An 81,107-nucleotide genomic window follows, 5' to 3' on the forward strand; every position below is an offset into this window, starting at 1 on the left:
TTTCGACTAAAACAAAGCGGGTGAACAATAGTCCGATTAAGCAAATAACCCCAAATGAGGAGAAGATGACCCCAAAGCTGAATTGATCAGCCAAGATGGGGAAAACGAGTCCGACAGCTAACGACCCCGTCCAGTTAAAGGCAGATGAAATACCTGCTCCAATGCCCCTGACAGAGAGCGGGAAGATTTCGCCGATGATGATCCAAGTGATCGGCGCCCAAGAGAAGGCATAGCACAAAATAAAGCAGCAAAGTGAAATCAATGTGACCCAGTTTAAAATCCCTTCACTGACTCCGAGTGCACCTAATGCCGCTGGTGCAAAGAAGGAAAGTGCCATTCCTGTTCCCCCTACTGTGAGGATCGTTCGGCGGTCAAACCGATCGACAAATTGCAAAAAGATAACAGTTGTCACAACGAAAATGACACCAACGATGACTGTAAAACCCGCTGCGACCTGCGGAGCAAGACCGACATTTCTAGCGATACTCGTTGCATAATACACAATGGAGTTGGCGCCCTGTATTTGCTGAAGGGTGGCCATCCCAACCCCAATGAAGAGTGCCATTCGGAATTTCTTTTGGAACAATTCACGAATACCTGAGCGTTCTTCTTTTGCGACTTCTAAAATTTCTTGCATTTCTGCTTCGATTTCTTCACGGGAAGAGCGCAGTGACCCTAATACTTCCCGTGCTTTATGAGCCATTCCGTGTTTAATTAAATATCTCGGAGATTCAGGAAGTTTGAGCATGCCAATATAAAGCACGATGGCAAATAAAGCGGCACTTCCCAGCATCCAGCGCCAGCTGTCTGGGATGGGCTCAAACACAAACGCGACAATATAGCTGAGCAATAGTCCGCTCACAATCATGAGCTGATTGAGCCCAGACAATTTCCCGCGGATTTTAGCAGGAGCAATTTCAGACATGTAAGCCGGCACCAAAGATGAGGCTGTTCCTACTGCTGTCCCTAAAAAGATACGAGCAATGGTTAATGAAATCTCTTCTGGTGCGATGGCTGATCCTATAGCTCCGACAAAAAAGATGATCGATGAGACCAAAATGAGCTTTCTGCGGCCGAACTTATCCCCCATAAGACCGCTTAAAATCGAACCAATGATTGCCCCGCCCATTAATGAAGAGACGACGATCCCAAGCCATAATGGACTGAGCTGAAATTCTTCCTGAATATGTCCTTCCGCTCCTGCAATAATGCCAATATCATATCCGAATAAGATTCCTGCAAAGGACCCGAAAAAGAAGATAAATTTACTTGACACTTTTTTCTCCAAGTGGATAACCCCCTCACTTAATAAACCGCTTTCATTTCACCCAATGATTCTACTGTAAACAGCAGAATCTATTTCACCCTTCATTTATAAAACCACATATTCTGCATTCACAAGCTTTGTAAAATGAACAATTTGATCAACCGTTAAATTGAGAGACACGACTGTATGATGACCGCCGCCTTGTTCGACCCATGCTTTGACTCCGTCCTGAAAGTTCGGCTTGATTTTCCAGAGCACACGGGCAACTGGTAAATGAGGTGCTGCTTCCTGCGGTTCAAAGGCCTCAACTTCTTGAATCAGCCATTTGAAATGCGTTCCAAAATCAGCGATGGAGACAACAACGCCCTCCCCTGCTTTTCCATCAAACACAAGACGCGCTGGATCTTCCCGATTTCCAATGCCAAGTGGAGACACGACAATGACAGGTTTCGTATTTGCGAGTGCTGGATCTACTTCTAACATATGAGATTGCAGCACCGCTTCCTGCCCAGGTGTCATTTCATACGTGTAGTCCTCCATAAAACCAGTTGATTGATGATGACTCATCACCTTTAATAAACGGTCCAGTGCGGCAGTTTTCCAATCGCCTTCACCAGCAAAGCCATATCCCTTTGCCATCAGCCGCTGAACCGCAAGTCCAGGCAGCTGCTTCATGCCATGTAAATCCTCAAAGTTTGTCGTAAAGGCATTGTATCCGCCTTTATCTAAGAAACGTTTGATGGCGATTTCATATCGCGCTTGCACTTTTACACTTCTTTCCCATTCTTCAACCGAATAACTCCCATCATTAACGTCATATTGCGTCAAATAATCGGCAAATAGTGCATCCACTTCTGCTTCTTCCACTCTGTTTACATAGTCGACGAGATCACCTATCCCAAAGTAATCAACAGTCCAGCCTAGTTGGATCTGAGCTTCAATTTTATCTCCTTCTGTCACAGCAACATGGCGCATATTGTCACCAAACCGTGCCACTTTGATGTGAAAGCTCTCTTGATAGGCAGCAGCGACGTCCATCCAATCAGCGATTTGCTGCTTCACCTCTGGTTTAGACCAATGACCGGCGACAATTTGGTTTTGCTTATTTAAGCGTGCATTGATATAGCCATACTCTCTGTCTCCATGTGCAGATTGATGGAGATTCATATAGTCCATATCAATCGTGTCCCATGGAATCTTTTCATAATATTGAGTGACGAGATGCAGGAGAGGCTTTTGCAAAAGAGACGTACCGCGTATCCACATTTTTGCTGGAGAAAATGTGTGCATCCAAGTCATCACACCGATCACCTCATCACGATAGTTGATCTCTTTCATCAGCTGTGTGATTTGATCCGCGCTGACAGCCAGCTCCTGCAATATAATTGGATAAGGTAGTAAACCGCTCTCATTTAAGGCATCCGTTATCTTCTGTGCATCTGCCTTTACTTGCTGCAGTGCTTCATCTCCATATAAGTGCTGTGACCCGACGACAAACCAACATTCTTTTTTCTGACTTGTTAACATAGAAATCCCTCTTTTCTTTATCTTGAAGGTTTTTGTCCATAATACGCATGCGCACCATGTTTTCTTAAGTAGTGTTTATCCAAAATTCGCTGCGGAAGAGGCTCCGCATATTCGTTCAATTGCTTTGCAAACAGATTCATTTTGGCTACTTCGTCTAAAACCACACTGTTCGTTACCGCACTTTTTGCATCTTTCCCCCATGTAAATGGACCATGACCTTGAAGCAAAACACCAGGCACCGCCATCACATCTATCTTTCTTTTCTCAAATGTTTCAATGATCAGCCGGCCCGTTTCCACCTCATATCCGCGATTTACTTCTTCTTCTGTGAGAAATCGAGCGCACGGAACAGGGCCGTAAAATGTATCCGCGTGAGTCGTGCCCATTGCCGGTAAATCGAGACCAGCTTGCGCCCATACGGTTGCCCACATGGAATGGCTATGTGAAATACCGCCAATTTCCTCAAAGTGTCTATAAAGAACAGCATGTGTGGCTGTATCTGAAGAAGGAGTGAATTCCCCTTCCACTACTTGACCGTCAAAATCAACAACGACCATATCTTTTGCTGATAATCGGTCATACTCTATGCCGCTCGGCTTAATGACAAACAGACCGCTGTCACGATCGCACGCACTGACATTGCCCCATGTAAATTTCACAAGTCCGTATTTTGGCAGATCTAAATTCGCTTGAAACACTTCTTCTTTTAACCGCTCTAACATACCGTTGTCACTCCTTTCTTTGGCGTCAGATACGCTACTGCCGCTTCTTCAATCGGGAGTCCCTCTTGATAGCGCTTTAAAAATTCCTCAAAGCCTTTGACATCGAGCGGATCGGGCTCGACCAGCTCTTCTGTTGTGCTTGCAAACACTTGATGTGTTAGAAAATCAGCCAATGTTTCCTGCTGATGATTGACCATATATGAAGCAAGGACAGCCATCCCAAACGCACCGCCTTCTCCGGCTGTGGAAACGACTGATACAGGTGTATCAAGCGCAGCAGCAACCATTTTTTGACCAACGAGCGGTGTTTTAAATAAACCGCCATGTCCTAGTAAACGATCAATCACAACATGCTCATGTTCTTTTAGGCGGTCCATCCCTATTTTCATTGCACCAAATGCAGAGAAAAGGTGGGTACGCATGAAATTAGCGAGGTTAAAGCGGCTTTCAGCGGCCCTGACAAAAAGAGGCCTTCCTTCTGGCAATCTTGTAATATTTTCACCAGAATAATAGCCGTAGCTTAAGAGTCCGCCACCATCACGGTCTGCTTCTAAGGCTTGCTGTAATAAGGCTCCGTATAACCTTTCTGACTCCACTGGCTGGCCCATTGCTTCAAATGCTTCACGAAATATATTCATCCAAGCGTTTAGGTCACTTGTACAGTTATTCGCATGAACCATTGCTACTGGCAGTCCGTCTGGTGTCGTGACCATATCCACTTCTGGATACACACCTGTCAGATGCTGCTCTAACACAATCATGGCAAAAACAGAGGTCCCAACTGAAATATTTCCTGTTCGCCTTTCCACGCTGTTTGTCGCCACCATTCCCGTTCCCGCATCGCCTTCTGGCGGGCAAAATGGAATACCTGGCTGCAAATGTTTGCCTTGATCTAAAATTGATGCTCCTGCTTGCGTTAACACGCCAGCTTTTTCACCGGCTAAATAGACACGCGGCAAAAGATGACGCAGCTTCCACGGGTAGCCTTTTTCTGCAATCAATGCATCGAATTGATTGAGCATCACTTCGCTGTAATCCTTCGTTCTTTCATCAATTGGAAACATTCCCGACGCATCGCCAATCCCAATGGCCTGCTTTCCAGTTAACAGCCAGTGAATGTATCCTGACAGAGTGGTCACATATTCTAAGCGGGAAAGATGTTTTTCCTCTCCTAATATCGCTTGATATAAATGGGCAATACTCCATCTTTCTGGAATATGAAATTGGAATAAATCCGTTAGCTTTTGACTCGCCTCGGTCGTCGTTGCATTCCGCCACGTTCGGAACGGGACGAGGAGCTCTCCTGTATGATCACATGCAACATAGCCATGCATCATCGCTGATACCCCGATTGAGCCAATGGTTTGAATGGTCACACCGTACATTTGCTCAGCTTGCTCCTTCATCTGACGATACGCCACTTGAAGACCTGTAATGATATCAATTAAGTTGTACGTCCAAATTCCTTCCTGTAGAGAACTTTCCCATTCAAATGTACCTTGTGCAATTGGCTGAAACGCTTCATCTATTAAAATCGCTTTAATTCGTGTTGAACCAAATTCAATGCCTAAAGATGTCCGTCCTTCTTTCATGGCTTTGGCCGTCTCTTCATGATTCATTCTACGTTCACCCCCATGTTGATAGCGGTTTCAAATTTCTTTTTCTAGATTCATTGATTTTCTCTGTGCACAAACATAATATCATATTTGTACGTACATATGTCAATAATAAATATAATTGTACATACATAATCAGACAAAAACCGCCATATTCTTTGAAGATGACATGGCAAAAAGTGAAAGCGCCTGTTTTTGATTCGACAACCATGTTAAAATATGTCCATACAATTTCTTCTCAATCCGAGTAGATGAACAACTGGGAAAGAAGTGAAACGATGAAAAAGAAGTACCAGATCATTATCGATGATATAAAAAGCAAAATACTCACAGGGGATTACCGGATCGGGGAGCGTATTCCAACCGAATCTAGCTTACAGGACATGTATCAAGTGAGCAGGCATACGGTTCGAAAAGCCATCTTGGAATTGTCAAGCGAAGGATTTTTGAGAAGTGAAAAAGGCTCGGGTACATTTGTGACCAATCAATATCAAACAAAGCCTGCTGGACATGCTCATATGAAAACAATTGGGGTTATCACCACATACATATCCGATTACATTTTCCCGTCTATCATTCGAGGCATTGAAAGCCGCTTAAATGAAGAAAACTATTCTCTGTTATTGGCGAGTACAAATAACGATGTGGATCAGGAGAAAAAAGCTTTAGAAATGATGCTGTCCTTTGGTGTGGACGGACTCATTGTCGAGCCGACAAAAAGCAACTTATATAACCCGAACATTTCGTACTACCTATCCTTTAAAGAACAGGACGTACCGCTCATTATGATCAATGCCTATTATGAGCAGTTAGAGGTTCCTTTTCTCTGTTTAGATGATGTCAAGTCCAGCTATCTAGCCACAAAAGAGCTGATCACCTCTGGACATCAACAAATCGGGCTGATTTCAAAGACAGATGATTTACAGGGGAAATACCGGATGAAAGGTTATATTCAGGCACTAGGTGAAGCCAAGCTGAATTTCCTGCCTGAGCATGTACTCTTTTTCGATACAGAATCGAAGCAGCATTTGGGGGATCATATCAAAACATTCTTAATCGCGCACCAGCATGAGCTGACCGCCCTCGTTTGCTATAACGATGAGGTTGGGTTAGAAGTGGCTAATGTATGCAGCGAAATCGGGCTATCCATTCCTGGTGATCTCTCGATTATTGGACAGGATAATTCGTACATTGCCCAAAAAAATGCCCATGTGAAGCTGACAACACTGACACATCCTCAGGAGCAAATGGGCCGAGATGCAGCAGAATGGATGATTAAAAACGTACAAGGAAAAAAGAATCTGCCTGATCAAACGTTTTATGAGCCTGAACTCGTTCCTGGTGAAACGATTAAACAAATGGATGCAAGAAAAAAATGAGCCCTTTTCACAGAAGGCTCTTTTTTTTATATGATTAAATCTCTTCTTTTGAAGATCGCACTGCACACACGCCATCTACACATGCGGCTTCAAAAGAGGTGTCGTCTGTCTTCTCAGCTTGAGCTGCTTCTTCTGTCCAAGCCGTTTCAAGTGCACGAAGGAAGGTATCTGCTGACTGTGCACCTGCAACCGAATATTTGTCATTTATTAAGAAAAAAGGAACAGCAGAAATTCCGAGCTGTCTCGCTTCTTTTTCGTCTTTTCGTACATCATCAGCAAACGTTTGATCATCTAAGACTTTCTGAACTTCTTTCTGATCAAGGCCTGCTTTTTCTGCAATATCTAAAAGGGTTTTGCGATCGCCAACATGCTTTCCATCTGTAAAATACGCTTGAAACAGCTCTCCCATCACGAGATCGCCTTTTCCCATTTTACCAGCATATTGCGCCAATCGATGGGCATCAAATGTGTTTGTTAAAACGAGCGGATCAAATTGAAAATCAATTCCTTTCACCTTGCCGGCTTGCTTCACCTGCTCATTCATCGCCATTGCTTGGCTGCGGCTCATTCCATATTTTTTGACGAGCATATCATGTACATCATAATCGACTTCAACAGGTGCATGTGGATCGAGCTCAAAGCTTTTAAACTCTACTTCTATCTGTTCCTTCTGCGGAAATTGCTCAAGCGCTGTTTCTAGCTGTTTTTTTCCTATATAACAAAAAGGACAGGCGATATCTGACCAAATTTGCACTTTCATCTTCATCTTCCTTCCACTGCTTACGTTTTTTCTTTAAAGATGTAACTATTATAGTTACATTAAATCAGTTATGTCAAGCCACATTCATTTTGTTCTACATTTATAAGAAAAAAGCCTTTCCTTCTAATAGAGGAAAGGCTTTAAAAGTCACTATTCTAAATTTGCATGGTGTCCGTACATTGTATGTGTGTCGAGCTCTTTCATTTCCATCAACCGCAAAATGACCGCATCGTACATCAGAAGCAACGATTGCTCAAATAGCGAGCCCATCGGCTGAATGGTATGATGGCTCCCTTCATGTTGATCCTTCGGCGCACCTGAGAGTAAGATGAGCTCATCCGATAGATCAGCGATAGGTGACTCAGCTGAAAGCGTGAAAGACGCAATTTTCCCGCCAATCGCCCTTGCCTTTTTTGTGAGCACAAGCAATGTTTCTGTTTGACCAGAGCCAGTTCCGACAATCAAGAGATCCTTTTCTGTAAAGGAAGGCGTATTCGTTTCGCCGATGACATAGGCACGGATGCCAATATGAGTGAGTCTCATGGCAAATGATTTCCCCATCAAACCGGACCTGCCTGCACCAGCCACAAAAACCTTCCGTGCGGCTAAAATGCTTGTGACAAGCCGATCTGCTCCTTCGTACTGAAAAGCTAACGAGTGCTCAGAAAGCTCGCTTAGAATCGCTTTCACATAGTCACTTGGCTTCATGATTGCGAGATCAACTGCTTCATTTGTGCAGCCACTTCTGCTTTATTGTCCTGGCTTGCGATACCGCCGCCGACAATGATCAAATCAGGGTTTAATTTCACGACTTCAGGTAAAGTATCAAGCTTAATACCGCCTGCAATCGCTGTTTTCGCCTGTTTGACGACTTGTTTAATGGTCATGAGGTCAGCAAATGAGTTTTGACCAACCGCTTGCAGGTCATAGCCTGTGTGCACACAAATATAATCTACTCCAAGCTCATCCAGCTCTTTTGCACGGCCTGCGATATCTTTAATGCCAATCATATCTACTAAAATTTCTTTGCCTCTTGCTTTCGCTTCTTTCACCGCTCCTTGAATGGACATATCTTCTGCCGCTGCAAGAATGGTGACGATATCCGCTCCAGCTTCGGATGCCTGCTGCACTTCATAACCGGCAGCATCCATGATTTTCAGGTCAGCGAGTACACGTAAATTCGGAAATGCCTGTTTGACTTCTTTTACAGCACGCAAGCCTTCATTGATCACAACAGGTGTCCCAATTTCGACCACATCAATGGATGCTTCTACTTCTTTGATCAGCTCAATCGCTTCCGGTATATTCACTAAATCTAATGCTAATTGTAATTTCATCAACTTTCACTCCCGTTTTTTCATCTCATCTTCAAGAGCTCCGCGAATGGTGCTTCTTGAACGATGAAATGAGTATAACAACAGGATTGAAGCAATCCAAGTACGCACTTTTTTTTTACATACTATACTTTTTTGCATATGGTTACAAAAAAGATACTGTCTTTCGGCCAGTATCTCAGCGTGTAGACAAACCCTCGCATTCGGTGTCAGTCCTGCGCGCTGGTGCTCACGAATGTCACATTCGCTCCGCTCAGTACTCGTCCTTCCTAGACTGCAAAGGTTTTCTATCACGCTGAAAGGGCTAAAATAAAGGTCATTTTAGCCCTTTGTCTATCGTAGGTATTTCTATTTATCATCCTTTAAAAAATTGCTGTCGAGATATTGTTTTCCCCAATCATACATCGCCTCTAAAATCGGCATTAAGCTTTCTCCTAGTTCTGTGAGAGAATACTCAACCTTTGGAGGAACGACAGGATAAACCTCCCGATGCACAATGTGATCTTCCTCTAATTCTCTTAGCTGATTGACAAGCATTCTTTGCGTAATCCCAGGCATTAACGACTTTAGCTCACCAAATCGTTTTGTCCCTTCTCTGCCAAGGTGCCATAAAATCAGCATTTTCCACTTACCGCCGATAATATTCAGCGTCAGCTCTTTTTCGCAATTGAACACTTTATTTTCCATACGTGATGACAACGACATACACTCCTTTGATTACTAACCATTTACGCATTATCATATACTGCGGCAAATTGGATTGTCGAGCATACAGTCTTCATTATGAATTCTGCCGATTCACAAAATCCATAACAGCCTTTGTCATCTCTTGCGCTTCTTTTGGCGCCCTGTCTGATCCAAACCATTTATTCAAGTCACTGTGGCTCAGCGAATGAACCCGAAAAACAAACCGAGAGCCTTTATCATGATTCAGTTTTTCTGCAAATCGGTACACCTCAGGATTTTCCCAGCCCGTGACCAAATAAACAGGCGGTAAATTCGCTTGATTCATATAACTGACAGGTGATGCCTTTGTCCAGTTTTCCTCTTGTTTGCCAAACACTTTTTTGTACGATGGTATGGCTTGTATAAATTGATTGATGTTTAAAGGACCGTCTAAAACGACGATGGATTTTATGGTGTTTGGCGACAGCCCCACACGTTTTAAGTAAGTCGAATCTGTGGCAACCAATGCCGTCAAATGACCGCCCGCTGAGTGACCCATGACATTGATTTTTGATGAATCGATTTGATATTCATCCGCATGATCCTTGACCCATTTAATAGCGTTTGCCGTATCATCTGCCATCTGCTCATAGTTGGCATCAGGGTGAAGCCGGTAATTCATCGAGACAAAGACATATCCCTGACGGATAAAATAATCAGCCTTTGAAGCGACTCTGTTCTTATCGCCGCCTGTCCAGCCGCCGCCGTGGAGATAGATCATGACTGGATGCTTCTTCTTATCTTCATTTTTGCCCTTCGGCATATACATATCGAGTGTTTGCTGTTTGTTTTGTGTGTCTGCATAATGGATGTTCGTCGGCGGCTTAGGCTGGTTGATACGGAACACAAAGAATGCGCATACCAGTAAGCCAGCGATGACAGCTAAAAATAAGAGCCATTTCGTGATTCGTTTCAATGTCATTGCACCTTTCTGTGTTGGTATGGAGAAGCATGATTAGTGAATATGCTGATAAACTAGCACGACTCATTCGATATCACTGTATGACTTGAATCATTTGACAATAAAAAGAAAAAGACTGTTCTTCAAAATCTTCTATGAAATAATTGATGTTTTCCCAGTCTCTATCCAAAGGCTGAATGTTCAAAAAGAGACTAGAATCATTTGTTAAATCCAAATCTTTGATTTGAACAGAAGATACATTGGTGAATTTTAGATGGATGTCTGCTTGATGGGTCGCAGATTCGTATGGGATGTGCAGGGCAATACAATTGATCAAGTCGTAATGTTCATTATACTCTTTAAAGTAGTGAAATTCATTGATTTGGTTTAGATGGATGACATCGAAATCAGGAATTTGATTCTGGATTTTTTCATCTAAAAACCATGCCATAATTTGTCCTCCAAGAGGTTATTGTATAAGTGCAATGATTCGTTTTCTTGTTTCTTCATGGTACTGGATATAGTCATGCAATAAAGGATACGATTCAAGAATATGTTGAAACGATTTGATTTGAGGGTATCGCTCTTCAAATGACTGAAGCAGCACGTTTAACTGTTTTTTCGGTATTCGTTTATGATCGATCACATAACTCAAGCTGCCTGCAACAAGTGCAAAAAATATATAAAAATCTCCGGAGCACATACCGGTTTCCTCCTCAAAAGAGACGATATCATCTGGATAAGCGGAATGAAATAAGTATTGATAACGCTGTTTCAAATCATTGATTAAGCCTTGTTTATCTTGGCTGATGTTCATGGACCTTTACCCTTTCTCTCAATGTTTTTAAAATCTTATTTAGACTTTAATGAGATTTTTCTATTCACTGCAAATAAATTCCTGTGAGTCGAAACATACTTTTTTCGATTCTATTGCGAGTAACATCCCATTTATGTTAAATAACTGCATTCGATCCATCTTTCTAAACTACTAAACATCTCATTCACTCTCCTAACGTATTCTCCTATTTCTTATCATGTCACGAAGTTTGTAAATATTCTTCAAATGAAATAAAGTCCGCTTTTTTTCGAAATTCGCTTAAGATTTTCTGATCTCCTGTAAAAATAACATCTGTCGAATCAAAAAATCCGATTTCAAAAACGGCTTGAGGAATAACGGGTGTATATTTCACGTTCCAATATAGTTCATTATCTTCAATTTGAGGTATTGAACTGATATTCAAATGATGTACATGACGAGGCAATGCGGTCAAAACAGCGAAAATAAATGAATAAGAATAGTCATTTAAGAATTTTTTGAAATGTTCACCCTTCAGAAATAAAAAATCCGTATAATCCGGCATTACTTCTGAATGGAATTGATTTCTTCGATCATGAAGCATTGTGAGTGTCACATCACTTATGACCCAATTATACTCTTCTACGTTTAAATTGATTTTCTTTATTAAATCATTTGCTTCGAATAAATCTTTTTCTTTTGCTAATACGATTCTCATTAATTGCTCCACCTCATCAATTTAAAACATCAGACGAAACTAAAAATATTCTACAGTATCAAAATCTGACCATAATTTCCAGTCAGTGTTCGTGTTTACATTTACATTGAATGAAATCTAATCTTCAAATATACAGAACGATGTAAATATATATAAAATTCATTATCTAGTTTTTCTAATTTCGAATGAGTTCCTTTTTAAAATCGTCAGGAAGTTTTTGATTCGGAAATACAACTGAAATCCAATCTAATACGCCATTAATATATATTCATCTTCATGATTTAAAGCTAGATTTCTTAACACCCCACAAACTGTCAGCGATAATAACCAATGAAATTCTTCGAACAAGAAATACTTTGGTGCTGTTTTAAAATTTGATCAGAAAATGTTTATATATTAAAGTCCCTCTTACTTAAGTAAGGGGGACATAATTCCCTAATCTTTTAGTTGCACAGTACTAATACTTCACACTTTTAAGACACTAAGAACTTTATAATCTTCACAATAGAATTTAAAGGTCTGTTCTTCGAAATCTTCAACTAAATAGTTTAATCTTTCCCAACCTTTGTTAAGTTTTGATATGTTAAAACTTAATATCGATTCTTCATGAAAGTCTAAATCTTTTATTTCAATAGATTTAACATTTATAAACTTTAGATGTATTTCAAAATTTTCTTTTGAGTTTTTATACGGTATGTTTAATTCAATTGACTTTATTTTTTCATAGGCTTCATTATAATCTTTGTAATAACGAAATTCGTTCAATTGCATTAAATGGATTACATCAAAATCTCTTATAAATTTTTGAATTTTACTATCTATATACCAATCCATTTCATTCACCTCCAAAAATGATATGTTTTTTTCTTACCTCTATCTCCATAGCCCTTTTTATAAATAAATTCATGAAGATGTGGTTTTGAATGGGTTTTTGGCATTCCATGATCAGAGTGATCGACTCGATATTTCTTACGGCCGAACTTATCATATATTACAGTCGATTTCTCCTTTCTACCTTCGGTTAATCGATAGTGAGTGACTCGACTATTTGGCTTCCCTACAAAAGAGGCTTTTCTACTCCAATAGCTGTCTGGTACAAACCTCTTTTTAGTTCTTATATTACCTCTATATTTTCCACCTTTTTTCTTCCTTGAAAGTTTATAAGACTTCTTCCCAACACTAAATACCTTTTTCGCAGCCTTTAACTTTCCACCACCTACAAATCCTGATGCGGCTGCAACCGCTACGCCTTTCCAGCCCTTGCCTGATTTATAAGCTTTGTATCCATCATATACCGCAAAGCCTGCATTAACAACTAACCATACCCAATGACCATCCGGGTCCACATTCATGACTGGGTTGTTGTTTCCATAGGTATATCCGTTTTGATCTAGTGAATCTCCATCGCTTCCTGGGTCTGGATCAAGTGATAGGAATATGCCATTTTTCGGTTCATAGTAGCGGGCGATTAAATAGTAAAGTCCTGTTTCTTCGTCGAAGCGGTAACCGGCATAGCGATATGGGTTTACTTTTGTTGGAACGTCTCATTTTTCATGTCCAATAACGATACAATTGTTTTTGTCATATTTTATCAAAAATAACTAAGATTTTTTATTGAGGTGAAAGTATTTTCTTTAGAGATTTTTCTAATAAATCAAGAGGTATATGATCTTGGCTAATATAATGGAATATGGTCATTCCATTTTCCAATGAAAGGATCGTCCATGCCATTTCTTCAGATGAAAGGGTACATGTAACATTCTCTTTCTTTATCAACTTTTCAATGGATTGGGCTATTTGTTTGACCGATTGGAGGATCATATCTGACCATTTATATCGTACTTCTTCATTTCTCATTGCATATAGAAGAAATTCCATATTTAAAAGACTCCACGTCCGATTTGCTTCGCGACTATAAATAGAGTATTGATTCATTTTTTCTGGAAAGTGTAAAAGAGAAGGCTTATCAGCTAAGAAAGCATTGATTTTTTCTACATGTAATTGCATTTGTTCCTCCAATAGAGCTAAAAAAATTTCTTCCTTAGAATAAAAATGTGCATAAAAGGCCCCTTTGCTAAATCCCGCATGTTCTGTCATTTTATCAATTGAGACCCCATGAAAACCATACTTGGCGAAATTCTCAACAGCAGACTTTAAAAGTAATTTCCTTGTTTCTTCTTTCCTTTCCTTTTGCGTTTTCCTTTGTCTAATCATTCCTCATCCTCCTTTTATTGACAATCATACCATATAGAATTAATATACCAATTAGTATGTAAATTTCACAAGGTATGTTTATTAAAGTACAGCATTCTTGCTAATGAAAAGGGGAAAGACAATGAGAAAGATGGGGAAAAAAGTTCACAAAAGGAAAACTGATATCATCGCTCAAACAGTTAAATCAGGAATTATTAAATCAAATTTGATCCCAATGTTTGCTGGATTAACCTTGGCATTATATACATATCAAATTGAAATCATCGATAAATCTATTGAGATATTATTTGCTTTTGTCGGCTCTATTTTATTGATAGGCGCTGCTGGCGCTTTAAATAATGTCTATGATAGAGACATAGATTTCGTTATGAATAGAACAAAAAATAGGCCTACTGTAACAGGAGAAGTCAATCCTAAAACAGTTCTGGGACTTAGCATCATGATGTCTATTATAGGAATGTTCTTTTTAGCATTTACAACCTATCTAGCAGCTACTCTAGGATTCATAGGTTTATTTTTTTATATTTTTCCTTATACAATATGGAGTAAAAGAAGAACCATTTACAATACGGAAATTGGCAGCATTTCTGGAGCAATGCCACCCCTTATTGGATGGGCAGCTATTTTTCCAGACATCACACACCCTGCTATTATTGGGTTGTTTGTCATTACAATTATTTGGCAGATGCCGCATTTTTATTCAATAGCCATTAGAAAGTACAATGAATACCAAGCTGCAAACATTCCTATGTTACCTGTTGTAAAAGGAATGAAAAGAACATACTTACAAACGAATCTTTATATTATAGCGATCACATTAAGCAGTTTTCTTTTCTATTCTTTAAGCATTGGGCTTATGTTTGTGTCACTTCTTCTAGGTCTTATATGGATATGTTTAAGTATTTTCGGTTACAAGCGGATGAACTCCGAGAAGTGGGCAACATTCATGTTTGGCTATTCGCTTATTTATATGACAATTCTTTATTCAACGATCATTATCTATTCTCTTATTCATAATATTTTTTGATTTATCAAAACCTCAGTTGTGAAGATAAACATATAGGACGAATAAAAAAAGCACCCTAAACGGATGCTTCAATTAAATGATATTTCTTCAATATACGATAGGTCATGTCTTTCGCTTCTGTTCCTGTACCTTCTATATTTGTGGCAAAGATGTAGGTTTTGTTTTTATGCTTGATGAAACCTACATACCAGCCGATGCCTGAGCCGGAGCCTGTTTTTCCGTATAGGGTGGCGTGTTTCTCTTCTTCTTGAATCATCATTCGTTTGACGGTTCTCATGACGTTTAGGTCAAATGGGAGACTCTCTTCATATAGCTGTTTTAGGAAACGGACTTGTTCTATTGGAGAAATACGTAAAGTACTGCTTAACCAAAATTGATCGATTCCACCAGATAAGTCTTCATTCCCGTAATGGATCGTCTTGATCCACTTATTCATTTGCTCCATCCCGATGTCACGCGCCATGGCTTGATAGTACCAGACGACTGAATATCTCATCCCAGAACCGAGGGTATGATCTCGATTCCATTGATCAATCTCTCTTTTCACTCCATCCCAATATTTGATGTCGTATTCATCTCTTACTGCGCCTGTTTGAAGTCCGATTAAGGCATTTGCCACCTTAAATGTCGATTGAGGCGCAAAGCGCTCTTTCGCTCTTTTTTTGTTATACACCCAGGGCGACTTTTCTTTTACATCTTGAATCACAAATGTTCCTTCTCGGTCTTTCATCATGTCATCTACTGACCATTGTGGAGATGTTCCCTCACTTGAAGAAGGCTGGCTGATACATAGCGCCACAAGCATCACCCCGGAAAATAACCATTTCATGTGCCTTTTCTTCAACACACTCGCCTCTTTTCTCATGATTTGAATCGATTGTAGCATGGTGAGCCACGATAAATAAGAGCCGCTCGTCCTCTTTTTTTCAACAAAAAAAGTCGCTTTCAACCGGCTTTCCGTTTTAATGCACGTTAGCTTTTTTCTCTTCAATGGCCTTCTTCGCTATTTTTGAAATCGTCATATCGTCCATTGGCGGGTTATGAAGTCCAGCACGAATGTCTCGATAGTAACGCTGAAGCGGACAACCAAGGCTTAAGCTTTTTGCGCCGACTAACCGCATGGCTTTATCGACAATTTGCAGACTATGATTGACGACTGTATGCTTCACAGCGCCGAACTCATTGGATAATAGCTCTCTTTTCTCGGGCTGCTCATACAATTTAGTCGTTGAATAGATGACGTGACGCGCTTGCTTTAACAGTAAGTCGATATTACCAATCAGATGTTGGACATTCGGCAGCTCACTAATCGTCCCGCTGATGCTGTTAGGTGAATGTGTGATGGCGTACTGAACAGCATAGTCTCTTGCCGCTTGCGCAATCCCTAAATAACAGGAAGGGATATGTGCAATCCAAGGATTTAACGTACCGCCTCGAGGCCTTTTTTGCACTTCAACGAGCATGTCATCTGAGACTTCAACCTGATCCAAAATCAAATCATGGCTTTCTGTTCCTCTCATGCCAACAACATCCCACGTTTCTTCTATAGAAACACCTTTTGTATCACGATGAATTAAAAAGAAGCCGAGCGCTTCTTTTTCTTCGATCCACACGCCAACTAAAAAGTATGTGAGGGCTGGTGACATCGTTGTGAAAATTTTACGGCCATCGATCACCCATTTATCACCTGATCTAGTCGCTGTTGTCCCGGGTTTGCCCCCTCTTGTTGGACTGCCTGTCTGCGTCTCGCTCACAGCCCGGTTGACAAGGGCACCCTTCTTCACTTCTTCAGCAAAGAATTGCAGCTGCTTTTCATTCCATTGTTTCTTTTCATAAATTTCGCCTACAACCCCTTGGTGCCAGCCGATTGATAAGGCAGTTGCTCCATCCATGCTTCCGAGCGTCTCTTGAAACAGAACCATATCCGTCACAGATTGACCTCCGCCCCCATATTCAGCAGGCAGAGACAAGGTCGTATACCCCATTTCCACTAAGGCTTCGATATTCTTTTTGGGGAAATGAGCACCTTCATCGTGTTCTTTTGCAGTTTGTTCTATCGATTGACGAAGTGATTCCAATTGATTGAGCCATGTTTTTTGAAAGTCTGTATCAACAAATAATGCTTTAGACAAAACATTCCATCTCCTCTGTTTCTCTCTATCTATGACATGCTTATTTTCACATCAATAAAACATACTTTGCTTATAGGATTTAATGTGTTAAATTTTATCAATAGTCAGTACATATGTCAAAAGAACGTGCTCCTCCTATCATCGCAGCTACTAACCCTTCAAAGATGGCAGACGCATGCTCGCTTTTGCTGTCTGAGAAAAAACGAGTGAGCGTGCGGAAGATCTCTTTGACGATAAAAAAGTCGAACAGGCACGAGCATCTGATCGACTTTTCTCATTCATTTACTCACCTTTTTTTGGTGTGTTAAACAGTTCCTTTGGTGCTGGTTTCAGCTTTGGTGCAGAGCCGAACACGACAGGTGCAGAAATATATCTGAACTCTCCCTTTCCATCCATGCTTCGGCCATGTGCCCATCTGCCTTCCTTGCTTTCTTCCCCTCTTGAGAAGTTAAACAGATCATAGGATACTTGCTGTTTTTCTAGTGAGCGCGGGAAGGTGGTTGGTACAACAACATCGCCTTCTCTTTCCTCTAATTCTTTAATTGCCGCAATCCACATATTTTGATGATATGTATCACGAGCAATGAGAAAGGAGAGCATATCCTTGACCCCTTGGTCATCGGTCATTTCATATAGCCTTGTGACTTGAAGTCTCCCTTGTGACTCTGCATTCAAATTCGCCCGGAAATCAGCCATTAAATTTCCGCTTGCAATGATATATTTTGCATTCCACGGATATCCTTGACTATCCGCTGCCATTGCCCCTAAGCCTGCAACAATTGCATGTTGAGGGTTCATCCCTCCCATGACAGCTGCAAGTGCTGGATCACTTTGATACGCCTGTTCTTGTTCTTTGACCGGTGCTTTATCAAGTAATCGTGCAATCATCGTCGCCAGCATCTCGACATGACCAATTTCCTCTGTTCCAATGTCAAACAATAAGTCTCTATATTTTTGATCCGCTCGGCAATTAAAGCCTTGAAATAAATATTGCATCATCACGCTGATCTCTCCATATTGACCGCCTAATACCTCTTGCAATTTTTTCGCATAAAGTGGATCAGGCTTAGAGGGCTTTGCTTCATATTGCAGTTCTTTGATGTGATAAAACATGATGTCATCTCCCTTATTTATAAACATCTTTTCAATTATCACTATTCAAATGTATTCCTTTTTATGAAAACGGACATACGAAAAAAGAGAATAGCTTATGCCATTCCCTTCGGTGTCTTATGATTCAGCACTGACTAAAATTTTCACTTGATCTTTTTCATTGATTAATGCATGGAAGCCATCCTCGATCACATCGTCCAGCTTGATTTTTTTCGTGACGAGTGTATCTGCGGAGAAATAGCCTTTTCTCATTAAGTTTAATACAGATGGGAATACGTCTCTGTAGCCGATAATCCCTTTGATTGTACGTTCTTTAATGACAATGTCGTTCGGCAGAATTTCTGCGCCTTTTTCCCAAATGCTTACAATGACAGTTTCACCTGAAATTCTAGTTGATTGGATTGCTTGCTTCAATACAACAGGTACACCTGTCACTTCAAAAGAAACATCGACCCCGCCGTTTGTACGGCGTGCGATTTCTTGAACAACATCTTCATACTGAGAAGGATCAACAATGATAGCTCCAAGCTCTTTTGCTTTTTCTTGGCGTTCTTTTGATAATTCAACTGCGTAAATATCTGTAGCGCCAGCTGCTTTTAAAGCTTCAATGACAAGTAAGCCAATTGGTCCGCAGCCAAACACAGCCGCTGTATCTCCAGCTTGTACTTTACTAGAACGAACAGCATATAAAGCAACTGCAGAAGGCTCTACAAGCGCGCCTTGCTCATATGATATTTCGTCTGGTAATAAATGAAGTAATTCTTCATCGACTGATACATATTCAGAAAAGCCACCGCCGCCTCCGGCAAGTCCTAAGAAGCCCATGTTTTCATCTAAGTTGTAAGCACCTTGGTGCCCGTGAGTCGCAAAAATAGGCTCTACAACCACTCGATCGCCTACTTTATAATGGCTCACACCTTCTCCTACCTCAACAACCTCACCAGAAAATTCATGTCCCAGTGTAACGGGTGCTTTTTCTTTTGTCAGTGGATGAGGTTCATTCACTGGAATGAAGATAGGTCCTCCTAGATATTCATGTAAATCACTACCACAAATGCCGCACCATTTTACTTTAAGTTTCACTTTTCCTGGAGCAACTGTTGGTTCGTCAATTTCCTCTAGTCGAATGTCCTTTTGGTCGTGCCAGCGTAGTGCTTTCATTTGTAAGACTCCTTTTCTCATCAATTTAATTAACTTACTTAAATAATGATAACATAATTTTTTTAATTTTCTAAGTACGACGCACTATTTTGTTGACAGTCAATGGACGAAAGATGACAAAACATAACAATAGACAGATAAGAAGCATACATATACACCCAATGATGACGGAGATTCTGATCGATAAAATATGAGCGAGTCCGCCGAATATTCCTGTCATGGTCATCGTCAGAATGGCTTCAACCAAAGCATAAAAGCTGGCTACCCTCCCCATCACCTCTACAGGAATATTCGTTTGATAGAACGTCATAAAGCCTGTGTTCGCAAATGCTAAAAAAAAGGCTAATATAAAAAATCCACCGGCAGCTGCAACTAGGCTGCTGGAAAATGCATAAATAAGATAGCCAAACGCCACAAACAAACTGCCGATTCCAAGCATCAGCGAAACTGACAGCCTTTCGACAATGACCGAATTAAGACTTGCTCCTGCGATGATACCCGCTCCAGCTATACTGACAAGAAGGCCATATTGTGTATCAGTCAGCATCAATACTTCTTTTGCAAAGGCTGTTTCAAGTGAGTCTATGGCCGTAGGAAGGACCGATATCGCCGCACTAAATAATAAATATACCGCCATGATCTGGCGTGACGTCAGACTAAATCGCAGAACAAGCTTTGCATCCTCTTTTAACATTGAAAGGGAAAACCGCTTTTGGGCAGCATCTGTTTTGAGCAAATTCGGTAAACACATCGTTAACAGAGCAGATATCAACAGGCAGATTGCATTTACATAAATTGAAAGAACAGGAGTCCCGATGAGAAAAAGCACACCTGCTGCTGCGGGCCCAAGTAAAAATCCACCGGATTGTAACAAAGAGCGAATGGCATTAAACCGTTTTCGGTTATCCGCCGGGATTAGTCCTGTCATATACACCATCGACGCTGGATGAAACATCGCTTGTGCCATTTGAATGAGAAACACGATTACATACAGGATAAGCAGATGTCCTGAAAATAACGTAAAGGGTATACATGCGATCAAGACAGCCCGGCTGATATCTAAGCTGATCATCACTTTCCGCTGATTCAACCTGTCAATCAAACTGCCAGACCAGCTGTTTGTCAAAAGAGCCGCAGCCGGTCTTAGCATATAGACAGCCGTTACAGCAAACACAGAGCCAGTTTCTTGAAAAATGAGCAGATGGAGAGCAATCATATAAATCCATTCTCCTATGTTCGCAATTCCGATGGCTCCAAGCAGCAAACTCATATCCCGCCAATGTTTTTTCATAGCTTTTCCTCCTATTTGTCCATAAAAAAATCCCGCCCCCAAGACATTTCTGTCTTGAGGACGGGATTTACTCCGCGTTGCCACCTCAGTTCATTCACCTGTTGCCAGATGAACCTTAGCAGGTCATCATTAACCCTTCTCTGTAACGTGAGAATATCGCTGCACCACCATCATATAGAATCCGGTGCAGAGCTAAGAGGCTTGGTTCCATAACGCTTCCCAGCTCCTTCTCAGCTCAACGGAGTTCTCTGTGTGAGGCAGCGATTATGTACTCTTCTCTATTTACGCTTTGTATGTTTCACACGATCTTCAGCTGAATTGTTACATATTGTACTGCGGCTCGAGCAAAGCGTCAATGTTTTTTTATATTCAATCCACATAGATCATCTTTCTTGTCATGCCGCCATCAACGACTAAGTCTGTCCCCGTCACAAATTGATTGTCTTCATCTGTTAAGTAAAAACAAGCTTTGACAATATCCCTTGGCGTTCCGACTCGATTGGAAAGGTGCTGCTGATGGTCGATCTCTCGAAGACTTTTCTCATCCTTCGTTTCAATCCATCCAGGGGAAATGCTATTGACCATAATGTGATCCTGACTAAAGGAAGCAGCCAAAGCATGAGTAAGCGCTGATATCCCGCCTTTTGAAGCAGCATACGCTTCTGTATCAGGTTCTGACATGGTGGCACGAGTGGATGAAATGTTGACAACGGAACCGCCTTTTTGATTTTCTTTTATATAACGTGCCGCTTCTCTTGCACACAAAAAAGCACCTCTTAGGTTCGTATGTAACACATGATCAAACTCATCGACTGTTAGTTCATAAGGGGATTTTGTACACATGACGCCAGCATTATTGATCAGAATATCAATTGTTTTGTAACGTTCCACGGCAAACGACATTAAGCTTTGAATATCCCTTTCTTGTTTCACATCCGTTTTTTGAAAACAGGCTTCAAAGGACTCCTTCCTTAGCTGCTCTTCCAAGCGCTTGCCTTTCTCTTCATCAATATCCGCAAGCACAACACGTGCCCCTTCTTTTGCATAGCCATACGCGATCGATTTACCAATTCCATTTGCTGCGCCTGTGACAATGACTGTTTTATGCTGAAAGCTCATCGTTTACAAGTCCTTTCTATATGAGATGTTGTCGTCTATCATACCATTTTGATGTGATCACATGTATACAAAAACCCCCTATAGCAAGCGAGTATTGAGGGTTTTGTATACGGCAAATGGAAATGAAACAAAGTGATCAATATGACCTGATACTTTTCAAACCAATGATCATAAAAACAATCGTAAAAGCAACTAAAACCGTCGTGTCTAGTAATAAGATTGAATGATTGACAGTGCCGCTCATGATTTCACCAAAACCAGACATCATCCATGTTTGTGGAATGGCCATTGAGATCTTCTTCATGATGTCTGGAACAATATCCAAAGGCCAATAAATACCACCTAACATGCATGTTCCTACAATGATAATTGCACTAAAGATTTCAGCTTGTTTTTTTGTATGAGATAAAGTGGCAATCATAAAACCTAAACTCACTACCAGTCCAATAACGAATGATCCAAACAAGATAATGAGAATGAGGTTGCCTAAGTACACATTGAAGAACACAGATAAGACGGTCAATAAAACGCCTAATTGTATCCAACCAAGAAGGAAATAAGCAATGAAATATCCCAGTAACACATTTATTTTATGGATAGGACTCGAAAGCAATCTTTGCCATGTATAATCTTTATATTCCAAATGAATAGACGACACCGAGCTTGAGATCACAAACATCATAAACATGATCGTAAAACCAAGTGGTATTAAATTTGGTTGCTGACTTGCTTGACCATCTAGATTGTCTTCATCCAATGAAATGGTGCCAGATTCGTTTAATTTTTTCAGTGCATTGATAAGAGAAACGCTATTCTGCTCTTTCACACCTTGATTGATCTGATAAATGATGGCCGCCGTCTCTTTTAAATAGGGAGCTAAGATCGCATATTCCTCTGTTTTCTTATAAACCGTCACATCAAAAATCTCTTTATTTTCTTTTAAATGGGACTTTAATTGATTCGTGACTGTAATAGACGCAACTGCCTTTTCATCGGATAATAATTCTTTTGCTTCGCTTTCAGTCGCCTTTACCCAAAGAAATTTGGTGTTCTTTTCGAGCATTCGAAAAATTTCTTGATTCAGTTCACCTTGACTGGGCTCTTGTATAAAAGCAACTGTAGGTTTCTTTGTATCAGATGCCGTACTTCCAAAGATAAAACTAAAGACGATTGGCATTGCAAATAAAAAAATGAGGGTCAATGGGGACTTTAACGTTTCTTTTAACTTTAGAGAAATAATGGCTAACATTTTATGCATGACGATGCTTCCTTTCAAAAGACATTCTTAGTAAAGCAATGATGAAGAAAGCTAGTCCCATCCCACAGCTAAGCAAAAATCCGTTTAGAATTTCACTAAAATCAGCACCTGCCATACTTTTCAAAAACATTTGAAGAGCAAGGGAATTAGGTAAAAAACAGCTGATATTGATCAACCATTGTGGAAATAAGTATAAGGGCACCATACTTCCACCTAAAGCAGCTAATACTTGAGTCCCTAAAATCCCCACACTGTTAAATGTTTTTTCTTTTTTGATAAAAGAACCTATCAGTACACCGAAACCGGCAGCATTTAATATAAAGCTACATCCAATCATGATAACGATAAAAGGCTCTCCCCAGTTCACCTTAAAGACAACACTAGTAAATAAAATAATGATTGCAAGTTGAATCATACTCATTAAAAGAATACCCAATAACTTTCCAACGATATAACTAGTATTGCTTAATTTTGATACAATCAGCCTTTTATAAACATCTTCCTCTTTTTCCTCTATCATACTGCCAACTAAGAAAACAACAGTCATTAATAAAAAAAGTACACCCATCCCACCTGCATAGTATTGGAAGGACGTAATCGGCTGCTTGTTTATATGAACATTTCTCTCGTTCACCAGTTCTTTTTTCAGTTGATCAGAAACGATCTCCATTTCTTTCCCTTGATTCAATGGCATCAGAATACGATTCATATGATAATTTTGAGAGAATTGTAGAACCAAATTTTCTAGAACCATTTCCTGTAATCTTGAATTTGGTCCTTTTAAAATATTTAATTTTATATTGTCATGATGTAATAAGCTTTTTTCAAAATTCGGTTTGATGATTATACCCATTTTGATAACTCTACTATTCAAATCTTTCTCTAGTTGATCTTTCGACAGTAACGTTACATCAATGATTTCATTAAGCTCACTTTTAGACAACGTCGATAGAAACATTTTACTTGTAGCGGACTTATCTTGATCTGTTATCCCTACACGAAATGAGTTGATACTGACCTCACGATCTTTCTTCATATGATCTCCAAATGCTGCACCTAATATGGCGATCAAAATGATAGGCATAAAAAAAAGCGTAAAAAAGCTTTTTTTATCTCTAAAAAACAATAATAGATCTTTCAGTACAATCCAAATGCTCATGCGCTCACCTCTATTCGCTCTAGTCTCGTAATTTCTTACCTGTTAAATACAAGAATATATTTTCTAGATTCGGTTCTACGATTTCTGCTGAAATAATTTGAACATTTAATGCGGTCACACCTTGGATGAGCCAACTTAGTAATTGCTGAGGGTGTTCATCAAATAATTTGATTTGGTTTCCTTGAACCACAATTTCCTTTATCGGGTCATATTCATGTATGTATTGACGCACTCGATCTATTTCGTTTTGTCCATGTTCACATTTGATGGTGAAAATAATCTCTCTTTGATTTTCGACAAGTTCACTTAATTCACGTTGATCCCCCATAGCAATGATAGAGCCATGATCCATAATGGCCATTCTTTCGCATAAATATTCGACTTCCTCCATGTAATGACTAGTATAAATCATTGTCATTCCTTCACTATTTAGCGTTTTGACTGTTTCTAGTATATGATTTCTAGATTGGGGATCTATGCCTACAGTGGGCTCATCCATGATTAATAGTTTCGGGCGGTGCAAAATGGCACATCCGATATTCACTCTTCTTTTCATCCCTCCTGAGAATACTTTCACTTTATCATTTGCTCTATCTTCAAGACCGATTAACTCAAGCGTTTCTTGTACTCTGCTTTTTAACTTCTTTCCTTTAAGACCGTACATTCTCCCCCAAAACATTAAATTTTCCTTTGCTGACAAATGTAAATATAAAGCGATCTCTTGCGGAACAATGCCAATCAATTGCTGCGCATGTTTTGTTTCTTTGTTTAAATCTTTACCTCCAATCGTCACAGTGCCGCTTGCTGCACGAATAAGCCCTGTCATAATGCCAATTAATGTAGATTTCCCTGCACCATTTGGTCCTAATAACCCAAATGATTCTCCTTTTTTTAACTGAAAGGACACCCCTTTTAGTACCTGTTTATCCTCATAATTTTTTTTGATGTCATTTACTATAAGCAATCGATTTCTCTCCCCTATTCTTCCTATAGTCAAGCGGAATATATGGTATGACCTTCAACTAAAGAGTAATATTTCCAATTCATTCATTTTAACATGTTACAAAATGCAGGAGAATAGTACAGGTCTGTTTAAATTTGAAAACACAAAAAAACTTACAGGATCTGCTCTCCTGTAAGTTTTTCTCCAGCTTATTTTAAATGGATCACTATTTTGAAACCATCCCATGCGGGTCAATCACAAATTTCTTTGCCACACCCGAATCAAAATCACTATATCCTTTAGGGGCTTGATCAAGGTTAATGACGGTTGCATTGACGGCTTTGGCGATTTGTGCCCTTCCGCTTAAAATGGATTTCATGAGACTGCGGTGATATTGCATGACAGGGGTTTGGCCTGTCACAAAGGTATGCGCTTTGGCCCAGCCAAGTCCAATTCGTACTTTAAGAGAACCGACTTTTGCATCCTCATCCACTGCACCTGGATCTTCTGTGACGTAAAGCCCTGGGATTCCAAGTTTACCGCCAACTTTTGTAATATCCATAATGGTATTTAAAACGGTCGCAGGTGCTTCTCCCTGATCTCCATGACCTGAAGCTTCAAAGCCGACACAATCGACGGCACAGTCGACTTCTGGCTCTCCTAAAATATTCGTGATTTGTTCGGCGATTCGATCATGCTTTCGTAAATTGATCGTCTCGCAGCCAAAGCTTCTGGCCTGCTCCAGCCTTTGCTCATTCAGATCGCCAACGATCACAGCAGAGGCGCCAAGGAGCTGAGCGGAATGTGCTGCTGCAAGACCTACTGGCCCTGCACCAGCAATATATACGGTAGAGCCCGGCTTTACTCCAGCCGTATAAGCACCATGAAAACCTGTCGGGAAAATATCAGAAAGCATCGTCAAATCCAGTATTTTTTCCATTGCCTGATCTTTGTCCGGGAATTTGAGCAGCTGGAAATCTGCATATGGAACCATGACGTACTCGGATTGACCGCCAACCCAGCCGCCCATATCCACATATCCATAGGCGGAGCCAGGACGATCCGGGTTTACATTTAAGCACACATGGGTTTTTTGTTCCTTACACATGACGCAGCGTCCGCAAGCAATATTAAACGGAACTGACACGAGATCACCTTTTTGAATAAACTCCACATCTCGTCCAACCTCAACGACTTCACCTGTAATTTCATGACCAAGGACAAGTCCCTCAGGCGCAGTGGTACGCCCTCTCACCATGTGCTGGTCACTTCCGCAAATGTTAGTCGTCACCACTTTTAAAATGACGCCATGCTCACATTTGCGCCCAACATTGGCTTTAGGTACACCCGGGCCATCCTTTAAGACCAAATCAGGGTATCCAATATCCTCAACTGCTACATTTCCTGCCCCTTTATAAACGACACCTTTGTTTCCCGACATGTTTCCATTCCTCCCTTTTTGTTTAAAAATGAAGCCTCTACAATTTTCTCTATTTCTCGAGCAATTCCCTTCTTCAAACCGCACATTGACTCAAAAAGAAAGAACCAAATGTCTATCAGGGAGAGAAAGATGTATCTTCCAGTCAAATAAAAAAGAAAATATTGAAAAAATAGCTAAACTTTTGCAGAACGGTGTCGATATAAGGAATAAGCCAGACAGGTATCCTTAATCGACAAACAAATTCCTTATATATACTATCATTCCTTACACACCTGGCTGGCCCCTATATATGAAATGAATGCAAAAGGCTCAGGCTCTTCTCATGAAGAGCCTTTATTTGTTGACACTGTCGCCTTCACACGCAAAGAGGCTCCTCTGACGAAGAGCCTCTTTTTTGAGTGCTTGTTCATTACCTGGGAAATATTTTCATCATTTTAAGGCTTTGATACAGATGTATGTATCATAGTGATAAACCGAGACGTCTCTAAAATGATACGCTGAAAATAGGCGGCTGATCTCTTGTTCACTGTACGATGATAAAGACTGTGACCGTTTTTGTTCCTTCATCAGCTCCTGTTTTTGAAAAGATAAGAATACTTCTCCATCCACTTGAAGGACGCGGTACACTTCCTTCATCACCTGTTCGATATCCGGCAAGTAATAAATGGTCTGCACCGTAAATAATTTATTGAATGATCTGTCTTCAAAAGGTAAATGCTCAGCCTTACCAAAAGTAATGACGGCTTTGTCCTGTTCCACAAGCTTCTTATTTTTTCTTTTTGCATATTTGATCATATGACGAGAGGCGTCCACTCCGTACACTTTTCCTCGGTCGAGTTTTTCTGCTACTTTTGATAATGTCATGCCTCTTCCGGTACCGATTTCTAAAATTCGGTCATTTTCTTGTATATTTAAGAGTTGAATCGTCCATTGATTGATATTATGATGATTTTTTTCCATATAGCGGGCAACCCATTTTGAGAACAAGCCTTTTGGTTCTCTCATTTGTTTTCCAATCCAGCTTTGAATCAATGTTAACACCTGCTTTACACCAGTAAATAAAACTATTTACGAATTTTCTTACTTTTCATATCGGTTCTCACCTAACAAAAGTTAAGACCTAGTCCTAATTTATTTGTCCTTTATTAGACGGCACCTTTTCAGAAAATGTTTCGCATGACTTAAAAAATATTTGATGGAATAGGCGTTTTCATTAATTGTGCAAAGATTGATTTCGTTTTCTGCATGAGCTGCATATTTTATGAATGTATCTTGATTAGATAAAGGTGGTGCTAGATTATGGGCTTTGGCGGTTATTCTGGAGGCAACTGCGGTGGCTACGGTGGCGGTTTTGCAGGCGGATTCGCATTGCTTGTTGTACTCTTCATTTTGTTGATCATCATCGGTGCAAGCTGGATTTGCTAATGTAAAAGGAGCAGGAAACAATGACGTTTCCTGCTCCTTTTCTTTAATACCAATAAGTTGGATAATGGTAATTGTACATATAGCGTCTGAGCATTTCTTGTTGCTCTCTTTGCATTCGGTATGGATTGCCGTACCCGTGCTTTAAGGAATGCGGAATGGACGCATACCCGTGCCCCACTGACGGAAACCTCATATATGGTGACATCGACATTCATTGATCACCTCACAATCTCCTTTTACGGTTATCATATGTGCAGGTGATCAATGTGGAGCGTGTCTAAACCTGGTCCTTCTCCCTTGTATAACAATCAAGCATTGCAAGCATCATAAACATGTCAATCTCCTCCTTTTCATCTTTTTTCTTTTCCTTTTAGTTCATATACTTTAGTTGTTTCTGCTTCATTTCTTCATAAAAAGTTTCGACTTGCTGTTCATAAAGAACGGTTTCAATGTCTTTGTATTTACGCTGAATCGTCAATGTAATAAAAAATAAATGGATTGTCATCTACGCTCACCTCCCTTCAGTTCGCAACACGCGAAATAGCCCGCAGATCTTCTTTATCAGTTGACCTGCGGGCACACAAAAATGCAGATCAAAAGACAGTGTCTTTCAACCTGCGATGGATGATGCGTGAAAAATCCTCGTTTACTTAAACAGTTTTGAAGCGTGCACCGTAATAGGTAAAGGAAGGACACGAGCTCTTCCACAGGCTGATGACATGATGAAATTGTTTGTTGAATTGATCACAAGTAGATACGAATAACATATTCTTCAGCCTCCTTTACATTTTTTAATTACTTTGTAAGTATATCCAGCAAGCACCATTTTGTAAACCTGTTTTTAGTCATTTAGGTGTTTTTTGTGTTTTTAACTAAATTTCTACAGTCATTGTTGTCCGTTTGTCCAATCAATAAAAAAGCCCCCTCATCACATGAGGAGACTTTTCGAATTAATCTTCATCTAGTTCTTGTAGTTTCTTTTGAAAAAAGATCGCACGTTTTACACAAAGAAAAGCTGCTAATAAGAACATACAATCTACTGCCATCATCAGCATTTTTGGAGATGCTTCGATGTGCTGGTTAGGTAAGATCGTACCAATATATAAAAAGGTGCTGACAGCAAGCAAAATAAAAGCGTACTGCTTGTAATCTGTCACTAAACCACTCCACTTTTTCTTCACTTGTTTCACCTTCCCGTATTCAATGTCTATTCATAGCTTAACATAGTGAAAGAAAGTGAGGAGCATGTAAATCTATCCATTCGCTAGTGCGTCAAGCCCTTGTTCGATATCATGCAGTAAATCATCAACATCTTCAATGCCGACTGAAATACGAATTAAACCATCTGTGATGCCAAGCTCTTCTCGTCGATCTTTTGGAATGGACGCATGGGTCATTCGAGCAGGGACAGAAATTAAGCTTTCAACCGCTCCAAGGCTTTCTGCTATTGTAAACAGCTTAAGCTGGCTTAAAAACACATCGACATTTTCTTCTTTTCCAATATCAAAAGAGATCATTCCGCCGAAGCCTGTCGCTTGTGCTTTCGCCAGTTCATGACCTGGCTGAGTGCTCAGACCTGGATAATAGACACGTGTGATCGCTGGATGTTGTTCTAAAAATTCGGCGATTTTCTGCGCATTTTGTTGATGTGCTTCCATTCTTAGTCCAAGCGTTTTCATCCCTCTCATGAGAAGCCACGAATCCTGCGGTCCAAGAATACCACCTGTCGAGTTTTGAACAAAGTGCAGTTCTTCTCCAAGCTCTTTCGTTGCTGTCACAACAAGTCCGCCCACAACATCACTATGGCCGCCTAAATATTTTGTGGCACTGTGCAGGACAATGTCAGCCCCATATTCAATTGGCTTTTGGACATACGGCGTGAAAAATGTATTATCCACAATCATCAAAATGTTGGCTTCTTTTGTGATGTGGCTGATGGCTTTTAGATCGGTCATTTTGAGTAAAGGATTAGTCGGCGATTCAATGTAAACGGCTTTTGTTTCAGGTAAAATCGCTTTTTTCACCGCTTCAGGATCACTTGTATCAACAAAGGTAGCCTCAATGCCAATACGATTGAGCACCTTCGTGATCACGCGGTAGGTCCCGCCGTACACGTCGTCTGTCAGAACAATATGATCCCCGCTGTTAAACAGCATCATCACTGCTGTAATAGCAGCCATCCCGGAACCGAATGCGTAGCCGTTTGCTCCTCCTTCAAGTTCACTTATGACTGTTTCCAGTGCTGTTCTTGTTGGGTTCGCTGTTCTGGAATATTCATATCCTGTATGTTCGCCTGCTTTCGGCTGCTTATAGGTGCTCACTTGGTAAATGGGTACAGACACGGCGCCTGTTTTTTCATCACCAGTTGTTCCGCTGTGAATCATCATTGTTTTTGGTTTCATTCTATTTTCCTCCCTCATAAATTCCTTTACTTAAATACCGCTCACTGCTGTCAGGAAAAATGGTGACAATGACTGTGCCAGGTGCTGCCTTTTTGGCTTCCTCTAAAGCGGCAAATAACGCGGCGCCAGAAGAGCTTCCGAGCAGAACGCCTTCTTTTTCAGCGGCTTCTTTCACCATTCGAAAAGCATCATCATCACTGACGGTGTAAATCTCATCAAATAAAGACGATTCCATATAATCTGGAATAAATTCAAGGCCAATTCCTTCCGTTCTATGCGGGCCCGGCTTTCCTCCATTTAAAATCGAGCCTTCTGGTTCCACAACAACCGTTTTTAACGCCTTATGTTGCTCTTTTAAATAGGCGGCACATCCTTGAAAAGTCCCTCCAGATCCCGCTCCTGCCACGAAAACATCTATGTTCCCTTGTAAGTCAGACCATAATTCTGGACCGAGCGTTCTGTAGTAAGTCAATGGATTTACTTGGTTTTTAAATTGTAAAACGCAATAGGCATTGTCAAGGCTGGCCTCTAGTTCAAGTGCTCGATCGATCGCACCTTTCATGCCCTCTTTTCTTGGTGTATGAATAATCTCTGCACCAAGCGCCTTCATCAGTTGTTGTTTTTCTTGACTAAAATGTTCTGGTACACAAAAAATGGTGCGCAATTGATGCTTCCTTGCACTGAGGGCCAGCCCGATTCCCGTGTTTCCAGCAGTCGCTTCAATAATGGTTCCGCCTAGCCGCAGTTTGCCAGATGCCAACGCTTCTCTAATCAGCATGTCACCTAATCGGTCTTTAATACTTCCACCTGGATTCATCATTTCAAGCTTTGCATACACATCAACACCTGCCGGGACGCCAATCCCTGACAGCTTTAAAAGTGGTGTGTGACCAATTAATTCTGTAATATCCTTTATGACAGCCATATGTTTCCCTTCCTTTGCATGGAAAAGAAGGGGGAAACCCCTTCTTTTATTGTGTTTGCTTTATCATACGCAGGACAAGGTCTGTTGAGTGAATCGCTGCTTGCTCAAGAAATTGATCAAAGGAGATATTGGATTCTTTCCCCGCAATATCCGATAGCGCTCGAACGACAACAAATGGCGTTCCAAAGAGCTGGCATACTTGTGCAACGGCCGCTGCCTCCATTTCCACCGCATATAGCTCTGGAAACTTCTCTCTCACAAACGCTACTCGATTCGGATCATTCATAAACGAATCTCCTGTTGCAATCGTTCCTTTTGCCACTTGAATATGATCGATCTCTAAAGCAGATTCCTCTGCCAGTTTCACAAGCTTTTCATCTGCGACAAAAGCAGCTGGCAATCCTGGCACTTGTCCGTATTCGTAATCAAAGATGGTGACATCTACATCATGATGTCTGACATCTGTAGATATGACAATATCACCTACATTTAATGAGTGATGGAAACCGCCAGCAGATCCAGTATTGATCACATAATCTGGCTGAAAGCGGTCAAGCAGAAGTGTTGTGCTGACCGCCGCATTCACTTTTCCAATCCCTGATTTTAATAAAATCACTTCTTTATCTTCATAAACACCTGTTGTAAATTCACACCCAGCGATGTTTTCTTGTGCTGCATTCTTTAGTTGATCTCTTAAAATCGTGACTTCTTCTTCCATTGCACCTATTACTGCGATTTTCAAATCAAAAACATCCTTTCATTCCCTTTTCTTCGCCTCTACGATCCAAACAAAATCATTCATTTGATGAAAGAATGTGCTAAAACCTTCTTCTTCGAAGATTTGCTTTAACACATCAATGGATGGATAGTATTCCGTTTCTAAATCCTCTGCAAGCTGGTCGAATCCAGCGGCTTTGGCTTTGTCGATTTCAGCTTGATGTGCTGCTTGATTTTGAAACATTGTATCAGCAAAGACTATTTTACCACCTGAGTGAAGGAAGTTGCCATAGGTGTGAATGGCTTGTTTTTTTTCTTCGTCCGTTAAATGGTGGAAAGCATATGAGCTGACGATCGTATCCGGCTCAAATGGTGGCGCTGGAAACGATAAAAAGTCCCCATCATGAAACACATTTGGTACTCCTTTTTGAAGAGCAGCTTTCTTCATGGCGTCTGATGGTTCAACGCCAAACACGTTCTTATCTGCTGCAATCAGCACCGCTGTTAGATTACCCGTGCCGCTTCCAAACTCAAGGACATATTGACCAGAACGTCGAGCAATCTCTTTTAGAATGACCGGATACCGGCGGAAAACTTCTTCATACTGCTCGTCATGACCACTTACAGTGTCGTCATAAGACTCAGCCCAATGATCAAATAAAGAAAGAAACTCACGCCCCATTTTCTTCCCCTCCACTTTATCTATTTATTCCTATGCGTATAGTATGTTTTATTCCGTCGAACAGTTCCAATCCTACCACAACTTCTGTTTCTTTCCTACTAAAAAATACTGGGAGGGGTAGAAAAATATTTGCCCTTTTGAAAGAGAGAGATTAAGATGAATGAAGAGCATGGAGGGGTGAATGAAATGGATTTTCAACTGGATTTTTTAAAGGACAAAATTGAATTTTTTGAGGCAGCGTCTTTAAAAGAGCTTGAACAAAAGATCCAAAAATAAATTGAACATAATCAGGCGATCCTGCTAACCGTTCATTCAGTGAGTCATCAAACAACTGTGATCGATGACCGGATTTTGTATACAGCGGTTGTTCATTTTAAAGCGAATGTCTAAATAAAAAAGAAGACAAAAGGCTAAAAATAAAGATCATTTTAGCCCTTTGTCCACAATCTGAGATAGCATGTCTGCTATCTTTTTTTCATGTTTATTTTAATTTTTCAACCTTCACAGGTTTCCAGCCTTTTTCATCCACCCACGTAATTTCCACGCGGTAGCGTTCACCCGTTGATTTATCACGGATGGTTCCCTTTGCATCTTGAGGTCCTCCGTTATTTCCTAACCAAAGAACAGTCATTTGATCCTCTGAAATTCCTGTCGCATAAGACATGGCTTTGATCATTTCTTTCCAGTCTTTTGAGTTAGAATTATAGGTCGCTGTATGTGAACCGGATTGCTCTGTTCCTACAGGCTCCCAGTCATCGTTTTCGTATGTTTTGTCTACGTCACTCGTTTTACCGCCGTCTGTTTCTTTGGCGTCTTTTAACGCATCTTTGCTCGGCTCGTTTTCATCATCCGTTTTCTTTGTATCGTCGTCTTGATCGGATGAGTCATCTTTTTTCGCATCTGAATCATCGGATGTATCTTTCTTTTGATCTTTCACATCTTCTTCTGAGTTTTGTTTATTTTCACTCGATGCAGGTGCCGTTTTCGATGGTTCTTTTGCTACATCTGTATCTTTCGGTTTATTAAAAATTAACAAACTCGATGCGACAACCAAAATAAGCACTACAACAATACCAATTAATATGTTAAGCACCATATTCGCCTTTCTGCGCTTATCACGATGTTCAAATCGAGAATTTCTACTCAAAATCTCTGCACTCCTTTGCCTCTGTTCCCTAAGTCGTTACTATTCTAACATGACATGAAGGGATGTTCTATGTCTGTTTCTTTTCAATTTCATTGACCTTTTTTACAATATCATAAAACGCATCATTTGTCTTAGCCCGGCCACTTGTCTCGTCAAGGTGAACAACGACAAGGGCGTATTTTGGTTTTTCCACCGGAAAGTATCCAGCAAACCACTTATGATAAAGTGGATTCCCCTTTTTGTCTTTACTGCCGGTTTGAGCAGTGCCTGATTTCCCCGCCATATCGAATGGCAAATCTTGAAACCTTCTTCCTGTTCCTTTGTCAGACGTCACCACCTGCCTTAAGTACTTTTGCAACTTTTGAGCTGTATAGCGGTCAATGCTGTCTTCTTCAGATCGTTTGTTTTGAAAGGATAGCATCGTTGTTCCGTTTTGATACAGCACTTTATCTGCAATTCTCACTTCTTTTCGTTCTCCGCCTCTTGCGATCGTTGCCATCATATTGGCGATTTGCAAAGGAGTCGTTTTGACATTTTTTTGACCTATCGCTGTTTGCGCAATGGCTTTTTTAACATGCTTGTCTCTTTTATCTCCCCACACACTGCCTGTTTCTTCACGATCAAACTGTTTGAATTGCTGCTTATGGTATACATCCCCTTCCCAGCCAGCTCGATCAATGAGTCCAAGCTTTGAAGCCGTCTTTTCGATGATTTGATCATCTGTTTGGATGAGCTGACCGGCGAGTGTTGCAAAGGTATAATTACAGCTTTGCGCAAAGCTCTCAGACAGATTCAGCACTTCCTGTTTTCCTTCTGGCTCTCCATATAAATTCTTTCGACAGTCATACATGGTTTGTGGCTGGTCGAGGTTTTTTTCGATCGCTGCGGCAAGCACAACGGTTTTAAATACAGAGCCTGGTGCAAGGGCTGTCAGCATGTAATTCCTTGCTTCATGCCGGTTTTTGCTTGTGACATTCGGAGCACTCGCCATGGCCAGCACACTGCTGTTTTGAATATCGAGCAGAACAGCTCCGCCTTTTTCGACGCCTTGTTCTTTGAGAACCTTCTCCATTTCGGCTTGCATGTCTTCATCCATTGTTGTCTGAACCTGAAGTGGATAAAACGAATGAGCTTCTGCTGTATATTTGACGTCCATCCCAAACAAAGGGTTTCCCCTTCCGTCCACATGATATAACAATTTTGTGTCTTGTTCGGGTAATAAAAATTCGTCAAAGGTACTTTCCAGCCCGAATGTGCCAATTTCTGTTTGGATTGAAAGCTCTTTTTTATCAGGATAACGCTTTCTCAGTAATTCTGGATTCTCGCTTGTGAAACCTAATGTGTGGAGGGCAAGTCTTTTTTTGTCCTTCTCTTTCATATATACGCCGTAAACACCTGAATATTTCATATCATTGATGTCTTTCAGCTTTTTTTTCGTCATGTCCTCTTTTAGAATAAGAGGTTTGTTGGTTTCTGTTAGCTGTTTTTTGAGTTCGTTTTCTTCCATTTCAAGAATAGAGGCGGTTTGCTTTAAGTGAGGAAGATCATATTGCAAGAAAGGAAATAAGATGACCGCTGGCTGTTCTTTTGTGAGAAGTGCTTGGCCGTTTCGATCTAAAAACTCGCCGCGTCCATCTGAAATGACCACTTCTTCTGTTCGCTGTCTGACACTTTCTTGTATCAAATTGATATCCAGCTTTGAAAAAGATTCTGTGAAAAACAGCTGAATTTCTGCCAGTCTGATAAGTAGACCGAGCAGCAGCATAAAAATAATGGCACCTGTCCATTGAATTCTTCTTTTTTTGCGCATAAAAACACCTCGTCCCTATTGTGGACGAGGTGTTTATCGTATAAACGTGATTATGAAATTTTTACAATTTGGACGAACATTTCTCCGCCAGGTGTTTGAACGGTTACTTTGTCATCTACTTGTTTGCCTAATAGGCTTTTTGCAATTGGTGAGTCGTTTGAAATCTTTCCTTCAAACGGATCAGCTTCTGCACTTCCAACAATCGTATAAGATTCTTCTTCTCCGTCCGGTAATTCAACGAATGTCACCGTTTTACCAAGTGAGACAACATTTGAGTTCCCCTCATCTTCGATAATTTTGGCATTGCGAATCATATTATCAAGCGTTGTGATACGACCTTCCACAAACGCTTGCTCCTCTTTAGCAGAATCATATTCCGAGTTTTCAGAGAGGTCACCAAAGCTTCTAGCGATTTTAATACGCTCTACAACCTCTTTACGTTTAACCGTTTTCAAATATTCAAGCTCTTCTTCTAGTTTATGCTTTCCTTCTTCTGTCATTGGAAATACTTTCTCGTGTGCCATGAATCATTCACTCCTTCTATTAATCCTCATCATACAAGCTTTCTGCACGTGAGTGACGACTGAAATATACAAGAATGAGGACATGTGCAGGCCCTCATTCCTTCTGTCCCATATTCGTAAAAGTCCATCTTACATGGCGTCCCTTTTAGATGCAACTATTATGCCTTTTATTTTGGCAGGACCACTAGCGGTTTAAAGATAATTTATCTTCATCGCACAAACTGTGGAAAGGCACAGGAAGCTCCTGTACCTCGTTCGGCCATTTCGATCATATGTAGAAGAATAGCTTATCCATTCTTCATATTTCAATACATAATATGGTCAGTGTACGATATGTCTATGCTATATTATTACAAAATTGCATTTTGATCAAGAATTGTTTGAAAATTTGTGATGATTTGTTTCTCGTTTTTTTAATATACTTTTACAACTTCATTCTTTCACTATATGATGGTGATTTTTCCACTTCTGCTTTTCTTCATTGTTTTTCTATCATATCAAATCTTTCATTCAATGTTTTACTTCTCAAAATGCTCAAGTATCATCTACCACTAGAAATAAGTGAAATATTGGTTTTCAATGATCATGATGCTGAAAAGACCTTTACATTGTAAAGGCCTCTTCACCATTTATTCTCCGCGGTTTTGAAGAATCGTTTGAATTTTTGTTACCATTAAATCGATCGCTACATGGTTTTGACCGCCTTCTGGGATGATGATATCGGCGTAACGCTTTGTCGGTTCAATGAATTGATTATGCATTGGTCTCACAACAGATACATATTGTTCGATCACGGAATCGATCGAACGGCCTCTTTCCTTCGTATCACGTAAAATACGGCGAATGATTCGCAGATCTGCATCTGTATCCACATACAGTTTAATATCCATTAAGTCTCTAAGACGTTCATCTTCTAGTGCAAAGATGCCTTCAACGATGATGACATCCTTTGGTTCAACATGTACCGTCTCTTCTGAACGTGTATTTAGTTTAAAATCATAAATTGGTTTTTCAATGGATTCGTATCTTAGCAGCTGTTCCAAATGCTCAAACATGAGATCATTGTCGAATGCAAGCGGATGATCATAGTTCGTGAGCAGGCGCTCTTCAAATGGCATATGACTTTGATTTTTGTAATATAAATCTTGCTGAAGCATGAGGATGGAATGTCCTTTAAATTTTTCATAGATCGAATTGGTGACGCTCGTTTTCCCTGAACCCGAGCCGCCAGCAATTCCGATCACAACTGGTTTTCTCCTCATGGGCCTGTTATTTCCCCTTTCTCATCATGTTGCTAGGGTATACTTTTTGATCAAGCTTAAATTTCACAATTTGCAGCGGATGACGAGCGGCATCTAGCTCATTTCCTTTTTCATCCCAAATCGTCTCAATTTTGCATGTGAAATTCTCAATTTCTGGTCCGAAGAATTCGACTTCATCGCCTGCTTTAAAGAAGTTACGCTGTTGCAATGTCACGATATGTTCTTTTTCATCATAATGAAGAACGAGACCAGCGAAATCAAATGTCGTTTTCTTTCCATGAATGCCAAACATTTGTTCATCCGTTCCCGGTACGCCTTCGAAAAAGGCTGGCGCTGTGTCACGGTTTGCACATTTATCTAATTCATCTAACCATTCCTGCTGAATGACAAAATGATCTGGATCTGCACAATAGGCATCGATGACTTTACGATACACACTCACGACAGTCGCCACATAATGAATCGATTTCATCCGTCCTTCGATCTTTAAGCTGTCAATCCCCATTTCGATCATTTGAGGAATGGATTCGACAAGCTTTAAGTCTTTTGGACTCATCGCAAATGGTGCATCTTCTTCACCGAATAATGGTGCTTCCTCAGAACCTTCTAGTTTATAAAGATCATAATCCCAGCGGCAAGACTGACAGCAGCCTCCGCGGTTAGAATCTCTCGCGGTCATATGGTTACTAAGCACGCAGCGGCCAGAGTAAGCAATACACATCGCGCCGTGAATGAACGTTTCGATTTCTATATCGACCTTTTCTTTCATTTCTCTAATTTCTAGCGCACTTGTTTCACGTGCAAGCACCACACGCTCAAGCCCTTCTTCCTTCCAAAACTGAACAGCTTTCCAATTTGAAAGAGATTGCTGCGTGCTTAAGTGAACTTCCAGCTTTGGCGCCACACGTTTACATGTTTCAATGATCAGCGGATCAGCCACAATTATTCCCGCTACACCAGCGCCTTCAATCCCTTGAAGGTATTCCTCTAGCCCGTCCATGTTTTCATTGTGGGCAAAGATATTTGTTGTCACATAAATTCGTGCGCCGTATTTGTTTGCAAATGCGACGCCTTCTGCCATTTCTTCAATTGAAAAGTTATCTGCATTTGAGCGAAGTCCAAACTCTTTCCCGCCAATAAAGACGGCGTCTGCTCCGTAATGTACAGCAATTTTCAGCTTTTCCAGGTTCCCTGCTGGTGCAAGCAGTTCTGGTTTTTTTGTAATGACACGTTTTCCATCAATCATTTCAGAAATACCATCCTTTAAAAGTGCCATTTCCTCTGCCTCCTCTTATGTTAATAAACCGTTTCTTTAAAGAAGAATCCTGTATCAATCGAACGATTGACTGGCTGAATGTCTTCAATCTGCTTCACCCAATCATCTTTCTGATCTTCATAAGCCTCTTTGTCAGTCGTTAGCAAATCAATTGCTTTTCTATATAGAGACGTCACCTCTGTCATATAAGAAAGTGACTTTAAAATTCCGTCAATTTTAAAAGAGTCAACACCTGCGTCGACAAACTCCTCTAATTCATCAATCATACACACATCATTTGGACTCATAATATGAGTGCCGTTTGCATCCTCGAAAATAGGGTATTTGTTTTGACGCTCTTGGTCATGAAGGAATAGTCCTTCCCCCATATGACTGCCTTCCACGTCCATTTGTTTGCCCTGGTATTCAAAGTAGTTGCCGATGAGCGTACGTTTCGATTGGAACATACATGTCATGCCATGGACTTGAATTTCGATCTCCACCTCAGCATTTTCTTTGATGTCGATCACACTGTCCATATTCAGCTCTTTGGCAAGAACAGCACGCGTTGCACCTTTTCTGCCCCAGTAGTTACAAGTGTAATAGTTTGTCCCAGTCGTTTCTGTACTCCAGTGAAGATTCAGGCTGACCCCTGTTTCCTTTGCGGCCATGATCACTGCTGGGTCTCCAAAGACGACACCATCCACGTTTAATGCATCGAGAAAGGTTAAATAATCTCCAAGCAGCTGAACACGGTCATTATGAAAAATCGCATTCATGGCCACATACACTTTTTTGTGATGTGCATGTGCAAGCTGAACCGTTTGTTTCACATCTTCTCTTGAAAACTCGCCTGCAAGGCGAATGCCGTATGTCTGTTCGCCTATTAAAAATGCGTCAGCTCCCGCCTCGATTAATGGCAGTACGTCTGACACTTTGCTTGGCGTCACAAGCAATTCTGGTTTTTTCATGATTGGTCACCTCTTTTTGTACTAATGGCGATCCCATCTCCAACTGGAATGATACATGTTTGGAAGTCAGGATTTGACATCAGCCATTGATTGTATCGATCAATTTTTCCAATTAATTGTTTTTTTCGTTTATCTTCAATTTCTTCTTCATAATTTGTCGCGACTAAGCCTTTGAATAATACATTGTCTGTAATAATCATTCCGTCATGAGCCAGCATCGGTTCAAACAGCTCAAAAAAGCGTTTATACTGCCCTTTTGCGGCATCAATGAAGATCACATCATAGGGCGCCATCGTTTGGACTGTTTTAGCCGATTCCATGGCATCACCAAAGAACACGTGTATTCTTTCTTTTAATTTTAATTCCTCAATGTTCCGTGTCGCTTCTTCATAGCGTTTCGCATTCCGCTCAATCGTGTAAATCTCAGCATCTGGAAGAGCTGTCGCCATTCTAATCGCCGAATAGCCAATTGCTGTCCCAACCTCAAGAATTTTCTTCGGCTTTTTCATAGAAAGCAGCTGAAGTAAAAGTTCGATGCTCACCTTTTCCATGATTGGCACATGATGCTCTTTTGCATATATCTCTAATTGAGCGATTGCATCAGGACTTGGTTGAATTAAATGTTCAATATAATCATTTATTTGATCATCTTCGATAGTCATTATATGTCTAGCTCCTTCATGACCTGAAAAAGAAGAGTCCTGCCTATTGCAGCTCTCTTTCTCGTCAATCAATCTTTCGTTCATCTAAGTAAAAACAACCCGATATATTTTACCACAAAGAAGTGGTAATTGCGAACCTATAAAATGGATATTTCAACGAAAAAAACTGCAGGCAATCTGGCTATTGTCTACAGTCTTTTCCGTTTCACATGTGCGTTAATTGCTGCCTGTGATGTATTTCGCTTTCGCTTTATTGTGCTCATTTAACGTTTTCGTAAAGACGACTTCTCCATTTTTCTTCGCAAGGAAGTAAACAAAATCCGTTTTCTCTGGATGCAGTGCTGCTTTCCATGAAGATTCACCAGCATTTGCAATTGGACCAGGTGGCAGCCCTTTGTTGATATACGTATTATACGGAGATTTCACCTTTAAGTCTTTGTAATAGACACGGGATTTATGCTCACCAAGTGCATAAAGAACTGTTGGGTCTGTTTGGAGCGGCATGTCCTTTTTCAACCGGTTATAAAACACACTTGAAATTTTTGACCGATCCGTCTTTTCCGTTGCTTCCATTTCAATCAGTGATGCCATTGTTAACACATCGTGTATGGACATGTTTCTCTTTTTCATGTCTTTTTCATATGTTTTCACATATTGATCCGTGTGTTTAATCATTGTATCAATGATCGTTTCGAGTGATTCATCCTCACGATAAAATGGATACGTAGCAGGGAATAAATATCCCTCTAACGGATGTTTGACCTGTTTTCCATCAACCTGTGATGTCACCGTTTTCGGATATTTTTTCATTAACTTTTGAATAAAAGCTGGATCATCCAGCTTCGCTTCAACTTCCTTCGCTGAAAAATTCGTCTGGTTGGCAATGATCGTTGCAATATCAGACAGCTGTTTTCCTTCAGGAATCACAAGCTGAAAGGCGTAATCTGTGCCGCCAGATGTCAGCTTTTGAATGAGCTGGCCCGCGTCCATTGTTTGTTTTAAATGAAAGTATCCTGCTTTAAAGCCGGAAGCTTTTTTGTATTTTGCATAGTAAGTGAAAATGGTGTCATTCGAAATAAGCCCATTTTCTTTTAGGATGCCCGCAATCGCACGGACAGAAGTCCCATTTGGAATATGAATATTAATTGTTTGTTTGCTTTTTTGATCGACCGGTCCGAGTGCTGATTTAACATATAAAAAGCCTGATAATGCTGCAATGATGATTACAGCAAGTACAGATAACAGGACGATCCCCTTTTTTCTTTTAAAAAATGGTCGTTTCTTTTGTTCTGAAAACATGCATGGCCCTCCTCACATCTAGCCTTTATAGTACATGATTCGACGGAGTTCGGCAATTACTTGCCCATGCATCTCATGACAGAACTTGACATAATACGGCTAAACCAACACCACCGCCACTGCCAATGGCAGCCATGACATAGCTTCCTTTCGGTAAGGCGTGAGCTTCGTAAAATAACCTCACCATCATAGAAGCTCCCGATGCGCTGTACGGATGCCCAAGACAAAGTGCACCGCCTCTTCTGTTGATCCGGTCATAAGGTATTCCTAGCGTCCGAGCAATCAGCGCCACTTTCAGCGCAAACGCTTCATTGATTTCAAACAGCGCCACGTCCTCTATCTTCATCTGTTCCTTATGTAAGAGTTTCTTGATCGCATCAATGGGTGAAGCAGCAGGAAAATGCGGATGCATCGCAGTCACAGCACTTCCGACATACCGTAACTTAGGCTTTAAGCCTTTGGCCTCTGCTTCCGCTCTTTCCATCACAACGACTGCGGCTGCGCCGTCGGCTTCCTTGCAGCTATTGGTAACGGTCACAGTTCCTTCTGATAAAAAGACAGGCTTTGCCCGCTTAATCAGCCTTGCGATCGGTCTTATTTTAGCGGCCGCTTCATCTGTGCTCAGCCCGTCAATCGGAACAATTTCTTCTGAATACGTTCCTTGTTTGAATGCCTCTATACTTCTTTCCCAGCTTAAAAGCGCATAGTCATCTTGTTCTCTTCTCGTGACAGAAAATCTTGATGCGGTCAGCTCTGCTGCTTCTCCCATATGCGGATCTCCTATCCACTCCGGTGAAAAGCGGGCTCTTTCTTTCATTGGTGATCTGGAAATGCTCTCAGTCCCGCCAGCAATATACATCGATCCCTCCCCCGATTGAACCATGATGCAAGCCGTCCTGATCGCTTCAAGACCAGAGGCACACTGCCTGTCAATGGTCATGCCGGGAATGTGCAGAGAAAGCCCTGCTTCTAATGAGGACAGACGAGCAATGTTTCCGCCACCCCCTACCACATTGCCTAAAATCACGTCATCTGGCTTCATCATCTGGGACAAATGCTGAATAAGGGGTGCCGCTAAATGCTCTGGGCGATAATCCTTCAGCATCCCGTTTTTGTCACCGAAGGGTGTTCGTTTTGCTTCCACTATGACTGCTTGCATGACAATTGATCCTCCGCCCACTTTTTCATGCTGGCACGAGCGATTTTCCCGCCGGATGTTTCGATCATTTGGTCAATGACAAGCCATTTTTTTGGTATCTTATAAGTCGCCAGTTTTTCTTTGGCTGCTTGCCGAATGGTCTTTGTCTGCTGTACTTGTTCAATAATGGCAACAGGGATTTCACCCCAATATGGATCAGGAAGGCCTATTACGATCGACCGTTTCACCTCTGGCTGTTCATTTAGCACCCGCTCAATTTCCTCTGGAAAAATATTCAGCCCTCCATAGACGATCATGCCATTCTCACGGCCGCTCATATACAAATACCCATCTTCGTCCAGCCACCCCATATCATAGACCGTCAGCCACTCCTCTGGCTGTTTTTCCTCGTGTAAGTAACCTGAAAAAGACATCGGGCTTTTTACATAAATTCTCCCTGTTTCATTTGGCTGACAGACGGTTTGATCTGCTCGTCTCACTTCCACTTGAATCGTAGAGAAAGGCCGTCCAACAGAAGTAGGTTTTTGCAGAAAATCGTTTGAAGATAAATAGGAGACAAAACTCAACTCTGATGTTCCATAAAAATCAAAAAATGTGACATGGGGATCGTTGGTTACTAGCTGTTTTTTTGAAGAGATTCCCCAATCCGCCCCAGAGGATATGACGAGAAGCGGAGTATCTCCGAAAGCATCAATTTGCAATAATGATTCTGTCATGATAGGGACAGTATAAACAGCAGTGATGTCTCTCCTTTCTAAGGCTGTCTTTCCTTTCTCTGGCGTAAATTTTTCTAATAGCGTCACCGTGCCGCCAAAGTATAGTGTACTGATGGCACCATATAAAAAATGAGAGGATAAGAGTGTGCCTAAAATGAGAACATGATCTTGATGAGTGATCCCAAATTCAGAGGCCGTCATTCGAAAGCTCTCGATCCATGAATCCTGACGCCTCATAAAGGCTTTGGGTGAACCCGTTGATCCTGAAGTAAACCCCATATAAAAGGCAGGATCTTCCTCGGTATCGTGTTTGTTAGATTGAACGTGTGTGATAAGGCTCATTCTTTCTTTCCATTCAGATAAAGAAAGAACAAGCATGTCTACCTTGTTCTTTTCAAATCTTCTCATATATCGATCCTCAATAATGACGAGATCTGCTTCACTTAACAAGAGCTTTTCTACACATTCTTCATGACTCCATCTCGGATCAAGAGGAACGGCTGTCCACCCTGCGCAAGCCGCTCCAGCAAATATTTGTAGAAAAGAAGCACCATTTGTTACTAAAAAAGCGACTCTTTTTTGCTGATGAGCCGTTCCATTTAGCCACTGTGCTGATGTCTGCACACGCTCATGCCAATCTTGATAAGTGATGCTCTCTTGTTCATCTATGATGGCGATATGATCTGGCTTCATTTTTGCATGTCCTGCATAGCTTTCAGTTATTCTAATCAAACCGCTCGCCTCCCTTTATGTATGTCCCTTTTTCGATATGACATTGCTTGGATGATTTTCATCGTGAAGACGGCACACATTCCAGCTTTGATGAGATCACCTGGGATATAAATCAAACTGAGCAGAGCTGCCTGTGTGACCTTTATATGCATCATCATGGCTTGAAAAGGAATGCCGCATACATACAGAATCCCGATACTGCATACCGCATAGATCATAAAAAGACGCAGAGCGGTCACTTTTTTCAGCCGGTTCAGCCACAGGCTGATCATAAAGGCAGCCACTGGATAAGCAAGTAAAAAACCACCGCTTGGTCCAAAAAAGACCCCAATCCCGCCTCTTCCTCCAGATAAAAGAGGTGCGCCTGCTGCCACAATCAGGAGAAAAAGAAGTAAACTGATCAGCGCTTGTTTTGGCTTTAACAGCCCCCCAGCAAGCAAAAGACCTGCCGTTTGCAATGTGATTGGTACAGGTGTAAACGTAAGTAATATCGGCGGGATCAACCCTAACATCCCGACGACTGCTGTCATTAACGCCATTTGCATCATATCTTGAATTTTCAACATTCATGCCCCTCACTCGATTCCTTGATAAAAATAGAGTAAAAGCTCGAGTGATTTATGTCAACCTAAAATTAATTCAAGTTAACATATTGCGTAAAAAAGACCTGTGAAAAAAGATCACTTAAGATCATATTCACAGGCCTTTGTTTGTTCTATTCTTCGTCTTCTTGATCTAAGAACGTATTTAACGTTTCTTCGATCATGTCCCACTCTTCATCTGTTTCAATTGGCTCTAGCTCGCCAGCTTCACCGTCCTCGTTCGGTGTGAAGCTTGATGCATGAATTTCAATTTCTTCGTTGTCCTGCTCAGAAATTGGGTAGTAAAGGACATATGACTTGTTAAAATGATCGCTTTCAAAAGTAAATAGTACTTCGCAAAGCTGTTCATTTCCATTATCATCAACGATTGTAATTTGCTTTTCTCCGTGTTCCATTTGATTCACCTCATTTTAATTTAAACTGTCTAAGTACCCTTGCAGGATCATGACAGCCGCCATTTTATCAATGACTTTTTTACGCTTTTGTCTGCTCACATCTGCAGAGATGAGCATTTTTTCCGCTGCCATTGTCGACAGACGCTCGTCCCAAAGCACAACAGGAACATTGTACGTGTTTTCTAACACTTTCGCAAATGATTGGCTGGCTTCGCCTCTAGGACCGACCGTACCATTCATATTCTTTGGAAAGCCAAGTACGATTTTATCCGCTCCGTATTGCGCAATGATCTCAGACAGGCGGCTGAGACCAAAGTCTCCGCCAGCTTCATTAATTTTAATTGTTTCAATCCCTTGCGCTGTCCATCCCATTTCATCACTGATCGCAACACCAAGGGTTTTCGTGCCTAAATCTAAGCCTAAAATTCTCATGTTTTACGCCTCTTTATGTGTCTCTAAGTACGATTTAACCAATTCCTCAATTAATTCGTCTCGTTCTAGTTTACGAATTAGGTTGCGTGCATCCTGATGTCTTGGAATATATGCAGGGTCGCCTGACAGCAAGTATCCAACAATTTGATTGATCGGGTTATATCCTTTTTCTTGGAGTGCGTCATAGACTGTAATGAGTACTTCATTCACATTGGTTTCAGCTGAATCATCAGAGAAGTTAAACTTCATTGTCTTATCAAATGAACTCACTGCTTCTTGCACCTCTCTTCCAACATTCTACTAGCAAGCTTTTTTCTAACCGCTCATCTAATACCATTATTCTACACTACATTGCCTGATTATAAAACGGATTTGACAGATTCTTCGACAATTGCCAGTGCTTCTTCAAGTTTTTCTGGTTGTTTCCCGCCTGCTTGCGCCATGTCTGGACGTCCGCCTCCGCCCCCGCCGCAGATTTCAGCTGCCTGCTTGACAAGCTTCCCTGCATGAAGACCTTTTTCGATAACGTCTTTTGTCACTCCTGCTGAAATGTTTACTTTTCCATTTTGAACGGCTCCGAGCACAATGACAGCTGACCCTAATTTGGCTTTTAAATCATCTACCATTGTTCTTAAATGGTTCATGTCTTTGGCGTTTACTTTTTCTGTTAACACTTTCACTCCGCCAATGTCTTTGACTTTTTCTAAAATAGAGCCTGCTTCGGCCTGACTTAGTTTCGCAAGAAGAGATTCGTTTTCTCTTTGAACCTCTTTTAAATCTGCCTGCAATGAAGCGATGCGTTTTGGTACATCTTTCGTATTTGACTTAAGCTCACTAGCTGCCTGCTCTAAAATGGCCAGCTGGTCATTTAATTCTTCGTAGGCACCTTTACCAGTCACAGCCTCAATACGGCGTGTTCCAGCACCAATACCCGATTCAGACGCAATTTTAAACAAACCGATTTCCGCAGTATTTTGAACGTGACAGCCGCCGCATAGCTCGATGCTGTAATCGCCTACCTGGACAACGCGGACAATATCGCCATACTTCTCGCCAAACAGCGCCATTGCGCCCATTTCTTTTGCTTCAGCGATCGGTTTTAGGTCAATGGCAACAGAAATGCCTTCCCAAATCTTTTCGTTGACGATTTTTTCAATCTGTGACAATTCTTCTTTTGTCACTTGTCCAAAATGAGAGAAATCAAAGCGAAGTCTGTTTTCGTTCACCAGCGAGCCTGCTTGGTTGACGTGGCTGCCTAATACATCTTTTAGCGCCTGATGCAAGAGATGCGTCGCTGTATGGTTTTTCACAATGCCTTTTCGAAGAGCTGATTCCACTTCAGCAGTCACTTCAAGTCCTTTTTGAGCCGTACCGCTTACAACCACTCCTTCATGGACATGCTGACCATTTGGCGCCTTTTTCACATCTTTGATTTCAATGATGGCTTCTGCGCTTTTTAATGTCCCTTTATCGGCTACTTGTCCACCGCTTTCAGCATAGAAAGGTGTTTCATCTAATAAGATTTGCACCGTTTCTCCTTCATGTGCTTCCGCGACAATTTCACCATTTTGAAGCAATTCAATAATGCGGGATGCCGCAGTTAAATTTTCGTATCCAACGAAGGTACTCTCTACTTTAATATCACCTAGAGCCCCGCCTTGAACCTGCATACTGCCGACATCCTGTCTCGCATTTCTTGCACGTTCACGCTGCTTCTCCATCTCCGTCTGGAAGCCTTCTCGATCGACTGTCATGTTCTCGTCTTCTGCATATTCTTCTGTCAGCTCGACAGGGAATCCGTACGTGTCATACAGCTTAAATACATCTTCGCCTGAAATCTGTGAGCTGCCATTGTCTCTTTCTTTTTTGATCACTTCTGACAAAATGGCTAGCCCTTCATTCAGTGTTTCATGGAAACGTTCTTCCTCGTTTTTGATTACTTTCGCAATAAATTCTTCTTTTGCTTGTACATCTGGATAGAAATCCTTCATAATCTCAGCAACAACTGGCACTAGATCATACATAAATGGACGGTGAATATGGATCGTTTTTGCATAACGCACGGCACGGCGCAGCAAGCGTCTTAACACATATCCGCGGCCTTCATTGGAAGGAAGCGCTCCGTCACTTACGGCAAAGGCAACAGTCCGGATGTGGTCAGCAATGACTTTAAATGCTGTATCCTTTTCCTTCGTCTCCCCATAGCTTTCTCCAGAGATGGTTTCTACAGCACGAATCATCGGCATGAATAAATCTGTATCAAAGTTCGTCGGTACGTTTTGAATGACAGATACCATTCGTTCAAGACCCATCCCTGTATCAATGTTTTTCTTCGGCAGTGGTGTGTATGTACCATCTGGATTATGGTTGAATTCAGAGAACACAAGATTCCATACTTCTAGATAACGCTCATTTTCCCCGCCTGGATATAATTCTGGATCGTTCAAGTCGTGACCGTATGCTTCGCCGCGGTCATAGAAAATTTCTGTATTCGGTCCACTCGGCCCCTCGCCAATATCCCAGAAGTTGCCTTCAAGGCGAATAATTCGTTCTTCAGGTACACCAATTTTATCTCTCCAAAGAATATACGCTTCTTCGTCCTCTGGATGTACAGTGACAGATAACAAATTCGGATCAAAGCCAATCCACTCGTCACTCGTTAAGAATTCCCAAGCCCAATCAATGGCCTCTTCTTTAAAATAGTCACCAATAGAGAAGTTGCCAAGCATTTCAAAGAACGTATGATGGCGGGCTGTTTTCCCAACATTCTCGATATCATTCGTACGAATAGATTTTTGCGCGTTACAAATACGCGGATTGTCAGGAACCACGCGGCCATCAAAGTATTTCTTTAATGTCGCGACCCCGCTGTTAATCCATAAAAGTGTTGGATCATCGTGCGGTACGAGGGACGCACTCGGTTCTACAGCATGTCCTTTTTCTTTAAAAAAGTCTAAAAACATTTGACGTACTTGAGCTGAAGTTAAAGTTTTCATTCAAAAATCCTCCCTTTTCATTTCATCAATCTCCACACAAACGAAAACATCCCGCCCTATGCAAGCATAAAACTACTTACACAGGGACGAGATGTTCTCGCGGTACCACCCTGATTATAGACATGGTTCGTCTATCACCTTCACATCCGATAACGCCGGAAGAGAGCGGCAGTGTTTATCTGCACTCAGGACTAGCTTCCATTAAAGGTCTGATAAGGCTTTTCTCAGCAAAATAAAGCCTCTCTCTGCAACAGCTTTTTAACGTACTCGGGTCCATCATTGAATTCAATATGTATGAATCGAAATTATTATAGACAACTCGGCTCGTCTTGTCAATGAACGCTTCGTCTCATCAGGATATATTGCGCAATCATGACCCTGATAATAGCGGCAGTTGGTACGGCTAAAATCATCCCAATTAAACCAAACAACTCTCCTCCTGCGAGCAAAACAAGCATAATGACAACAGGATGCATATGGAGACTTCTCCCAACGATGATCGGACTGAGTATATTGCTTTCTAAAAATTGCAGCACAGCCACTGTGATCAGCACAATCATCACCGACTTCACCGAAATGGTAAAAGCAATAAATACAGCAGGAATCGCCCCAATAATCGGACCAAAGTACGGAATCACATTCGTTGCCCCAATCAGCATGCCAAGGACAAGCGGATACGGGATGTGAAACAGCCAGAGAACAATGGCTGCTGCCCCCCCAATTAAAGAACAGACAAGTAATTGTCCTCTAATATAATTACCAAGCGAGTCGTCCACCGCTTTCACAAAAGCGTGGCCCCTCTTTCGGAATCTCGATGGCGTTAAATACCATGCAGCCCGCTTCATTGTATTCATATCTTTCACCATATAAAAGACAAGAAAAGGAATAAGCGCTGCGACTAATGCGTAATCCAATAATACTTTACAGCTAAGAATCATCCGCTCTGCCCCATTTGCTGCATATGTTTCCGATTGAACAATCAAACGATCCAGCCGATCGTGAAGCCCGTCAGGCCAATGGCTTGTATGACGATGAATATGAGATAAAGCGCCATTATAGGTTTCGGCAAGCACAGGAATTTGTTCTGACAGCTCATTTAACTGCGTAATCATGACAGGCGCCCCTTTGTAGACCGCAAAACCAATCCCGCCAAAAAACAGCACATAAATCAATAAGAGACTGACTGTTCTAGGCAAGCCTTGCCCGTGCAGTCTTTCGACAATAGGATAAAGCAGATAAGAAATAAAAATGGCGATGAGCAGCGGAATAAGAACCGCTTTTAGCAATAAAAAAATGGGCATCCATAACTCGTCGAGCTGAACCAAAATGAGTAAGGATGCAAGGACAAGCAGTACACCTGCAGCATATATTAGAAATTGGATCGGACGTTTCTTCACCTTTTTCACCCCTTTTCTTATTGTTTAACCATCTTCTGCAATTATCCATGTAAATAAAATTTGTCCTAACTTTGTTAAAAATGAATACACATGAAACATACAGCTCCATCCAAAGTCACTTGTTTGCTGTAAAATCTCGTCAGAAAACATTCCATTATTTACTTATTTTTACACAAGGTATGCTAGAATCCACTTTAGCCAAATAAACACAAGAGGAGGTTCTTCATGATCACATTCGAAGAAGTCAACAAGCATTATGGCCAGTTCCATGTACTTAAGGACATGAACCTACATATTCAAAAAGGTGAGGTTGTTGTGATCATCGGTCCTTCAGGGTCTGGTAAAAGCACTATGCTCAGGTGCATCAATCGTCTCGAAAGCATTGATGAGGGAAATGTACTCGTCAACCAAGTGTCTGTCCAGCATCCGAAGACCAACATCAATCTTGTCAGGCAAAATATCGGGATGGTGTTTCAGCACTTTCATCTTTATCCGCATAAGACAGTGCTTGAAAACATTATGCTTGCGCCAATGAAGGTCAAAAAAGTGAGCAAGGAAGAAGCAAAGGAAACAGCTGAATTTTATTTAAATAAAGTCGGCATTCCTGAAAAAGCAGACACCTATCCTTCAAGACTCTCCGGGGGACAGCAGCAGCGTGTTGCCATTGCAAGGGGGCTCGCGATGAAACCTGAGGTCATGCTTTTCGATGAACCAACATCCGCTCTTGATCCAGAGATGATCGGTGAGGTACTAGATGTGATGAAACAGCTGGCCCAAGAAGGAATGACGATGGTTGTCGTTACGCACGAGATGGGGTTTGCCCGGGAAGTGGCTGACCGCATTGTCTTTATTGATGAAGGCAGAATCCTTGAAGAATCAACACCCGCTGCATTTTATGAAAAACCACGTGAAAAACGTGCTCAGTTATTTTTAAGCCGTATTTTAAATCACTAGGGGGAATGGTTTGATGAAAAAAATGAAACGTTTTGGTCTATTACTCTTTATGACTTGCTGTATGGCCGCTCTGGCTGCTTGTGGTTCTACTGAAAAAGGCTCGACTGATGCGAAGCAAGGAAGTTCATTAGAAGCCATTAAGAAAGACAAAAAAATCATTTTTGGCGTAAAAAATGATACACGTCTTTTTGGTCTAAAAAATCCTAGCAGCGGAGATATCGAAGGATTTGATATTGATATTGCAAAAGCCATCGCAAAGGAAATGCTCGGCGATGAAGGAAAAGCAGAATTCAAAGAAGTGACATCTAAAACAAGAATCCCTTTGCTGCAAAAAGGGGATATCCATGCAATTGTTGCTACCATGACCATTACAGAAGAGCGCAAAAAGGAAGTCAATTTCTCAGATGTGTACTTTGAAGCAGGACAATCACTGCTTGTGAAAAAAGGAAGCGGCATTCAATCAATTGATGATTTGAAAAAAGGGACGAAGGTGCTTGCAGTGAAAGGCTCTACTTCGTCTCAAAACATCCGCGAGAAAGCACCTGAAGCATCTGTTTTAGAATTTGAAAACTATCAGGAAGCCTTTACAGCACTAAAATCAAACCAAGGGCAAGTGCTTACAACAGATAATGCCATCTTATTTGGTATGGCAGACGAGGATTCAAATTACGAAGTCGTCGGCGGCACCTTTACAGATGAGCCTTATGGCATTGCTGTGAAAAAAGGGGACCAAGAATTGACAGATGCCATTAACAAAGTGTTAAAGACTTTAAAAGACAATGGAGAGTATGACAAGATTCATAAAAAATGGATCAAAGAATAATCGTTTGATTAAATCAAGATCAATGCCCACAGGTGAGCCGCTCATTGGCTCCCCTGTTGACCAGGAAGGAAGTGAACTGATTGCTGCGGTTTTCAATTTTAACTGAAAACTTCAATCTTTATTTAGAAGGGTTTAAATATACCATCGGCGCAAGTGTCATTGCTTTGATTGGAAGCTTTTTGATCGGTACACTCATTGCCATTATGAGAATTGCTCCACTGAAGCCGCTCAACTGGTTAGGAACGGCTTACGTGGAATTTATTCGGAATATTCCGTTATTATTGATCACATTTGTTTTCTTCTTTGGTTTACCTGTGCTTGGTATTGTGGCAGATGGCTTCACAGCTGGAACCATAGCTCTTTCCATTTATACTTCTGTATTTATTGCTGAAGCCATTCGAGCAGGTATACAAGCTGTACCGCTTGGGCAAATGGAAGCAGCACGGGCTTCTGGTCTTTCATACGGCGGGACGATGCGATATATTATTCTTCCGCAAGCGATTAAAATTGTCGTCCCCCCTCTTGGGAATCAATTTATTAACCTTGTCAAAAACTCCTCTATTCTAGGTGTCATTGCCGGGTTTGATCTCATGTATCAAGGAGACCTCATCGCTTCTAGAACGTTTGTGACATTTGATGTATACATCTTTGTTGCCATGTTTTATCTGCTATTAACCATTCCGCTCAGTCTAGGCGTTGGTCATTTAGAAAGAAGATTAGCAAGAAGCCACTAGAAAGGAGGAAACACAATGGATTTTATAGGTGCCTACCAGCCTGATCATCTCGCCTTTTTACTTGAAGGATTTGCTGTCACCTTAAAAGTGGCTTTTATCTCCATCATTTTGAGTTTTATCATTGGATTAGTCGTTGGCACATTGCGGTTCACTCAAATTCCGGTTTTATCAAAGGTCCTTGCAGTCATCGTAGAAACCATTCGGAACCTGCCGCTTTTGCTGATCATCTTTTTTACGTATTTTGCACTGCCTGAAATCGGCATCAAACTAAGCATTACAGCCTCTGCCATAGCAGCTTTAACCGTGTTTGAATCAGCCATGCTGTCAGAAATTATTCGGAGCGGTCTAAAATCAATTGATAAAGGTCAGGTCGAAGCTGCCAGATCTTCTGGTTTAACCTATATTCAAACATTAAAAACGATTATTATGCCTCAGGCTTTACGCCGTATGGTACCGCCGATTGTGAGTCAATTTATTTCACTTTTAAAGGATACATCGCTTGCCGTTGTGATTGCTCTTCCAGAATTATTGCATCACGCACAAATTTTAAACGGTCAGAGTCAATCGTACTTACTGCCCATTTTCCTATTGGCGGCTATGATGTATTTTGTTGTCAACTTCAGCTTATCCCTACTTGCACGCCGTTTAGAATACAGACAGGCATAAAAAAGGACATCCGCTCATGGTGGATGTCCCTTTTGTTTAAAGCATACGCATAACACGTTTTCTTAGCTTTTTCATATCCCGCTTCGATGGCATATCATATCGACTCGCAAAGTGATATGCTAGTGCACCTGCACCAAGCGTTAATAGTGAAGAAGTCATTTTGCCCATTCGAAATTCCCCCTTAACACTTATAGTTGAATTGAACGTTCATCATCACTAAACAGATCATCTAAACTGCTTAGTGTACCGTCTTCCTCCACTTGGTGTGTAGATATTTTGCCTTTTGACAGCGTCAATTCAATAAAACAGCCCCAGCAATAATATTGATTGACCCCAATTTTTCCGATGTCTTTACATTTGCAATTTGGGCAAATGAGCATAATCAGCACCTCTTTACGTTCGGTTTAGAACAAGTGCTTCCTTTTGAACATTCATCAAGGTTCCGGCAGCATGCAGCTGTTTTCGAATCCCTGATAGCTCTGTAAAGAAGCCGTCTGAGAGTTCATATGCTACGATTGTGCCCGAATTTGCGCAAAAGTATACATCTTCCAAAATGCCTAAATTTTCACCCTCAGGTGATTGCATCATTTTCTTTTTCAATTTCGAAAATAATAAGGATGGGGCAGAGGAATCTATTCCTACTCCCTCCTGGCAGCTCACATATAGACCTTTGTCTGTCAGCTTATCGCCAGCTGAGAATGGAATGAGTGCACAGTCTTTCTTTTTCCCATCTAACACATATCCCCCGCAGCTGCCGCCGGCTAATAAGCAAATATCTTTGATGGAACCAAGTGAATGAGACTGCTCACCTGTATAGATCGACATCCCTTCAAGCTCTCGACATGTTCTCAAAATGTGCTCAACCACCTTTTGCGGAACAGTCTTATCGTGTGCGTTTGCTTCATGACTCATACGAAGAAATGGCTTCCATGAAGGAAGCCATTCAGATTGTTGATAAAAAGCTAAAATGATCTTTTTTAGCTTTTTGTCTTCTTTTAGCGTGATATGAAAACCCTTGAAGTCTAGGAAAGACGAGCACTGGCGCGGAGCGAATTTAACATTCGTGAGCACCAGCGCGCAGGACTGACACCGAATGCGTGGGTTTGTCTTCACGCTAAATGGCTTCCATGAAGGAAGCCATTTACTCTTGCATAAAATCAAACGGAGTGATTCCCTCCATGCCAATATTTGCGTCATGTACGCTAAACGGAAGCTCTTTTTGGAGCGCTGCAAGCTCCGCATCCATGACCTCTTCGGTTTGAACAAGGCGCCTCGTTAAGGACGTTTGTCTTAGGGAATCCTCATTATTTTTCACGCCCCACTCCAGTGCTGATTCTTCGCCGCACAGAATTAAAAACTTTTTGCTTCGTGTAATGGCTGTGTACAGCAAATTTCGCCGAAGCATTCGGTAATAGCTTCTTACGACTGGCAGCACAACGATGGGAAATTCACTGCCTTGTGATTTGTGAATGGAGCAGCAATAGGCATGGGTAAATTGATGAAAATCTTTTTTCGTAAAGGTGATTTCGTTCCCATCAAAGGAAATCACAGCCATGTCTTCTTTTTCTGTGTTTTCTTTCGCATAAAAAATCGAGACAATTTCACCAATGTCACCGTTAAAAATGTTGTTCTCCGGCTGATTCACAAGCTGCAGCACCTTATCTCCCGTCCGGTACACCACATCACCAAACGGGATTTCTCTGCCCTTTGGCTTTTTAGGATTCAAAATGTGCTGAAGCATTTTATTGAGCTCATTGATGCCTGCTTTTCCTTTATACATGGGCGCAAGCACCTGAATATCTTTTGCTGAATAGCCTTTTTGAGCAGCATTGCTGACAACTTTTTCAATGACTTCTTTCATTTGATCAGCTGAACATTGAATGAAGGACCGATCCTTCGAGCGTGCAGTGATATCTTTTGGCAGGACGCCATTTTTCATATCGTGTGCAAGTTCAACAATGGTAGAACCGTCTGCCTGCCGGTAAATATCAGTTAACGTAACAGCTGGTACAGCATGTGACGCAAGTAAGTCTCTTAAGACTTGGCCCGGTCCGACAGATGGAAGCTGATGTTCATCTCCTACCATAATGACTTGAATGTGATCAGGTATCGCTTTAAACAAATGATTCGCAAGCCAAATATCTAGCATACTCGATTCATCAATGATGACAAGCTTTCCTTCAATCGGCTGTTCCTCATTATGTGAGAAGCCCTCTGATCCATTCCAGCCTAGCAGGCGGTGAATGGTCACAGCTGGAAGCCCCGTTGATTCTGTCATCCGTTTAGCCGCCCGTCCAGTTGGCGCAGCAAGCACAAATGGAAAGGATTCATCTTTTTTATAATCACTCGGATCAAGAGATACACCGTGTAGATCGCTATAGAGCTCGACAATTCCTTTAATGACGGTTGTTTTCCCTGTCCCAGGCCCGCCTGTTAAAAGCAGCATCGGGGACATGAGCGCCTTTTGAATCGCTTCCTTTTGTGTCGGAGCATACTGGACATCTAGCCTTTCCTCCAGCTCACCAAGTGCAAGAAGGAATTCTGATTCAGGAAATTGATCTGCATATTCCGTTTGGGAGACGATTTTTTGAATGCGTTTGGCGACACTTTGCTCCGCATAAAATAAGGACGGATGATAGCAGCGGTCATCTTCAATGATCATCTCTTTTCCTTCGCCAAGTGCCATAATCTGATTGGCAACGTCCATTTCAGTCACTTTGTAATCATTGCTTGTTTGATTGAGCAGCTTACGGGTTTCAACGATCAGATCTTTCGTTTGTATGTACGTATGACCGTCCTGAAGACTCGCTGTCTCGACTGTATAAAGCAAGGCTGCACGGATTCGCTCTGGGTCATTTCCTGATATCCCTGTTCTAGCACCGAGCTCATCTGCTTTAATAAATCCGATCCCCTCTACATCTTTGACGAGCTGATAGGGATTTTCCTCGATCTTCTGCAAGGTTTCACTCTCATACACTTGATAAATCTTCATACTGAGCTGCGGGCCAAAGCCATATTGATTCAGGCTGATCATGATTTGTTCCAGCCCTTGATGCTCCTGAAGCGCTGCAGCCAGCTTATCTGCTTTCTTTTTTGACAGGCGCGGAACGTCATACAAAACAGACGGGTCACGCATAATTTTATGAAGCGTCTGATTGCCGAGCTGCCCCACAATTTCTTCCGCCGTCTTTTTCCCTATCCCTTCGAATAAGTCACTTGAGAGATAATGAATGATTCCTTGCTTTGTTGTCGGCACTTCCTTTTGAAAATGAGTCGCCTGAAACTGTTCACCAAATTTCGGATGGCTTGTGACTTTGCCGTAAAAGGTGTAGGTTTCCTCTTCATGAAGTGCTGGGAAGTAGCCTGTGACAGATGCTGTTTTTTCCTCTAAGTTTTCAGATGTTTCAATGACTTTCACCTTTAACACCGAGTATAAATTACTTTCATTATGGAAAATAACAGCTTGAACCGTCCCTTTTAAAAACGGCTCGTCCTCAAGCTTCATTTGATCTGGATGTTCCTGCACAGGTCTTCCCTCCTTCCGTCTATTCTGCCTCTTGAATCAGCTTTTGCGCATGTAGTGCAAGCATATGGTCAGGCTGCACGTCAATGGCTTTTCCTAGCATCTCAAGCGCTTCGTCCTTTTTCTCTAAATAAGCATACGCAACTCCCAAATTATAAAAGGCATCTGCATGCTGCGGATCTCGCGTGATCACTTCGGTAAAGGTCGTCACCGCTTCTTTCAGCATGTGTTCATTGGCTAAACACATGCCAAATTGAAATCTTGCTTCATTATCTTCTTCGTTTAGTTCAATCGCACGCTGAAGGTACGGCATCGCAAGCTTTGGCTGCTCTAATTTGATGAGCGTCTGCCCTAACATATAAAACAAATCACTATTTTCCATTCCAGCTTTTAGGGCTTGTTCAAAATAGTCTTTCGCTTTTATAAAGTCTTCTTTTAATGTGTACACATTTCCTGCTCCATAATAGGCCGCAGCTGCCGAGCTATCGAGTTCAATCGCTTTTTGAAAGAAGTTTAAAGCGCGGTCAAATTCATTGATACTTGACAGTAAGTTTGCAAAGTTAATATATGGAACTGGATCCTTTGGGCTTTCTTCAATGGCTTTTGTAAAAGCTTCAGCTGCCTTTTCGATGTTCCCTTGATTTAAGGCTTCTATGCCGATCTCGTTATGGTTCATTTGCTCTCATCATCCTTTCATTAAAAAACCTCAACAGCGACGTTGAGGTTTTTTAAAACATGTTACACATACGACAGCTTTTGGCCGTCTTTAAAGACATCGTCAATTGTACCGCCGCCAAGACATTCATCACCATCATAAAAAACAACCGCTTGTCCTGGGGTGACAGCACGAACGGGTTCTTCAAAGATGACCATCGCTTCTTGCCCACCTGTCATTTTGACTTTCACATGATGATCTTCTTGACGGTATCTGAATTTTGCTGTGCATGTTAATTCACCGTTTTCGTCAACAATATGAGGACGAGTCCAGCTTATATTAACGGCTGAAATACTTTCAGAATATAAAAGGGGATTGTGGAAGCCTTGTTCAACAAACAATACATTTTGCTCCAAGTCCTTCCCGACGACGAACCAAGGATCACCGCTTCCGCCAATGCCAAGTCCTTGGCGCTGACCGATCGTGTAATACATCAGTCCATCATGTTCACCTTTTACTTCTCCGTCCATCGTCTGCATCACACCAGGCTGTGCAGGCAAATATTGGCTGAGGAACGTTTTGAAGTTTCTTTCCCCAATAAAGCAAATGCCCGTTGAATCTTTTTTCGCTGCTGTCGCAAGCTCTGCTTCTTTTGCTAATTCACGAACCCTTTTTTTCTCCAAATCACCGATTGGGAACATCACTTTATCAAGCTGTTCTTGAATCAGCTGATTTAAGAAATAGGTTTGGTCTTTATTTGCATCAAGACCTCTTAGCATTTTGACTTCATCGCCAGTTCTATCGACTCGGGCATAGTGGCCTGTTGCTAAATAATCTGCACCGAGTGACAATGCATGCTCAAGAAATGCTTTGAACTTAATTTCTTTGTTACACATGACATCTGGGTTTGGCGTTCTGCCCGCTTTATATTCATCAAGGAAATATTGAAACACTTTGTCCCAATATTGCTTCTCGAAATTCACTGCATAATAAGGGATTCCAATTTGGTTACAAACGCGAATGACATCCTCATAGTCCTCCGTTGCTGTACATACACCATTTTCATCTGTGTCATCCCAGTTTTTCATAAATATGCCGATTACATCATAGCCTTGCTCCTTTAACATAAGAGCAGCAACTGATGAATCGACTCCTCCGGACATACCGACCACAACTCTTGTGTCTTCTGGTCTTTTTGTCATCTTCATCAACTCCAATTTTCAATGAAACAACGTGCGCGTTTCGTTCTTCAGGTGCCTGGCTGTTTCATTTTTCACACACGAACAAAAGGAGAGCATTTATTTGGCTAGGCGTTTAACAACAGCCGCTATTTTGCGCGCCGCCTGCTTCACATGATCCTCTTCATTTCCAAGACCGAAGCTTATTCTGACTGAGGATGTCAGTTCTTTTGCTTCTTCGCCATACATGGCGCTTAACACGTGCGAAGGAAGGACAGATCCAGCCGTACATGCAGATCCGCTTGAAACAGCAATCCCTTCCATATCTAAATTCACAAGTAACGATTCAATGGAGACGCCCGGGAAATGAACATTTAAAATGTGCGGCAATGTCTCTTTTGAATGTCCATTGATAGAGAAATTGAGTGATTCCTCTTCGAATACTTGCAGCATGGTTTCTTTGAGCTTACCATAATGTATTGCTTTTTCTCTTCTATTTTGCTTTGTTAATTGAACAGCTTCTGCGAGTCCCACGATTCCCGCCACATTTTCAGTACCAGCACGGCGTTTTCTTTCTTGTTCTCCTCCAAATAACTGCGGAGAAAGTTTCACGCGTTCGTTGACATATAAAAAGCCTGTTCCCATCGGACCATTTAGCTTATGGCCAGAAGCAGATAAGAGATCGATATGAAGATCTGCTACATCAATTGGTATTGTGCCAAACGCCTGCACCGCATCTGTATGAAAATGAGCAGCGTGATCTTTTAGAAGTTCGCCAATGTCTTTGATCGGCTGAATCACACCTGTTTCATTATTGCCGTACATGATGGTGACAAGAATCGTATCATCTCTGAGTGTTTGTTTTAATTGATCAAGTTGAATCAATCCAGTGTGATCAACGTCTAAATACGTCACTTCAAATCCAAGCTTCTCTAAGCGTTCACATGTATGCAGCACCGCATGATGCTCTGTTTTCGCTGTGATGATATGTTTGCCTTCATGCTGCCTTGCCATTGCAACACCTGTGATGGCAAGGTTGTCCGCCTCTGTTCCTCCACTTGTGAGGATGATCTCCTGCGGTTTACAGTGTAATTCTCCTGCAATGACTTCTCTTGCTTCATCGAGCCACTTTCTTGCCTCGCGCCCATATGAATGAATACTAGAGGGATTGCCGAATATCTCTGTAAAGTAAGGCATCATCTTGTCCACAATACGCTGATCCATAGGCGTTGTGGCCGCATGATCTAAATAGATTCGTTCCATTTCCGGTACACCTCTGATCTAAATATAGAACATATACGCGTCTTGATCCCCGTCATCTGTATAGCTTGCCAAGTCTTCAAGAGTTGTATTGTCCAGTACGTCTTTTACTGCATCACGAATACGAATCCAAAGTTCACGCTTTGCTGGTTCTTCGTTTTCGATGACTTCGACAGGACTAATAGGTCCTTCTAATACACGAATAATATCACCGGCTGTGATCTCGTTTGGTTCATGGGCAAGAACATAACCCCCATATGCCCCGCGGATACTTTTCACAAGACGGGCATTGCGAAGCGGTGATACAAGCTGCTCTAAATAATGCTCAGACAAATCATTGTTTTGAGCGATTGATTTTAATGATGTAGGGCCTTCGCCATGTTTTTTGGCTAATTCGATCATGATCGTCAGACCATATCTGCCTTTAGTTGAAATTTTCAAGTTAAACACCTCTGCGTTTCCTATTCTATGTCATCAATTATTTTTCTGATTTCATATACGCGATATATAGACCAAAAGCAATTATATCATACTTTAAGCCAACTTTCATTTGCGGGTTCTGAGCTCTAGAGGAGGGCGCATCCCTTTTCTATTTGAAGAAATTTCGGTACTCTATACAAACAAGACATTGCTTTAGGAGAGATAATCATGAAACCTTTAGCTTATCGGATGCGCCCAAGCCATATTGGAGATATCATTGGGCAGGAGCATCTCGTTGGAGAAGGTCAAATTATTAGACGGATGGTCGAGGCGAAACATTTATCCTCGATGATTTTATACGGACCGCCGGGCATCGGCAAAACCTCAATTGCGACTGCGATCGCTGGGAGTACAAGCATTGCTTTCCGGACATTGAATGCGGTCATTCATAACAAAAAAGATATGGAAGCTGTCGCCGCTGAAGCGAAAATGAGCGGGCAGGTGATCCTCATTTTAGACGAAGTCCACAGGCTGGATAAAGGAAAACAGGATTTCCTTCTTCCTTATTTAGAAAATGGCATGATTATTTTAATTGGCGCCACCACAGCCAACCCCTATCATGCGATCAATCCTGCCATCCGAAGCCGGACACAAATATTTGAGCTGAAGCCGCTTGAAACAGAGCAAATCAAAGCCGCGTTAACAAGGGCATTACAGGATGAACATCGCGGACTTGGCGGCTATTCGGTGACGGTCCATGATGAGGCGATGAATCACTTTACTAGTGGATGCGGAGGAGATGTACGCTCTGCTTTAAACGCACTAGAACTCGCCGTCTTATCGACAAAAGCAGATGACACTGGACACATCTTCATCACACTTGCCGCAGCAGAAGAATGTTTACAAAAAAAGAGCTTCTCGCATGATAAAAACGGTGATGCTCATTATGATGTCCTGTCAGCTTTTCAAAAATCCATCAGAGGATCTGACGCAGATGCAGCGCTGCATTACCTTGCCAGACTGATTGAAGCAGGAGACCTTGAAAGCATTTCAAGAAGATTACTCGTGATGGCTTACGAGGATATTGGCTTAGCCAGTCCACAGGCAGGACCCCGCGTGTTAAGTGCTGTCCAAACAGCAGAGAGGGTCGGCTTCCCCGAAGCCCGTATTCCGCTGGCCAATGCCGTCATCGAGCTCTGCCTCTCTCCAAAATCAAACTCGGCTTATAAGGCGATTGATGCGGCGCTGCATGACATTCGTACAGGGAAAATCGGTGAAGTCCCTGTTCATTTAAAAGATGCTCACTATAAAGGGGCAACAGCACTCGGAAGAGGCGTCGATTATTTATATCCACACGATTATGACAACGGCTGGGTGAAGCAGCAATATTTACCTGACCCGCTTAAAAACAAGCAATATTATGAACCGAAGCAAACAGGGAAATTTGAAGGTGCACTGAAGCAGGTCTATGAGAATTTAAAACGACAAAAATAAAAAAGCCCCTGGCAGGCTTTCAAATAGTTGACAACGGTCTAAAATGATCTTTATTTTAGCTCGCTGTCTTCTTTTTTTAGCGTGATAGAAAGCCCTTGAAGTCTAGGAGGGACGAGTACCGGAACGGAGCGAATGAACGATTCGTGAGCACCAGCACGCAGCACTGACAAAGAATGCGAGGGTTGTCTATACGCTCAAAGCCCCCTGCAATAAGCAGGCGGCTTTTTATTTATCCTTTACACGTGTAATCGGAATATCTTTTAAAAGCTTCATAATGACATGACCACCCATGATCAGCCCGGCAACAGATGGGACAAATGCATTGGATGACGGCGGCATTTGCGCCTTACGAATCTTCGCTTCATCATTTCCAACTTCTTTTCTGACATCTTCGCGAATCACAATTGGACTTTCGTCAGAGAAAATGACTTCAATTCCTTTACGAATCCCTTCCTTGCGCAGACGTGTTCTAACGACTTTTGCAATAGGATCCGTATGTGTTTTTGAAATATCATCAATTTTGAAGCGTGTCGGGTCCGTTTTGTTTGCAGCACCCATACTAGAAATGATGTTCACATTACGTTTTAGACATTCTTTCATCAAATGAATTTTATAATGAATGGTGTCTGACGCATCGATGACATAATCAAGTGGATACTCAAAAAATTGCTCGTATGTTTCCTCTGTATAAAACATCTTTAAGGCAACAACTTCACATTCTGGGTTAATATCAGCGATTCTCGCCTGCATTAAGTCAACCTTTGGCTGACCAACTGTTGACAGCAATGCCGGCAGCTGACGGTTCACATTTGTAATATCAATATCATCTTTATCCACAAGAACAATACGGCCAACGCCTGAACGAGCGAGTGCCTCTACTGCAAATGAACCAACGCCGCCCACACCAAGCACTGCAACTGTACTGTTTTTTAATATATCTAAGCCTTCCTTGCCAATGGCAAGCTCGTTTCTTGAAAACTGATGTAACAAGTGCCTCACTCCACCTTTATTTAAAATGAATCGAAAGAATCATATCATATTCAGACTTCTCCGTCATCCTTCTCTAAAAGAAAAAAACACAAAAAAGTCCCGACGACGACGCCAGCTTTTCCTTCGTTTTGAACCCCGCACCATGCAGGTGGGTGCTTTCTTCCTGACTTTATAAGTCCTCTAAAGAGGCATTTATGCAGAAAGGAAAGGCAAGCTCCCGTATAAAAAAATGTTCGGTCAAAACTAGGTAACCACCGTACGTATCAGGACTTTATTTATTGATGAAAGCATATCATAGGCATGTCCCTTTTTCAAGCGTTTACATGCCTATAAACATGCGCCTATTTTACTGTTTTACTTTTGTTTTAATCGCTAAACTCAGCTCATCAAGCTGCGCCTCGCTCACATGGCCAGGAGCATCTGTTAGAACGCAGCTCGCACTTGCTGTTTTCGGGAACGCAATGGTGTCTCTTAGGTTAGAGCGGCCTGCAAGCAGCATCACTAAGCGGTCAAGACCAAGCGCGATTCCGCCGTGCGGAGGAACACCATGCTCAAAAGCATCAAGAAGGAAGCCGAATTGTTCGTAGGCTTCTTCTTTCGAAAAGCCAAGTAAACCAAACATTTTTTCTTGAATGTCCTTTTCGAAAATACGAATAGAACCTCCGCCAAGCTCATAGCCATTTAGCACAAGATCGTAAGCCTGCGCCTTCATGTCTTCTGGGCTTGTTTCAATTAATTCAAGATCATCGCGAACTGGCATAGTGAAAGGATGATGGGCAGCATAGAAGCGGCCTTCTTCTTCATCTTTTTCAAGCAGCGGCCAATCGACAACCCATAGGAAATTGAAGGCAGACTCATCAATGAGTTCAAGCTCTTTACCAAGTTTCAGGCGAAGGGCACCAAGCGCATCATGGACAACAGACGTCTTATCAGCAACAAAAAGTAAAAGGTCGCCTTCTTCAACTTGCAGCTGCTCCTTTAATTCTGCTTGCTTTGACTCGTCAAAGAATTTGGCAATCGGTCCTTTTAGTTCTATCCCTTCAGCTTTTAGCCAAGCTAGACCTTTTGCACCGTAGTTGGCTGCAAATGCACCAAGTGCATCAATGTCTTTTCTAGAGTAGTTGGCTGCAGCCCCTTTTACATTCATGGCTTTGACAGCTCCGCCATTTTTCACAGCACCACTGAAGACTTTGAAATCTGAGTCTTTTACCGTGTCTGAAATGTTCACAAGCTTCATTTCAAAACGCGTATCTGGCTTATCAGATCCATAGGAATTCATTGCTTCATCGTATGTCATACGTGGTAATGGCAATGCAAGCTCAACACCTTTGACATCTTTCATCACCTTTGACATCATCTCTTCAGCAAGCGTCATGATGTCCTCTTGACTCATAAAGGACATTTCAATATCGACTTGTGTGAATTCCGGCTGGCGGTCAGCACGCAAGTCTTCATCTCTAAAGCAGCGAGCAATTTGATAGTAACGATCCATCCCTGAGACCATCAGCAATTGTTTAAATAATTGCGGAGACTGAGGCAATGCATAGAACTCTCCTTCGTGTACACGGCTTGGAACAAGGTAGTCACGCGCACCCTCTGGCGTACTTTTCGTTAAAATGGGTGTTTCAATGTCTAGAAAGCCGTTGTCATCTAAGAAATGGCGGAATGCTTTTGTGACTTCATGTCGCATTTTCATCGTTTCAAACATCGCAGGACGGCGAAGATCTAGGTAACGGTATTTTAACCGCACATCTTCCGATACCTCGTCTGCTTGATCTGAAATAACAAATGGAGGGGTCTTCGCTTCGTTTAAAACTGTGACGGTTTCGACTTGAATTTCAATTTTACCAGTTTTTAAATTCGGGTTGATTGTTGCTTCCTCTCTTGCGACAACCGTTCCTTTAATATCAAGGACATATTCATTACGAATCGATTCTGCTGTCTCAAGCGCTTCTTTTGATAAGTCTGGATTGAAGACAACTTGTACAATGCCTGTACGGTCACGCAAATCAATAAAGATTAATCCGCCTAGGTCACGTCGTTTTTGTACCCATCCTTTTAATACAACTGTTTGACCGATTTGGTCTTCTGTTACTTCTCCACAATAAAAAGTTCTACCAAACACAAACATTCCACTCCTTCTTTACGCTTTCTGGTGGGCTTTCATCATTTGAATCAGCTCATCAAGCTTCACTTCAATTTGTTCACCGGTTGTCGTATCTTTTACATTGACAATTTGCTGCGCCAGCTCATCTTCACCAAGAACTGCAATAAATTTGGCTTTCAGGCGATCTGCCGATTTAAATTGTGCTTTAAGTTTCTTCCCTGTATAATCCATTTCACTTGAAATGCCTTCTTTTCTCAGGCGGTTCAATAATGAAACTGAATAATCTTTCGCTTGATCTCCTAGTGCAGCAATGTATAGATCAATGCCGCCCTTTACTGGCAGCTCAACATTTTCTGCATCAATGGCGGATAGGAAACGCTCAATACTCATCGCAAAACCGATGCCTGGTGATTCAGGGCCGCCAATTCCTTCAACAAGTCCATCATAACGGCCGCCGCCGGCTAATGTTGTAATGGCGCCAAAGCCCTCTGCATTACTCATGATCTCAAATGCTGTGTGATTGTAGTAATCAAGACCGCGCACTAAGTTAGGATCGACGACATAGTCAATGCCTACATCTGTTAAGTATTGTTTGACTTTTTCAAAATAAGTCCTTGATTCTTCATTTAAGTAATCCTGAATGGATGGAGCCGTTTCCATCAGCTCATGGTCACGATCCTTTTTACAATCAAGAATACGTAATGGATTTTGATGTAAACGAATTTGGCAGTCGTGACAGAATTCATCAATTCTTGGCTCAAAGTGCTCGACAAGTGCTTTGCGGTAATCTGCTCGGCTTTCTTTGTCACCAAGGCTGTTAATGACGAGCTTTAAGTTGGAAAGACCTGCTTTCTCATAGACACTCATTGCGAGTGAAATGACCTCTGCATCAATGGCAGGATCCTTTGAACCGATCGCTTCAATTCCAAATTGATAAAATTGACGATATCTTCCCGTTTGCGGACGTTCATAGCGGAACATTGGTCCAATGTAATACAGCTTTGTTGGCTGCGCTGGCTGTGCAAATAGTTTATTTTCAACATAAGAACGTACTGTTGAAGCCGTTCCCTCTGGACGAAGTGTGATGCTGCGTCCTTTTTTGTCTTCAAATGTGTACATCTCTTTTTGAACGATATCGGTTGATTCGCCAACTCCTCGTGCAAACAGCTCCGTATGCTCAAAAATCGGTGTGCGAATTTCTTTGTATTGAAAGGCTGCACATGTATCTCTCGCAATTTGTTCAACATACTGCCAGCGTTCTGACTCTCCAGGTAAAATATCCTGTGTGCCTCTTGGAATATTAAAACTCATTTTTCGTCCTCCTACGACCATCATTCATTTTTTATGTGGACATATAAAAAACCCCCGCCTCTACTATGTGTATAGTAGGGACGAGAGTTATACCCGTGGTGCCACCCTAGTTGGAACATGAACTAGCCATGTTCCCGCTCAAATCCTTAACGCAGATTCACGTTCTCCACCTAATGACTCATTTTTAGAGTGTTCAGCAGGAAACCTACAGAGTGTTCTTTCGTGATAAATGCCATGCGGATTCGCTTTCAGCCTAAGGCGACTCCTCTCTGCTCACGCAATTTACCCTACTATTCTCTATCATCAGTTCCACATTTTAAATTTTCAAGTGTGTTGATTTATATTATAATAAGGTTGGTGCTGCCACTCTGTCAACCCTTGCCGTGCCTCTTTTTCTTTTCCAGCTCTTCTTTTGACGTACATCCATATTCAGATGCCGTTTCTTCAAGGAAGCCTGGTTGATCCAGTTCGTCGTGCTGCCAGCGATCAATATCACGATGTCCATTATATTGCACTCGCCCTAATTTTCTGCTTAATCTCATGTTTGTACATCCTTTTATCACATTTTTATCTAGTATAAACAGATTGATTCATTTTTATTAGGGAAACTGCAAGGAATTCATCCATTACATAGCGAATTAACATTCATCGGTTTTACAAGGGAGGGGAAAACACCGTTTTGAATCTGAAAAAACACAATCAAATGATGATGCTGCTCACTTGTTTTGTTCTTATTGCCAGTACTTGGCCTATGACACATGCTACTGCTCAAACAGACCAAGCTGTAGTTGCGACAGATGAAATCAATGTGCGAACGGGTCCTGGTTTAAGTTATGGGATCGCAGCTGTTGTGAAACGCGGGGAAAGCTATCCAATTCTCACTGAACAAGGGGAATGGGTGCAGATCGGGCTGTCGAACGGACAAAAAGGCTGGGTCGTCTCATGGCTCATCACCACATCATCTGACACGCAAAAACCCGCTAAGCCAAAGACGCAAGGTCAAAGCGCTGAAGGAAGCAGTACGATCACATCGACAGCCTCCGATCTTCGCATCCGGACAGGCCCTGGGACTTCCTATCAAGTCATTGGGACTTTCCCGCAAAGCGCTTCCGCTAAAAGATTAGAGACAAGCGGCGAATGGACAAAAATTTCGTATAAACAGGCGAAAGGCTGGGTCCACTCTGATTATATTTCTGGCGGACAAAAAGCCGCACAATCAAGCTCAGGCGAGGCCTCTCGTTCTAAACAGACAGGCACAGTCGGCGTATCCAGCTTGAACGTTCGACAATCGGCAGCACCGAATGCACAGGTGGTGGCCTCACTTGCCCGCAACACACAAATCACCATTTTACGAGAGCAAAATGGCTGGTATGAAATCGAGGCAAACGGGGTAAAAGGCTGGGTTGCCAGCTATTACATTGTCACAAGCCAAGGATCAAGTTCGGCGCGTGAAAAGAGTTCGTCCTCTTCGGCTACACAGCAAAAAGCGTATATTGTCTATGATGGCACCAACATTAGAAAAAGCGCTTCAACCTCTGCTGCGATTGCAGAAAGAGCAGCAAAAGGAGCTGCTTATCGAATTGTTCGAACGCAAGGTGACTGGTACGAAGTGACACTATCAAACGGCGGAACAGGATATGTGGCGAGCTGGGTCGTTCAAACGAAGAAAAATAGTAGCGAAGCACCAAGACCTCAGCAGGATTCATCGTCTGGAACTGGGTCTTTAAAAGGAAAAACGATTGTTCTTGATCCTGGTCATGGCGGAAAAGACAGCGGCACGATTGGCGCAGACGGTGCATTTGAAAAAAATATCACCATCAAAACCGCCAATTTACTCGCAGGAAAATTAAGGGCTTCTGGTGCAAATGTCTATTTAACAAGAAGTGATGATACCTTTATCAGCCTTCAATCGAGGGTTGCGACATCTCATTACCGAAATGCAGATGCTTTCATTAGTCTTCATTATGATAGTTTTATGGATCCAAGTGTCAGAGGAAGTACAGCGTATTATTATCAGGCATCGAAGGATCAAAGCCTGGCGACAAGCGTTCATACTGAAGTCGCAAAGCGCTCACAAATCCCAGATAAGGGTGTGAAATTCGGAGATTATTTTGTATTAAGAGAAAATAAACGCCCTTCCCTTTTATATGAACTCGGCTATTTAAGCAATCCTCAGGAGGAAGCGATCATTTACAGCGCCTCTTACCAAGAACGAGTCACAGAAGGGATGACAGAAGGATTAAAGCAATATTTCCGTTAGCAAAAGGAGGCCTCTGCGCCTCTTTTTTGTTTGATAGCAAAAGAAAAAGACTCTAAACAAACTCACGCATGAGTTTATCTACAGTCTAGGCAAGTCTATTCTTTGCTATCCATCCAGATGGTGACAGGTCCTGAATTGGTCAATGACACGTCCATCATCGCCCCAAAACGGCCAGTTTCTACATGGATGCCTTTTTCTCTAAGGGTTTCATTGAAACATTCGTAAAGTGAGTTTGCCACGTCCGGCTTGGCGGCTTTCATAAAATTCGGCCGTCTGCCCTTTCTCGTATCACCATAAAGGGTAAATTGAGACACAGACAGGACGCTTCCTTTTACATCCAATAATGAACGATTCATTTTCCCGTTTTCATCTTCAAAAATACGTAAATGTGCAAGCTTTTCAGCTAAGTACAGCACATCTTCTTCTGTATCTTCATGTGTGACACCAACGAGCACCATGTATCCTTCATTGATGGCACCTGTGATCTCATCTTCTACCTTCACAGATGCATTTGTCACACGCTGCACAACAAGCCTCATAGACGATATACTTCCTTTCTAATTCATAAATCGGCGAACAGAGTAAATGTCTTTGATTTGTTTGATACGTTCCACTACTTTATGCAAATGATTGATATTTTGGATAAAGATCGCCATATGGATCGTCGCCACTTTGTTACGATCAGACTTTCCAGAAACAGAGGAAATGTTTGTTTTCGTCTCATTGACTGCTTGAAGCACCTCATTGAGTAAGCCGCGTCTGTCATATCCTAATATCTCGATTTCCACATTGTATTCTTTACGGTTTCGAGCAGGCTGTTCATGCTCCCACTCTACCGGAATTAACCGTTCTTGCGCTTCCCCTGTCTTCACGTTCGGACAGTCCTCACGGTGAACAGATACACCTCGGCCTTTTGTAATAAAACCAACAATGCTATCACCTGGAACAGGATTACAGCACTTCGATAAACGAACAAGCAGGTTATCAATCCCTTTGACCCTTACGCCGGCTTCACGTTTTTTCCCGTGATACGGCTTTGACTCCACCGTCACTTCTTGGACCGTTTTCTCTTGTTCTTCCTGATCTCTTTGTTTTCTTTCTTTTTCTGTTAAACGATTCGCTACCTGGAGTGCAGTAATACCGTTATATCCAACGGCCGCATACATGTCTTCTTCGTTTGAAAAATTAAATTTATCGGCTACTTTTTGCAGGTTTTCAGCTGTGAGAATGTCTTTGACATCAAACTCAAGGTTTTTGATTTCTTTTTCAATGAGTTCTCGGCCTTTTTCGACATTTTCTTCACGGCGCTGTTTTTTGAAAAACTGTCTGATCTTGTGCTTCGCTTGGGAGGTTTGGGCAAGTTTAACCCAATCCTGACTTGGTCCATAGCTATGCTTTGATGTCAGAATTTCAATAATGTCACCTGTTTTCAGTTTATGATCAAGCGTGACCATCTTGCCGTTGACTTTGGCGCCGATCGTTTTATTCCCAATTTCCGAGTGAATCCGGTAAGAGAAGTCAATCGGAACTGAACCAGACGGCAGTTCAATCACGTCTCCTTTCGGTGTAAAGACAAACACCATATCAGAAAAGAGATCGATCTTTAACGATTCCATAAATTCTTCTGCATCTGTGGATTCATTTTGGAACTCAAGAATTTCTCTAAACCAAGACAGCTTCTTTTGGAATACGGCTTCTTCCGTTGATTCTGCTGACTCTTTTCCTTCTTTGTATGCCCAGTGTGCCGCAATCCCGTATTCTGCAATTTCATGCATTTCAATTGTACGGATCTGGACTTCAAGCGGATCACCTTTTGGACCAATCACGGTTGTATGAAGGGATTGGTACATGTTCGGCTTTGGCATCGCAATATAGTCCTTAAATCTCCCTGGCATCGGCTTCCAGCATGTATGAATAATACCGAGAACTGCATAGCAGTCTTTGATACTGTCGACCAAAATACGAACTGCCAGCAAATCATAAATTTCATTAAACTGCTTATTTTGCATGACCATTTTGCGATAGATGCTATAGATATGTTTTGGTCTGCCGGAAAATTCAGCCTTGATGTTGACCTCAGACACGCGGTCTTTTACTTCATTGACAACCTCGTCCAAGTATTCCTCACGTTCAGCTCTTTTGCGCTTCATGAGATTCACAATCCGGTAATATTGCTGCGGATTTAAATAGCGGAGTGCTGTATCTTCAAGCTCCCACTTAATCTTTGAAATCCCTAATCTGTGCGCAAGCGGTGCAAAGATTTCAAGTGTTTCATTTGAAATTCTTCGCTGCTTTTCTTGCGGAAGGTGTTTGAGCGTTCTCATATTGTGAAGACGGTCTGCCAGCTTAATTAAGATCACGCGAATATCCTGTGCCATTGCAACAAACATTTTCCGGTGGTTTTCGGCCTGCTGTTCTTCTTGTGATTTATATTTAATCTTCCCGAGCTTTGTCACACCATCAACAAGCATCGCCACTTCTTCGTTAAAGTACCCTTGTAAATCCTGTAATGTCACATCTGTATCCTCGACGACATCGTGCAGGAAGCCGCCCGCAATGGTCGATGGGTCCATTTCAAGGTCCACAAGAATTCCCGCCACTTGAATTGGATGGATAATATAGGGCTCACCAGATTTCCGGTATTGCTCCTTATGTGCATTTTCAGCATATTCATATGCTCGCTCTATAAATTGAATATGTTCAGCGGACAGGTATTCTCTTGCCTTGTCAATGACCTGCTGCGCCGTTAAAACTTGTTCGTTCGCCATGGAATCACCTTTTTAAATGAAAACTGTATTGTAGTTTATTATCAAGAAAAAATCGATAGATGTAAAGAGAAGAAGTCCGCTAAAAGGTTTTTGATAGGAAAAAAGCACCCTTCTTACTGAGTGCTTTTTTCGTAAAACTCCATTAGTATTGCATTAACGTTAAGATATCGTAACCGTCAAGCTTCTTTCTGCCATCAAGATACGTCAGCTCAATTAAGAATGCAATCCCTGCCACAACGCCGCCTAATTCCTCTACAAGCTTGATGGACGCTTCAATTGTTCCACCAGTCGCAAGTAAGTCATCTGTAATCAGTACACGCTGACCAGGACGAATCGCATCTTTATGAATCGTTAATACATCTTTACCGTATTCTAAGCCGTAATCGACTTTAATGACTTCACGAGGAAGCTTCCCTTCTTTACGAACGGGTGCAAATCCTATACCAAGCGCGTATGCTACAGGGCAGCCAATAATGAATCCACGCGCTTCAGGTCCAACAATGAGGTCGATGTCTCTTTCCTTCGCGTATTCAACAATTTGATCCGTTGCATAACGGTACACTTCGCCTTTATCCATTAACGTTGTAATATCTTTAAATTGTACACCTTCCTTTGGGTAGTCAGGTACAACTGTCACATATTGTTTTAAATCCATCTTTTCCTTTTCCTCCTCGTACGTCAAAGCACAGGTGAGACTTCGCTCATCATGCTGTTCAGCCATTCCTTCAGCTCTTTGGCTGAGGAATATGTTAGTGTTTGATCGAGTTCCATCAATCGTTGTTTTGCTGTATAGGACACTGATGCGGTTAAATCTTTTTTCGGGGCATCAAGTACTATTGACAGCACACCATTCTCTATTTTAACAAAACCGAGTTCAAAAAACACCTTTGTCATAAAAATGATTGTATCTTTTGTCCAACCTCTATGCTTGGCAAGCTCCATCCCTTGTTCTTTGAGAGGAAAACTTCCCCGTTTTAACAAGAACCCATAAAACCATTTGAATTGGTCACGGCTAGGGAAAGAAGACATAAAGTGATCTTCTTTTCTTTGAAAGACCGTATAAATTCTGGCTGGTTTTTGATTTTCTAAAAGCAGCTTAAGCAAGTGCTCATCTGCGGGAACATCCGCAAAGACCACATACTTGTCTTGCACATCAAACGTTGAAACATTTTCTGCATGTACATGATGAACCGGGATATTGACTTCATGTTTTGTTTCTTCATCAAAACAGAAAACAAGATATTTTTCTGGATCAAGCGTCGAAACTTTCTTTTCCCAATCCTTTTTCCCGCGTAAATCAAACAGCTGCCATTCATCTACTCGGGCATCTTTTAGCATGAGCTGAGGTTTCTTCCGGTTATTCCATTCATTAATTGACATTTCGCCAATCACGGAAATGCGGCTTCCCGGGACGAGCTCTTCTTTTAATTTACCTTGGTGAAAACCGACACAGTCAAGCAGCTTGTCTTCGTCTTTCAGAGACATTTTAATGTGATGATGATTTGCCCCAATCGTTCGGATGTCTTCGAGCTTGGCATCTTCAATCATAATGAACGGCTTTGGATTGTGCATGCCAAATGGTGACAGCATCCCCACTTCTTCAATTGCTTGAACCGTAATTTCGTCTACTTTGCACACTGCATCGACCCGCTGAATCGGAATAAAATCTTCTTCTGTCAACGTTTCATTTGCATATTGATTCAATCTTTCTCTCAGTAAAGGAACATCATCCGCTCGAAGTGTCATACCTGCTGCCATAGGGTGCCCGCCGAAATGCGGCAGGATGTCGCGGCATTTGCTCAAATGGAAAAACAGATCGAAGCCAGGAATGCTCCGCGCTGATCCTTTTGCCATTTGCGTGTCTTCATCTATCCCAAGCACAATCGCCGGACGAGAAAATGTGTCAGTCAATTTAGAGGCCACAATTCCGACAACGCCTGGATTCCAGCCAGCTTTGGCGACAACGATCGCAGACTGGTCATCGCCCATCTCTTCGACCATTTGAGTGGCTTCTTCTGTAATCGCACTCACGATTTTTTGTCGTTCTTTGTTGAGTTCTTGTACAAAACGAGCGAGCTCTTCTGCTTCCTCGATATCCTCTGTCATCAGAAGATGAACAGCCGGATCTGCCTGCTCAATTCGCCCTACAGCATTCAGCCTTGGAGCAATTTGAAAGCCGACCGTTTCCTCGTTTGCTTCTTCGAGAGTGGCTCCAGCTTCTTTCATTAACGCTTTTAGCCCCGGTCTGTTAGACTGGCGAAGCTGCACGAGTCCTTTTTTTGCGAGCCATCTATTTTCATCATGCAGCGGGACAAGATCGGCAATTGTACCAATCGCAGCAAGATCTAATAGATGAACTGGCAGCTTATCAAGGAGTGCATGCGCCACTTTAAACGCAACACCGACACCGGCGAGTTCTTTAAATGGATACTCACAGCCCGGCTGCTTAGGGTGTACGATCGCAAGCGCCTCAGGCAGCTCATCACTTGGTTCATGGTGATCTGTGATGATCAGGTCTAATCCTATTTCTTTTGCAATACGTGCTTCATTCACAGCAGCAATGCCTGTATCGACCGTGATGACAAGCGATGCTCCTTGCTCTTTGATATATCGAAAAGCCTGTTCGTTAGGCCCATAGCCTTCTTTAAATCGATCTGGAATATAAAAATCTACCTTTGCAGATCGCTCTTTTAATGTATGTAAAAGCACAGACGTACTTGTCACACCATCCGCATCATAGTCTCCGAAGATCACAATCGATTCCTGCTCTTCGATCGCTTGGTTGATGCGCTCTACTGCTTCTTTCATTCCTTTTAATAGGAATGGATCATGAAATTCGGCTTTTTGATCAAATAAAAAAGACCTCGCTTCTTCTACTTCTTCGAGTCCTCTTTTTACAAGAAGCGATGCAGTCAGCGCTGAAATATTCAGATTTTCAGAGAGTGATTTCACTTTTTCTTCGCTTGGATGTTCATATTCCCAGCGCATTTTGGATAATAACATAAATTCACCCCTCAACCACACTATTATACTAGAGTGGCCTGAGGGGTTTCAATTTTTATTTTATGAAATTGTGCTGGAAGATTATTTTTCCTTCCGATCAAAGGACGCTGGCTCTTCTTTTAAAGGCGTGACATTCGATTTCTTTTGAACGTCTTTGTCTGCCTTTTTAGTAGAAACACTAGGTGCAGGCGTAACGGCTGCACGCTCAGCTTTTAATGTTTTTAGTTCACGTTTCAGTTTCACCATTTGGAAAATCCCCGTAAACGCCACAATGAGTCCGCCCATTAGAACAGAACCAATAATGACAAGGATGAGCGGCCATTCAGCGGTTCCAAATAAGTAGTCTACTTGCACAGGCCGCACATTGATCACGGCAAATACTGAGACAATTAATACGAAAATAAATGCGAATATGATGGTCCATTGTTGTTTATTCATCTACATATCCCCCAAGCTTTTTCTTTTATTCTTCCCTATTCCTTGTCCTTCTTAAACACAGAAAGAAAATAGCGGGATATAATCTATCAGCATGGGCACGATTAGCTGCTGAGTTTTTCTTTAATGAGGTTTTTTAATTCTTTTCTTTCCCCAGATATGACAAGGGTATCCCCTTCTTCAATGACCGTATCTGGCCCTGGATTTAAAATCTTCTCATGTGATTTTCTCACAATGGCGATGACTGTTACTTGATGATTTTGGCGAACATTGAGGTCTCCGATTGTCTGCTGAACAGCTGGTGCGTTCTTTTCAATCTTAAACCATTCAATCATCAGTTCATCAATTGCTACCTCAACTGTTTCAAGCACTTTTGGCTTATATACCATGCCGCCCAAAATAGCCGCGATTTGTCTTGCTTCTTCATCGTTTAGCAAGATGCCAGAAATACATTCTTCATGGTCGTCCTCTTGAAAATGATACATTTCTCTTCTGCCGTCATCATGTGTAATGATGGCAAGCTTCTCATTATTTCTTGTGATCATTTCGGCTTTGTGACCGATACCTGGCAGTTCAGTTTCCCGAACCTTCATAACAGCCCCTCCAATGAATAAAGCCAAATGCCTCAAATGGGCACTTGCTTTCTATACTGATCTAAACGTATGTCATTATAGCAAAAGACCATTTCAAGATCAATGAAACTCGAAATGTTTTTTCAAATCGTCTTATTGTTGTGAAATATACGGGGAATGAATGAAAAAAGACAAAGGGCTAAAATAAAGTTCATTTTAGCCCTTTGTCAACAGTCTAAGACTGCCAAACAGGCAGTCTTTCTAGGTTAAATATCTTGTTCTGTGTCTATTTTAGCCGGCTTTTTCAGCTCACGGCCTTTCCATATAAGCCAAATTTGCGCCGCAATATAAAGAGATGAGTACACCCCTGTTAATAAGCCGACAAGTAAGGCGATGGAGAAGTTTGTAATAGACGCTGATCCAAAGATGAGCAGTGCGACAACCACAACAAATACGGTCAGCACTGTGTTGATAGATCGCGTAAAGGTTTGCTGTAAGCTTAAGTTCACAATATACGATAGATCTTCAATGGTTTTCGGTTTGCGTTTCTTCATTTGTTCACGAACCCTGTCGAAGGTGACGATCGTGTCGTTAATCGAGTACCCGATGACCGTGAGTATCGCCGCAATGAAGGTGACATCCACCTCTAAACGCGTAATACTAAAGAAGGCTACGATAAAGAATGCGTCGTATAGCAGTGAGATAATTGTTGCAATCGCCATTTTATATTCAAAACGGACAGATACATATAAAATGATCCCGATTGAAGCAATAACGATAGCGTATAATGCATTACGGGCAAGCTCTTTTCCGACAGTCGGAGACACTGTACTTACGTTAGGCTCAGTTCCGTATTTATCTTTGAAGTAATCTTTCACTTCAGCGATCTTTTCTTTATTTGGCACACCGACAAATCGAACTGCTGCCTGATTTTCTTTTTGACCCGCTAACACAACACTGTCTGTCTCAAGATCTAGCTTTTTGAAGTCTTGCTCCACTTGCTCAGTTGACAGCTTGTGATCGCTTTGGATATCAATTCTTGTTCCACTTGCAAAATCAATACCCACATTCAGCTTGAAGATAGAAAGCACAATGATTCCAGCAATGGTGATAGCTGCTGAGAAAATCATAAAGCCTTTTCGTTTGCTGACGAAATCCCATTTATCATATGGCGTTTTCGGTTCGGTATTTTCTGTTGTTTCGTGAATATTCATGATGTCTTTTTTGCGAACACCAAACCAGCCTTTTTTGCGGTCAAGATAGCGGCTTTCAACAAGAAGGCCAAGAAGGAATCTTGATAGGAATACAGCCGTGATAAAGCTTGTTAAAATCGATAGGATCAGCATCGTTGCAAATCCTTTTACAGAGCTTGTCCCGAAGAAGAACAGAACCCCGCCGGCAATAATACTTGTTAAGTTTGCATCAAAGATGGTCGCAAATGATCTGCGGTTCCCTGACCTGAAAGCAGAACGGACAGATTTACCGAGCTTGAGCTCCTCTTTGATCCGCTCATAAGTGATAATATTGGCATCGACAGCCATCCCTACACCAAGAATCAGTGCTGCAATTCCAGGCAGTGTCATGACCGCGCCCATCCAGTCGAACACTTGCAACGTAATATAGATATAAGCTGAAAGTGTAATGACAGCAATAAGACCAGGTAATCGGTAATAAAGCAGCATGAATAAGAAGATAAATGCGATTCCTACAATTCCTGCGAATACTGTTTCGTTCAGCGCTTGTTTACCAAACTGTGCACTCACAGATGTTGAATATTTTTCAGTTAATTTTACTGGCAATGCCCCGGCATTTAAAATACTTGCAAGATCTTTTGCCTCTTGGACAGTAAAGTTTCCTTCAATTTGTACGTCACTGCTGTTAATCTCTTGATTGACATTCGGTGCAGACACATACTTGTGGTTTGATTTTGAGACTTCTTTTTTGAAGGAATCTCCTTTATGGTAATCAAGCCAAATGACAAGCTGGTTATTCGGTGCCATGGCCGCTACTTTTCTTGTCACGTCACCAAATTTTTTCGCGTCCTTTAGTTTGACAGTGACAATCGGCTCATTCGTTTGATTGAATGTTTGTTTTGCACCGTTTTCAACAAGATCAGATCCGTTCAGGAGCTCTTTATCATTCGTATCTCTGAAGGAAAGCTGTGCTTCAGTTGAAAGAATCTCCCTTGCTCTGTTTTGATCTTTTACCCCCGCAAGCTGTACGCGGATACGGTTGTTGCCTTCAATCGAGATGTTCGGCTCACTTACACCAAGCACGTTGGCTCTTCGGTTTAAAGCCTCCACCGTACTGACGAGAACACCATTTGTGATCTTGTCCTCTTTTTTCACTGGGTGTACATCATACAGAACTTCAAATCCACCCTGCAAATCCAGCCCTAGCGTCATATCTTTCGCAACAGGCTTTGTCAATAAGCCCACGCCAGTTCCGATTAACAGAACCACTAAGAAAAACGCAAGAATGCGCCCTTTTTTCATTATGTATTTCCTCCTTAAACACCTGAATCCATTAAGATGGCTTATTTCAACAGTTCATCTAGCATATTCTTACCATCTTCACTGTCCAAAAAAGCAGACGTTTTAAACGACTGAACGGTTGCATAGTTCATAAATTCGCCAATTTTCACAGATAAAATATCTGCAACCATTTCATGAATCGGATACTCTTGTTTTTTCTTCCACTTCTTATTCTCTAAGTATGACCATAATTCCTCTAAATCTACATCTTTATAGCCCAAAACGATGAATTCTTCAAGCTTACTGAACAGAAAAGGCTTTAAATGGTCTTTGTATATAGCAGCCGGATGTTGTGTCAATGTGAGGCTCCCCCTTTTCAGTTTTTTATCGAGAGACTTGTCATGCTTGGACGATATACACGCATATCTTATTGTATATGATTCTATGTCGTTTGAGAAGGCAGGTGATCTTTGATTTGACGAAGCAAACGTTTTTAAAAGGGACAATTATTTTAATTTTAGCAGGTTTTATCACGAGAATATTGGGTTTTGTCAATCGAATTGTCATCGCACGGTTCATTGGCGAAGAAGGCGTCGGGCTTTATATGATGGCTGCACCTACTTTTTTTCTAGCCGTGACGCTGACACAATTCGGACTGCCTGTCGCCATCAGTAAGCTTGTCGCAGAAGCAGAAGCCCGGGGTGACAAACAGAAAACAAAACGCATTCTGGTCATGTCCCTTGCGATAACAGGAACACTCAGCCTTATTTTCACACCGCTTTTTTTATGGTTTGCACCAATTATGGCGGAAAATATGCTGACAGATCCTAGAACGGTGTATCCACTGCTTGCCATTACACCAGTCGTACCTGTCATCGCCATCTCCAGTGTGTTAAGAGGATATTTCCAAGGAAGACAGCAGATGAGTCCACTTGCGATGTCTCAAGTACTGGAACAGGTCGCAAGAATTTCTCTTGTGGCGGTATGTACAACGGCTTTCCTTCCTTATGGAATTGAATATGCGGCAGCCGGTGCGATGATTTCATCTGTTATTGGCGAGATGATTTCACTTGCTTACTTACTGATCGCCTTTCGATATAAAAAGACCATCCGTATTCGAAAGCAATTTTTCAAGGCGATTCATGACGGGAAGGACACATTTAAGCAGCTGATGAGTATTGCCCTGCCAACGACAGGCAGTCGTTTCATCGGCAATATTTCGTGGTTTTTAGAGCCGATTGTTGTCGCACAAAGCCTTGCCATTGCTGGATATGCGGCTGTTGAAGCGACAAGACAGTATGGGGAGTTGACCGGTCTTGCACTGACCCTTTTGACACTACCTAGTTTTATTACGTATTCACTCTCCACCGCATTAGTCCCAGCGATTAGTGAAGGAATGGAGCAGAACAAACGCAAAACGGTGGAATACCGGCTGAGACAGGCGATGCGCCTTTGTTTACTCAGCGGAGGAATTTCATGTATTATTCTTTTCGTTTATGCAGAAGATTTAACGCTCTTCATGTATGGTTCATCGCATGCGGCCATCTATGTGAAATTCATGGCACCATTTTTTCTTCTATATTATTTTCAAGGGCCGCTCCAAGCCGTCCTTCAAGCATTGAATTTAGCTGGTGCGGCCATGACCAATAGCCTGATAGGTGCTGTTGTGAAAACAGGGATGATCTTCGTCCTTGCTTCCCAGCCGAGCTTTGGCATTATGGGCGCAGCCCTTGCGATACTGATCGGCATTGTCCTTGTCACATTGCTCCATGCGGCAACTGTCGGAAAGGTTCTGCCTATTCACTTACCATTGAAGGAATATGGTATATGCGTCCTTGTGATCATAGGCACGGGAGCTGTCAGCTTATGGATGAAGTCTCAAGTCAGCGGACTCTTTTCTGCCCCTCTTGAGCTTGTGATGCTGATCTTTGTCACATGCATCTTGTATGTCATTCTATTAATCTGTCTTGGGTTAGTGAAACGAGAAGAGCTGCGCCGCATCCCATTTATCGGGAAGCTGCTATAGCTCATCTCTTCTTGATCACTTCATCTTTCAAATCAATATAAAACGTTTTTTGATTAAAGCTGCAGAAAGAGATTTGGTCAAGATCATAATAGCCTCTTTTGGCAAGCTCATCTTTCAGCCACTGTTCATTTTGATTAATTTGCTTAAGATGGTCATGCTGCACGATACCGTCTGCAATAAGAGGAAGCTCAAGCGCAGCATGTATGTGCTTGTTTTCTTTTTCGACGACGGCGAGCTTTCCTGATGGCTCTAAGATGGCGTATGAGACATCCTGAATACTATCGATGTTATTTTCTCTTAATTGAATGAGCAGATCATCAAAATTGTATCTCTGTTTTCTCATCGCCCCCTCGTCTATTTTCCCATTGATGATGAGCAAGGTCGGTTTGCCGTCAAGAAAGCGCCGGACACCTTGAAACTTTAATGAGAGGTAGGCAAGTGTGATTTGAATGAAGGTTAACAGCAGGATCGGCCATACCGTATGTAACATATGACCCTCTACTTCTTCTATCGCCAGTACCGCAATTTCAGCGATCATCATAAAAATGACAAGATCTAAAATACTAAGTTCTCCAATCTCTCTCTTTCCCATTAAACGAAAGATAAACCAAATGAGAAAATATAAAATGACCGTTCTTATGGAAATGATTAAGATGTCCTGCATGTGATGTAAACCCTCCTTCTCCATCATAGCTTGTGTCAAAACACTTTATTTATGTAGAAAAGAAAGCCTCTGTTTTTATCGTGAGAAACATGTCTATTTTTTCTTCGTCGTGAATACATTTTAGTAAAAGACAAGCTTCGGTCAATTGGAGAGGAGACGAATCACATGCAGGAAACGAAACAAATAGGAAAAGGCATTTTATCCGGCTTAATTGCCATTTTTGTCGTGATGATTGTCACAAGCTTACTTGTGTCACTCATGCTTAGCTTTACAAGTATGCAGGAATCATCGTTTAAATGGATGATTATGATCTTGTCCTTCGTGGCACTTTTTTTAGGAGGGATCATTTCTGGGGGGAAAGCAAAGGAACGAGGCTGGCTCATTGGTGCCATCACTTCTTTTATCTTTTCTCTTACTGTATTCTTATTTCAGTATTTAGGGTTTGGAGAAACCTTTTCACCAGAGCAATTCATCTATCATGCGGCCTTTTTGGGGATTTGTATGCTAGGGGGAATGATTGGGGTCAATCTCCGTGGCAAATAAAAAAAGAGCGAATCATATCGCTCTCAGGCTGTCGAGAAAATCTCGACAGCTTTATTTTTCCCTTAAAATTTACATCTCCTCATTTTATAATAGAGAAAAGCCGACTAAAGGAAGGTGTTTTTCTCATGTTCCA

Annotated in this window: 80 protein-coding genes, 1 other RNA gene, 2 pseudogenes and 2 other annotated features (1 of these 85 only partly in view); of the genes and pseudogenes, 12 read left to right on the forward strand and 71 right to left on the reverse strand. The window is 41.7% G+C overall.

Going from position 1 to position 81,107, the window contains the following annotated elements; all coding sequences use genetic code 11:
- The 4 genes from ACSLGF_RS09245 to ACSLGF_RS09260 all read right to left on the reverse strand — a co-directional run.
- Window positions 1–1,288 carry the 5' portion of a sugar porter family MFS transporter gene (locus ACSLGF_RS09245; RefSeq protein WP_456004595.1) on the reverse strand. It extends 53 nt beyond the left edge of the window, so 1,288 of the gene's 1,341 nt are visible here — the first part of the coding sequence; its start codon is at window positions 1,286–1,288; its stop codon lies off the left edge, out of view.
- A gap of 84 nt (window positions 1,289–1,372) precedes the next feature.
- A complete protein-coding gene (gene araA / locus ACSLGF_RS09250; RefSeq protein WP_456004598.1) occupies window positions 1,373–2,794 on the reverse strand; it encodes an L-arabinose isomerase in 1,422 nt (473 codons plus the stop codon).
- A gap of 17 nt (window positions 2,795–2,811) precedes the next feature.
- Complete coding sequence (locus tag ACSLGF_RS09255; RefSeq protein ID WP_456004601.1) at window positions 2,812–3,516, reverse strand: L-ribulose-5-phosphate 4-epimerase; 705 nt, start codon at window positions 3,514–3,516, stop codon at window positions 2,812–2,814.
- A complete protein-coding gene (locus tag ACSLGF_RS09260; RefSeq protein ID WP_456004604.1) occupies window positions 3,510–5,135 on the reverse strand; it encodes a xylulokinase in 1,626 nt (541 codons plus the stop codon). The genes ACSLGF_RS09255 and ACSLGF_RS09260 overlap by 7 nt, the downstream gene beginning before the upstream one ends.
- 275 nt (window positions 5,136–5,410) lie before the next feature.
- On the opposite strand from ACSLGF_RS09260, the gene ACSLGF_RS09265 reads away from it, so the two are divergent.
- Window positions 5,411–6,511 carry a substrate-binding domain-containing protein gene (locus ACSLGF_RS09265; protein ID WP_456004607.1) on the forward strand — a complete coding sequence of 367 codons (1,101 nt, stop codon included), beginning with the start codon at window positions 5,411–5,413 and terminating at the stop codon, window positions 6,509–6,511.
- Window positions 6,512–6,545: 34 nt separating this feature from the next.
- Here ACSLGF_RS09265 and ACSLGF_RS09270 read toward each other — a convergent pair whose 3' ends face one another.
- From ACSLGF_RS09270 to ACSLGF_RS09320, 11 genes and pseudogenes are all read right to left on the reverse strand, one after another.
- Window positions 6,546–7,271, reverse strand: a complete 726-nt coding sequence (locus ACSLGF_RS09270) for a DsbA family oxidoreductase (RefSeq protein ID WP_456004610.1) — start codon at window positions 7,269–7,271, stop codon at window positions 6,546–6,548.
- A gap of 150 nt (window positions 7,272–7,421) precedes the next feature.
- Window positions 7,422–7,979, reverse strand: coding sequence for a 6-phospho-3-hexuloisomerase (hxlB, locus tag ACSLGF_RS09275; protein WP_456004613.1), 558 nt, complete (start codon window positions 7,977–7,979; stop codon window positions 7,422–7,424).
- Window positions 7,976–8,608 (reverse strand): 3-hexulose-6-phosphate synthase, encoded by a 633-nt coding sequence (gene hxlA / locus ACSLGF_RS09280; protein WP_456004615.1) that lies wholly within the window; start codon window positions 8,606–8,608, stop codon window positions 7,976–7,978. The genes hxlB and hxlA overlap by 4 nt, the downstream gene beginning before the upstream one ends.
- Before the next feature lie 345 nt (window positions 8,609–8,953).
- Complete coding sequence (locus ACSLGF_RS09285) at window positions 8,954–9,310, reverse strand: winged helix-turn-helix transcriptional regulator (protein ID WP_012010675.1); 357 nt, start codon at window positions 9,308–9,310, stop codon at window positions 8,954–8,956.
- A 76-nt stretch (window positions 9,311–9,386) separates the two neighbouring features.
- Window positions 9,387–10,253, reverse strand: coding sequence for an alpha/beta hydrolase (locus ACSLGF_RS09290; RefSeq protein WP_456004617.1), 867 nt, complete (start codon window positions 10,251–10,253; stop codon window positions 9,387–9,389).
- Between the two features lie 73 nt (window positions 10,254–10,326).
- Window positions 10,327–10,683 carry a hypothetical protein gene (locus tag ACSLGF_RS09295; protein ID WP_456004620.1) on the reverse strand — a complete coding sequence of 119 codons (357 nt, stop codon included), beginning with the start codon at window positions 10,681–10,683 and terminating at the stop codon, window positions 10,327–10,329.
- Window positions 10,684–10,701: 18 nt separating this feature from the next.
- Complete coding sequence (locus tag ACSLGF_RS09300) at window positions 10,702–11,049, reverse strand: YxiJ family protein (RefSeq protein ID WP_456004623.1); 348 nt, start codon at window positions 11,047–11,049, stop codon at window positions 10,702–10,704.
- 220 nt (window positions 11,050–11,269) lie between these two features.
- The gene (locus ACSLGF_RS09305) at window positions 11,270–11,746 is read right to left on the reverse strand and encodes a hypothetical protein (RefSeq protein ID WP_456004626.1); all 477 of its coding nucleotides are present in this window, start codon (window positions 11,744–11,746) and stop codon (window positions 11,270–11,272) included.
- A gap of 465 nt (window positions 11,747–12,211) precedes the next feature.
- Entirely contained in the window at window positions 12,212–12,580 is a 369-nt protein-coding gene (locus ACSLGF_RS09310) for a hypothetical protein (protein ID WP_456004628.1), read from the reverse strand.
- Between the two features lie 5 nt (window positions 12,581–12,585).
- Window positions 12,586–13,278, reverse strand: a pseudogene (locus tag ACSLGF_RS09315) (RHS repeat-associated core domain-containing protein); the annotation flags it as partial.
- A gap of 79 nt (window positions 13,279–13,357) precedes the next feature.
- Window positions 13,358–13,960, reverse strand: coding sequence for a TetR/AcrR family transcriptional regulator (locus tag ACSLGF_RS09320; protein ID WP_456004631.1), 603 nt, complete (start codon window positions 13,958–13,960; stop codon window positions 13,358–13,360).
- A 121-nt stretch (window positions 13,961–14,081) separates the two neighbouring features.
- On the opposite strand from ACSLGF_RS09320, the gene cyoE reads away from it, so the two are divergent.
- Window positions 14,082–14,987 (forward strand): heme o synthase, encoded by a 906-nt coding sequence (gene cyoE, locus ACSLGF_RS09325; protein WP_456004634.1) that lies wholly within the window; start codon window positions 14,082–14,084, stop codon window positions 14,985–14,987.
- 55 nt (window positions 14,988–15,042) lie between these two features.
- On the opposite strand, the gene blaBPU is transcribed toward cyoE, so the two are convergent.
- The 11 genes from blaBPU to ACSLGF_RS09380 form a co-directional block, all read right to left on the reverse strand.
- Complete coding sequence (gene blaBPU / locus ACSLGF_RS09330) at window positions 15,043–15,831, reverse strand: BPU family class D beta-lactamase (RefSeq protein WP_456004636.1); 789 nt, start codon at window positions 15,829–15,831, stop codon at window positions 15,043–15,045.
- A 118-nt stretch (window positions 15,832–15,949) separates the two neighbouring features.
- A complete protein-coding gene (locus ACSLGF_RS09335) occupies window positions 15,950–17,119 on the reverse strand; it encodes an acyl-CoA dehydrogenase family protein (protein WP_456004639.1) in 1,170 nt (389 codons plus the stop codon).
- 282 nt (window positions 17,120–17,401) lie between these two features.
- Complete coding sequence (locus ACSLGF_RS09340) at window positions 17,402–18,232, reverse strand: manganese catalase family protein (RefSeq protein ID WP_456004642.1); 831 nt, start codon at window positions 18,230–18,232, stop codon at window positions 17,402–17,404.
- A gap of 117 nt (window positions 18,233–18,349) precedes the next feature.
- Window positions 18,350–19,393, reverse strand: coding sequence for a 2,3-butanediol dehydrogenase (locus ACSLGF_RS09345; protein ID WP_456004645.1), 1,044 nt, complete (start codon window positions 19,391–19,393; stop codon window positions 18,350–18,352).
- A gap of 70 nt (window positions 19,394–19,463) precedes the next feature.
- Complete coding sequence (locus ACSLGF_RS09350) at window positions 19,464–20,684, reverse strand: MFS transporter (RefSeq protein ID WP_456004648.1); 1,221 nt, start codon at window positions 20,682–20,684, stop codon at window positions 19,464–19,466.
- Window positions 20,685–21,053: 369 nt separating this feature from the next.
- Window positions 21,054–21,803, reverse strand: coding sequence for a glucose 1-dehydrogenase (locus ACSLGF_RS09355; RefSeq protein ID WP_456004651.1), 750 nt, complete (start codon window positions 21,801–21,803; stop codon window positions 21,054–21,056).
- A gap of 136 nt (window positions 21,804–21,939) precedes the next feature.
- Entirely contained in the window at window positions 21,940–23,061 is a 1,122-nt protein-coding gene (locus ACSLGF_RS09360) for an ABC transporter permease (protein ID WP_456004653.1), read from the reverse strand.
- A complete protein-coding gene (locus ACSLGF_RS09365) occupies window positions 23,054–24,220 on the reverse strand; it encodes an ABC transporter permease (protein ID WP_456004656.1) in 1,167 nt (388 codons plus the stop codon). The genes ACSLGF_RS09360 and ACSLGF_RS09365 overlap by 8 nt, the downstream gene beginning before the upstream one ends.
- A 19-nt stretch (window positions 24,221–24,239) precedes the next feature.
- Window positions 24,240–25,184, reverse strand: a complete 945-nt coding sequence (locus ACSLGF_RS09370) for an ABC transporter ATP-binding protein (RefSeq protein ID WP_456004659.1) — start codon at window positions 25,182–25,184, stop codon at window positions 24,240–24,242.
- A 205-nt stretch (window positions 25,185–25,389) separates the two neighbouring features.
- Window positions 25,390–26,604 carry a formaldehyde dehydrogenase, glutathione-independent gene (fdhA, locus tag ACSLGF_RS09375; protein ID WP_456004662.1) on the reverse strand — a complete coding sequence of 405 codons (1,215 nt, stop codon included), beginning with the start codon at window positions 26,602–26,604 and terminating at the stop codon, window positions 25,390–25,392.
- Window positions 26,605–27,033: 429 nt separating this feature from the next.
- Window positions 27,034–27,636, reverse strand: a complete 603-nt coding sequence (locus ACSLGF_RS09380) for a class I SAM-dependent methyltransferase (RefSeq protein ID WP_456004665.1) — start codon at window positions 27,634–27,636, stop codon at window positions 27,034–27,036.
- A gap of 267 nt (window positions 27,637–27,903) precedes the next feature.
- Here ACSLGF_RS09380 and ACSLGF_RS09385 point away from each other — a divergent pair, with 267 nt between their 5' ends.
- Window positions 27,904–28,029: a YjcZ family sporulation protein gene (locus tag ACSLGF_RS09385; protein WP_099727727.1), complete on the forward strand. Its 126-nt coding sequence runs from the start codon at window positions 27,904–27,906 to the stop codon at window positions 28,027–28,029.
- A 43-nt stretch (window positions 28,030–28,072) separates the two neighbouring features.
- Here the strand turns inward: ACSLGF_RS09385 and ACSLGF_RS09390 are convergent, their stop codons facing one another.
- The 7 genes from ACSLGF_RS09390 to ACSLGF_RS09420 form a co-directional block, all read right to left on the reverse strand.
- On the reverse strand, window positions 28,073–28,240 hold the full coding sequence (locus tag ACSLGF_RS09390; protein ID WP_456004667.1) for a hypothetical protein: 168 nt from the start codon (window positions 28,238–28,240) through the stop codon (window positions 28,073–28,075).
- A gap of 159 nt (window positions 28,241–28,399) precedes the next feature.
- Window positions 28,400–28,534: a YrzI family small protein gene (locus tag ACSLGF_RS09395; RefSeq protein WP_008342648.1), complete on the reverse strand. Its 135-nt coding sequence runs from the start codon at window positions 28,532–28,534 to the stop codon at window positions 28,400–28,402.
- Between the two features lie 445 nt (window positions 28,535–28,979).
- The gene (locus tag ACSLGF_RS09400) at window positions 28,980–29,210 is read right to left on the reverse strand and encodes a YrhC family protein (protein WP_099727728.1); all 231 of its coding nucleotides are present in this window, start codon (window positions 29,208–29,210) and stop codon (window positions 28,980–28,982) included.
- A 72-nt stretch (window positions 29,211–29,282) separates the two neighbouring features.
- On the reverse strand, window positions 29,283–30,431 hold the full coding sequence (locus tag ACSLGF_RS09405; RefSeq protein ID WP_456004670.1) for a bifunctional cystathionine gamma-lyase/homocysteine desulfhydrase: 1,149 nt from the start codon (window positions 30,429–30,431) through the stop codon (window positions 29,283–29,285).
- A 1-nt stretch (window position 30,432) separates the two neighbouring features.
- The gene (locus ACSLGF_RS09410) at window positions 30,433–31,356 is read right to left on the reverse strand and encodes a PLP-dependent cysteine synthase family protein (RefSeq protein ID WP_456004672.1); all 924 of its coding nucleotides are present in this window, start codon (window positions 31,354–31,356) and stop codon (window positions 30,433–30,435) included.
- Between the two features lie 46 nt (window positions 31,357–31,402).
- Window positions 31,403–32,098 carry a 5'-methylthioadenosine/S-adenosylhomocysteine nucleosidase gene (gene mtnN, locus ACSLGF_RS09415; RefSeq protein ID WP_099727731.1) on the reverse strand — a complete coding sequence of 232 codons (696 nt, stop codon included), beginning with the start codon at window positions 32,096–32,098 and terminating at the stop codon, window positions 31,403–31,405.
- 15 nt (window positions 32,099–32,113) lie between these two features.
- The gene (locus ACSLGF_RS09420; RefSeq protein WP_456004675.1) at window positions 32,114–32,755 is read right to left on the reverse strand and encodes a class I SAM-dependent DNA methyltransferase; all 642 of its coding nucleotides are present in this window, start codon (window positions 32,753–32,755) and stop codon (window positions 32,114–32,116) included.
- Window positions 32,756–32,941: 186 nt separating this feature from the next.
- Between ACSLGF_RS09420 and ACSLGF_RS09425 the strand changes: the two are divergent.
- A pseudogene (locus ACSLGF_RS09425) lies at window positions 32,942–33,145 on the forward strand (DUF2536 family protein).
- Between the two features lie 91 nt (window positions 33,146–33,236).
- Here the strand turns inward: ACSLGF_RS09425 and ACSLGF_RS09430 are convergent.
- From ACSLGF_RS09430 to ACSLGF_RS09505, 16 genes are all read right to left on the reverse strand, one after another.
- Window positions 33,237–33,902, reverse strand: coding sequence for a YrrS family protein (locus ACSLGF_RS09430; RefSeq protein ID WP_456004678.1), 666 nt, complete (start codon window positions 33,900–33,902; stop codon window positions 33,237–33,239).
- Between the two features lie 67 nt (window positions 33,903–33,969).
- The gene (locus ACSLGF_RS09435) at window positions 33,970–35,712 is read right to left on the reverse strand and encodes a peptidoglycan D,D-transpeptidase FtsI family protein (protein ID WP_456004680.1); all 1,743 of its coding nucleotides are present in this window, start codon (window positions 35,710–35,712) and stop codon (window positions 33,970–33,972) included.
- Window positions 35,713–35,762: 50 nt separating this feature from the next.
- The gene (gene greA, locus ACSLGF_RS09440; RefSeq protein ID WP_412855453.1) at window positions 35,763–36,236 is read right to left on the reverse strand and encodes a transcription elongation factor GreA; all 474 of its coding nucleotides are present in this window, start codon (window positions 36,234–36,236) and stop codon (window positions 35,763–35,765) included.
- A 629-nt stretch (window positions 36,237–36,865) separates the two neighbouring features.
- A complete protein-coding gene (udk, locus tag ACSLGF_RS09445; protein ID WP_099727736.1) occupies window positions 36,866–37,498 on the reverse strand; it encodes a uridine kinase in 633 nt (210 codons plus the stop codon).
- Window positions 37,499–37,505: 7 nt separating this feature from the next.
- Window positions 37,506–38,774, reverse strand: coding sequence for a peptidase U32 family protein (locus ACSLGF_RS09450; RefSeq protein ID WP_367307807.1), 1,269 nt, complete (start codon window positions 38,772–38,774; stop codon window positions 37,506–37,508).
- A gap of 20 nt (window positions 38,775–38,794) precedes the next feature.
- Window positions 38,795–39,724, reverse strand: coding sequence for a peptidase U32 family protein (locus tag ACSLGF_RS09455; protein WP_099727738.1), 930 nt, complete (start codon window positions 39,722–39,724; stop codon window positions 38,795–38,797).
- The gene (locus ACSLGF_RS09460; RefSeq protein ID WP_099727739.1) at window positions 39,721–40,386 is read right to left on the reverse strand and encodes an O-methyltransferase; all 666 of its coding nucleotides are present in this window, start codon (window positions 40,384–40,386) and stop codon (window positions 39,721–39,723) included. The genes ACSLGF_RS09455 and ACSLGF_RS09460 overlap by 4 nt, the downstream gene beginning before the upstream one ends.
- Window positions 40,387–40,602: 216 nt before the next feature.
- Window positions 40,603–41,685, reverse strand: coding sequence for an endolytic transglycosylase MltG (mltG, locus tag ACSLGF_RS09465; RefSeq protein WP_099727740.1), 1,083 nt, complete (start codon window positions 41,683–41,685; stop codon window positions 40,603–40,605).
- 73 nt (window positions 41,686–41,758) lie between these two features.
- On the reverse strand, window positions 41,759–42,844 hold the full coding sequence (locus ACSLGF_RS09470; protein WP_456004684.1) for an acetyl-CoA C-acyltransferase: 1,086 nt from the start codon (window positions 42,842–42,844) through the stop codon (window positions 41,759–41,761).
- The gene (locus ACSLGF_RS09475; RefSeq protein WP_456004768.1) at window positions 42,829–44,289 is read right to left on the reverse strand and encodes an acyl-CoA synthetase; all 1,461 of its coding nucleotides are present in this window, start codon (window positions 44,287–44,289) and stop codon (window positions 42,829–42,831) included. Before ACSLGF_RS09475 ends, ACSLGF_RS09470 begins: the two co-directional genes overlap by 16 nt.
- Window positions 44,289–44,858: a biotin transporter BioY gene (locus tag ACSLGF_RS09480; protein WP_230030503.1), complete on the reverse strand. Its 570-nt coding sequence runs from the start codon at window positions 44,856–44,858 to the stop codon at window positions 44,289–44,291. Before ACSLGF_RS09480 ends, ACSLGF_RS09475 begins: the two co-directional genes overlap by 1 nt.
- Before the next feature lie 149 nt (window positions 44,859–45,007).
- The gene (locus ACSLGF_RS09485) at window positions 45,008–45,289 is read right to left on the reverse strand and encodes a DUF1292 domain-containing protein (protein WP_456004687.1); all 282 of its coding nucleotides are present in this window, start codon (window positions 45,287–45,289) and stop codon (window positions 45,008–45,010) included.
- A gap of 15 nt (window positions 45,290–45,304) precedes the next feature.
- Entirely contained in the window at window positions 45,305–45,721 is a 417-nt protein-coding gene (ruvX, locus tag ACSLGF_RS09490; protein WP_099727745.1) for a Holliday junction resolvase RuvX, read from the reverse strand.
- Window positions 45,722–45,724: 3 nt separating this feature from the next.
- Window positions 45,725–45,991 (reverse strand): IreB family regulatory phosphoprotein, encoded by a 267-nt coding sequence (locus tag ACSLGF_RS09495; RefSeq protein WP_024718370.1) that lies wholly within the window; start codon window positions 45,989–45,991, stop codon window positions 45,725–45,727.
- A gap of 89 nt (window positions 45,992–46,080) precedes the next feature.
- Complete coding sequence (gene alaS / locus ACSLGF_RS09500; protein ID WP_456004690.1) at window positions 46,081–48,717, reverse strand: alanine--tRNA ligase; 2,637 nt, start codon at window positions 48,715–48,717, stop codon at window positions 46,081–46,083.
- A 79-nt stretch (window positions 48,718–48,796) separates the two neighbouring features.
- Window positions 48,797–49,006 (reverse strand) — a binding site (T-box leader).
- A 43-nt stretch (window positions 49,007–49,049) separates the two neighbouring features.
- Window positions 49,050–50,114, reverse strand: coding sequence for an AI-2E family transporter (locus tag ACSLGF_RS09505; RefSeq protein ID WP_456004693.1), 1,065 nt, complete (start codon window positions 50,112–50,114; stop codon window positions 49,050–49,052).
- Window positions 50,115–50,339: 225 nt separating this feature from the next.
- Here ACSLGF_RS09505 and ACSLGF_RS09510 point away from each other — a divergent pair, with 225 nt between their 5' ends.
- The 4 genes from ACSLGF_RS09510 to ACSLGF_RS09525 all read left to right on the forward strand — a co-directional run bounded on the left by ACSLGF_RS09510 (window position 50,340) and on the right by ACSLGF_RS09525 (window position 53,291).
- Window positions 50,340–51,068, forward strand: coding sequence for an amino acid ABC transporter ATP-binding protein (locus tag ACSLGF_RS09510; protein ID WP_456004696.1), 729 nt, complete (start codon window positions 50,340–50,342; stop codon window positions 51,066–51,068).
- Between the two features lie 13 nt (window positions 51,069–51,081).
- Window positions 51,082–51,891 carry a transporter substrate-binding domain-containing protein gene (locus ACSLGF_RS09515; protein ID WP_456004699.1) on the forward strand — a complete coding sequence of 270 codons (810 nt, stop codon included), beginning with the start codon at window positions 51,082–51,084 and terminating at the stop codon, window positions 51,889–51,891.
- A gap of 80 nt (window positions 51,892–51,971) precedes the next feature.
- Window positions 51,972–52,625, forward strand: a complete 654-nt coding sequence (locus tag ACSLGF_RS09520; RefSeq protein ID WP_456004702.1) for an amino acid ABC transporter permease — start codon at window positions 51,972–51,974, stop codon at window positions 52,623–52,625.
- 15 nt (window positions 52,626–52,640) lie between these two features.
- On the forward strand, window positions 52,641–53,291 hold the full coding sequence (locus ACSLGF_RS09525; protein WP_456004705.1) for an amino acid ABC transporter permease: 651 nt from the start codon (window positions 52,641–52,643) through the stop codon (window positions 53,289–53,291).
- 36 nt (window positions 53,292–53,327) lie between these two features.
- Here the strand turns inward: ACSLGF_RS09525 and ACSLGF_RS09530 are convergent, their stop codons facing one another.
- The 8 genes from ACSLGF_RS09530 to cymR all read right to left on the reverse strand — a co-directional run bounded on the left by ACSLGF_RS09530 (window position 53,328) and on the right by cymR (window position 60,348).
- Window positions 53,328–53,459, reverse strand: a complete 132-nt coding sequence (locus tag ACSLGF_RS09530) for a YrzQ family protein (RefSeq protein WP_078061693.1) — start codon at window positions 53,457–53,459, stop codon at window positions 53,328–53,330.
- Between the two features lie 20 nt (window positions 53,460–53,479).
- Window positions 53,480–53,671 (reverse strand): hypothetical protein, encoded by a 192-nt coding sequence (locus tag ACSLGF_RS09535; protein ID WP_003216308.1) that lies wholly within the window; start codon window positions 53,669–53,671, stop codon window positions 53,480–53,482.
- 13 nt (window positions 53,672–53,684) lie between these two features.
- Entirely contained in the window at window positions 53,685–54,404 is a 720-nt protein-coding gene (locus tag ACSLGF_RS09540; RefSeq protein WP_456004708.1) for a PRC-barrel domain-containing protein, read from the reverse strand.
- 28 nt (window positions 54,405–54,432) lie between these two features.
- Complete coding sequence (gene recD2 / locus ACSLGF_RS09545) at window positions 54,433–56,817, reverse strand: SF1B family DNA helicase RecD2 (protein ID WP_456004711.1); 2,385 nt, start codon at window positions 56,815–56,817, stop codon at window positions 54,433–54,435.
- A gap of 19 nt (window positions 56,818–56,836) precedes the next feature.
- The gene (locus ACSLGF_RS09550) at window positions 56,837–57,490 is read right to left on the reverse strand and encodes a tetratricopeptide repeat protein (protein ID WP_456004713.1); all 654 of its coding nucleotides are present in this window, start codon (window positions 57,488–57,490) and stop codon (window positions 56,837–56,839) included.
- Between the two features lie 62 nt (window positions 57,491–57,552).
- Window positions 57,553–58,671: a tRNA 2-thiouridine(34) synthase MnmA gene (gene mnmA / locus ACSLGF_RS09555; RefSeq protein ID WP_456004716.1), complete on the reverse strand. Its 1,119-nt coding sequence runs from the start codon at window positions 58,669–58,671 to the stop codon at window positions 57,553–57,555.
- Between the two features lie 96 nt (window positions 58,672–58,767).
- On the reverse strand, window positions 58,768–59,910 hold the full coding sequence (locus ACSLGF_RS09560) for a cysteine desulfurase family protein (RefSeq protein ID WP_456004718.1): 1,143 nt from the start codon (window positions 59,908–59,910) through the stop codon (window positions 58,768–58,770).
- 18 nt (window positions 59,911–59,928) lie between these two features.
- A complete protein-coding gene (gene cymR, locus ACSLGF_RS09565) occupies window positions 59,929–60,348 on the reverse strand; it encodes a cysteine metabolism transcriptional regulator CymR (RefSeq protein WP_456004720.1) in 420 nt (139 codons plus the stop codon).
- Between the two features lie 207 nt (window positions 60,349–60,555).
- On the opposite strand from cymR, the gene ACSLGF_RS09570 reads away from it, so the two are divergent.
- Window positions 60,556–61,821 (forward strand): replication-associated recombination protein A, encoded by a 1,266-nt coding sequence (locus tag ACSLGF_RS09570; RefSeq protein WP_456004723.1) that lies wholly within the window; start codon window positions 60,556–60,558, stop codon window positions 61,819–61,821.
- Between the two features lie 225 nt (window positions 61,822–62,046).
- Here ACSLGF_RS09570 and ACSLGF_RS09575 read toward each other — a convergent pair whose 3' ends face one another.
- The 5 genes from ACSLGF_RS09575 to ACSLGF_RS09595 form a co-directional block, all read right to left on the reverse strand.
- The gene (locus tag ACSLGF_RS09575) at window positions 62,047–62,811 is read right to left on the reverse strand and encodes a tRNA threonylcarbamoyladenosine dehydratase (protein WP_034321354.1); all 765 of its coding nucleotides are present in this window, start codon (window positions 62,809–62,811) and stop codon (window positions 62,047–62,049) included.
- Between the two features lie 92 nt (window positions 62,812–62,903).
- Window positions 62,904–63,084: non-coding RNA, 6S RNA (gene ssrS, locus ACSLGF_RS09580), on the reverse strand.
- Window positions 63,085–63,157: 73 nt separating this feature from the next.
- Window positions 63,158–64,936, reverse strand: coding sequence for an aspartate--tRNA ligase (aspS, locus tag ACSLGF_RS09585; RefSeq protein WP_456004726.1), 1,779 nt, complete (start codon window positions 64,934–64,936; stop codon window positions 63,158–63,160).
- Between the two features lie 18 nt (window positions 64,937–64,954).
- Window positions 64,955–66,229, reverse strand: coding sequence for a histidine--tRNA ligase (gene hisS / locus ACSLGF_RS09590; protein ID WP_456004729.1), 1,275 nt, complete (start codon window positions 66,227–66,229; stop codon window positions 64,955–64,957).
- A 73-nt stretch (window positions 66,230–66,302) separates the two neighbouring features.
- Window positions 66,303–66,542 (reverse strand) — a binding site (T-box leader).
- 58 nt (window positions 66,543–66,600) lie between these two features.
- Window positions 66,601–66,771: a YrzK family protein gene (locus ACSLGF_RS09595; RefSeq protein ID WP_456004732.1), complete on the reverse strand. Its 171-nt coding sequence runs from the start codon at window positions 66,769–66,771 to the stop codon at window positions 66,601–66,603.
- 161 nt (window positions 66,772–66,932) lie between these two features.
- Here ACSLGF_RS09595 and ACSLGF_RS09600 point away from each other — a divergent pair, with 161 nt between their 5' ends.
- Window positions 66,933–68,489 (forward strand): SH3 domain-containing protein, encoded by a 1,557-nt coding sequence (locus ACSLGF_RS09600; RefSeq protein WP_456004771.1) that lies wholly within the window; start codon window positions 66,933–66,935, stop codon window positions 68,487–68,489.
- Window positions 68,490–68,584: 95 nt separating this feature from the next.
- Here ACSLGF_RS09600 and dtd read toward each other — a convergent pair whose 3' ends face one another.
- The 8 genes from dtd to ACSLGF_RS09640 all read right to left on the reverse strand — a co-directional run bounded on the left by dtd (window position 68,585) and on the right by ACSLGF_RS09640 (window position 78,100).
- Window positions 68,585–69,028, reverse strand: a complete 444-nt coding sequence (gene dtd, locus ACSLGF_RS09605) for a D-aminoacyl-tRNA deacylase (RefSeq protein ID WP_456004735.1) — start codon at window positions 69,026–69,028, stop codon at window positions 68,585–68,587.
- Window positions 69,029–69,046: 18 nt separating this feature from the next.
- Window positions 69,047–71,257: a RelA/SpoT family protein gene (locus ACSLGF_RS09610; RefSeq protein WP_456004738.1), complete on the reverse strand. Its 2,211-nt coding sequence runs from the start codon at window positions 71,255–71,257 to the stop codon at window positions 69,047–69,049.
- A 142-nt stretch (window positions 71,258–71,399) separates the two neighbouring features.
- Window positions 71,400–71,912: an adenine phosphoribosyltransferase gene (locus ACSLGF_RS09615; protein WP_034321337.1), complete on the reverse strand. Its 513-nt coding sequence runs from the start codon at window positions 71,910–71,912 to the stop codon at window positions 71,400–71,402.
- 23 nt (window positions 71,913–71,935) lie between these two features.
- Window positions 71,936–74,260, reverse strand: coding sequence for a single-stranded-DNA-specific exonuclease RecJ (recJ, locus tag ACSLGF_RS09620; RefSeq protein WP_456004740.1), 2,325 nt, complete (start codon window positions 74,258–74,260; stop codon window positions 71,936–71,938).
- Window positions 74,261–74,341: 81 nt separating this feature from the next.
- Window positions 74,342–74,698 carry a LapA family protein gene (locus ACSLGF_RS09625; protein WP_456004743.1) on the reverse strand — a complete coding sequence of 119 codons (357 nt, stop codon included), beginning with the start codon at window positions 74,696–74,698 and terminating at the stop codon, window positions 74,342–74,344.
- Between the two features lie 101 nt (window positions 74,699–74,799).
- On the reverse strand, window positions 74,800–75,288 hold the full coding sequence (locus tag ACSLGF_RS09630) for a cation:proton antiporter regulatory subunit (protein ID WP_456004746.1): 489 nt from the start codon (window positions 75,286–75,288) through the stop codon (window positions 74,800–74,802).
- A gap of 245 nt (window positions 75,289–75,533) precedes the next feature.
- Entirely contained in the window at window positions 75,534–77,762 is a 2,229-nt protein-coding gene (gene secDF, locus ACSLGF_RS09635) for a protein translocase subunit SecDF (protein WP_456004749.1), read from the reverse strand.
- 41 nt (window positions 77,763–77,803) lie between these two features.
- The gene (locus ACSLGF_RS09640) at window positions 77,804–78,100 is read right to left on the reverse strand and encodes a post-transcriptional regulator (protein WP_003216788.1); all 297 of its coding nucleotides are present in this window, start codon (window positions 78,098–78,100) and stop codon (window positions 77,804–77,806) included.
- Between the two features lie 116 nt (window positions 78,101–78,216).
- Between ACSLGF_RS09640 and spoVB the strand changes: the two genes are divergently transcribed.
- A complete protein-coding gene (gene spoVB, locus ACSLGF_RS09645) occupies window positions 78,217–79,767 on the forward strand; it encodes a stage V sporulation protein B (protein ID WP_456004752.1) in 1,551 nt (516 codons plus the stop codon).
- 1 nt (window position 79,768) lies between these two features.
- Here spoVB and ACSLGF_RS09650 read toward each other — a convergent pair whose 3' ends face one another.
- Window positions 79,769–80,431 carry a DUF421 domain-containing protein gene (locus tag ACSLGF_RS09650; protein ID WP_099727767.1) on the reverse strand — a complete coding sequence of 221 codons (663 nt, stop codon included), beginning with the start codon at window positions 80,429–80,431 and terminating at the stop codon, window positions 79,769–79,771.
- Window positions 80,432–80,596: 165 nt separating this feature from the next.
- Between ACSLGF_RS09650 and ACSLGF_RS09655 the strand changes: the two genes are divergently transcribed.
- A complete protein-coding gene (locus ACSLGF_RS09655) occupies window positions 80,597–80,974 on the forward strand; it encodes a TIGR04086 family membrane protein (protein ID WP_099727768.1) in 378 nt (125 codons plus the stop codon).
- Window positions 80,975–81,107: the final 133 nt, after the last annotated feature.

It is taken from the genome of Bacillus sp. A015 (assembly GCF_053851875.1).

Bases quoted from the DNA above. Each gene is read 5' to 3' on its own strand.
- araA (WP_456004598.1), bottom strand. From the start codon at position 2,794: ATGTTAACAAGTCAGAAAAAAGAATGTTGGTTTGTCGTCGGGTCACAG.
- ACSLGF_RS09255 (WP_456004601.1), bottom strand. From the start codon at position 3,516: ATGTTAGAGCGGTTAAAAGAAGAAGTGTTTCAAGCGAATTTAGATCTG.
- ACSLGF_RS09260 (WP_456004604.1), bottom strand. From the start codon at position 5,135: ATGAATCATGAAGAGACGGCCAAAGCCATGAAAGAAGGACGGACATCT.
- ACSLGF_RS09265 (WP_456004607.1), top strand. From the start codon at position 5,411: ATGAAAAAGAAGTACCAGATCATTATCGATGATATAAAAAGCAAAATA.
- ACSLGF_RS09270 (WP_456004610.1), bottom strand. From the start codon at position 7,271: ATGAAAGTGCAAATTTGGTCAGATATCGCCTGTCCTTTTTGTTATATA.
- hxlB (WP_456004613.1), bottom strand. From the start codon at position 7,979: ATGAAGCCAAGTGACTATGTGAAAGCGATTCTAAGCGAGCTTTCTGAG.
- hxlA (WP_456004615.1), bottom strand. From the start codon at position 8,608: ATGAAATTACAATTAGCATTAGATTTAGTGAATATACCGGAAGCGATT.
- ACSLGF_RS09285 (WP_012010675.1), bottom strand. From the start codon at position 9,310: ATGTCGTTGTCATCACGTATGGAAAATAAAGTGTTCAATTGCGAAAAA.
- ACSLGF_RS09290 (WP_456004617.1), bottom strand. From the start codon at position 10,253: ATGACATTGAAACGAATCACGAAATGGCTCTTATTTTTAGCTGTCATC.
- ACSLGF_RS09295 (WP_456004620.1), bottom strand. From the start codon at position 10,683: ATGGCATGGTTTTTAGATGAAAAAATCCAGAATCAAATTCCTGATTTC.
- ACSLGF_RS09300 (WP_456004623.1), bottom strand. From the start codon at position 11,049: ATGAACATCAGCCAAGATAAACAAGGCTTAATCAATGATTTGAAACAG.
- ACSLGF_RS09305 (WP_456004626.1), bottom strand. From the start codon at position 11,746: ATGAGAATCGTATTAGCAAAAGAAAAAGATTTATTCGAAGCAAATGAT.
- ACSLGF_RS09310 (WP_456004628.1), bottom strand. From the start codon at position 12,580: ATGGATTGGTATATAGATAGTAAAATTCAAAAATTTATAAGAGATTTT.
- ACSLGF_RS09320 (WP_456004631.1), bottom strand. From the start codon at position 13,960: ATGATTAGACAAAGGAAAACGCAAAAGGAAAGGAAAGAAGAAACAAGG.
- cyoE (WP_456004634.1), top strand. From the start codon at position 14,082: ATGAGAAAGATGGGGAAAAAAGTTCACAAAAGGAAAACTGATATCATC.
- ACSLGF_RS09340 (WP_456004642.1), bottom strand. From the start codon at position 18,232: ATGTTTTATCACATCAAAGAACTGCAATATGAAGCAAAGCCCTCTAAG.
- ACSLGF_RS09345 (WP_456004645.1), bottom strand. From the start codon at position 19,393: ATGAAAGCACTACGCTGGCACGACCAAAAGGACATTCGACTAGAGGAA.
- ACSLGF_RS09350 (WP_456004648.1), bottom strand. From the start codon at position 20,684: ATGAAAAAACATTGGCGGGATATGAGTTTGCTGCTTGGAGCCATCGGA.
- ACSLGF_RS09355 (WP_456004651.1), bottom strand. From the start codon at position 21,803: ATGAGCTTTCAGCATAAAACAGTCATTGTCACAGGCGCAGCAAATGGA.
- ACSLGF_RS09360 (WP_456004653.1), bottom strand. From the start codon at position 23,061: ATGCATAAAATGTTAGCCATTATTTCTCTAAAGTTAAAAGAAACGTTA.
- ACSLGF_RS09365 (WP_456004656.1), bottom strand. From the start codon at position 24,220: ATGAGCATTTGGATTGTACTGAAAGATCTATTATTGTTTTTTAGAGAT.
- fdhA (WP_456004662.1), bottom strand. From the start codon at position 26,604: ATGTCGGGAAACAAAGGTGTCGTTTATAAAGGGGCAGGAAATGTAGCA.
- ACSLGF_RS09385 (WP_099727727.1), top strand. From the start codon at position 27,904: ATGGGCTTTGGCGGTTATTCTGGAGGCAACTGCGGTGGCTACGGTGGC.
- ACSLGF_RS09390 (WP_456004667.1), bottom strand. From the start codon at position 28,240: ATGTCGATGTCACCATATATGAGGTTTCCGTCAGTGGGGCACGGGTAT.
- ACSLGF_RS09395 (WP_008342648.1), bottom strand. From the start codon at position 28,534: ATGACAATCCATTTATTTTTTATTACATTGACGATTCAGCGTAAATAC.
- ACSLGF_RS09405 (WP_456004670.1), bottom strand. From the start codon at position 30,431: ATGAAACCAAAAACAATGATGATTCACAGCGGAACAACTGGTGATGAA.
- ACSLGF_RS09410 (WP_456004672.1), bottom strand. From the start codon at position 31,356: ATGGCTGTCATAAAGGATATTACAGAATTAATTGGTCACACACCACTT.
- ACSLGF_RS09420 (WP_456004675.1), bottom strand. From the start codon at position 32,755: ATGGGGCGTGAGTTTCTTTCTTTATTTGATCATTGGGCTGAGTCTTAT.
- ACSLGF_RS09435 (WP_456004680.1), bottom strand. From the start codon at position 35,712: ATGCGCAAAAAAAGAAGAATTCAATGGACAGGTGCCATTATTTTTATG.
- greA (WP_412855453.1), bottom strand. From the start codon at position 36,236: ATGGCACACGAGAAAGTATTTCCAATGACAGAAGAAGGAAAGCATAAA.
- udk (WP_099727736.1), bottom strand. From the start codon at position 37,498: ATGAGGAGAAAACCAGTTGTGATCGGAATTGCTGGCGGCTCGGGTTCA.
- ACSLGF_RS09450 (WP_367307807.1), bottom strand. From the start codon at position 38,774: ATGGCACTTTTAAAGGATGGTATTTCTGAAATGATTGATGGAAAACGT.
- ACSLGF_RS09455 (WP_099727738.1), bottom strand. From the start codon at position 39,724: ATGAAAAAACCAGAATTGCTTGTGACGCCAAGCAAAGTGTCAGACGTA.
- ACSLGF_RS09460 (WP_099727739.1), bottom strand. From the start codon at position 40,386: ATGACTATCGAAGATGATCAAATAAATGATTATATTGAACATTTAATT.
- mltG (WP_099727740.1), bottom strand. From the start codon at position 41,685: ATGTTTTCAGAACAAAAGAAACGACCATTTTTTAAAAGAAAAAAGGGG.
- ACSLGF_RS09470 (WP_456004684.1), bottom strand. From the start codon at position 42,844: ATGCAAGCAGTCATAGTGGAAGCAAAACGAACACCCTTCGGTGACAAA.
- ACSLGF_RS09480 (WP_230030503.1), bottom strand. From the start codon at position 44,858: ATGTTGAAAATTCAAGATATGATGCAAATGGCGTTAATGACAGCAGTC.
- ACSLGF_RS09485 (WP_456004687.1), bottom strand. From the start codon at position 45,289: ATGGAACACGGAGAAAAGCAAATTACAATCGTTGATGATAATGGAAAT.
- ruvX (WP_099727745.1), bottom strand. From the start codon at position 45,721: ATGAGAATTTTAGGCTTAGATTTAGGCACGAAAACCCTTGGTGTTGCG.
- alaS (WP_456004690.1), bottom strand. From the start codon at position 48,717: ATGAAAACTTTAACTTCAGCTCAAGTACGTCAAATGTTTTTAGACTTT.
- ACSLGF_RS09510 (WP_456004696.1), top strand. From the start codon at position 50,340: ATGATCACATTCGAAGAAGTCAACAAGCATTATGGCCAGTTCCATGTA.
- ACSLGF_RS09515 (WP_456004699.1), top strand. From the start codon at position 51,082: ATGAAAAAAATGAAACGTTTTGGTCTATTACTCTTTATGACTTGCTGT.
- ACSLGF_RS09525 (WP_456004705.1), top strand. From the start codon at position 52,641: ATGGATTTTATAGGTGCCTACCAGCCTGATCATCTCGCCTTTTTACTT.
- ACSLGF_RS09530 (WP_078061693.1), bottom strand. From the start codon at position 53,459: ATGGGCAAAATGACTTCTTCACTATTAACGCTTGGTGCAGGTGCACTA.
- ACSLGF_RS09535 (WP_003216308.1), bottom strand. From the start codon at position 53,671: ATGCTCATTTGCCCAAATTGCAAATGTAAAGACATCGGAAAAATTGGG.
- ACSLGF_RS09550 (WP_456004713.1), bottom strand. From the start codon at position 57,490: ATGAACCATAACGAGATCGGCATAGAAGCCTTAAATCAAGGGAACATC.
- mnmA (WP_456004716.1), bottom strand. From the start codon at position 58,671: ATGACAAAAAGACCAGAAGACACAAGAGTTGTGGTCGGTATGTCCGGA.
- ACSLGF_RS09560 (WP_456004718.1), bottom strand. From the start codon at position 59,910: ATGGAACGAATCTATTTAGATCATGCGGCCACAACGCCTATGGATCAG.
- ACSLGF_RS09570 (WP_456004723.1), top strand. From the start codon at position 60,556: ATGAAACCTTTAGCTTATCGGATGCGCCCAAGCCATATTGGAGATATC.
- hisS (WP_456004729.1), bottom strand. From the start codon at position 66,229: ATGAGTTTTAATATTCCAAGAGGCACACAGGATATTTTACCTGGAGAG.
- ACSLGF_RS09595 (WP_456004732.1), bottom strand. From the start codon at position 66,771: ATGAGATTAAGCAGAAAATTAGGGCGAGTGCAATATAATGGACATCGT.
- ACSLGF_RS09600 (WP_456004771.1), top strand. From the start codon at position 66,933: ATGATGATGCTGCTCACTTGTTTTGTTCTTATTGCCAGTACTTGGCCT.
- dtd (WP_456004735.1), bottom strand. From the start codon at position 69,028: ATGAGGCTTGTTGTGCAGCGTGTGACAAATGCATCTGTGAAGGTAGAA.
- ACSLGF_RS09610 (WP_456004738.1), bottom strand. From the start codon at position 71,257: ATGGCGAACGAACAAGTTTTAACGGCGCAGCAGGTCATTGACAAGGCA.
- ACSLGF_RS09615 (WP_034321337.1), bottom strand. From the start codon at position 71,912: ATGGATTTAAAACAATATGTGACAGTTGTACCTGACTACCCAAAGGAA.
- recJ (WP_456004740.1), bottom strand. From the start codon at position 74,260: ATGTTATTATCCAAAATGCGCTGGGAATATGAACATCCAAGCGAAGAA.
- ACSLGF_RS09625 (WP_456004743.1), bottom strand. From the start codon at position 74,698: ATGAATAAACAACAATGGACCATCATATTCGCATTTATTTTCGTATTA.
- ACSLGF_RS09630 (WP_456004746.1), bottom strand. From the start codon at position 75,288: ATGAAGGTTCGGGAAACTGAACTGCCAGGTATCGGTCACAAAGCCGAA.
- secDF (WP_456004749.1), bottom strand. From the start codon at position 77,762: ATGAAAAAAGGGCGCATTCTTGCGTTTTTCTTAGTGGTTCTGTTAATC.
- ACSLGF_RS09650 (WP_099727767.1), bottom strand. From the start codon at position 80,431: ATGCAGGACATCTTAATCATTTCCATAAGAACGGTCATTTTATATTTT.
- ACSLGF_RS09655 (WP_099727768.1), top strand. From the start codon at position 80,597: ATGCAGGAAACGAAACAAATAGGAAAAGGCATTTTATCCGGCTTAATT.